This is a genomic window from Bradyrhizobium commune (genome assembly GCF_015624505.1).
In the GTDB taxonomy this organism is placed as follows: domain Bacteria; phylum Pseudomonadota; class Alphaproteobacteria; order Rhizobiales; family Xanthobacteraceae; genus Bradyrhizobium; species Bradyrhizobium commune.
Genome location: NZ_CP061379.1, coordinates 959,222 through 1,074,564 on the forward strand (window position 1 = coordinate 959,222; position 115,343 = coordinate 1,074,564).

The following is a 115,343-nucleotide window of genomic DNA, read 5'->3' on the forward strand; positions in this document are numbered from 1 at the left end:
GAGGCGATGTATCACGCCATCCGCTGCCCCGTTCTCATCATCCACGGGGACGATGATCGCATCATGCCGTATGCGAGAGGCGAGAAGGTCGCCGAGGTCATCGGCGGGGAGCTGGTAACCATCGCAGGCGGAGGTCACATCCCCCTTGCCCGCTTTCCGGCGAAATGCAATGCGGCGATCATCGACTTCTTGCGGCGCATAGGCGTGATGCCGAGGCCAGGGACAAAAACCCGCAAGGCCAAGACTGTCCTCTATCTCTCCTCGCCGATCGGCCTAGGCCACGCCCGGCGCGATCTCGCGATCACTCGCGAGCTGCGTAAGTTGCATCCCGACCTGGATGTTCATTGGCTGGCCCAAGACCCGGTGACGCGGCTGCTCGAACGCGATGGTGAATGCATCCACCCCTTGAGCAAGCGCCTGGCAAGCGAGACCCAACACATCGAGCAGGAATCCGGCGAGCACGAGCTCCATTGTTTTCAGGCACTGCGCCGGATGGACGAGGTGCTGATCAAGAATTTCATGCACTTTCAGCAGGCGGTGGAGGAGACCCAGTACGATCTCGTCATCGCAGACGAGGCCTGGGACATCGATCACTACTGGCACGAGCATCCGGAACTCAAGCGCGCGGGCCTTGCCTGGTTCACGGATTTCGTCGGCTATCTACCGATGCCGTCCGGCGGTGAGCGGGAGGCTTACCTGACGACCGACTACAACGCCGAGATGATCAAACATGTCGAGAACCATCCGTCGGTCCGCGACCGCGCAATTTTCGTAGGATCGCTCGATGACGTCATTCCGCGCTCGTTCGGCGAGGACTTGCCGGTAATGCGCGACTGGGTGCCGCGACACTTCGATTTTTCCGGCTACATCATTGGCGAGCACCCTGCGAGCTTCGGCAGCCGCAAGGATCTGCGCGATCAGCTCGGCTACAACAATGGCGAGCGCGTGTGCATCGTGACCGTCGGCGGATCGGGGGTCGGCGCGCACCTCATTCGCCGCATCCTGCAGAGCTATCCGCTGGCGGCAGAAAAGGTACCCGGGCTTCGCATGATCGTGGTCACGGGTCCACGCATCGATCCGAGCGCGTTCGGTGGACCGCCGGGTGTCGAGTTGCGTTCGTTCGTGCCGGATCTCGATCGCCATCTCGCGGCCTGCGATCTCGCGCTGGTTCAGGGTGGCCTCACGACCTGCATGGAACTGACCGCTGCCGGCACGCCATTCATCTATTTTCCGCTCAAGAACCACTTCGAACAGAACTTCCATGTCGCGCACAGGCTGGACCGCTATCGCGCTGGTCGCCGGATGGAGTTCGGCACCAGCACGCCGGAGGCCATCGCCGACGCAATGGTCGCAGAGCTCCGAAGGCCTCAACACTTCTCACCGGTCGAAGCAGACGGCGCCGCCCGGGCGGCCCGGATGCTCGCCGAATTGCTGTAGCGAGCACCTGCTTCGTGTGGACATGATCCATGAGCGAACGCCGACGACCCAAGCGTTATGTAGCGGATGGCGGCCCGAAGTCACGCGGTGCCAATAGCGAGCATCAGAGTTCCGGTGCAAGCCGCATCGACTGAAATTATATGGATACTTCAATGATATTAGAATTCGTGGTTTTGTTCTGAATGGCGCACCATCAGTTTCCCGCGATAGCGACCGCTGATCCCCGCAGAGTTTCCATGCGCAAAGCCATTTCGTTCAAAGGCGTCGTCGTCGGAGCGATTGTCGACGTCTTGGGAACCTATATCGGTCTGTTCGGGGTCATCGGCTATCTCATCATCCGACACCAGGTCTTTGCCCTGCCGCCTGGCGAGCAGAACGCCGAGCTCCAGCGCCTCTATGGCGATCCCGCCGTTGCGACCTTGAACGCCGCCATCGGCTTCGGCTTCTCGATCGTCGGTGGATATGTCGCGGCGTGGATCGCCGGCCATCATCAGCGGCTGAACGGGGCGCTCTCCGCGTTCCTGTGTGTTGCCCTCTCGGTGTACACGATGAAGTCTCTCTCGATCGGCTGGGTGATCGAGGGATTTTTGGGAAGCCCTGCGCTCGGTCTGCTCGGCGGTTATCTGAGGCTGTGACAGATAAGGCGCTCTGGGAAACGCACGAGTGCTACCGGTTGAATTGATAGTTCAGGCCGAGGCGGACGACATTGTCCGTGATGTGGGTCGTGCTCGCCGCAGATGCGACGCCGCCGGCGTTGAAGCCAGCGCCGTAGGCGGGATTGATCGCGATCGCGAATGTGTCGGTGAACTTGCCGAGATCGACGTAGAGATATTCGAGCTTTGCCGACCAGCCGCCGCCGAGCTTGCTCTCGACGCCGCCGCCGAGGCTCCAGCCAAGGCGCGTGTGGGAGAAGCTGGCTCCGCCGGGCAGGAACGGGCCGGGTTGCAATGGCGCCGGGAAAATCGTCGGGTTGGCGGATCCGAGAAAATTGTAGCTGTCCTTCACGGTACCCCAGGCGAAACCGCCCGTCGCGTACCATAACGTGCTGCCGACAATCGCGCCGCCGCGTGCGCGAACCGTGCCGATATCCGTCACCTTCTGCTCTGTCGCCAGACTGTAGCCAAAGCCATTTCCGCCGGCGCCGAAAAACGCGACGGTCCCGGACGCAGGCGAGCTGTTGCTGACACCGTCTTTCTGTGAGGACCATGCCCAATCGGCTTCCAGGCCGACAACCCAGAGCGGCGAGACCTGCCAGTTGTAGCCGATCTGGGCGCCGGCGAGCCATCCAGTCGGCGCAAGGCGGCCGGAGCTGCTCAACAGGGTGTTCGCGCCAAGCGCGGTCGAAGAGAACGTTGCGTTCTGCGACATCGGATCCCAACCGATGCTGCCGCCGGCATTCAAGCCGAGATAAAGGCCGCTCCAGGCGGGGACCGCGATGATCGGGGGCGGTGCCTTATACGGCAGGTCGGCCGCCGAAGCAGCCGAACCCAAACCCGATATGACCACGGCTGAAAGCAACGAGAGGGAAATAGGGCGCACGTGAATACCTCGCTCTTAAAACGTTCGTATCAACGAAGCGAATTGAGCGTCCGTCCAAGACCCGAAACTTTTGAAGGGCGGCGCGGCGGCAAGCGACTCTGACAAACCTGAGTGCGGTCGCATTGTTGCCGCGTATGGTTAACGAACAGTTATTGCGCGAGATGTGGCCGTTTACGCCATTGCGGTGATAGCGCATTCAATGCGCGCACGAACCAATGGTCAGCTTGACAGGTCTGCAAAACCACTGGGTTGAGCGCGCTGTCGCCGTAATCGGCGGACTCCTGCAGGGATGATTAATTGCAGACTTCTCTGTTGCGACCGGCGGCCCCCATCGACCCCATAGCGGCAGTTGAGGCTGTTTCCAAATGGCAACCTTTTTGCACCGGGCGGCACCCAGCCGCGTTGCAAACAATTTGTCCCGATGCCTTCGGCGTTGACGCTTCGGAAGCCGCTCTCGCGGGGGCTTGGCGGTCAGTGTTTACTCTCGGTTGTTCGCGCTTTGCCGTCGGCTTCTTTACGTCGATCTTTTCACAACTATTGTCGTCGCCGATCTCGTAACCTGCGCGGCAGGTGATCTTTGAGCAATGGTCGCCATCTGCCCTAAAACCATGATCGCAGAGCAGCGGGCAGACTCGGCCTGGCCGGGCTTTGATCGCCTCCAATGCATCGAAGCTTGCGAGGGTCGAGTCGAGCTTCGTTCCGGCGTACTTGTTGAACAGCGTCAGGGAACGCTGTGACTTGGCGCTCCACTCGATGCTTTCCGCATCGGCAAGACAGCCGACGCGACGAAGTTCGGATTGGACCGACTTGACGAGGTCTTGCGGCGACTGCGCCGGTTCGGATGAAGGTGTGGGAGATGGCAGGGCCGCAACCTTCTGGTCGGCTTCGGAGCCGACTTTCTTCTCTGCGGCCTGCTTGTCGGCGAGAGCCTTTGCAACAGCGGCCTCTGTCTCCTTGCGCCGTTGCTCGGCGGCGGCAACTTTCGTCTCCTCGATCTGCTTGGCCTTCTCGGCGGCGAGCCGCGCATCCTCGGCAGCCTTGGCGGCTGCGGCGGCTTTGTCCTGTTCGACCTTCTTTGCGCGGTCGGCGGCAAGCCGTGCCTTTTCGTCTTCGGCCTGCCGAGCCTTATCGACCGCCGCTGCGCGGGCTTCCTCCGCCGCGATCTTGTTGAGTTGCCCCTTGGCGAGGTCGGCATAGAAGCCGTCAGCGTACCGGCTCAAGAAGGCCGTCCATCCGTCGCGGGTGCCGAGTTGCAGGGCAAGCTCGTAATTGCGGCGAACTGCGTCGTCCGGGTTTGCCTGAGGGCCGGTTGCCGCCGGCTTGGCCGCGACAAGCGACACGTCATCGCCGCCAAGCGAACCGTACACATACGGTTCCTGCTTGTAGTTGGTGTTCTTCAAGACGTCGTCGCGGACAAAGCCGAACGCCTTGCGCAAATCGAGGCCGGGTGTCGGCAGCCGCTCGACAAGCGCCGCGGCAAACGGGCTGTTTTTGGAGTCACCATCCGACGCCGTAGACCCCGCCTTGGCAGCGAACGCGATCATTGTATTCGGGCTGGTCGGCTCGATCTTGGCAAGGCCGCGACCGATGGCACGGACGGCAACCGTTCTCTTGATGGATCTGGCGAAGGGGTTATCGCGGCAGGCATCAAGGATGATCAGCCGAAGTTGCTTGGCAGGCTCGACCGCGAACAGCGCACGATCAAGTCCTACGGTCTCATCGAGAACGTCGCTGTCGGTCTCCAGGTTGGCATCAATGGGAATGAGGTAGTTCGTCCCGTCAAGTTCAATGCCGTGACCGGCGTAGTAGATGACGGCCACCTCGGCATCTCGCGCTCGGCCGCCGAAATCGCGCAGAGCCTTGCGCATCTCGGAGGCGTTCAGATCGGTCCTGACGTCGATCCAGTCGAACCCGGCCTTCTTGAACATACCACCGACCAGGGCGGCATCGTTGGCGGGGTTGGAGAGCTTGGGGACACTTTTATAGGCTGAATTGCCCATCACGAGCGCGATCCGGCGCTCGGCTTGCGCTGAACCGCACATCAGCCAGATCGAAAAGAACAATGTAATCCAGCGGAAAGCGCCCATCTCAGCCCCGACAATATGCGCGCAGCCTATGTGCAATCTCCCGAAAGGCAAGCATCGGCTCTGTGATATTCGTCACATTGCGCGGAATTACGGGAATTACGGTGAATTACGCGGAATTACGGTGACAGTGCACTCAATGGGCGTCCGAACCGATAGCCAGTTGAGTGGTCTGCAAAATCACCGAATTAAGTGCACTGTCACCGTAATCCTTCCGTTGTGGAAGGATGATGCTGCGAGCACACGGCCTCGAGCCACCATTGCGACCGTTATAGAGCGCGAACAACTCCCGCATCATTTCCTCGTAGCGCTGCAGCGGATCCGGAAAGCGGGCCTCGTAGCGGCGCTCGTCGAGGCAGCCAACGGGAAACTCGGGCGCGGCCAGCAGGCAGCGATTGCAGAGTGAGCAAGGCTCGGGCGCTTCGTAATCGGCGAGGCCTTTCGCTTCCGCCGCGAGGAGCTCGCGCGGAAGGTTGGGATTGGCGATCAGCGGCCTGACCATGGTCACGGCGTCGCAATCGCCATCGACGATCGTGTGGCGGATGCCGCCGAGGGTCTGGAAGGCGCCGGTGCACAGGACCTTGATCGTTGGATCCTTGATGGCGGCCCGGATCGCATGCGATGCTTCCGAATTGGTGCCTTCGAGGCGACGCGCGCCCGACTCCTCGCCTTTTCGCGGGCGCGGGCGCCCAAGCAAAAAGTTGAGCAGGCCATCATAGAGGTGGCGGCGGTTGGTGCGCTCCCACAACATGCGCGCAACGGCCCGGGTCGGCGCATAGCGAAAAGCGAGATAATTGCCCCACGTCCTGGTGCCGCTGTCGATCAGGGTCTTGTAGGTGCGCGGCACGAAATCGGCGGGCAGATAGCCGGCAGGATTCCATGGATGCGGAAAGATCGTGCCGGCGGTCACATGAATTGCATCGGCGCCGGCCTCGACGCACCATTTGGCGACCTTCATGGCGTCGTCGATCGAGTTGCCGGGGGACCGCCACGGGTAGACCGCATCGTCGCCCTCGCGGACGCTCAGTTTTGCGATCAGCGGCATGTCACGCGTCGCCGGCTGGGCGCGGATGCCTTCGATCACCTCGCGCCAGAACCGGAAGCGATTCTCCAGCGAGCCGCCGTACGCGTCGTCCCGGTCGTTGATGGCCGAGCTGATGAACTGGGTGAACAAATAGCCATTGCCGGAATGCAGCTCGAGACCGTCGAGCCCGGCTTCGGCCGCGCGTCGCGCACCGGCGACGAACATGTCGACGAGCTTCTTGATCTGCTCCACGCTCATGCGGCGTCCGCGCAGGCCGTTGAAGAAATCGGGCTTCTCGGTCGGAGCCCAGGGCCGCATGTCGCGTTGGTCGAAGGGGGGCTTGTCGAGATTTTCGATGCCGCCGAGATCGCGCTGGCGGCCCGAATAGGACAGCTGGAGAAAGTACGGACAGTCGTTTGGCAGCGCGAGCTTCAGCCGCCGCCAGAACTCGGTCTTGTCATCGGCGTCGATGAACGCATAGTTCGGCAGGACGCGGCCGCTATAGTGCACCGGCACGTGCGACGAGATGATCGCGCCGATGCCGCCCTTCGCGAAGGTCTTCTCGAAATTGATGCGCCACTCGCTGCCCGAGCCGTCGAAATTGTCGATACGGCCGGAAATGCTGGAGCGCAGCATGCGGTTCTTGATGCGCACGCGGCCTATGTCGAACGGAGCGCCAACTACCGGGTCTGCCATCAGCTCTTCCCTCCGAGTTCGATTTGCGCGTCGTATGCGGTGGTGATCCTTCCCAAGCGTCAATTCAGTACAGGTTGTACTCAAGCATAGCATCAACTGAGGGAAAGCAAATCGAATTGGAGCGGCGGCAGTCCGGTTATTTCGCTCGTGGCAGCTTGTGACAGTGCAATGCGCTTTCGAAGTTACCGCATGACGTGCACTGTCACCCGTGGTCTCCGATGTCCCGGTCGCGGCCGTCAGAAGCGCTCGCCCACCATCTTCTCGCTCCTGGCCCAGAGCGCCTTGGCGTGCTCCGGATCGAGCGCATAGGGTCTTACGCCGGGACTGACCGGGCTGATGGCCCCTTCGGTGATGTCCGACACCTGGCAGTTCTCGCAATAATGCCCGCCGACATCTTCGGCCGGGGCCACCACGGCGGCCCAGACCGACGTTGCTGCGCCCTGCGGGATCGTCTTGAACTGAAACGGCGGCTGGCCTGCCGTGGCGAGCTGGGCGTTGATCTGTCCCACGAGATTGTCGAGCTCGCCGGGCGCCATGTGGCGATCGAGCTCGGTCTTGATCCCGCCCGGGTGTAGCGCGGTGGCCCGCACGCCGCGCGCTTTGTGGCGCCGGTCGAACTCCACCGCGAACAGGATGTTGGCGGTCTTGGACCGACCATAGGCGACCATCGGGTCATACGGCGCGCGTTCGAAATTGGGGTCGTCGAGGTCGACGTCGGAATAGCGATGGCCGGATGACGCGACGTTCACCAGCCGTCCCCCCGGCGCGATCAGCGACGCGATGCGGTTGACGAGCACGAAATGGCCGAGATGGTTGGTGCCGAACTGCGTCTCGAAACCATCGGCGGTGTGGCCGAACGGCGTGCGCATAACGCCGGCATTGGCGATCACGACGTCGAAACGACGGCCGTCGGCGACCAGCGCGTCGGCGCAGCCGCGCACGCTCTTGAGCGAGGCGAGATCGAGCTCGATCAGGTCAAGCCCGCCGCCATTTGCGGCCTGGGCGCGAACCTGCGCCGTGGCCTGCTCTGCCTTGGCGAGATCGCGCGCCGCGCCGACGACTTGAGCCCCGTGCGCCGCGAGCGCGCGCGCCGTCTCGACGCCAAGCCCCGCCGAGACGCCGGTGACGAGCACGCGCTTTCCCTTGAGATTTCGTCCCGCCAGCACATCGTCAGTGGTGGAGGTCGCTCCAAAGCCCTTCGTCATCGTCAACTCCTCGAATTTGGACGCAGCACTCCTCCGGGCGGCAAGCCATTGTTTGCCAACCCTTTTTAGCGTAAGGGGAGAGCGTCTCCGTTTTAGATACGGAGACACTCTCCGTTTATCAAGAGGTCATTTCGAGAAATGGTGGACGAGGCGAAAGGGGCTCCCGCGCGCAGGCCACGCGCCGATGCGCAGCGCAACCGCATCCGCCTGCTCGAAACCGCAAAGGCTGCCTTCGCCGAAAAGGGGCCTGGGGCCAGCCTCGACGAGATCGCGCGGACCGCGGGCGTCGGGGCCGGGACGCTCTACCGTCATTTTCCCACCCGCGACGCGCTGATCGAGGCGGTCTACCGCAACGAGACGGAACAGCTTGTCGCAGCGGCCACACGATTAGCCGGGACACAGTCTCCGACAGGCGCCTTGCGCGAATGGTTGCTGCTGTTCGTGGAGTACATGTCCGCCAAGCAGGGAATGTACGAGGCGCTCAACTCGATCGTCGGCGGCACGTCCGAGCTGTACTCGGCGTCAACAGAACAGATGAAGCGGGCCATCGCAGAGCTGATCGATCGCGCGGTCGCGAGTGGCGACGTCCGCCTGGATATCGACCCGCTCGACTTGCTGCGCGCGCTGGCCGGCGTTGCGAACATCGGTGCGGGACCGGATGGAAAGCGAGCCGCCAAGCGCATGGTCGATATCCTGATCGCGGGGATAAGGACGCAGGCGTGAGGTCGCGGAGCGGCGTGGCGCGTGCGTCCGTGGCTCGATTCCCCTTAGTGCTCAAGTGGGAATGCGCACCAAAGCTCCCGCGATCATGCGGATGGTGCTGTCGCTGACGACGATGGTATCTGCGATAGCGCTGTGATGGGCCTTCCGGGCCGCCCGATCAAAGCCTTGCGGTAAAAGAAAAGCCTCTGATCCGCGGTGTCGCTCGCCGCGGGCGCGGTCCCGAGCTCACTAAACAGTTCATATCCGTTCTTGCTGCAAAATCCCGGTGTCTGGAAAGCGTACATGCTGAGCCAGCAGCCCAGGCACCCATTGTCGCGTGCGGCGTTCTCGATGGCCGCCAGCAGGCGCGAGCCAAGGCCCTGGCGGCGATCGGCTTCGGCGACGAACAACAAATCGATCAGCAGCCAGCCGTAAAGGATGATGCCCCAGACGCCGCTGGTGACCTCGCCGGTATCTGAATCCCTTATGATAATCGCGATATTGCGGTACCCGCCCGGTCCACCGTTGGCCAGATTGGCGTTGGCCAGCCGCTGCAACAGGGCGGCGTGATCGCGGGAATCGGGCGACCAATCGACGAAAAGCTCGTGCTTCACATTACTCACGTTTTTCTATGCTTCTATGCGGTTCGTGCTCAGCGGCGCGAGCCAGAATCTTTCGGAAAAAATCAGTTCGTTCGACACTTCATTCGACACATAGAAAAGAAGTATGACAGCTCTGCTAGCGTCCGCGAATGCAGCGGCAGCATTGCCACACGCCGGCCCGGCATCTGCATCCCAGCGCCGGGCGTGGTTCATGGAGCTGGTCGCTCCAGGCACCGCGCAACATCATCTGCCGTTCGGGCTCGAGATTTTCGGCGACCTCGATATCGCAGCGCTTCAGTTCAGCCTCGATTTCCTTGTCGACCGTCACGAAGCCTTGCGGACGGTATTCCTGGATGATCGCGGCGAGCTTCTCCAGGTCGTCGGACGACCCCGCGCAGTCGTCGCACATGTCGATGCCCCATCCGGTCCCGACACCGACCTGCACGCCATCCTTCGTGAAAAGGTGTCGGCTCCCTTTGACCTCGGCGCCGGCCCTCTGCTCCGTCTGGTTGCCGTCAGGCGCGCACCGGGGGTACATGTCCTGGTCTTCGTCCTGCACCATATCATTGCCGACAACCTGTCGCTCGGTCTGTTCGCGCGAGAGATGGCCGAGGTCTATCGCGCCTTTGCAGCGCGCAGCGTGCCGACGCTGACTCGGCTGCCATGGCAATATGCCGACTTTGCCATCGCTGAAGACCGTTGGCTCGAGGGTGCCGCATTCGGCTCGCGCCTGAAGCGTTACGCGGACTTGATCGGCCCGGCCGCAGCGAAGCTGGACTTTGGTCCCGGACAAGCGGGGCAGGGCACCGCCAACCACCTCATGTCACTCGATGTCACATTGGTGCATCGCCTCAAGCAGGTCGCGCAGCGATCGGGCGTGACGCTGTTCACGGTGCTGCTTGCCGCCATCGAAACGGTGCTCGCACATTACGCGGACGGCCCGGATTTCGTTATCGCTGTGCCTGTCGGCGGCCGCACCAGTGACGGTGCGGAAGGCGTGATCGGCCCATTTGCCAATATCATCGGCGTCAAGACCAGCCTTCGCGCAGGCGGGACCATGGCTGAGCTTCTGGTCGACGCCCAACGCCAGCTTCTTGCCAGTCTCGAGTATGAGAACGTGCCCTGGGACGCGCTGGTGCGTGTCAAAAATCCTGCGCGCTCGGCCGGTGCTTTGCCGTTTGGTCAAGTCATGCTGTCTTCGATCGCGGTGCCGGCGCCGTTTCAGCGCTTCGGGAGCCTGCCGTGCCGACAGATCTGGCTGCCTTCCCCCCCACCACCAAGCGATCTCTTTGTCAGCGCATCGGAGAGCCCGGACGGGCTCCTGTGGCTCGGTTTCGACAGCGGGCCGGACAAGGTATCTCCCGGTACCGTCGCCCGTCTGGCGGACGCGCTGCGCGCCGTTCTGCTGGACATCGCTTACGGCGACATTACCGGCCTCGAGCCGTATCCGGGACGCGACACCGGCGCCGGTGCGCCTCGTCATCACGTCCATGATGCTGTTGGAGTCAAGACCGCCGACAGCCCAGCCCGCAATGCCGCCGGAACGCAGGAGCGTCGCAAGGTGCTCGAGACGCTTGTTGCCGGGCTGTGGCGGGAGCATCTCGGCGTCCCGGCAGGTCACGCGGAAGAAGACTTCTTCGAGTCCGGCGGCGACTCGCTGCTGGCGGTGCGTTTGATGTCGCAGCTATGCTTGCGGCTCGATCGCAAGCTTCCGGTAGCACTGTTCTTCAGGGATCCCACGCTCAATGGCCTCGTGAATCATCTCCTGGAAAACGAGAGCGGCGAGCCGGATTACGCCGTCGTCAAGCTCGCGGACGGCGTTGATGGCCGGGTGCTGTTTGCAAGCACCGGGCAGGAAGGTCTCAACGAACTGGCCGCAGCGATGCAGCCAGGGCCATCGGTCTATGACTTGAACACTTACTTCCTTCAAGAGCAGCGACTGCTTGCCGGCCAGCCGATGTTCGACAGCGTTGAGGCCATCGCCGCGGAATTCCGGCACCGGCTGAAGGCGATCCAGCCAAAAGGTCCCTATCTGCTGGCAGGCGGCTGCGAAGGCGGCGTGCTGTTTTTCGAGCTGGCGCTTCAGCTTCAGCGGCAAGGCGACGAGGTTGCTTTCCTCGGCCTGCTGGATACGCCCGTCCGCGGTTACTGGGAGTCGAAACCGGCCTTTCTCGAACCGTTCAGGGAGGCCAAGCGGCGGCTGCTGGAATTGATCGCGCGACAGCGATCCCAGCCGAAGGCGCCGGAGGACGAGCGATACGAACTCATCTGGGCAAAGGTCTGGCAGGCCGTGCGCGCGTACCAGCCCGAACGCCGCTTTGACGGAGACGTTCACCAGTTCAAGGCGACGAAAACGAGATTCGGAGTTGCCGATGTTGCGCTTGGTTGGGACACGAGGATCACCGGCCGGGTCATGGTCCATATGGTAGAGGGCGGCCACATGAGCTGGATCACCAATCCGCAAAGCGGCGCGACCGTCACCGCCGTGCTGGATGCAACGGTGCCGGCTCCCGCCTCGCCCGGACCTGTCCGGTGACCGAGCGCCCTGTCATCGTGATCGGGCGCGCAACGCCGGCGTTGCGGCGCGTGCCCGCAGGCCTCGCTGAACTGGCCGCCTACCGCGAGTTGCTCGGATACATGACGGCCAATCGTCTCCAGGTGCGCTATCAGGACAGCTGGCTGGGGTGGGCCTGGGCCGTGTTGCAGCCGCTCGCGTTGCTGGGATTTCTCCTGGTGGTTGGACTGGCGATCGGCGCCCATACCACCACTGGCGCTGCTTACCCGCTATTTATCCTCGCCAGCCTGTCGCCGTGGACCTTCTTCGCGACATCCCTGAGCACTGCGGCTGCGGCAGTGTTGAACAGCAGATCGCTCATCGCCAAGGTGTATTTCCCGCGCGAGATCGTGCCGCTGTCCTGCGTCTTCGCCGCGCTCGCCGACCTCGCGGTCGCCACGGCGGTGACGATCGTAGCTCTGCTCTGCGCCGGCTACGGCATACCGGCGACGGCCATCGAACTTCTGCCGATCGGCCTCATCCTGATTGTCTACGCGGCGGCTTTTTCGTTGCTGATCTCGATCGCGCAGATCGGATTCCGCGATATCGCAATCGGATTGCCACTGCTGCTCCAGGGATTGATGCTGACGACGCCGGTGCTGTATCCGCTGGACGCCGTTCCCGAGCACTGGCGCCTCGTCTATTCGCTCAATCCCCTGGCGCTGCTGGTTGAGGCCTTCCGCGACGCCTTGCTAGACAGGCACACCGTCAGCTTCGGGCAACTCGTTTACGCAGCGGTCGTCGGGCTGATCCTGCTCGCAATGGCGTATTTCGTGTTCAAGACCGCAGAGCCCGACATGGTCGACGACATCTAGCCAAGCAAATCCAACCATGTCCGCTGTCGATATTGTCGCCCGCAACGTCTCGAAGTCCTACCGCGTCCATCACGACGGCAGGCGCGGCCGTGGCCTGTTCGGGTCTGGGACGACGGAACGCTTTTGGGCATTGAAGAATGTCGGCTTCGAGGTCCGGCGGGGCGAGGCGCTCGGCGTTGTCGGTCCGAATGGCTCCGGCAAGACGACCTTGATCAAGCTGCTCGCCCGCATCACGTCGCCGGATAGCGGGCAAATTTCCATCGCCGGCCGGTTGATGTCGCTGGTGGAGGTCGGAGCGGGTTTCCATCCCGAACTCAGCGGCCGCGACAATGTCTTCCTGAACGCCGCCATCTTTGGCGTTCCGGTCGAGCAGGTGCGAAAGCGCTTCGACCACATTGTGGAATTCTCTGGCCTCGCGGATTTCATCGACGCACCCGTCAAGACCTATTCATCCGGCATGTTCGTCAGGCTGGGATTTGCCGTCGCCTCGCAGCTCGATGCGGATATCCTGCTTCTCGACGAAGTTTTGGCGGTCGGCGATTTGGCTTTCCAGGCGCGCTGCATCGACAGGATCGCGGAAATCCGACGATCCGGACGCACGATATTGCTGGTGTCCCATGATCTCGCGGCCGTGGAACTGCTTTGCGACCGTGTCCTTCTCCTCGCCTCCGGCAAAGTGGCGGGCGACGGCGGACCCGTTGAGATGATCGAGAGATACCAGGCCATGGCGGCAACGTCCGCTCCTGGTTGCGGCTCGGCTGTGCAAGGCGGCGTCGCCACCCTTGAGGGCGTCAGCTTCGCTGGCCGTGACGGTGCGCGCCCCAGGACCGGAGATCCGCTGACCGTGCGCGTGAACTACCACGCCCTGTCGGCGGTCGATGATGCCGTGGTCACGGTGAGCTTCATATGGCCCAGCGGCTATATCTGCACCGAGTTGGTGTCATCGACGTCCACGCTCGCTGCCGGGCACGGGTCCATTGTCTTCGATTGCCCGATGCTTGCCATGCAGCGGGGGCTTTACACGGTCGATCTCACCGTCTCCGCCGGCGCCGGTCGTGTCCTCGCAAAATGCGTGCGTGCCGCGCCGTTTCGGGTCGACCCGGGTCTTGTCGTGCACGGCGATTTCCATATGACCCACAGCAGCAGGCTGGAGCCGGCCGGGACCTAAAGCATGATCCGGAAAAGTGCGAAGCGGTTTTCCGGAAAGATCATGCTCAAGCAACAACCTAAAGCGCGATGATGATTCATCCTGATCTCATCGCGCTTTAGACGCTTCAGGGCATCTCAACTTCTGGCGCTGCGGATCAGCGCGTCGAGTTCCTCCGGCGACAATTGGGCAAGTCGGTCCCTCAGATCGTTCAGCTCCGCTCTGGATCGCGGCTGGGGACTGATCTCCGCCAGCCCGTCGTCCTGGGCCGGAGGGGCCGTTTCGACGACTTTCGAGAAGCCGGCCAATGTCGGGTTGTCGAACAGCGCGCGGATCGGGATGTCGATGCCGAACCGGCGCCGCACGCGAGAAACAACCTGCATGACGAGCAATGAATTGCCGCCAAGTCCGAAGAAATCGTCGGTCGCGGCGATCTCGTTCTCGTTCAGGACAGTTCGCCAGATTTGCGCGACGTCGGCATTGACCGGGAGCGCGTCGACTGCCGGCTCATGCTGGGGAGAGGTGTCAGCGAGCGATTCAAGCTTCACCTGATCCACCTTGCCGCTCGGCAGCAGCGGAAGCGCGTCGATCACAAGCAGTTTGGCCGGAACCGCAGCCGGCGGCAGTCGCTCCTGAAGGTAGGCGCGCAAGGCACCTGGATCGGGGTCCTCGCCGGTCTGACGTCCGACCACGAATGCGATCAGACGCTGGCGGTCGGCATCACCGACAATGACGGTGGCCGCCTCCCTCACCGTGGCATGGCTGCGCAGCACCGCCAGGATCTCGCCGAGCTCCAGCCTCACGCCGCGCAACTTCACCTGACCGTCGGTGCGGCCGAGATAGAGAATAGTGCCGTCCTCGCGCCAGACACCGCGGTCGCCGGTATCAAACAGCAACGGCGAAGGCGCACCCGCAATCGGGTTGGCCTTGAAGCGCTCGGCCGTGAGGTCGGGTCTGCTCCAATAGCCCAGTGCGAGGCAGTCACCACCGACGTGAATCACGCCGGGCAGCCCCACCGGCGCAGGTTGGCCCGCGCGGTCGATGATGTAGACCTGCGTATTGGCGATGGGTTTGCCGATCGGCGCGGGCCCGTTGACGTCTGCGTCCCGAACCTCGTGGATCAGGACGTCCGCCGCCACCTCCGAGGATCCATAGATGTTGATGAGCTTTCGGCCAGGGCAGGCGAGGTTGAAACGCTGCACCAGATCGGGCGACAACGTTTCGCCGCTGACCGACCACACAAGGAGAGCCGGCAGGCGCCTGCCCAGATCCGGCGCGTAATCCAGCAGCACCCGCAGCAAGGTCGGGACCAGCACAATTCGGGTGACGCCATGCTGCCTGAGCAAGTTGATGAATGCCTCCGGATCGAGCAGGATTTCATCCGGAACGATCACTGTCGGTATGCCTGCCAGCAAGGCGCCCAGCATTTCCCAGACGGAGTCGACGAAACCGATCGGCGTCTTGCAGCAGGCGACCTCGCCAGCTGCGAATGGGTAGGCCTCGTGCATCCAGTCGATGCGGTTCATCAGGGCCCTGGTCGCGCCCATCACGCCCTTTGGCACCCCGGTCGAGCCGGATGTGAAAAGCACATAGGCAAGCTCGCTGCTGGACCCGGTCGCGATTGGCCCGGCCGGCTCGCTCCAAAGCGGCGCATCCGGATCCATTGGTACGGTCGCAAGCCGCTCGGGCAGGCGATTGGCCAGGGCGCGAAGAGTCAACGCGGTACGGCAGCCCGAGAGCTCGACGAGCTGCGCGAGGCGCGTGTCCGGCTGTGCCGTATCGAGCGGCAGCCAGGGGATGCCTGCGGTCAAGCAGCCCAGCATCGCGGCAAAGGCCTCGACAGAACGGGGCAGGAAGATTCCGACCGGCCCCGCTGCGGTGGCGGCCTGGCTGCGCAGCGCTGTCGCGACCTGCCCGGCTCGCCGGGCAAGCTCGCGGAAGCTGATCCGTTGGCCATCGCAGATCAACGCGATGTCGTCCGGCCGTTCGTCCGCAATCGCGGCGAAGAGTTCTGCCGGCGTCCGTTGTCCGTAGTCGCGTGCCGTGGCGTTCCAGTCGAACACCGCGCGCTGCCACTCATCATCGTCGAGCAGCCGAATGCTGCCGATCGGTCGCTCGGGCTCTGCTGTCACCGCTTCCAGAATGCGTCGGAAATGCGCGACCAGCCGCGCCATGATCGGCCGGTCGAACAGCTCGCTGTCATATTCGAAGGAGCAGAGGAGTTCGTCGCCCTCGACGATCTCGAACGTGAGATCCAGCTTGGCGAGGCCAGGGTCGACGGCGACCTCCTGAATTTCGAGGCCGGCCAATTCCGGCGCCTTGTGCCCGAAATTGTGCAGCACGAACATGACCTGGAACAGCGGCGAATGATCGCGCGCCCGCGGCCGTTCCAGTTCCGCGACGACTCGTTCGAACGGAACCTCCTGGTGCTCAAGCGCATCCAGCATGAATGAACGGTTCCGCCTCAGCAGCGTGGTGAAGGTTGGATCGCCCGAAAGATCGCCTCGCAGCGTCAGCGTGTTCACGAAGCAGCCGATCAGCGGCGCAAGATCCTCGTCGCGATGTGCCGACAGCGGTGTTCCGACGACGACATCGTCGGTGTCGGCCCAGCGCTGTAGCAGCACCTGAAATGCCGAGAGGAGCCCCATGAAAAGCGTGGCGCCGTGACGCGCGCACAAGCTGCTCAATGCCTTGGTGCGAGGCTCGTCGATTTCGAAACCGATGCGTTTGCCGTGGTGTTTCTGAATGGCGGCGCGGGGGCGGGCGGTCGGCAGCGCGAGGAGCGGAGGCGCGCCGGCGAGCGCCCTCTTCCAGAACGCGATGTTCCTGTCGAAACCGGCCTGCGCGTATCGCCGTTGCTGGCGCTCGGCGAATTCGGTGTATTGGAACGCAAGATCGGGGAGCACGGCAGAGCTGCCGCGTCGTTCGGCGTCGTAGAAACTTGCGAGCTCCGCGAAGAACGGCCCCATCGACGATCCATCGATGATGGCGTGATGGAAGACGATCACGAACTGATGCTCTTCCTCGGCGAGGCGCACCAGCGCCGCCCGGAAGTGCGGCGGGACGGCGAGGTCGAAAGCCGTTTGGCCCATCCGCGCCGCAAGCGCGTCTGCCTGCTGGCTGCGCTCCGGCTCCTGGTGGGCGCTGAAGTCGTGCTCTTCGAGGATAAACTGGATACGCTCATGCACGTCTTGCAGAACGGTTCCATCCCGTTCGACAAGCCCGGTTCGCAGCACTTCATGTCGTGCAACCAGCCCGCTGAAGGCGCGTGCCAGGCTGTGCTTGTCGACCGCGCCCTTGAGCTGCAGCACTCTGGTTATATTGAACGCAGGGGCACCTGGGTCGAGCTCATTGGTTAGCCAGAAAGCGCGCTGTTGAGCGGAAGCTGTTCGCAGGTGCTTTCGACGTACGAAATCAAGCAAACCAAATCTCCATCCCGGCGCTATATTCGGGTGCTGGAAAGAACGCGGCGGCACCGGGAGCCCGCATTCCAGAGCAACACATCCAGCAGGACTGCGGCCATAAAGGTCCGCGTTTCAAATCTCATTCGATGCCGATCGCGATCTTGAAATGTGCTTGATGCGCCGACACTGCAACCTAGCGCCAATTGGCGACAACCATTTGTCGTGGAAGTGGAATTCGTCCACTCTGCAGTTGTTGGATCGCGGACATATTGTCGCCGCGCCATCGGCTCCTTCCGCAGGTCCCTCCCGCAAAGATCGCGGGCTGAATTGTTACGCAATCTGAATAACATAACAGTTCGCGATTTATTCCGAACGGTGCGGTATTTTTGCGCGCGGTCGAGGCCGGCTACATCTGGCTCGCGACCTCCGGCTTCCTCCCCCGCCCCAGCGCGAACTGTCCAACCGCGCCCTCCACGTAAAATTCCAGCCCCGTCATTCCCCCAAACAGATCGATGTTGCCCGTCCCGATGGCGCAGCCGCCGAGGCCCATGTCGGTGGCTGCCAGATAGAACGTCTGGAGCAGGCAGCCGACGTCCTTCAGGATCAGCGAATAGGCGATCGAGCTGTACTTCCAGGAGATTCGGCCGAAGCGGGCGGCGATCGTGATCAGGACTTGCGGCGGACCGGATGCGCCCATGGCGAATTCGGCGGCCGCCAAAAGCGCCTGGAGCTGTTGGGCCGAAGCGTCGATCGCGACCAGGGCGTGGCCGCTCGCGTCGTAGTGATAAAGTCCGCGCGCAAGGCCCTCGCAGTTCGAGACTGCCAGATACAGCTCCAGCTCATAGGCGCTGCCTGCACCCGGATACGGCCTCGCGCTGTAGGTGACTTCCGGACCATCGTCGAAATCTGCGGCGCCCTTCCATTCCGACAGCACGCGAGCGGTGGTGTCGAGAAACTGCGCGAGCTCGGCGAGCGTGAGGGGATGCTGGTCGTCAAAATCCCGCGTTGAATGGCGCTCGCGCAACAGGTTTGCGAAGGGTGATTTTGGCTCGAGCGCGGTGCGTTTGCCGAGCGCGATCGTTTTGCCCGGCCAGCGCGGGCGCACCGCGGGCAGGGGCGGAACGACCCGCGCATGGAGGTAGGCGCCGCCAACGGGATTGACGTGCCGGCCCTCCGTGCTCCGCGTGTGAAACACGAGATCGTGGAAATCCCAGAGCACGAGATTGCGGTCGCCTTCATTCACCCGACCGCCGTCTGCGTCGTTCGCACCGAGCTTGAGCAGCATCTCGGCTTCGAGCAGCAAGCCGAGCAGGTCGAGGTTCACAGCGGCCATTTGCTTGCGAAGCGCGCTGATTTTTTGCGGTTGAGACAGCGCTGCCAGCGTGGCGACGATGGCGGGATCGCAAATCCGAAACAGCGCGCCGGCACGCGGCGATTCCAGCACCATCTCGTTGCCGCGTCGGCGCAGATAGGCAAAGCGCGACAACACGATGGTATCGCTGCTCGACAGCTTTGCGGTGTGCGGCCAGTAGTCGGCGATCAGTGGTTCGATGACCACCAAATCTTGCGCATCGCGAGGAGAGAACAGGCGATAGGCAAGAAGCCCGTGCCGCGCCAGTCGTTGCACCAGACCATGAACCTGCTTGGCGAGGACGCTCTTGCCGGCAAGGGCGGCGAGCGGCAGGCCGGTCGCAAGATGCCCCGCGCGCTCGATCGCCGCGGCGCTGAACTGTCCGAGGCTGACCGCATAATCGCTGGAGACGGCGGCAATGCTGCCGTCGGGCTGCATCTGAAGGGAGAAACGGCCATTCAGGCGGGCGGCGATGATCGGTGCGCTTGTCCTCGTCGGCTTTGTCCGGGTCGTGCGCAACGAGGCCAGCCTTCAGGTGTGTGGCAGGAATGGAGTGAGCTCGCTTTCCAGTCGCGGGCGATCCAGGAGCCCGAGCTTTACCGGGACATCGTAAAGCCGGCCGGGCCCGAAGCGGCGATAGAAATGCCGCAGGCCCGGAACCAGCACCCTGACGACGGGGACCTCGACATCGGGCCGCGTCTGGTCGAGCACGAGGAAATCGTACCCCGCGCGGGTGGCAATCTCGACGCAGGCATTGACCTGGTCGCGCGTGTTGTCGTGAACCTTGAGGCTTGGTGCCGGCGGGAGAAGCGGCTTGTCGTCGGGGATCAGGAACGGATAATCGTCGAGCCGTAGCGGCGTGAGGCCGTCAAGCGACGGTTTCTCGCCGCTTCCGCCGCCCATCATGCCGATCGACATGAACTGGGTCAGCTCGGTGAGGGAGCGCAGCAATGCGATGCGGCGATCGAAATGCGATCCGGACCCGAACTCGATATTCTCGTGTCCGTTCTGCATCCAGTGCATGATCGCGACGTAGGAGGGAATGCCGAGATCGCTGGTGATGTCGAGCACCCAGAGCCGGCGCCCCGCGTCGGCAAACTGGTTTTGGAGATCCCGTACATAGGAATCCTCGAACTGCGAGAGGTCGAGCTCGGCGCGGCGGACGCGATTGTACCACCAGATCGCGTAGGCATCGCGCTCGACCAGCTCGAGGAAGCCCTGGACGATCGCCTCCTCACGGGTGTTGCCGGCCGCGCACCCGTTGGAATCTGTGTGGAAGCCGCCATAGAAGAAATACAACAGCCCGGTCGGAAGATATTTGAAGCGCTTGTCACGCAAGGACCAGACCGGGGACCACTCCGTCCTGGTCGAAGGATCGAACGGCTCCGGGACCGGATGCGAATCGTCCGGTTGCGGGACGTACCTGTTCTGAAACTGCGTGTCGCTGAAGAACTGGACGTCGTTGGGAAGCAACGCGTCACCGGGCGCGAAATCGGCAAAGCGGCGCTTTGCCCTGATCTCGTCACCCTGGAAAATGCCGGAGTAGCGCTCGATCGCCTCCATCAGCGCGCTGGCCTCACCCTGCTCGGCCGTGGAGCCCTTGCCGAAACTGCCGCCGCTGAGGCCGGACCTGAGCTGGTCGACATTCCAGGCCGGTGCAGAGAAATTGTGGTGGGCGAAAAAATTGGTGTTCATCGGCAGATCGGCCTCGATCCGCTCGAGCCGCGACACCACGCCGGTCAGCGGACTGACATGCTTGCGATACCGCGCCACGGTGGCCCGCGACGTCACGGTGCGATATCCGCCGCTGGTCATGACGAGCTTGCTGCCCTCGGCGATGTCGACCGGCACTGCTGCCCGTCGCGGATTCCTCAGCTTCTTGCTGCCGCAGGTCGCGCATTGCGGGCGCTTCGCGACATAGTGCTTGGCGATAACGGCGCCGGTCAGATCGAAGCTTGCGATGTGATCGCTGAGATCGGTGCGGAATCCCGAGGCGATCGCCTTGGCGATTTCAACGGCAGCGAAGTGGATCGCGGTCTGTCCGACGGTGTGGCTGACCAGCGGCGAGATGGCGACCGCTTGCGCGGCGCCGCGGTCGAGAAATCCCTTGATCTCGCGATTGCGGATCATGCGGTCGTGCAGGCAGGTCCGGCAGGCGCTCTCGCCCGGCTTGAACACAGGCCCGACCAGTGGAAACACGCCGGACGGCTGCACCAGCAGCCAGGGTGTCCCGCCGGCGACGCGCTTCTCGTTCAATTCGACGAGGTGCCGCTCGAGGTAGTCGTTCACAAGCGTGATGGTGAGGCTGGGCGACCGCTTGGCGATGTGAACGCCGAGCTTGCTCAACGCCGCGCTCAGCTCGGTCGCGCCTTTGACGTCGATCGATTCCACCCGCACCGGCCAATTGCGCAGGTTCTCTGCGGCGGTCTCGGGAGGCAGGCCGAGGCTTGCCCAATATCCATCGACAGCACTCCTGTGCGATGCTCCGCTGACGACGTAGCGGCGCTCCAGCAAACGCCTGATCGCCTCCTCGATCTCGGCTATCGGGAAACTCTTCGACAGCTGGCGGATGATCTCCGGCGCGGCCTTGCCGTTTTTTCCGATCGCGCTCGCCACGGCGCAATAGAGATCGCCATGCAGGAAGAACTTGCGGTTCTCGGAATAGAGGCAGACCGCATTGGGCGGAAGCAGGTAGGCGGTGAAGTTCGGCGCAAATCGCAAAATGTCGTTGCGGATCTGCTTCGCGGCGCGGCTGTTTCGCTTGACTGTCATCGGGTCAGCACGCTGATCCTGTTCCCGTCATGTTGCCAGCGCACCACGGACGCTTGGCCGGCCAAGCTGTGCGCCGAGCATCGCTGTCTTTCGTTGCATGAGTTGGAACATACTCGCGCGCGATCGGCAAGCTGAGGCCAGCGAAGCGAACGCCGTCATGAAAACAGCAATTGGCCGGGTCGTTTGCGCGCCCGGCCAATGAAATCGCGACCTGTCGATGTGCAGTCAGGGAGCGCCAACGCCTAGCACCAGCGGCAGCGGCCCCATGATGCGCAGCAGCCCGTGCATGCTACCGGCACGCCGATCCAGCCAATGCCGCAACCGCCACAACCACCGCACCCGACACCGCAGCGGCAGGCTCGGCAGCCTCCGCAACCTCGACAGCCGCGGCAACCGCCGCAGCCACGGCAACCGCAGCCACCGCATCCGCGCGCGAGCAGCACGCCGCTCAAGGTTTTTTCGTCGCCGGCGAGATGGAAGGTGGCGAGGTTGACGTCGGCGAGCTCTTCCTCGCTGAGCGCAGTGAAGTGGCCGGGCGTGAAGCTCGGTCGTTGTTGAGGCTCGGCTGCCGGCAGTGCGGACGCCATCGCGCTTCCCGCCAGTGAAAACGTCAGTCCGGCGAATCCGAGCGCAGGCACTGCGGCTTTGACCATTCGGGCTTCGGTCATTCGCTTCTTTTTCGAAGCTTGCTTCGTTCGCTGCATGGCCGCATCCTCCATGTGGGAAGAACGATCTTCTGCAACGATCCTACGGTGCGCAATCAAACTGGGCAAGATTCACGTGAACACGAAATGGTATGGCGCCCGTTCGGATTCTATTCATCTTCATGAACACTTGGCGGTAAATTCTTGTCCATGCGGCGCATGATGCAGTGCGCAATCGTCTGCCCGCGCGAACGGGGAAGCTAGCTTGGCCGATCAATCCGGACACTTCGTTTGGTACGAGCTTCTGACGACGGACGTGCCGTCGGCCGCTGCTTTTTACGCCGAGGTCGTCGGCTGGACTGCAAAAGACGCGTCGAGCCCGGAGCTGGCCTACACGCTGCTGACGACAGGCGGCGCTCCGGTCGTCGGTCTCATGAATCTCCCTGAAGAAGGGGTTCGCATGGGCGCAACGCCGAGATGGCTCGGCTACGTCGCCGTCGATGACATGGATGTCATGATTGCGCAAATCCGTCGGCTCGGCGGCACCATCCTGGTCTCGCCGACCGACAGCAACATCGGCCGCATTGCAGTGGTCGCCGATCCGCAAGGCGCGACGTTTGGATTGGTCACGGGCCTGACACATGGCCAATCGCAACCGGGCGGATCGGACCAGCCCGGGCGCGTGGGCTGGCACGAGTTGCTGGCCGAAGATCGGCGGAGGATCTTTCCGTTTTACCGCGAGCTTCTCGGCTGGCAACAGGCCGACGCTGGATCCGATCCGGCAGACGTGTACGACATGTTTTCAGTGGCGGGGCAGACGATCGGCGGCATGCTCACCAAGCTTCCGAGCGTATCGCAGACATGCTGGCTGCATTACTTCAATGTCGAAGACGTCGGCGCGGCGGCGAGACGCGTCGATGCCGGCGGAGGACGGGTTCTCCAGGGGCCGATCGAATTGCCCGATGATTGCTGGATCGTGCGATGCGTCGATCCCCAGGGCGCCCTGTTTACGCTCCAGGGGGCGTGGGACCGGAAGGGCATCGAGCGATCCTCCGCCTCGGAAGTCAGCTGGTCCGCGAGATGGGGCGATATCGCGTCACAGGGCCGGATCGTGCGTGACAAGACCAGGCGCTAGGCCGGGGTTGCAAGATGGTGTGATGCAACCCATGTCGCGGCGTGATATCCTTCCACTCAGGAACGGAATTGACCGTCCGCGCATTTGGAAGGGCATGGCCATGAAGTCTTCACGCTTCGTTGCGAGTCTGACTGTCGCGATCTCGTCGATTGCTCTTTGAGCAGCACGGCAATGTCTCAACCGACGCCTTCCGACGGAGCCGGTCAGCTTCCCGGCATCACGATCGACGCGCCGAAGCAAGTCGCAAGGCCTCACCGGCCGGCGCATCACGCCGTCGTCCACAGCACCAGGTCTCTCCCGGCGTCGCGCGCGGTTTCGACGGCGCCGATGTCGGATGCCGCGAAGCTTGCCAAGCTCGCGCGCGAAACCGGCAGCTGCGTCGGCGGTTGCCAATCGAGCTTCAAGACGCCCAATCAGCCCTGGGTCGGCTGCAACGCGACGGGCGGCGTCTACTCGGCGACGTGCCGAAACGTCGGCAATTACAAGAGCTACGACGAGTGCAAGGAGGCCGGACGCGTCACCGGCTGGCGCTCCGGCGAGACCTCGGCCTATTGCAGCAGCGTGGCGCTGGCGGCGGGCTGGCGTTGACCGAACTGGCTTGATGATCAGGGCTGGCTTGATGGCGTGGAGCGCGTAGCCACATCGGAACTCTGTCACCGTCACCGGAACCTGCGCCCGCATCGACGCGCGCGGCGCCGATGGCACCGTTCTGTCACTGTCGTGATGTATGGACGGTGCTCGGGGCGTGCAGCAGACGGAGGCAACAATGATCCTCTGGTCGGGATTGGGAATACTGACCGTCCTTTTCGCGCTCGGCGGAGCCATGCTCGGCTCCGCATTGCATGGCCTCATTCCGGCATTGTCGGATCAGGTCGGCGTTGCCATCGGCCTGCTCGCGGCGGCTGCGGTGAACTGGTGGGTCGGTTTCCGTCTCAACAGCCGGCCCGGGCGCGAGCTGATCGACCCCAAGACCGGTGGCCGGGTCATGCTGAGACGCCGCCACACCCTGTTCTGGCTGCCGATGCAGTACTATTCCGTGCTGTTTCTGCTCGTTGCCGTCGTCGCGCTGTTCGCTCCGGCGCACAGGGTCGGCGGAGCCTAGCGGACATCACGTCCGCTCCGCACGTCGCGCCGGCGGTCGATTCGCGATTGTGAGGCGGGTGCACAAGCCATCCGCCTCACCTCATGCTATGACTGCCCCGCAATCTTGCGAGGCCGCCATGCTCCCCATTCCCGCCGACATCTTCACCGAGCCGGACGACGTCTCCCCGGACAGCCTTGCCAATCTCGGCCCGCTGCGCCGACTCGCCGGCACCTGGCAGGCCGACAAGGGCATCGACATCAATCCAAAGGGCAATGGGCCGGAGCGGCGGGTGTTCATCGAGCATATCCGGATGGACCCGATCGATGCGCAGGCCAACGGGCCGCAGCTGTTCTACGGGCTGCGCTATCACATCCACATCAACACGCCCGAGGAGGACATCACCTTCCACGATCAGGTCGGCTACTGGCTCTGGGAGCCCGCGACCGGGCTGATCATGCAGACGCTGGCGATCCCGCGCGGCCAGGTGCTGCTCGCTTCCGGCAAGGCCAAGCCGGACGACAGAAAGATCTCCGTCACGGCGAAGCGCGGCGAGACGACCTACGGGATCTGCTCGACCGATTTTCTGGAACAAGCTTTCCGCACCGATTCCTATCGCTGCGACATCACGTTCAACGACGACGGCAGCTGGAGCTATTCGATCCAGACCGAGCTGTTCGTGCGCGGCGCGCCGTTCAACCATCACGACAGCAACACGCTGAAGCTCGTCGCGCCGCCAAAGCTCAATCCGCTCGCGGTGATCGTGAACGATCGCGCCAAGGGCGACCGTGACAAGGGCAAAGGCCCGGCGGCGTGACGCGGATGCGCGGAGACTTTTCATGAAGCCTTACGTCATCTGCCTGATGCATTCGAGCCTTGACGGCCGCACCCATCCGAGCCGCTGGCGGCCGAAGGGCGCCGGCACCGACTGGTTCGAGAAGATCCACGACGAACTCGGCGGCGATGCCTGGGTGATCGGCCGCGTCACCGGCTCGGAGTTCGCCAAGGGCGAGCCCTATCCCGCAACGACGCGCGAGACGTTCCCGCGCGAAAGCTGGTTCGCGCGGCGCGACGCGAAAACCTATGGCGTCGTGCTCGATGCGCACGGCAAGATCGGCTGGGGCCGATCCGACATCGGCGGTGATCCCATCGTCGTGGTGCTGACGACAAGCGTGCCGGATTCGCATCTTGCTGGGCTTCGTGGCGAGGGCGTCTCCTACATCTTTGCAGGCGAAGCGGAGATCGACCTCGCGCAGGCACTCGATACCCTCAATCGCGAGCTCGGGGTGAAGCGTTTGCTGGTCGAGGGCGGCGGCATCGCCAATGGCGCGTTCCTGCGTGCCGGTCTGATCGACGAATTCAATCTGATTCTCAGCCCCGCGATCGACGGCGCGCGTGGCGCACCTTTCGTGTTCGATTCGACGGACGCCGACAGCGACAAACGCGCGCCGCTCAGCGCGATGACGCTGGAGAGCACGCGGCCGCTCGACGGCGGCGTGCTGCTGTTGCGCTACCTGATCCAGAACGACGTCGCGGACAGGTAAAAGCAGCGGCATGTCCGACACGTCAGAGCACATCGCCATCGTCGGCGCAGGGGCCGCCGGACTGATGGCGGCCCGCGCGCTCGCGCGTGCAGGCAAGCGGGTGACGATCCTGGAGGCGCGCGAACGCTGCGGCGGGCGCATCCATCCGCTGCCGGCCGCCGAGTTCGGCTATCCGGCCGAGGGTGGTGCCGAGTTCGTCCATGGCGAGGCGCCGGTCACGCGCGGCCTGCTGCGCGAGGCCGGACTGTCGTTGCAAGAAATCGAAGGCAGCCAATGGAGTTTTGACGGCGCGCAGCTCTCGCGCGAAAGCCGTCATGATCCGCACGAAGCGGAACTTCAGGCCGTGCTCGGCGAGCTGAAGGACGACCTCACCGTCGCCGAATTCCTGCGCCGCCATTTCGCAGGTGACGTCTACGCGCGGATGCGGCAATCGATCGAACGGATGGTCGAGGGCTACGACGCCGCCGAGCCCGAGCGCGCCTCCGTCCTGGCGCTACGCGAGGAATGGATGGACGGCGGACACCATACCCAGGCGCGCATCGTCGGCGGCTACGGCGCGCTGATCGAATTTCTGGCGGCCGAGTGCCGCAGGCATGGCGTCGCCATTCGTTTCGGTGCCGTGGTGACGGCGATCGAGGAGAACGGCGCTATCGCCGTCCGCTGCGCCGGCGGCGATGCGCTCGCATGCGACAAGGTGATCCTCACCGTGCCGCTGCCGTTATTGCGGAAGATCGCGCTGCCCGCGACGGCGCGCGACAAGGCCGCGGCCGCCGATGACATCGGCTTTGGCAATGTCATCAAGATCCTGCTGCGTTTCACGCGGCCATTTTGGCGGCAGACCAGGGAAGATCTTTCGGACCTCACCTTCCTGCTGTCGGATGAGACGATCCCGGTGTGGTGGACGCAGCGCCCGTCCGATCATCCCGTATTGACCGGCTGGTTCGGCGGGCCGCGGACGGCTGAGCTCGTCGGCCTCGATCGCGCAGCGCTGATCGACGCCGGGATCGCTTCGCTCGCGACGGTGTTCGGCCTCTCACCTCATGATCTCGCATGTGATGTCATGGCGGCAGAGGCGACCAACTGGGCCCACGATCCCTTCGCGCGCGGCGCCTATTCCTGGGCGACGCCGCGGACGCGGGCGGCGCAGGCGATCCTGGCGCGCGCCGACGGCCCGGTGCTGTTCTCCGGCGAAGCGCTCTATCGCGGCCGCGACATGGGCACGGTCGAGGCCGCGCTCGCGAGTGGCCTCGAGACGGCAGGCCTAGTCTTCCGCGGATGAAAAAGGCCCGCGTGTGCGCGGGCCCTTGGTTCAGCGGCGAATGGTCCGCTTACCAGCGACGGCCGCCGTAATAGCCGTAGGGTCCGCCGCCATAATAGCGGTGATGCCGCGGGTCGTAGCCATAGCTCCGGTAGTACGGACGGTAATGGCCGTGATGCGGGCGCCAATGGTGAGGGCGGTATCCGCGGTGGCGATGGCCGTGATGGTGGCGATACTGCGCGCTGATGTCGGTTGGGCCGGCGTTCGCCGTCGCCTTTGCGCTGCCAGCCGCGTTGGCCGTGGATCCGCCGGCGAGCGCGGCAGCACCGACAGCCATCGCGACAAAGAGATACTTCATGTCATCGCTCCAGTTGAGATGTCGTGACAACAGATGGGGGCGCCTCGCGTTCCGGCGAGAGCGGGCGTCGAAACGACGCAGACCTGATTGATGGAGCGCGCTGAGATTTATTGTCGCAGCGTTGCGAGCGAGGTGATCACGTCATGCGCGGTCACAATGCGGGCGAATTCGCCGTTGAGATTCGACAACGTCATCGCGTGGATGTCTTCGGCCGAATGTGTGTCGCCGTCGGGCCCGATGCGATCGAATGTCCAGGTCGCGTCGCGCACCAGCGCGGCGTCGAAGCCGAGATTGCCGGCCATCCGCGTCGTCGTCTCGACGCAATGATTGGTGGTGGCGCCGCAAATGACCAGCGTGGCGATTCCGCCCGCGCGCAGCCGGCTTTCGAGATTGGTGCCGATGAAGGCGCTGTTGACGCGCTTGACGATCACCGGCTCGCCGTCCTCTTCGCGGGCTTCGTCCTTGACGGCGTAGCCGGAGCTTTCCGGACGGAACGTCGAGCTCGGCTTAGTGCCCTCATGGCGGATGTGGAAGATCGGCGCGCCGCTCGCCCTGAACGCTGCGAGCAGGTCAACGATGCGCGCCACTGCATCCGGATTGTTGCGCCGCTTGCCGGCCGCTTCCCATTGGTCGAACGCGCGCTGGACGTCGACGACGATGAGGGCGGGGAGGGCGTGTGCCATGGCGGAATTCCGGCGACTGTCGTGACGAGTATGCGGGGCGTGTGCGGTTGCAGGCAACGGCGATTTTCCCTCGTTTCGGGACAAGGCCTGCACACTACCGCGTCGCCGCCAGCGGCAGGCTGATGTGAAACACGGCGCCGCCGGTCGGCGCGTTCTCGGCCCAGATGTGCCCGCCATGCGCCTCGACGATGGTGCGCGCGATCGAGAGGCCGATGCCCATGCCTTGCGTCTTGGTCGTGAAAAACGGCTTGAAGATCTCGGTCACCTTGTCCTCGAGGATACCGTCGCCTGCATCGGCGATGGAGACGAGGGCCAGATTGCCATCGGCGACACTGGTTCGACCGACGACGCGGCGTCGCTCGTCCGGGAGATCGGCGACGGCGTCCATGGCGTTCACAACCAGGTTCAGAATGGCCTGCTGGAGCTGCACCTTGTCGGCTTTGACACGGATATTCGCGGACGATGGCTCCGTCGCGAGTCCGACGTCGTAGGTCAAGGCCTGCACGGAGAGGAACCGAAACACTTCGCCGACTGTCGCGTTGAGGTCGAGCTCGTGCCGTTCGGTCGGGACCCGCTTCAGGAACGAGCGCAGCCGGCCGATGACATCGCTTGCGCGTTGATCGTCGCGGAGGATGTTGCCCAGTATGTCCCTGACTTCGCTGAGGTCAGGAGCCGGATGCCGCAGCATCTGCTCGGCCGTCTCGGCATTGATCAGGATGGCGGCGAGCGGCTGGCTCAATTCGTGCGCGATCGAGGCGGACATCTCTCCCGCGGTCGCGCGCCGATTCATGTGGGCGAGCTCCGACATGCGCTGGCGTGCCTCGACCTCGGCCAGGAATCGCAAGCGTCGCTCGCGCAGCAGGATCGTGATCATCAGCGCCTGCACCAGCATCACGCTCGCGACGATGGCGGTGTGCCAGTAATACTGCTCCCAGAAGCTCGGTTCGCGAAACCGCAGCTCGCTGCCCGGTGGCAGATTGGCCTCAGCCACATTCCAGCGTTGCAGTTGCCGCCAGTCGAAGATCGGCTTCACGTTGTCGCCGTTGAAGGATGGGATGCTCGATGCCGCTTCGCCGCCCAGAATTCGCATCGCCACCTTGCCGGTTTCCCGTCCGATGATCTCGGGCAGCAGCAGGAAGCCGCCCACGCCGGCCCGCCCGAGAAATGTATCGGACGTGATGATGACCGGGCGGTTCGCACTCTCGGCAATGCGTGCGAGCGCGGCGACCGGTGAATAATAGGTGCCTTCGCCATCCGAATACATCGCCGAGGTCAGGATCGCCGAGCGATCGGGTAACGCAGCGATTTGCTTGCGGACGTCGCGCAGCACCTCGCCGGACAGATCGGTGACCTCGAGACCGGGCATCGCGGCCGCGAAATCCTGCTTCCAATGTCCGTATGTCAGCGGGTTCTTCCAGGCTTCGCCGACCAGGACGACACGGGTCAGGTCAGGGACGATTGCGCGCGCGGCAGTCAGCAGCTGCGTCGGCATCACCCTTGCGAAGATGGCGGTCGAGTCGGGCAGAAACAGCGCGCGCGTCTCGGGCAGATCGGGCACGAAGCCGTACACGACGGGCGCGGCGGGCCAGATCTCCTGCTTGCGCTTCTGAAGGAATTTCGCCGATGCGACCCCGATCGAAACGATGATTTCGATCGGCCGCAGCGCATATTTGGTCTTGAGGTGACCGACCAGGCTCTCTTCGTAGTCCGGTCCCGGGAAGCGGGCGAGATCGAGACTCTCGCCGTAGATCACCGTGTGGATCGTCCGGTTCTCCTTCGCCGCCGCGCGGATGCCGTCGAAGATTTCCGAATAAAACGGCGAACGAAAATCGGCGTCTTCCAGCACCAGGATCGAGCGCTGCCGCGCCCCATCGGCAGCAACGCAGTCGCGCGCCAGGCTCGCAAACAGGCAGACGATCAGGATGCGCGCGAGCCCAGTGATGATACGCATTCCTGGACTCCGCGCCCCTGCCTGTGGCCGCAACCGGCGCTCCCCAATGAGGACGCACGCGGGAGCATACAAGCCTGACCCGGAGTTTCAACGGAAGGATGTGCGTCCGCGCCGATCAGCGGGACGGGACGAAGGACCGCTACCTGAACGGATCCTGGATCGACGGCGCGGACTGCCGGATGCGGCGCACGCTCACCGGCTTGCCGTCGGAGACGAACAACAGCTCGTACTTGCGGCCCTGATTGTCGGTCGCAGAGCAGGTGACGTCGTTCACCTTCTTGGCGGCGAAATTACCGGTCTGGCGGCAGACACCGGTGGAGGTCTGCTCCGACGGTACCGGCAGGCCGTCGACCTTCGGCCGGTCCTTGGAATTGAGCAGCATGCGGTCGATCGGCAGCTCGTAGGAATTGTCGTCGGCCCGCTTGCCGTTCTCGCCGGAGAACGACACCACGTGGTTCTCGTCGCTGGGATCGTCGACGGCGACCGCGAAGTTGACCCGACCCTTGTCGTCATGGGCGTAGGCCACGGTTTTGCAGGGGAACGGGCGCCCGGCGACCTTCAGCGTCTTGCAGTGGCCGGAGATCAGCGCCAGCAGGTCGATGACGGAATTTTGTTGCGCGGGCGGATTGTTCACCGGGATCGGGGTGGAAGACTCGGCAAAACAAGGGCTTGCAAGGGAGACGAGGATTGCAGCCAGGACCGGTCGGCGGAGGCGCATGGTCAGGCTCGTATGCCAGGGGAGGGCGGACAAGTTCCGCTTACTAACCATCGAACCGCAAATTGGTTGCGATCCCGTTTGCTCAGCCAAATCCGCCTGGAATACCACCGCGCCACCCATCGGCGATTCGCTTCCATCGCCCGCCCGTCCCGGCAGGCACTTGCCGCCAGGCCGATGTTTTTTTCGTGGCAGAGACGAGCGACAAAAGCAATCACGCGGCCTGTTTCATGGTCCGGGCGAAGGCCGGATAAGTCTCGGCGAGCTCATCGAGAATTTTTCCGCGCAGCAGCGAAAGCGTCGCAGTGTCGGGCTGCGGCGTCTCCCGCACCACCTCCGGCTCTGCATAGGCGAAGCCGGTATTCTCCCGGATGTCGGCCGGCGTGAAGGGCGGGTGCACCGAGCGCAGTGCGAAGCCGCCCGCCTCGCGGTCGAAATCGAACAGCGCCATGTTGGTCAGAAGCGCGTGCGGGCCGCCGCGGCGCGGGACCTCGGGCGTGATGGCGCGGGCGCTGACGAAATCGACCTTCGGCACGAACACGCGCGGTGAGTGCTCCTCGCGAAACAGGATCACGCGCGGCACGAGGTGATAGAGATAGGCCGAACCGAACGAGCCGGGCCAGCGCACGCCGCTGGTTGGATAATCGCCGGTGCCGACCAAATTGATGTTGCCTTCGCCGTCGATCTGGCCGCCGCCGAGGAAGAAGGCGTCGACGCGGCCCTGCGCGGCGCAGTCGAACAGCTCGATGCCGCCATTGGTAAAGAAATTATGCGCCTGCGATCCCAGGATGGAGATGCGCACCGGCGGCTTGCCGTCGCGCTGCTGGCGTGCGCGCAGCAGCATGGCGCCGGCGGCCGGAATCGGCGACGACGCGCCGACCGCGACGTGGCGGATGCCGTCGAGCAAATCGGCGATGGTGGCGATCAGGATCTCGCGCCGGTCGCGTTCGGCCGACATCAGGCTACCTGCTTGCGATGCGACAGAAAGGTCGAGAGATAGGCACGAAAACCCTCGTCGCTGCGTGCCATCCCGGCGTAGCGCGCGATCTCGGCCTCGTCGGCCGGATATTCATCCCACAGCGCCAGCGGCCAGGCGCCGCGCGCGGCGACCGCGATGGTGTCGACATAGAGCGAGGGCAGCACGCCGGCAGCGGAATCTTCGCTCTCCAGCAGATTGCGGTCGACGATGCGCTCGACAGTGACCAGCGTGCGCTTCGAGGCATAAGCGAGATCGGCGAGCTCGCGGTGGCGGCCGATCCGGACATTGCCGGCGCGGTCGGCTTCCGGCGCATGAAACAGCGCAACATCGGGGGAGATCGCGGGCACCACGACCACCTTGCGCGCCTCGCCGACGGGGCTGTCGATCACCTGCCAGTCGGGCCGCACGTTGAGGAGATCGCTGCCGATGATGCCAGCGATCGGCATGAACGGCACGCCTTTTTGCGCTGCGAGCAGACCTGCGAAGATCGCCGGGCAGGTGGAGTCGCGCAAGGCGAAGGCGCCGGTCTTGACGCCCGCGGTGAAGCGCGGCGCGGCGCCGGCCTCCCCCAGCGACACCGCGCTGGTCTCGAGCGAGGCGATGGCGCCGGCACCGATCAGCAGATCCGCCTGAAGCCCCGAGATCGGCACGCAGATCAGCTTGAGATCGCGGATGCCGGCCTCCAACAGCGCGGCGGTCGCCGCCATCGCTACGCCCGAGCCGTCGACCGGGATGGCTAGCGACTGCCCCGATGTGACGCGGGTTGCCAGCGCCTCCAGCGCAACGATCTCGGTCATGGGCGTCCTCCGGCCTTGTTTTGTCCTATCCTGCCTCAAGCCATCGCCGCCTGCCAGCGTGTATCGCGCAAGGAGGGGCGGCGATGCAGTCGGGCGTCGAGCAGGCTGCGGGCGCGCGGCAGCTCGCCGTTGCGCATCAGCGCGACAATAAAGGTGTCCTCGATCAGCTCGCGCTGGGCGTGGCTGCCGCCGATGCGCACGACCTCAGTGAGGACGGGCGCGAGCGTTTGCGCGCATGCGGCATAATCCTCATCCGCAAAGGCCGCTAGCGCCCGGCAAATCGCCGGCACAACGGGGCCGGCCGGCAGCTTGCCCTCGGCGAGCCGCTGCTCGATCACGGCGAGGCGTGCGGCGAGTGCGTCGCGATTTTGCGTCGCGGCGTCGAACAGCGCCATGTGGACGTCGGCGAAGGGCAGGCCCGATTTCGGGAACAGTTTTTGCGCGGCGGCGTCGGCCTCAAGCCACAGCGCCTTCGGCACGGCGTGGCCGTAAGCCGACAGCCGCCACAGCAGCGAGGCGCTGTCGGTGATGACGTTCAGCGGCGGTGCCTGGGTCGCCGAGGGCTGAAGCACGTCGGCATAGATTGCGAGCGCGCGTGCCGCGTCGCCATGCTCGAGCGCGCCGAGCGCCTGGTGCCAGAGGATATGGCCGTGCAAAATTCCGGCGCGGCGGTAGGTCGGAAGCCACTCCTCGACCAGCCGGTCAGCCTCGTCGATCGAGCCGTCCTCGAACATCGCATGCAGCACCGCGTGTGCAGCATGTGCGTTCTGCCGGCGCAAGGAGAAGCCGCGCTCAGTGACCTTGCGGCCGCGGGCGACGTCGCCGTTCTCGGTCATCGCCCAGCCGGACATGGCGAGGAACCACCAGTCCTCGCCGTAATGATGCGCGACGCTCACGCACAGCTCGTGCCGCGCGCGGTCGTGATCGGCCATGCCGGAGAAGGCGAACAGGCCGAATGCGCCGAGCGGCAGCGACAGCACCATGGCATCGCGCGGCCATGTGTCGACATGCTTGCGCATTGCCGCGATCGCCTCGGGCAGCCGGCCCTCGATCGCAAGCGCCAGCGTCTCGACATGCGAGCGCTCGCGCTCCGTGCCGCGTTTGGCGACGAGCTCGCGCGCGGCCGCCGCTTTCTGCCGCGCGAGATCGCCCTGCTGATAGAAGGCATGCACGCGGGCGCGGGCGATATGGGCCAGCGCGAAATCCGGATCGGCCGCGATGGCGCGCTCCAGCGCCTCCGCCGTGCCGGTCCAGCCGGCGAGCATGAGGTCGACGCCCTCGCGATAGGCGGATGCCGCCTCGTGCGAGGTGATGGAGAGCGGCAGGCCGTAGCGGTCTTCCAACGCCATTGTCGCCTCCCGCTCTCACGCCGTCCGCGCGCGCCGCCCCTCGATCGGATAGGCCGGGTCGTTGTAGCCCGGCGTCGACGGATGGCCCGGCACGACCAGCCGGTCGATCAACGCCTCGTCCTCCGCAGTGAAGCGGTAGTCGAGCGCGCTGATGTAGCCGTCCCACTGCTCTTCGGTGCGAGGACCTGCGACGATCGATGAGACGAAGGCGGAATTGAGCACCCAGGCGACCGCGAGCTGACCGGCGGTGATGCCCTTCTTCTCCGCGTGGCTCTTGATCTCCTGCGCAAGCTGGAGCGATTCCGGCCGCCACTCGGTCTGCATCATGCGGGTGTCGTTGCGGCCCGCGCGCGTTTCCTTGTCAGGCGCGGCATCAGGCTTGTACTTGCCGGTGAGCACGCCGCGCGCCAGCGGGCTATAGGGCACGATGCCGAGGCCGTAATAGCTGCACGCCGGAAAATGCTCGACCTCGGGCATGCGGTTCATCGCGTTGTAATAAGGCTGGCTCGCCACCGGCCGGTCGATGCCGAGGCGGTCGCAGATGTTGCAGATCTCCGCGACGCGCCAGGCGCGATAATTCGAGACGCCGAAATAGCGGATCTTGCCGGCTCGGATCAGATCGCCCATCGCGCGCACCGTCTCCTCAAGCGGCGTCGCGTGGTCCTCCTTGTGCAGATAGTAGATGTCGATGTGGTCGGTGCCGAGCCGCTTCAGGCTTTCGTCGGCGGCCTGCAGCACCCAGCGCCGCGACAGCCCGACGCGGTTGGGGTCGTCGCCCATGGGGTTGGCGAGCTTGGTCGCGAGGATCCAGGCGTGACGGTTGTTGCCGATCGCGCGGCCGACGACCTCTTCGGAGCCGCCCTTCGAATAGGCGTCCGCGCTGTCGATGAAATTGATGCCGGCGTTATGCGCCTTCGCAATGATCCGCCGTGAGGTGGCCTCGTCGGTCGGCCCGCCGAACATCATGGTGCCGAGGCAAATCGGCGAGACCTTGAGGCCGGAGCGGCCGAGCTGGCGGTATTGCATGGGCGGGTCCTCTGCGGGTTCGTTGGATAACAGCATAGCCAGCTACTCGCGTCATTGCGAGCGCAGCGAAGCAATCCAGAGATGCGTCCGCGGAAAGATTGCTGGATTGCTTCGCTGCGCTCGCAACGACGAGGAGACAGCGGTGGCAGTCCGACTGGCCGCCTACTCCGCCCCCTTCAAGATCTTGAACACGCCGTTGGCCATCACCACGCAGCGGTCATCCACGCTCACCTCCGTGCTCATGAAGATCAGGCTGCGCGTGGTGCGCACCACGCGGGGGCGCGAGATCAGGAGGTCGCCGATTTGGCCGGCCTCGACGAAATGCGTGTCGAGCTGCACGGTCGCCATATATTGCTTGCCGGTCTCGTAGCGGGCGGTCATGCCGCAGGTGCGGTCGGCGAAGGTCATCATCACGCCACCCTGGACCATGCCGCGGCGGTTGTGGTGCTTGTCCTCGGTCGCGAGCGCGAATTCGTAATGGCCGTCGACCTTGCGCTCCCAGAGCGGACCGATCAGATGGATGAAGCCGCTGGTGTCGACGATGGTCCAGCCGTCCGATTTGAGCCTAGCGGCGGTTTTATCGATCATCTGCCGGTCTGTCCTTGCAACACGTCTCTCCTCGTTTCATCAGATGCGGTCCTGGTGTAGTCAAGCATCATGAGACCGTTCGATGATGCCACAAGGCGGAATATCGCGGAGGCCTGCGCGTCGTTCGCGCGGCTGCCCGACGCGGCCGAGCCGTCGGCACTGAAGCGCGCCGCGGTGGTGCTGGCGCTGACCGCATCCGATGAGGGCAACGACACCGCATTCCTGCTCACCCGGCGTGCTTCACACTTGCGCGCCCATCGCGGCCAATGGGCGCTGCCGGGCGGACGTTGTGATGACGGCGAGACGCCGATTGAGGCCGCGCTGCGCGAGCTCGACGAAGAGCTCGCGCTCAAGCTCTCGACCAACGAGGTGCTCGGCCAGCTCGACGACTATCCGACCCGCTCGGGCTATCTGATCACGCCGGTGGTGGTCTGGGCCTCGCGCAGCGCCGCGATCACGCCGAACCCGGCGGAGGTCGCCTCCGTCCATCGCATCGCGCTCGACACGATCGAGCGCGGCGACGCGTTCGATTTCGTCGCGATCCCCGAAAGCGAACGCCGCGTGATCCGCTTCCATCACGACATGAGCCTGATCCACGCGCCGACGGCCGCCCTGATCTACCAGTTCCGCGAGGTGCTGGCGGGGCGGCAGACCCGCGTGACCGAGCTGGAACAGCCGGTGTTCGCCTGGACGTGAGATGGTAAACGGCGCGTTAACGTGCCGGTTACCGGAAGCTTGCTAAGAGGCCGGGATGCACCAGTCCCCGATTCGACGTGCCCTGACGCTGGTTCCATTCGCGCTCATGCTGCTCGTGCCTGCCGCGCGCGGCGGCGACGCCGGCGTGCTGCCGCCCTCCGTCAGCAATGCCAACGCCCAGTTGCTGTCGCAGTTTTTTGCGCAGGGCGGCGCGTCGCCTGCCGTGCTCGAATATCGCCGCAAGCTCGCCGAGTATCAGGCCATTCGCGGCGCATTTGACGCCGAGGCCGGCGCTTATTGGAGCCAGATCTCGGAGAAGCGGAAAGGCCGCAACGCCAAGCGGCGCAGCGGGCAGCAGATCACGCTCGACGATTACGTCCTTGAACAACCGCCGGTCTATACCGGGCCGAAACGGCCGGTGAACCCGGAGCCGGAGGAGACGCCGGAGCGCCCCGCCCGAAAACCGCTTCCGGTCGCAGCCGATCTCCTGCGCGCGGCGCAGGATCTCTATCAGTTCACGCCGCAGCGTCCGGCGACCGAGGTCGAGTTCAAGCGCGCCTATGCGCGCTACGCGCTCGCCTCTGGCCTGACCCGCGAGCAGGCGGTGCGGGTCTATTCGTTCGAGACCGGCGGCACCGGCAATTACGACGTGCAGGCGGGCATCGAGCACGGCGGCCGGCGCGCGATCTCGACCGCGATGGGGTACAACCAGCTCCTCACCACCAACAGCGTCGAGCTGCTGGCCGAGCAGGGCCATGAATTCATCCGTGCGCTGAGCGAGAAGGTGGCCCAGACCTCGGGGCCGGCGCGGAAGACGCTGGAGTACAAGCTCGGCGTCCTCAAGCGGATGGTGGCGCATGCCAAGTCGGTGCCGGACACCTGGTCGGAGCACGAGAAGATCGGCGACACCGCGCAAGGCTGGGCCATGCATGCGATGGTGCTCGACATCGACATCGGTCCGATGCTGCAAACCCATAAGCTCATGACCTCGGTGCTGTTCGCCCGGGCCAAGGGCTACACCCGCCCGCTCACCGCGGCCGAGCTCGAGATGATGAACCTCACCGGCGACGGCACCGGCCTCGACATGGTGACCATGCCGCAGGCGATGCGCGAGCAGGTACCGACCTCGAATTTCTTCCAGCGCGGCGGCTACGAGCGCAACCCGGTCGCGATCCGCCACAACACGGTGGCGAAGCTGCTCGCAGTGACGGACGCGCGGATGGACAGCAACAGCAGCAATGGCGGCGCAAGGGAATTGGCGGCGTCGTTTTGAAGGGCTGCCGTAGGGTGGGTAAAGCGAAGCGTGCCCACCACTTTCAATCGGAATGCGCTGGTAGATGGTGGGCACGGCGCTGACGCGCCTTTGCCCACCCGACGGCTCTTCGCGCGCCCCGGGACGACAAAAAGGGATTACCGATCCGGCCCGAACTTGAACTTGCCGTCGCCTTCGAGATACTGGCCGCTGCGCATGTAGAGCTGGCCGTTCTGGCCGATGAAGAACAGCGTGCCCTTCGGCACTTTCTTGGCGCCCTTCAAGAGCTCGCCGGCATTGCTGGTGCCCATCTTGTAGGAGAAGGTCTTGCCTTCCTTGTCATAGGCGTAGCCCGTGTCGGGCTTGAGCTCCCACGGCGTCGCCGCGGTTTGCGCGCATGCCGGGACCGCGAAGGCGCCCAGCACCGCTGCAAGTACGAATGTCTTCGTTGAATATGCCATCGTCCATCCTCCCCGCCATTGGGCACTCTGCTTGAACAAATCACGAACGGCATGTTAAGGGCTATTCGCGAGCCGCATTGCAGCGCATCACGCCTTGCCCAGCAGTTTGTGATTTTCCCTTCGTCCCCTCGCGACTATGTTCCGCTTTCAGTCTAGAACGCAACTCGACAAAGATATTGGTAGGGATGATTCGAATGCGCCATGTCATTAAAGCTTGCTGGGCCGCTGCGTTGTCGTTGACGGCCCTGGCGCCGGTCGCCCGGGCCGATGATTACCAGCTCAGTCACAACCAGCGGATTTCCTGCAGCCGCGGCCTTGCCCCGGGCAAGCTGAACACCGCGACCTGCAGGTCCTACACCTATCTCTTCAACACCAAGACCTCGGAATATTTCCGCTGTCAGGTCTCGCTGGCGCTGACCCGGGACAACAAGGAAGTCATCAACGTCCAGACCGACGGCGGCTGCACCAAGAAGCCGCGCATCTTCGAGACCGACGGCCATTATGACTTCGACGCGACCGAGACCGAGCCGCCGAACACCAACTCGTTCTTCGGTCCCGGCGGCTACTCGGTCTGGGCAGCCGACATGGCCTCGCAGAAGATCCGGGGCTGCATCACCATCTCCTCCGGCCTCGGCTCCGACATCTCCAAGTGCCTGGACATGACGTTCCAGTGAGGACTTGCGAGTAGCGGCGAGGCGCGCCAACGAGCTAGCTGCGCCACCTCGCCGCACCCGCCGGTTCTCAAAAATTGAGCCGGGACAACTGTTTACCGTAGTCCTGTTTTGACTTTTGGATGGGTTGACCCGCTCTCCTCGTCCGGCCAATTTCGCCGCCGGTTTGGGGAGAATAACAACCATGAAACGGACGATCTTCGGCGCAGCCGCAGCTCTTGCTCTGGCGGCGTCGGCACCTTGCGCGCATGCGCAATCCTTCATCAACGTGCTGACCGGCGGCACCTCCGGCGTCTACTATCCGCTCGGCGTTGCGATCGGGAAAATCTACGGCGACAAGATTCCGAACGTGAAGACGCAGGTGCAGGCCACCAAGGCGTCGGTCGAGAATCTGATCCTGCTCCAGCAGGGCCGCGGTGAACTGGCGTTCACGCTGGGCGACTCGCTGAAAGCGGCCTGGGAGGGCGACGAGGAAGCCGGCTTCAAGACCAAGCTCGACAAGCTCAGGACCATCGGCGCGATCTATCCGAACTACATCCAGATCGTCGCGTCCGCCGAAAGCGGCATCAAGACCCTCGCCGACCTCAAGGGCAAGAGCCTGTCGGTCGGCGCGCCGAAGTCGGGCACGGAGCTGAATTCGCGCGCGATCCTGGCCGCGGCCGGCATGACCTACAAGGACCTCGGCAAGGTGGAATATCTGCCGTTCGCCGAATCCGTCGATCTGATGAAGAACCGCCAGCTCGGCGCGACGCTGCAATCGGCCGGTCTCGGCGTGGCCTCGTTGAAGGACCTCTCGAGCTCGAGCGCGATCACGGTCGTGGCGGTGCCGCAGGAAACCGTCGACAAGATCGGCCCGCCCTTCATCTCGACGATCATTCCGGCCAACACCTATTCCGGCCAGGACAAGGACGTGTCGACCGCGGCTGTGATCAATTATCTCGTGACGAGCTCCGCCGTCTCCGACGATCTCGCCTATCAAATGACAAAACTGGTCTACGAATCGCTGCCCGAACTCGCCAACGCGCACGCGGCCGGCAAGGAGATCAAGCTCGAGACGGCGGCCTCCGGCAGCCCGATCCCGCTGCATCCTGGTGCGATCCGCTATTACAAGGAAAAAGGGCTGATCAAGTAAGGGCCGGCCTTCGCTGTCGGACGTCATGGCCGGGCAAAAGCGCGAAGCGCGTCTTCGCGCAGGTGTCCCGGCCGTCCACGTTCTTGGATTGGGCGAGGAAGATCGTGGATGCCCGGGACAGGCCCGGGCATGACGGCGCGGTGACACCGTGCCAATGTCATTAGACGTTACGCTGGACTGGGACGAGTTGAAATGCTGGAAAAGGCTGAAGGCTCCGCAGAGCCTATCAAGGTCGAATTCGACAATTTCGAGCACGGTTTTCCGGAAGGCTTTGGCCCGGGCTGGTGGGGCACGCTCGCCTACTGGACCGGCATCGCGTTCGCGACCTTCCAGCTCTATGTCGCCGCCTTCAACGACCTGCCGAGCCAGGTGGTGCGCGGCGTCCATGTCGGCTTCCTCGTTCTCCTCACCTTCGGCCTGATCGGCAATTTCACCGCGAAGAGCAATGTCGGGCGCGCGCTCGGCTGGCTGATCGGCGGCGCGGGTTTCCTCTGCGGGCTCTATCAATGGATCTTCTATGCCGATCTGATCGCGCGCGACGGCGATCCGACCAGGCTCGACCTCGCGGTCGGCACGCTGCTCGCAGTGCTGATCTTCGAGGGCACGCGGCGGCTGATGGGCGCGGCGCTGCCGCTGATGTGCGGCGCGTGCCTCGTCTACTGGTTCTTCGGGCAGTATCTGCCGTCGCCGCTCAACCACCGCGGTTATGATTTCGACCAGATCGTCACGCATTTGTCGTTCGGCACCGAAGGTTTTTACGGCGTGCCGATCTACGTCTCGGCGACCTACATCTTTCTGTTCATCCTGTTCGGCTCGTTCCTCGAGCGCGCCGGCATGATCCAGCTCTTCACCGACGTTTCTCTTGGGTTATTCGGCAGGACCCGCGGCGGACCGGCCAAGGTCGCGGTGTTCGCCTCGGGCATGATGGGCACGATCTCCGGCTCGGGCGTCGCCAACGTCGTCACCGTCGGCCAGTTCACGATTCCGCTGATGATCCGGTTCGGCTATCGCCGCGCCTTTGCCGCCGGCGTCGAGGCCACCGCCTCGATGGGCGGACAGATCATGCCGCCGGTGATGGGCGCGGTCGCCTTCATCATGGCGGAAACGCTTGGCGTCCAATACTCGGAGATCGTGAAAGCGGCGGCGATCCCCGCGATCCTCTACTTCGCCTCCGCGTTCTGGATGGTGCATCTGGAGGCCGGCAAGCATGGCCTGACCGGCATGAAGCGTTCGGAAACGCCGAGTGCCTGGAAGGCGCTGGTGAATGGATGGTATCTCGTGCTGCCGCTTGCGGCACTCGTCTACATGCTGTTCGAGGGCTTTACGCCGCTTTATGCCGGCAGCATGGGGCTGGCGCTCACGGTGGCGCTGATTTTAGGCGCGAGCATCACGGCAGGCCTGCCAACCACGGTCATTCGCTATGTCTTCTGGATCGGCCTCGCACTCGTCGTCGCCGCGCTCTCGCACGACGGCTTGCAGATCGTCCCGGTCGCCTGCGTCGTTTTCGGGCTCATCCTGATCGCGGCCTTCGTGCGCGGCGGTCTCGCGGCATTGCGCTCCTGCCGCGACTCGCTTGCCGAAAGCGCGAAGTCCGCCATCACCGTCGGCATGGCCTGCGCCATCGTCGGCGTCATCATCGGCATGATGTCGCAGACCGGCGTCGGCACCATCTTCGGCAGCTGGGTGATCGGGCTCGGCGAGAAGAGCCTGTTCCTGGCGCTGATCATGACCATGCTGCTGTCGATCCTGCTCGGCACGGGCATCCCGACGATTCCGACCTACATCATCACCGCCGCGCTCGCCGCACCGGCGCTGGCAAAGTTAGGGGTGCCGCTGATCGCGAGCCACATGTTCGCGTTCTACTACGGCATCATGGCCGACCTCTCGCCGCCGGTAGCGCTGGCCGCACTCGCGGCCGCACCGATCGCCAAGGAGAATCCGGACAAGATCGGCTGGGAGGCGATGCGCATCGCGCTCGCCGGCTACGTCATTCCCTTCATCTTCGTCTATTCGCCGGCACTGATGCTGCAGGCCGGCGATCCCATGGCGGCAAAACTCGGCTTCTACGGCGCGGTCGCGCTCGCGAGCTTCAAGGCGCTGGTGGCAATCGCGCTGTTCGGCATGGTGGCGATCGGCTTCCTGTTCACGCGGCTGACGCTGATCGAGCGCCTGGTCGCGCTCGGCGCCGCAATGTGCCTGCTCGGCGACTTCGCGTTCAGCGACACAGCCGGCTTCGTGCTCTCCGCCGGCCTGGTGCTGTGGCAGTGGCGGCAGCGCTCGCCGGCGACCGTCGAGGCGGTGTGAGCCTCTGCTTCGCAACAGCCAGCGGCGTGAAGGCGCTGGCCTTGTCCGCGTTCACGCTGGTGTGGACGCATTCGATCGCGAAGGTCGACTGGCAGGAGGACTGGCGCGTCACCCCGGCCGGCCTCGAACTGGTGCAGGCCCGCGTCAAGGGCACCGGCCCCGGCATGGAGCCGCCGCCGGAGGCGCGGCTGGTCGATGGCTGGTTTCAGTGGAAGCCTGCGCGCGCGCCGATGCCGGAGGTGGTGCTGGGTAATTCCGGCGCGGCGGGAGAATGGCGGTTGTGCCATGACGGACAGTGCCGGACTCTTTCAGAGATTGTCGGGCATCCCATCGGTGCTAACTTGACGACGATGAAGATCTGCGACGAACAGCAGAAATAAGGGAGAAACGCGATGGACCGGCTCAAGGGCAAGGTTGCGATGGTGGTGGGCGCCGGCTCGATCGGGCCGGGCTGGGGCAATGGCAAGGCGACCGCGGTGACCTTTGCGCGTGAGGGCGCGCAGGTGTTTTGCGTCGATCGCAACGGTGCCGCTGCCGAGGAGACCGCGAAGATCATCGCTGGCGAAGGCGGCAAGGCGACCGCGTTCACCGCCGACGTCTCGCGGGCTGCCGAGATCGAGGCGATGGTCGCAGCGTGCCTCAAGGCCTACGGCCGTATCGACGTGCTCGACAACAATGTTGGCATCGCCGAGATGGGCAGCGTGGTCGAGGTGACCGAGGAGAGCTGGGACCGCGTCTTCTCCGTCAACCTCAAGAGCGCCTATTTTGCCATGAAGCACGTCATTCCCGTGATGGTGAAGCAGGGCGGCGGCTCGATCATCAACATCTCCTCGATCGCCTCGATCCGCCACATGGGCATCTCCTACGTCACCTACGGCACCTCGAAGGCCGCGATGAACCAGATGACGCGCACCACCGCGATCGAGTTTGCGCGCCATCATGTCCGTGTGAATGCGATCCTGCCCGGCCTGATGAAGACCCCGATGGTCGAGCATTCCGCAGGCCTTGCCGCCAGCTACGCCAAGGGCGACGTCGAAGCGATGTGGCGCGCCCGCGACGCGCAGGTGCCGATGGGCCATATGGGCGAGGCCTGGGACGTCGCCAACGCCGCGCTGTTTCTGGCGTCGGACGAGTCGAAATATGTGACGGGGATCGAGCTCGTGGTCGACGGCGGGATCACGTGCAAGGCGGGAGCTTGACCTGTCGTTCCTGCGCAGGCCGGGACGACAATAGCTATCCACCAGCGCTCAGCTCCGCCCGATCGAGCTCCTCCTCCAGCCGGTGAAACGCGTCGTCGCCGATTACTTCGGTGGCGCGGAGATCGAAGATCGATTTGCGCGCGGCCGCGATGGCGCGGCGGCGCAGCGGATCGGCGGGCAATTCGCCGTTGGCGATGCCACCGTGCGGATTGTCGTCGGCCTGCATCAGGATGGCGCGATATTCGAGCCGCAGGATTTCGGCTTCCTCCGACGGATCGTCCTCGATCGCATCGAGCCCGGCGCGATAAGCGATCGCGCGGGCGCGCGCGACCTCGATGCCGACGGGATCGTCGGCCTTGAGGCCGAATGCCAGGATCAATGGCCGCAGCGTCAGGCCCTGGATCACCAGCGAGCCCAGTACCACCGCAAAGGCGATGAAGACGATGAAGTCGCGATAGGGAAAGTGTTCCGGCAGCGCGAAGGCGGTGGCGAGCGTCACCAGGCCGCGCATGCCGCACCAGGAGATGATGAGGCCGCCCGTCGGCGAAGCCACCTGCTTCGGGTCCTTGGGGTGATAGAGGTCCTGCGCGATCAGCACGCGCAGCGTGGTACGGTAGAACGTGATCCAGGCCATCCGTACCAGGATCACGGTCAGCAGGATCCAGGCCGCCGCCACGCAATATTCCCAGCGCACATCCGCGTCCAGGCGCGTCCAGATCGGCCGCATCTGCATGCCGATCAGCATGAAGGCGAGCACGTTGAGCACGAACACCGTCGTCTCCCACACGGCATAGGACGGCACGCGCAGTCGCGCTGGCATGCGCTCCCCCGCCGTGCGCGCGATGGTGATGGCGTAGACGACGATGGTGAGGATGCCGGAGAGGCCGAGATGCTCGGCGGCGATCCAGATCATGAAGGTGGTGGCGAATTGCACGATGATCGCGCTCGGCACTTCTCTCACGCGCTCCAAGATGGGCGGGACGATGCGTGCGGCGAGCAGTCCGCCCAATACGCTGCCGACCAGCCCGAGCGCAATCGTCGGCGCGACCTCACTCCATTTGAGGTGCTCCATGACGACGGCGCCGACCGCGATGCGATAGATCAGAAGCGCGCTCGCATCGTTGAGCAGGCTCTCGCCCTCCAACACCTTGACCATGCGGTAGGGCAGCTTCACCTGGCTCAGGATCGCGACCGCGGCCGCTGCATCCGGCGGTGCCACGATCGCACCGAGCGCCACCGCCGCGGCCCAGGGCATGTCCGGGAACAGCCGGTGCGCGACAGAGGCGACGCCGATTGTGGTCAGCCCGACCGCGGCCACCACCAGCGTCGAGACTGGAACCCAGTTGTTGCGCAAGTCGCGCAGTGAGGTGTCGAAGGCGGCGTCAAGCAGCACCGGTGCGACAAAAAGCGCCAGCGCCAGGTCCGGCTCCAGCGTCCAGGACGGGCTGTTCGGCACGAAAGCGATCAGTGCGCCGCCGATCGCGAGAAAGGTCGGGTAGGGGACCTTGATCCGCCGCGCCAGCGCCGATAAGGCAACGGCGCCGAGCAGGAGCGCGATGATCCATTCGAATGTCGACACGACGATCCCTGAACACAGATTTGAGCGACGCCACAAGCTAGCATCAATCCGGCCGTATGATGGATAGTGTGGCTCCAAGGCAAGAACTTCCGGCTGCAACAAGCATGCGTTTTCGTAATCTCATTCAATTCTCAGTTGCCGCGGCGCTCTCAGCGCTGTTGCCCGGTGCGGCCGATGCGGCGACCGGCGGCGAACCGGCGCAGGTCGATATCGCGTCGTGCCTCGCTGCTGCGGCTGCCGATGATATGGACAAGGCAGGTTCGGCCTGTGCCGCGGTCATCGACAATGAGAAGACCGCCAGGCCCGATTTGATCAAGGCGCTGATCGCGCGCGGCGCGCTCTATGCGCGGCACGATCAGGTCGACCGCGCCATTGCCGATGACAGCCGCGCTCTTTTGCTCGATCCCTCGCTCGCCGACCTCTTCAACACGCGCGGCGAGCTCTGGCTGAAGAAGGGCGACCGGCCCAAGGCGGTGCAGGATTTCGGCGCGGCGCTCCGGATCGATCCGAACCACGAGAAGGCCAAGGCCAATCACAAGGCGCTCTCGCGCGAACTCGAGCGCATCGGCGCGCAGATGGCGGTCGCCGGCAAGCCCAGCTTCAATTGCGCGAGCGCGCGCCGTCCGGTCGAGAAGGCGATCTGCGCCAACCGCGAGCTCGCCGATCTCGACCGCGAGGTCTACGCCGCCAACGCGCGCGTGCTGCGCGAAGCGGGCAACGCAAGCGAGGCGAAAGCGCTCCAGCGTGAGCAGGACGATTTTGTTGCACGCAGGAATGCGGGATTTGGGCGTCCCGGCTACGATCTGAAGAAGGCGATGCAGGACAGGCTGCAGAAGCTGAACGGAGTGGACGGGTATTAGTCGCGTACTTCCCCCTCTCCCCGCAGGCGGGGAGAGGGGGAACTACAGCATCCTTTTCAGCTTGAACCGCGGCCCGTTCCCGGGAAAATAGCGCCCAAACGAGGCCGGCACTTGATCTGGCCAATCAAGGGAATGGGAGCGCGGGAAATGAATGTCCAGGGGAAGAGCCATTATCACGAGGTCCATGCGCGCTCGCTGGCCGATCCCGCGGGCTTCTGGGCCGAGGCGGCCAAGGAGATCGACTGGTTCGAGCCGCCAAAGATGGTCTTCGATCCCAGACAGGGCGTTTACGGCCGCTGGTTTACCGGCGGCGTCGTCAACACCTGCTACAACGCGCTCGACCGCCATGTCGAACGCGGTCGCGCCGGCCAGGTGGCGCTGATCCATGATTCGCCGCTGACCAATTCGGTCACGAAATTCACTTATGCCGAGCTGCTCGCCGAAGTACAGGCGCTCGCCGCCATCATGCAGGATTTCGGCGTCGCCAAGGGCGACCGCGTCATCCTCTATATGCCGATGGTGCCGGAGGCCGTGGTCGCGATGCTCGCCTGTGCGCGCATCGGTGCGGTGCATTCGGTGGTGTTCGGCGGCTTTGCGGCGAAGGAGCTCGCCACCCGCATCGACGATGCGCAGCCAAAACTCATTCTCTCCGCGAGCTGCGGCATCGAGCCCGGTCGCATCGTGCAATACAAGCCGCTGCTCGACGAGGCGATCAGGCTCGCGAATGCCAAGCCGAAGGCCTGCATCGTGCTGCAACGTCCGCAGCTCGTCTGCGACCTCACGCCCGGCCGCGACTACGATTGGGCGAGCCTGCGCCGCAAGGCGATGAACGACGGCAAGAAGGCCGCATGCGTGCCGGTTGCCGCAACGGACCCGCTCTACATCCTCTACACCTCAGGCACGACCGGCATCCCCAAGGGCGTGGTGCGCGACAATGGCGGCCATCTGGTTGCGGTGAAATGGTCGATGTTCAACCTCTATGGCGTCAAGCCGGGCGAGGTCTGGTGGTGCGGCTCCGACATCGGCTGGGTGGTCGGCCACAGCTACATCATCTACGGCCCGCTGCTGCATGGCGCGATCTCGATCATGTATGAGGGCAAGCCGGTCGGCACACCCGACGCCGGTGCGTTCTGGCGCGTGATCAGCGAGCACAAGGCGGTCGCCTTGTTCACAGCGCCGACGGCGTTCCGCGCGATCAGGAAGGAGGATCCGGAAGGCAAGTTCATCCGGCAATACGATCTCTCCAAATTCCGCACGTTGTTCCTCGCCGGCGAGCGCGCCGATCCGCCGACGGTGGAGTGGGCGGAGCAGCAGTTGAAGGTGCCGGTGATCGATCATTGGTGGCAGACCGAGACCGGCTGGTGCATCGCCGGCAATCCGGTTGGCCTGGGAATGCTGCCGGTGAAGCACGGCTCTCCGACGGTGCCGATGCCGGGCTACCAGGTCGACGTTGTGGATGAGGCAGCGAAGCCAGTGCCCGCGAACACCATGGGCTCGATAGTGATAAAACTGCCGATGCCGCCGGGCTGCCTGCCGACGCTGTGGAATCAGGATGCGCGCTTCAGGGAAGCCTATCTCAGCGAATTCCCCGGCTACTACAAGACCTCGGATGCCGGCTACAAGGACGAGGACGGCTATGTCTTCGTGATGGGCCGCACCGACGACATCATCAATGTCGCCGGCCATCGTCTCTCCACCGGCGGCATGGAGGAGATCCTGGCCTCGCATCCCGATGTCGCCGAATGCGCCGTGCTCGGCATCAAGGACGCGATCAAGGGCGAGGTGCCCTGCGGCTTCCTCGTGCTCAAGGCCGGCGTGAAGCGCCCGCCCGCCGAGATAGAGAAGGAGATCATCGCGCTGGTCCGCGACCGGCTCGGGCCCGTCGCTGCGTTCAAGCTCGCCATCACCGTCGGCCGCCTGCCCAAAACGCGCTCAGGGAAGATCCTGCGCGGTACCATCAAGAAGATCGCCGACGGCGAAGCCTGGACCATGCCGGCGACGATCGAGGACCCCAAGGTGCTGGACGAGATCGGCGAGGCGTTGAAGGGGAGGGTGTGAGGCGAGCCCTGCGGACTTACATTTTCCTCATTCCGCGCTAAACAGGGCCGGCCCAACCGAGGACCCTTGATGCCGCTCACCACCGCGCCACGCCTGCTTGCAGCAGTCCTGTTCGCCATCGCGCTCTCCGCCTGCTCGGCGCGTTACCAGACGCCGGTGGCGATGGGCGGTGATGACGACAACGCGGTGTGCCTGAGCCGCGGTTACGCGGCTGGCTCGCCGGAATACGTGGCTTGCCGCAAGGACCGCGACGTCCAACGCAACGCCGCGATCTCCCGCGCCGACAGCCGCCAGCGCGATCTCGGCGAATACATGCTGAATCATCCGGAGCGGCCGTAAGCCGTCGCCAAAGTCCGTTGCCCGGATGCAGCTGCGCTCCATCCAGGCTACGATTGTTCGGAAAACAAAAACGCGGCAGGTTGCCCCGCCGCGCTTGCATTCGATCGCAAAACGAAGAGCGAGGATTACTCCTCCTCTTCCTCCTGCTTCTTGCCGCCGAGCGTCTTGAGCTTGGCGAACACGGCGTCGACGTTGAGGTCGTCGCTGGACTTCTCCGCCGGCTCGTACTCGTCCTTCTTGGTGGTCTCGGAGGCCGGCAGCAGTGTCGCGCCGCCATAGGCTGCGTCGATCGGCTTTTCCTTGGCCGCGCGCGCCACCTCGAAATCGAGCTCCATCTGCGCGCAGAGACCGAGCGTCACCGGATCGATCGGCGTCAGCTGGGACGTGTTCCAGTGGGTGCGGTCGCGCACGCTGGCAATCGTGCTCTTGGTGGTGCCGACCAGGCGCATGATCTGGGCATCCTTGAGCTCGGCGTGATTGCGCAACAGCCAGAGGATGGCACTCGGGCGCTCGTGACGGCGCGACACCGGGGTGTAGCGCGGGCCCTTGCGCTTGGGCTGGGGCGGCAGCACGACCTTGCTCTCCTGGAGACGGAGCCGGTAGTCCTGGTTCTTCTCGCCCTTCTCGATCTCCTCGCGGGTTAGCTGGCCGTTCGAAATCGGGTCCGAGCCCTTGATGCCCTGGGCGGCATCACCATCGGCGATCGCGCGCACCTCGAGGGGGTGCATCTTGGTGAAATCGGCGACCTGGTCGAAGGTCAGCGCGGTGTTGTCGAGCAGCCAGACGGCGGTCGCCTTGGGCATCAGCGGTGCGTTGCTCATGGCAAATCTCCTTTGTGCTTCGCCCACCCCTTTTGGAGGCGAAGCCGGTGGTCATCAGCGATGACTGGGAATTCGCGCTATATAAGCCCTGAGGGGGTGGCCACGCAATGGTTCTGCTATAGATAGTGCCTTGACAGCGCCCGAAAGGGGGCCCAATTCCCTCTGAAGTCGCTGTAGGCCTTGAAGCTTAAGCCTACTCCATCCATCGACCGCTTCCCGCCATTTGGCGAGGTGATTCGGTCCCGAGATCGCCCAATGTCAGCCAAACCAGACCTCAAGATCGTGCTTTGTTCTCCCCGTGGCTTCTGCGCAGGGGTGGTCCGGGCGATCGACACCGTGGAACGGGCGCTCGATAAGTATGGCGCCCCCGTCTATGTTCGCCACGAGATTGTGCACAACAAATATGTCGTCGACGGGTTGAAGAAGAAGGGCGCCATTTTCGTCGAGGAACTGGCCGAAATCCCGGAAAATACCACCGCACCGGTGGTGTTCTCGGCCCATGGCGTGCCGAAATCGGTTCCGGCCGACGCCCAGTCCCGCAACCTGTTTTCGCTGGATGCGACCTGCCCGCTGGTGACCAAGGTCCACCGCGAGGCCGCGATCCACTTCAAGCGCGGCCGCGAGATCTTCCTGATCGGCCATTCGCATCATCCCGAAGTGGTCGGCACGCTCGGCCAGCTTCCGGTTGGCGCGGTCACACTGATCGAGACCGCCGAGGACGCCAAGACCATCGCGCCGAAGGATCCGAACAACCTCGCCTTCGTGACCCAGACCACGCTGTCGATCGACGACACCGCGGAGATCGTGGCGCTGCTGAAGGAGCGTTTCCCGAACATCAACGGCCCGCACAAGGAAGACATCTGCTACGCCACCACCAACCGCCAGCTCGCGGTGAAGAAGGTGGCGCCGGTGGTCGATGCGCTTATCGTTGTCGGGGCCCCCAATTCGTCGAACTCGCAGCGCCTGCGCGAGGTCGCCGAGCGCGAGGGCTGCAAGGTCGCCGTGCTGGCGCAGCGCGCCGCCGACATCGACTGGAGCAGGTTCGGCAACATCGCGAGCCTCGGCATCACCGCGGGCGCATCAGCGCCGGAGGTGATCGTCGAGGAGATCATGGACGCCTTCGCCGAGCGCTACACGCTGCATGTGGAGACGGTCTCGGCCGCGGAAGAGAACGAGTTCTTCCCGCTGCCGCGCTCGGTGCGCCCCGAAGCTGCTGCCGAGTAGACCTTTATGGCGGTCTACACCGACGTTGCCGCCGACGAGCTTGCGGAATTCCTACAGCAATACGATCTCGGCGAATTGCTCTCCTACAAGGGCATCGCCGAGGGCGTCGAGAACTCGAACTTCCTGCTGCATACGAGCAAAGGCTCGTTCATCCTCACGCTCTACGAGAAGCGCGTGGCGAAGAACGATTTGCCGTTCTTCCTCGGATTGATGACTCATCTCGCCGAGCACGGCGTCAGCTGCCCGCTGCCGGTGAAGGCGAAAGACGGCGAGGCGTTGCGCGAGCTGTCGGGCCGGCCTGCCGCGATCATCACCTTTCTCGAAGGTATCTGGCCGCGCAAGCCGAACGCGACCCATTGCGCCGGTGTCGGCGAGGGACTGGCCCGGATGCATCTGGCCGGCGCCAATTTTGCGGTTCGGCGTGCCAACGCGCTCTCGGTCTCCGGTTGGCGGCCGCTGTTCGGTGCTGCGGCGAACCGCGCCGACGAGGTCCAGCCGGGGCTGCGCGCGTTCCTTGCAGCCGAGCTCGATGATCTCGAGAGCGGCATCTGGCCGACGCATCTGCCGGAAGGCGTGATCCACGCCGACCTCTTCAACGACAACGTCTTCTTCCTCGGCGACAAGCTGTCGGGGATCATCGACTTCACCTTCGCCTGCAACGATATGTTCGCCTATGACGTCGCGATCTGCCTCAACGCCTGGTGTTTCGAGCCGGATCATTCGTTCAACGTCACCAAGGCGCGCGCCTTCCTCAATGCTTACGGCCGCGTGCGCAAGCTCAGTGAAGCCGAAGAAGCCGCGCTGCCGCTGCTGGCGCGCGGCGCCGCGATCCGCTTCCTGCTGACACGGCTGGTCGACTGGCTCAACGTGCCGCCCGGTGCGCTGGTCAAGCCGAAGGATCCGCTGGAATATTTTCGCAAGCTGCGCTTCCACCAGAGCGTTTCGAGCGCGCGCGATTACGGGCTGATGCCGTCAGGACTGGTCGCGTGAGCGAGCTCCCCAATGTCACGATCTACACGGATGGCGCGTGCTCGGGAAATCCCGGGCCCGGCGGCTGGGGCGCGATCCTGAAGTTCGGCGACAAGGAAAAGGAGCTGAACGGCGGCGAACGTCACACCACCAACAACCAGATGGAGTTGATGGCGGCGATCTCGGCGCTCGAAGCACTGAAGAAGCCGTGCGTGGTCGACCTTTACACCGACAGCCAGTATGTCCGGCAGGGCATCACCGGCTGGATCCACGGCTGGAAGCGCAATGGCTGGCGCACCGCCGACAAGAAGCCGGTGAAGAATGTCGAGCTATGGCAGCGCCTCGACGCGGCGCTGAAGCAGCACGAGGTCCGCTGGCACTGGGTCAGGGGCCATGCCGGTCATCCCGAGAATGAGCGAGCCGATCAGCTTGCGCGGGATGGGGTCGTGAAGGCGCGGACGCAGACGCGGGTGGGGGAGTAGAGAGGGCGCATCGCGCCCACTCTCCATCGTCATCCCGGCGAAGGCCGGGATCCATAACCACAGGATCGAGTTTGGCGAAGACTCGTGGTTACTATCTCGCGCTACAACTCTACCCCGGGGTTATGGGTCCCGGCCTTCGCCGGGACGACACCAAGGGTGTGGCTGAGTCCAGTGACAGGCTTACAGCTGCCCCAGCAGCGTATCGCCGCCGGACACCTCGACCTTGCCGGGCATCGCCTCGAGGTTCAGCTTCTTGACCACGCCGTCCTCGACCAGCATCGAGTAGCGCTTGGAGCGGATGCCGAGCCCGTTGGCGGAGGCATCCAGCTCCATGCCGATCGCCTTGGTGAAGTCGGCATTGCCGTCGGCGAGGAAGACGGCCTCGTCGCGCTGGTCGGTGTCGCGCTTCCAGGCGTTCATGACGAAGGCGTCGTTGACGGAGACGATGGCGATGCTGTCGACGCCCTTGTCCTTGATGGCATAGGCGTTGAGGAAGATGCTCGGCAGATGCATCTTGTGGCAGGTGCCGGTGTAGGCGCCGGGCACGGCGAACAGGGCCACCTTCTTGCCCTTGAAGATATCGTCGGTGGTCTTCACCTGCGGGCCTTCCGCCGTCATCACGCGGAATTTCGCCTCGGGCAGCTTCTCGCCAGTCTGGATCGCCATCGTCAGTCTCCGTGGAAAGGGGTGGGCGAAGTTCTAGAGCATTTTCCCGGCCGAGGGAAACGGCTTCACCGCGGTGTGATGGGCAGGATTGCCGATTTTCTCGTCATTGCGAGGAGCTCTTGCGACGAAGCAATCCAGAGTCGATCCGCGGAGGCGGCCTGGATTGCTTCGCTACGCTCGCAATGACGAAGGAGCGCGCGAGCGCGCCGCTTCGGGCTGCGGCAAGGCAGGCCTTACGCCGCTTCGGCCTTCTTCTCGTCGCGCAGCTGCCGGCGCAAAATCTTGCCGACATTGGTCTTCGGCAGGTCGGTGCGGAATTCGATGTGCTTCGGCACCTTGTAGCCGGTGAGCTGCCCCTGGCAGAACTTGATCACGTCCTCCGCGGTGAGGTTCGGATCCTTCTTCACCACGAACGCCTTCACCGCCTCGCCCGACTTGGAATCGGGGATGCCGATCACGGCGCATTCGAGCACGCCCGGATGGCTCGCGATCACTTCCTCGATCTCGTTGGGATAGACGTTGAAGCCGGAGACCAGGATCATGTCCTTCTTGCGATCGACGATCTTGGTGTAGCCGTTCTCGTCCATCACGCCGATGTCGCCGGTGCGGAAGTAGCCGTCCGCTGTCATCACCTTGGCGGTCTCCTCCGGCCTGTTCCAGTAACCCGACATCACCTGCGGGCCCTTGGCGCAGATCTCGCCGGGCTGGCCGAGCGGCACCTCGTTGCCGTCATCGTCGCGGATCGAGATCCACGTCGAGGGCACGGGGACACCGATGGTGCCGTTGAACTCCGCGTTGGTCGCGGTGTTGCAGGTCAGCGTCGGCGCGGTCTCCGACAGGCCGTAGCCCTCCGCGATCGAGCATCCCGTGATCGCCTTCCACTGCTCGGCGACCGGGCGCTGCACCGCCATGCCGCCTCCGTTGGAGATCTTCAGCCTGGAGAAGTCGAGATTCTTGAAGTCGGGATGGTGCATCAGGCCGTTGTAGAGCGTGTTGACGGCCGGGAAGCTGTTGACCTGATACTTTGCGAGCTCCTTGATGAAGCCCGCGATGTCGCGCGGATTTGGGATCAGCAGATTGCAACCGCCGGCGCGCACCGCGAGCAGGTAGCAGGCCGTCAGCGCGAAGATGTGGTAGAGCGGCAGCGCGCAGACGATCATGAGCTGATCGACATGCGGAGGCGCGGCCATCGCCGGCTGGAGCCAGGCATCGTTCTGCAACACATTGGCGACGATGTTGCGGTGGAGCAGGGTCGCCCCCTTGGAGACGCCGGTGGTGCCGCCGGTATATTGCAGGAAGGCGACGTCGCCGGGCGAGAGTTTTGGCTTGTTGAAGCTCAGGCTCCGGCCGGCCGAGAGCGCGTCGTTGAAAGACACCGCGCCGGGCAGCGAATAGGCCGGCACCATCTTCTTGACGCGGCGGACGACGAGGTTGACGATCACGCCCTTGAAGCCGAGCAGATCGCCCATGCTGGCGACGATGACGTGCTTGACCGGCGTCTTGGCGATCACCTGCTCGACGGTGTGGGCAAAGTTCTCCAGCACGACGACGCATTCGGCGCCGGAATCCTTGAGTTGGTGCTCGAGCTCGCGCGGCGTGTAGAGCGGGTTGACGTTGACGACGGCGAAGCCCGCGCGCAGCACCGCGGCGGTGGCGACCGGATATTGCAGCACGTTCGGCATCATGATCGCGACGCGCGCGCCGCGCTGGAGCCCGCGTCCTTGCAGATAAGCGCCGAGCGCCAGCGACATCTGGTCGAGGTCGCGATAGCTGATCGACTTGTCCATGCAGATGAACGCCTTGCGGTCGGCGAACTTGGTGAAGCTCTCCTCCAAGAGGTCGACCAGCGATGCGTATTGCGTCGGCTCGATATCAGCAGGCACGCCGGGCGGATATTGCTTGAGCCAGATGCGCTCCATGGAAACTCCCCTCTCTCACAAGAGCCCGTTGTGTCTCGGGCTTGCCTCATTGCCGGCAGTATCGAGCCTGCCGGAACTTGTGGCAAGCGGTCGAGGCTTAGGACAAAGGCCGGGGAGTGGCTACTGGAATCGTCGCAAATCCCGCTGCCGCAGGTGCGAAGGAGAACGCGCCGTCACGGGCTTGCGGCGTTAACCTAGCTGTTGTTTGGCACGGGCTTTGGCGCGGGCTTCGTCGCAGCTTTGGGCTTGGCCGGCTTGGCCGCCTGATCGCCGCTTGCCGCAGCAGGCTTGTCCGCGGGCTTGACGGCCGCATCGGGCTTGGCCGCGGCATGCTTGGTCCCGGCCGGCTTTGCTGCGCTCTTGGCATCGCTCGTCGCAGCAGTTTTGGCGTCAGGCTTGGCGGCATCAGGTTTTGCCGCTGCCGTCTTGCCATCTGTCTTGGCGTCTGTCTTGGCGTCGCTACCGGCGTCGGGCTTCTTGGCGACGCGCGACTTCTTGCCACGCGGCTTCGGCGTGGCCTGCTGGTCGGCATCGGCCGAGACCGCGGCGATCAGGGCGGGGCCGGTGCGGGTCGGGCCGGTATAGACAAGCACGGGCTCTGCGGCCGCAGGCGCCGAGGCCATCAGCTCGGAGGCCTTCATCAAAGGCGGCTGAAGCCCTGCGGTGAAGAAGGTCACCTGGGCTTCCCCGCCTGTGGCGGAGGCCGATCCGCTGGTGCCGCCGCTGTTGGTCGCGATCAGCGCGTCGTCATCGTCGCTGGCCGGCCGCTTGCGGTGGCCGCCGCACATCTCCTCGCGCAGGTTCGGCGGCGAGGCGTCGACCGGCACGAGGTTCTCGACGGTGCCGAGCGAGGGACGCAGCCAGGACAGGCCATCCTGCGAGAAGCCGCGCTCGAGCAACTGCGCCGCCTTCACCGCGCGCGCGGTGCCGGAATTGGCGCCGAGCACCACCGCGATCAGCCGGCGTCCGTTGCGCGTGGCCGACGCGACGAGATTGTAGCCGGAGGCGCAGATGAAGCCGGTCTTGAAACCGTCGGCGCCGGGATAGCGGCCGATCAGCTTGTTGAAATTGCCGGTGACGCGCTTGCCGAAGCGGATCGCCGGGATGTGCACGAAATATTCGTATTCCGGCAGGTCGCGCAGGAACGAGCGCGCGAGAATGCCGAGGTCGCGCGCCGAGGTGATCTGGCCGTCGGCGGGCAGGCCGTTGGGATTGACGTAGCTCGTCTGCGTCATGCCGAGCTTCTTCGCGGTGTCGTTCATCATTACCGAGAAGCCGTCGATCGAGCCGCCGACGCCTTCGGCGAGCACCACGGCCATGTCGTTCGCCGACTTGACCAGCATCATCTTGAGCGCGTTGTCGACGGTCAGCTGTGTTCCCGGACGGAACCCCATCTTCGACGGCGATTGCGAGGCCGCGGTCGGCGATACGGTGAGCAGCGTGTCGAGCGTGATCTTGCCGTCCTTGACCGCCTTCAGCGTCACATAGGCGGTCATGATCTTGGTGACGGACGCCGGATACCAGGGGATGGTCGCGTTATCCGCCTGCAACACCTTGCCGCTCTCGGCCTCGATCAAAAGCAGCGCTTCGGCGCTCGCGATGCGCGGTGCGAGCAGCACACCGATCGCGATTGTCGCAGCGAACAGTTTGAACAGGGATTTGCGAAGCAGCGGGCGAAAAGCGTGCACTATCCGATTCCGGTCCTTGGAGAGCTGCCGGTGATGGGTCGGCTCTCGTGATCTGATGTTCGGTTCTGAATCCAGCGCCGCCGCTTGCGGCGTCGCAAACCTATACCGGCTCGTGCGTCGAGAATAGGGGTTTCGGCCGGGTATTCCGCAATGAAATAGGCTGAATTTCGACGCTGCTACGGGGACTTGCTAAGTGGACTTGGCGGCAGTCGCGGCAGCCTCTGCTGCGGTCACGCTGGCCCGTGCCTTCGCGTGTGCCTGTTCCTGCACCATGAACTGGGCCTTGGCGAGCTCGGCAAAATGGCCGCCTTTGGCCACGAGTTCATCGAAAGTTCCGCTTTCGATCACCCGCCCGTTCTCGAACACCAGGATCCGCGTCGCGTTGCGGATGGTTGAGAGGCGATGGGCGATCACGAAAGTGGTGCGGCCCTTCATCACTTCATCGAGAGCGGCATTCACCTTGGCCTCGGTGAGGGCGTCGAGCGCGCTGGTCGCCTCGTCGAGGATCAGGATCGGCGGATCCTTGAGGAGCGCGCGCGCGATCGACAGCCGTTGCCGCTCGCCGCCGGAGAGCATGCGGCCGCGCTCGCCGGCATTGGTCTCGAAGCCGCCGCTGCGCTCGATGAAGTCGAGCGCCTGGGCGCGCTCGCAGGCCTTGCGCATCTCGGCTTCGGTCGCATCCGGCTTGCCGACACGCAGGTTTTCCGCAATCGAGCGGTTGAACAGCAGCGCCTCCTGGAACACCACGCCGATGTTTCGGCGCAGCGAGGTCAGCGTGATGCCGCGCACGTCCATGCCGTCGATCCTGATGAAGCCGGATTGCGGATCGAAGGCGCGATGCAGCAGCGCGATCGCGGTCGACTTGCCGGCACCGGTCGGGCCGACCAGCGCGATGGTCTGGCCGGGCAGCGCGGTGAAGGAGAGATCCTCGATCGCCGGCCGCTTGCCGTCATAGGAGAAGGTGACGTCATTGAACTCGACGAGGCCGGAGAGCCGGCCGGCATCGATCGCATCTGGCCGGTCGTGCACCGCCGGCACGGCATCGAGCACGTTGAAGAACTCGCGGAGCCGCGGCGCTTCCATGAACACGCTGTTGATGAAGCTCACGACCTGCTCGAGCTTCTGGATCAGCAGCGTCGCAAAGCTCACGAACATCACGATCTCGCCGACCGAGGTCAGCCCCTGGTCGTGCAGCGCGATGCCGAGGGTGAAGATCGCGAGCACCGTGATGGTGGTGGAGGCGCGCGTGATCACGGTGACGAGCGCCCACCAGGACAAGACCGGCATTTGCGCGGCGAGCAATTGATCGGCGACGGAGCGCAGGCCCTGCACCTCGGATTCGATGCGGACAAAGCTCTGCACCAGCGCGACGTTGCCGAGCGCATCGGAGGCGCGCGCCGAGAGCTCGCTATATTGCTCCTCGACCGCCATCTGCATGCCGAAGGTCCTGCGCACGACGAAGGTGGTCAGCACGGTGAAGACGATGCAGAGCACGAACAGGAGGATCGCCAGCCGCCAGTTCAGATAGAGCGACAGCGGCAGCAGCACCACGACCGAGAGGATCGCGGCAAAGTGCTCGCGGAAGAAGCCGAGCCACAGCCGCCACAGCGCGTCCGTGCCGTTGAGCATCACCTTCATCAGCCGGCCCGAATGGGTGCCGGAGTGGAAGGTCAGCGGCAGTTGCAGGATGTGCTCGAAATAGCCGGTCAGCACCGCCTGGCGCTGGCGGTGCGAGAGCCGGTCGGCTTGCAGCGCGACCAGCGCGCTACAACCGATTGTAAACAGCCCAAACGCGACCCAGGCGCCCAGGAACGGCCAGGCCGAGTTCGATCCGGCCACCGTCTTGCCCGATAGCACGTCGACGATCCGACCGAACAGCACCGGTTCGGCAAATTGCGAGCCCGCCAGCAGGAGATTCGCGAATGCCAGGAGCCAGCCCAGCCGCGCCTCTTTGCCGAGCAGTTCGAGAACGCGGGTATAGAGGCGAAAAATCGACATGAAACAGGCACTAACCCGGGCAAGCCGTAAGACGGCGAGGGTGACATTCTAAGCAGGGATGGTCGGCGAGATACAGCGGAAGCTTGTGGTTTTCTTCAGTTGAGGTCTCGCCCGCCGCGCCCAGGTCCCGTGCCGGCTCGCGTGCATCGCGACCCAACATGAACGGCGGATGAGCGGCGGTTGCGTCACGATCACGCAACCCCGTTCAGCTTGTGTTGGGATTGGGGAACCCAACATGGGATGCGGGTGTTTGAGAGACATGAGCCTGTCTCAAGGCGCCATTGGAGGTCCCAAGGAGGGTCCACGACATGTTTGACCGGTTTTCGAAATTTGCCGGCCGCAAGGCCGCTCTCGCCACCGCCGCGGTGCTGGCGCTGACCACCGTCGCTCCCACCGCATCGTTCGCAGGCGGCCGCCACTGGCATGGCGGCGGCGGCGCGGCCTTCGCCGGCGCGGCCATTGCCGGTATCGTCGGCACCGGCCTTGCGATCGCCGCGACCCGCAATGCCTACGCCTATGATGACGGTCCGTATTATGGCGGTCCCGCCTATTACAGTGGCCCCGCCTACTACGGCAACGGCCCCTATTACGGTCCGGGTCCGAACTATCAGTATCAGCGCTACGGCGGCACCGCCCCGTCCGAGCTCTGCGGCCAGGGCTACTATACAAACTGCTACTAGCTTCGGTGACGGAGGATTGACCACAACAGGCCGTCGCGCTTGCCGCGGCGGCCTGTTTTTGCTTTTGCTGCCGGGCGTTAACGCGCTCGCCATTGGTTTAGAGTAGTTTCAGTACCATGAGTGATTCGCTTGAGCGGCTATATCTGGCTGTGCTCGCGGCCAGGGACCTTGATCCAGAGACGTCGCGCACCGCGCGGCTGTATCAGCGCGGCCCGTCTAAAATGGCGAAGAAGCTCGCCGAAGAGGCCATCGAGGTCGCGATCGACGCGGTCAATGGCGACAGCCAGGCCGTCATCCGCGAAAGCGCCGACCTGCTCTACAATCTCACCGTGCTCTGGGCATCGGCGGGCGTACGCCCCGAAGACGTCTGGCGCGAGATGTCGCGGCGCGAGGACATGCTGGGCATCGCCGAGAAGCTGCCGAAATCGCCGATGAAGCTGCCCAAAGTTGCCTCACCAAGCATCTCCAGTCGGCGGCCTATTGTCGCGCTCGAGGGCCGCGCGGCGCGCAAGCGGCACTAGGCGCCACCGGATCGTCACAAAACTCACGATGGACAAATCCGTCCCATGGTGCTTCATCGCGGCGCCATGCTGAAACGTATCTACGACTGGTGCATCGACGCCGCCCACAAGCCCTACGCGCTCTGGATCATGGGTGCCGTGGCTTTCGCCGAAAGCTCCTTCTTTCCCGTTCCCCCGGACGTGATGCTGATCCCGATGTCGCTGGCGCGCCCGCAGCGCGCCTGGGTCTATGCGGCGGTCTGCACGGTGACGTCGGTAGTCGGCGGCCTGCTCGGCTACGCCATCGGCGCGCTGCTGTTCGACTCGGTCGGCCACTGGCTGATCCAGGTCTATGGCCTCGGCGACAAGGTCGACGCCTTCCGCGCCTCCTATGCCGAGTGGGGGGCGGTCATCATCCTGCTCAAGGGCCTGACCCCGATCCCCTACAAGCTCGTCACCATCACCTCGGGCTTTGCCGGCTACAATCTCGGCCTGTTCATCCTGTGCTCGATTATTGCGCGCGGCGGCCGCTTCTTCATCGTGGCGATCCTGCTCAACCGCTACGGCGACTGGATCCGGCAGAAGCTTGAGGAGCGTCTCGGATTGTGGGTCGCACTCGGCGCGCTGGTGCTGGTGCTCGGCTTCGTCGTCGCGATTAAGCTGATCTAGGATTTGGGTCCACAGCGCTTTGCCGCCACGCCAGCTTCGGTTACGGTTGCCGTCATGATGGTTCGATCCGGCAATCCGGCGGTGCGGCTCGGGACGCTGATGTCAGCGGTGCTGCTGCTCCTGCTCGCTGCCGGCGGGACCGGTTGGCCGCAATCCGCGCCGCCGTCGCTCGGCCTCCAGGAGCAGGGGCCCCAGGCCGCGCCGCCACCGTCGACGCCAGCTCCCTCGGCGCCGGCGCGCGAGGACAATCCCGGGCTGTTCAACGAGATGGGCAAGCTGTTCGACAAGCTGCCCTCGATCCTGCCGCCGATCAAAAGCCCCAGCGAAACCATGAATGATTTGTCGCGGCTGGCGAGGCCGTCGACCATGGTGTCGGGTCGCATGGCCTGCCCGATCTCCTCCAACGGCGCGCCCGATTGCAAGCAGGCCGCCGACCAGCTCTGCCAGAGCAAGGGCTACAAGGAAGGCAAGAGCCTGAACGCCGACTCAGCCGAGAAATGCTCGGCCAAGGTTTTGATTCCTGGACGGCAGCGCAAGCCGGACGACTGCCGCACCGATACTTTCGTGACCAACGCGCTGTGCCAGAACTGATGGCGCCGCGAGCAACTCTTGAAGGAGCGCCCATGAGCCGTACGGAGCAGGATTTCCTCGGACAGCGTGAAATCGCCGACGACATCTACTACGGCGTCCAGACCATCCGCGGGAAGGAGAACTTCCACATCACCGGCATTCCGATGAACCAGGAGCCTTACTTCGTGAAGGCGCTCGGTTACGTCAAGAAGGCCGCTGCCATGGCGAACCGCGACCTCGGCGCTGTCGATGCCAAGGTTGCGGACGCGATTATCCTCGGCTGCGACCGCGTCATCGCCGGCGACATGATGGATCAGTTCGTCACCGACTTCATCCAGGGCGGCGCCGGTACCTCGACCAACATGAACGCCAATGAGGTGATCGCCAATCTCGCGCTGGAATCGCTCGGCTTCAACAAGGGCGACTACCAGCACGTCAGCCCCAACGACCACGTCAATTACGGCCAGTCCACCAACGACACCTATCCGACCGCGTTTCGGCTGGCGCTGATCCTACGGCTTGAGAGCTACATGACGGCGCTGCGCCAGCTCCAGGAGGCCTTCTTCGCCAAGGGGCGCGAGTTCGAGCGCGTGCTGAAGATGGGTCGCACGCATCTCCAGGACGCGGTGCCGATGTCGCTCGGCGCCGAATTCCGCGGCTGGGGCACCACGATCGGCGAGGAAGTGGACCGCATCTCGGAAGCGCGCGCGCTGCTGCGCGAGATCAATCTCGGCGCCACCGCGATCGGCACGTCGGTGACGGCTGCCGTCGGCTATCCCAAGCTCGCGGTCCGGCATCTGAGTGCGCTGACCGGCGTCGACTTCATTCTCGCCGGCGATCTCGTCGAGGCGACGTCGGATACCGGCGCCTATGTGCAGCTCTCCGGCGTGCTGAAGCGCACCGCGAGCAAACTCACGAAGATCTGCAACGACATCCGCCTGCTCGCCTCCGGACCGCGCGCCGGCTTCAACGAGATCAACCTGCCGCAGCTTCAGCCGGGCTCCTCGATCATGCCTGGCAAGGTCAATCCGGTGATCCCCGAAGTGGTCAACCAGACCAGCTTCCTCGTCATTGGTCTCGATACCACCGTCACGCTCGCGGCCAGCGCCGGCCAGCTCCAGCTCAACGTGATGGAGCCGGTGATCTCGTTCGCGCTGTTCTTCTCGATCCGCACCATGGAGCGCGCCGTCAACAGCCTGCGCGAGAATTGCATCGTCGGCATCACCGCCAACGAGGAGCACACCCGCAACATGGTGCTGAATTCGCTCGGCATCGTCACGGTGCTGAAGCCGCTGCTCGGCTACAAGCAATGCGCCGAGATCGCGCGCGAGGGCTACAAGAGCGGCAAGTCGCTGCACCAGATCGTCGTGGTCGAGCGCAAGCTGCTGACGCAGGAAAAATGGGACGAGATGTTCTCGTTCGAGCGGCTGATCAATCCGGATATGATTGGGTAGGCGGTCCCTCCTCTCGTCATTCCGGGCTCGCGCTTCGCGCGCCCGGGAATGGCGGAAGAACGAATTCCGCGCGTTGGAATTGCGGTAACCGCATCCGTGGCGGTACCATAACGCAATACTTGACAGTGGAAAGATTGCCTTGTTGGTATGGTCTCCAACTCCAATTTGACCGCCAGAAGAGGATCGCTCCGCAATGTCCATGCTCGCTCTGTTCAAGGGACGCCTGTCGATCCCCGTGATCGGTTCGCCGCTCTTCATCATCTCGGTGCCCGATCTCGTCATCGCACAGTGCAAGGCAGGCGTGGTCGGCTCATTCCCGGCGTTGAATGCGCGGCCGCCGGAATTGCTCGACGAATGGCTGGCGCGGATCACGGAAGAGCTCGCGGCCTATGACCGCGCCCATCCTGACAAGCCGTCAGCGCCGTTCGCGGTCAACCAGATCGTGCACAAGTCGAACAACCGGCTCGACCACGACATGCAGCTCTGCGCCAAGTACAAGGTGCCGATGATCATCTCCTCGCTCGGTGCGCGCGAGGAGCTGAACCAGGCCGTTCACGGCTGGGGCGGCATCGTCTTCCACGACGTCATCAACCAGAAATTCGCCCACAAGGCGATCGAGAAGGGCGCCGACGGCCTGATCCTGGTCGCGGCCGGCGCCGGCGGTCATGCCGGCACCATCTCGCCGCTCGCCTTCGTTGCCGAGACGCGAAAATGGTTCGACGGCCCGATCGCGCTGTCGGGCGCGATCGGCAACGGCAAGGCGATCCGCGCCGCGCGCATTCTCGGCGCCGACTTCGCCTATATCGGCTCGGCTTTCATTGCGACCAAGGAAGCCAACGCCGTCGAGAAGTACAAGGAGATGATCGCGGGCTCGACGGCCGACGACATCGTCTATTCCAACCTCTTCACCGGCGTGCACGGCAATTATCTCAAACCGTCGATCCTGGCCGCCGGCATGGATCCGGAAAACCTGCCGACCTCCGATCCCTCCAAGATGAACTTCGGCACGGACGCCTCCGGTGAGCGCGCCAAGCCGAAGGCCTGGAAGGAGATCTGGGGCTCAGGCCAGGGCATCGGCAGCGTCGAGGGCATTGTGTCCGCGGCCGAGATGATCGCGCGCTTCAAGAAGGAATATGACGAGGCGATCGATCCGCCGTTGTGATGAATGCCGTCAACAGTGAACCCATGACCGCCATCTACCGCGTCGACGGCAACAGCGTCGTCACCAGCCCGGACGCCGCGGGTCCGTGGGATCGGCGCATGCAGCACGGCTCCGCACCGGCGTCGCTGGTGACATGGGCGGCCGAGCGGATTCCGACACAGGTCGCGATGCATATCGCGCGCGTCACCATCGATTTGATGCGCCCCGTACCGGTGGCGCCGCTCACGATTGAGACCGAGGTTTTGCGCGAGGGGCGCAAGATCCAGCTCTGCGAAGTCAAGCTGCTGGCCGACGGCGTGCAGGTCGTCGGCGCCACCGTGTTGAAGATCAAGTCGCAAGCGCAGGCACTGCCGGACGATGTGAAGGAATTGCCGGTGACCTTGCCGTCGCCGGAGGACTCGCTGGTCGAGGATGGCCATGCCGCTACCAGCCCCTTCGTGCGCTCGGTTTCGATGCGCGCCGCGCGCGGCCGTTTCGGCCAGGCCGGCGCCGGCGCGATCTGGTTTCGTGTCGACCATCCGCTGGTCGAAGCCGAAGCCGTCTCCCAGGCGATGCGCGCCGTGGTCGCCGCCGATTTCTCCAATGGCACCGCCTCGACGCTCGATTTTCGCGTCTGGACCTTCATCAACGCCGATCTCACCGTGAACTTTGCGCGCCAGCCGGTCGGCGAATGGATCTTGCTCGACGGCGAGTCCTGGATCGGTCCTGATGGCGCTGGCCTTGCGATGTCGCGGCTCGCCGACCGCCAGGGCTATTTTGGCCGCGCGGTGCAGAGCCTGGTGATCGAGAAGCGGTAGGCAGCAGGGTTAATCCCGCATAGCTCCGCACCGGCGCCCTTAACGGCAGATTAACCATCGCCCGCCAAGAATCCCCTCACGGCCGCCAATCGGACCGAGAGGGACAGGCGATGGACTTCGATATTCTCAACTCCAAGACTCAGGCTTCGCTGGATGAGATCCGCGTCCGTGTGGCACACGCGCTGGCCCGTCATCCGCTTTGCCGCAATGTCCGCTTCGACATCGTCAGCGTTCCCCGCACGCGCCGCGGCGGCAATTGGACGGTGACGCTGCAATCGGTCGAGCCCCGCGCGGTCTGGGAGGCCTCCGAGATCGTCGCCGACATCCAGGACGCCTACGATCTGGCGCTAGCCGCCTGATTTCACTTCGGTTTTCGGCCTGGTCGCCACAGGCATGGTGATTGTCGCAGCCGAGGCACACCCAAGCCTTAATTAGCGCCCTTTTTCCGGGCAACGTTAACAACATCGTGAAGCGGCCGCTCCCGGAGAGACGTTTGTCCAGAGCCATCACCATCATCGTGCTGACCTGCTTCCTCGTCCTGGGCGCCGCCACCACCGCCATCCTCGGCCGCGACAGCGTGCCCAGCGTCAGCGCCGAGATGATCAGCCAAATCCCCGCGCCCAAAGCGCTCGCCGCCAACCGCGCGGCCAAGGCCGATCGGCTGGTTCCGACGCTGGCGCTCGCCTCTGCTGCGATCGAGCCGGTGCAGGTTCCAGCCGACAAGCTTTCGCAGGCGCCGGTGCTGACCGAGCCGCTGCGCCAGGCCTTTGCCGCGGCCACGCCGTCTGATTTCCCGATGCCCAAGGCCAACGTCAACGAAGCGCCCGCCGTTGCGGAAGCTCCCGCCCCGGTCGAGGCTCCGGCCAAGCCGAAGGTCGTCGCAAAGCCGCAGCCGCAAAAATCCTACTCGCTGCTCTCCGACGTGCAGATCTCCGGCATCAAGGATCGGCTGAAGCTGTCGTCGTCGCAGGAATATTACTGGCCCTCGGTCGAAACCGCGCTGCGCAACGTCGCCCGCAAGATCCAGGCGAACAGGCTTTCGAACCCGAATGTGCAGGGCGTACCGATCGATCCGAATTGCGACGAGGTCCAGCAGCTGAAATCGGCCGCGATGCCGCTGTTGTTCCAGCTGCGTGACGACCAGAAAGAGGAAGTGCGCAAGCTCGCCCGCATCATCGGGCTGGAAAAGGTCGCACAACAGATCTGACGCGCAGGTTCCTCAAGGGAACCGCGCGCGCATCAGGAACATCCGGCAATCGACAGGCGTTGCCCGCTCCAAACAGGAGTGGACCAATGCGCGCCTCGACAGCCTATTTCGTCGGTGCCGGATCGATCGTCGCCGCCATCGCCATTGGTCTCGGCGGCGGCATCGTCGCCGGCAACATCATGCAACCGATCGCGCCCAAGCAGGGGCCGGACAACAGCAGGATGGCGCAGCGCGCTGAGGCGGCCGCCGCCACAACCACAACGAACGCGCCGCCGGCGCGCGTCCAATATCTCGCCGGCTCGCAAACCTTTGGCGCGGTGACCGCCACGCCCGCGCAGGCGCGTGACGAGGCAAAGCCTGAGGTGAAGCCCGACCCGCAGGCCGTTCAGGCGAAGGCAGAACCGCCGGCGCCGCCAGCTCCGCAGACCGCCGCGGTCGAGCCGCCGAAGCCGGCCCCGGCATCGCCTCCGCAAGTTGCAAAACCCGTCGAGCAGCAGGCATCGACCGAGCCGGCGTCCTCGCCTGACAACGCCTATGCCAAGGCCAGAGATTCTGACGTGAAGCGTGCAGCGTCCGAGCGGCGACGCGCGGAGCGGCGCGAGCGCTGGGCCGAGCGCCGTCATTATGACACGCGCACGACGCGCGACCCGACCGATTGGGATGACGTCGCGCGCAGCGTTCGCGCCGATTCCGACGCACGTGATGTTGTCGTGAGCCGACCGCGCAACGGTTTCAGGTTGTTCGGTCCGGACGACGATTGATCGGAGCTGGTTGAGCGTCACGCCGCGCACGCGATCGTGAGCGGCGGTTCGTTCTCCGGACGCGCCTGCCGCAAATTTCAACTTCCGGATGATGCTGGTCCAAGGCATGATTGACGCAGCCAGCCAGAGGCCGCGTCATGGGAGTAGCGCTGCTAGCTTGGGGACGCTTCTTCGGTCCGCGCGGCGAACGCGTGACCGTGCCGGCGCCGGTCGACGGACACGGCGCGCCATGGTTGCTTGATTTCCTCGCGACACACTTGCGCGCGCTGCGCAATGTCGGCTTCACTGCGATCCAGCTGCCTCCAACGTCGAAGGCGCAAGGCGGCGCGGGGCCGGGCTGTGACGGCTATGGCGTGTTCGATCCGCGCGACATCGGCAGCAAGAACCAGCAAAACTCTCTCGCCACGCGCTACGGCCCCAAGGCGTCGCTGACGCGTCTGGTTGCCGTCGCACACGCCTGCGATATCGACGTCTATCTCGATCTCGTTCTGCATCAGCGCATCGGGGAGAATGGCGGGCCTGGCGTGTTTCGCTATCTCGGCGCGGACGGCCACACGCTGAACGGCAGACGCACCACCGCGCCCGGCTGGTTTCGCGGCGTGCCGCCGGACAATCTGCCCGACGATGACGTGCCGAGCCCGCCCGACGATTTTCCGTTCGGTCGCGAATTGTCCTACCAGCATTGCCGACCGCCGCGCGTGACAATCGAGGATGCGCTCGATTTCGGCGAATGGGTGTTCCGCACGACTGGCGCGGACGGCGCGCGCTTCGACGACGTCAAAGGCACCTGGGCACCCTTCGTTCGCGAATTCATGACCCACGGAATCATGGCATCGAAATTCTTCTACTCGGAGTTTTTCGACGGCAATCGCGCGATCCTCAATGGCTGGGCGACGCAGTCGCCGCTGAGCGGCCGCTCGCTCGTGGCCGACTTCCCGATGCATTGGGCGCTGCAATCGGCCTGCGACGGCGGCAGTGCCCGCGTGCTCGACGGCGCCGGCTATACCAGCTGGCGTCCCGATCTCACCTGCACCTTCGTCGACAATCCTGATACCGATACCTCGCCGGGCCAGCAGGTCATCAGCAACAAGCTGCTCGCCTACGCCTTCCTGCTCTCGATCGAAGGCTATCCCTTCGTCTACGGCAAGGACTACTTTCCGCCCAGCGTCTGGCCGGGCGCCTACGGACTGAAGCGGTGGATCGACAATCTGATCTGGGTCCACGAGCACCTCGCCAACGGGCCGACCAGCACGCGGTTTCTCGATGACAAGGTCGTGGTGCTGGAGCGGGCCGGCACTCCTGGTCTCCTGACTGCGCTCAATTTCGACACGATGAACGCGCGCCCGATCAGTTGCCAGACCGCGTTCGGAGCCAACGTCCAGTTGCACGACTACACCGGTCATCACGACGACATCCGGACTGACGGGAATGGCGTCGCGAGCTTCACGATTCCGAGCAACGCTTTCAGCAAGGGCCAGAGCTATCTGTGCTTCTCGCGCGCCGGCCTGAATTTTGCGTCGGTCCGCCACGCGCGCCACACCACGCAGACCATCTTGGGTGCTGCCGATCTCGATACGCCGCCGGCGACCAATGCCGAGATGGAGACGGGACGAATCTGGGTGGAGCAGGGCAGCAAGATCACACTGCGGGTTGGCCTCGATCGGCACGGCGTGCCGGCAGATGGCGCGCTCAAGGTCACCGTCACCGACGCGCAAAGGCACGGCGTGGTCGAGGCACTGTGCAGCGACGACCATGTCAGCGCCGAAGGCACGGCCGGCGCGGCGGGCGAATATCATATCCGCGTCGCGGGCCGGCAGTTGCCGGACCACGGCGCCGCTTTTTCGATCGACGTCACCTACCTTGCCCCACAAATCGTTTGAGAGGGAGCCCCATGTCGTTTGATCATATGTCATTGCACTTGCTGTGGACGTCAGTCGACAGCCTCATCGCCGCCTTTGCGTTGTCGTTCATCGTGCCGCGGCGGCATGCGCTGCCGCTTGCGCTGATGTTCGGCCTCTGCGACGGGTTCGGCTCGGCACTCGGGATCAGTGTGCCGCTCGCGGGCGGATTTGCTGCGTTCGTGCTGATGGCGTCTGGCGGAGCGCTTTTGGTGCGCCATCCGATCGCGCGACGTGTTCTGAATGCGCCGGGCTGGCTCTATGTGTTGCCGCCGCTGCTGGCAATCGACAATGTGGTGTCACACACGTCCGATCCGCCGGCGCTTGCTGCGCTGTCGAGCGCGATCATGGCCGGCCTCGGCTTTACCTGCGGAGCCGTCGTGCAGAACTGGTGGCGCGCAGGCTTGCGCGATACCCGACCGCTTGCGGCGGCTTGCCTGACCGCGGCCGGCCTCCTGGCATGGGGAGCCTAATCATGGTCGCCTCCGTCACGACCCGCAGCTACGACCTGGCCAGAACCGGCGCGAACAATTCCGAGACGGTGCTGACGGCGACCGCCGTCCGCACCAAGGGCATCGTCAAGCTCTTCAGCATTCCCATACCCGACGATCCCCGGCTCGAGGCGCAGCCGCTCGCAGTCGGCGGCGTGCGGACGCTCGATGGCAAGACCCGCGACCTGATCTTCCAGGCCACCATGGGCAATTGGGTCTATGCGTTCGACGCGGTGACCGGCGAGAAGATCTGGGCGACCAATCTCGGCCGTCCGATCGTCGGAACGCCGGCCATCGACGGCCACATGACCAACGTCGATTGGGGGATCCTCTCGACCCCCGTCATCGACGAGGCCGCCGGCATCCTTTATGCCTGCGCCTGGGTCAGCGACGACGGCAGCGTCGCCAAGGGCCGGCATTTTCTTGCAGGCCTGCGGATCAGAGACGGCTCGATGGTGCATGGGCTGCTCAATCTCGAAGGCGCGGTTTACACCCCGCCGGGCGGCCTCCCGGTGCAGAAATTCGTCTCGGCCCAGCGCAAGCAGCGCAGCGCGCTGACGCTGACACACAACCATGTGCTGATACCCTTCGGCACGATCGCGGAAACGTCGAAGACGGCGCGGGGGTGGCTGATCGCCGTCGACGTTCACGCCTGGCATCTCGCGGCCGCGTGGTGCTCAACCGTGACCGGCATCGGTGGCGGGTTGTGGCATAGCGGGGCGGGTCCCGCGGTCGCTCCCGACGGCTCGATCTACGTCATCACCGGAAACGGCGCATTCTCGCCGCAGCATGGCGATTTCGGCGAGAGCATCGTGCGGCTCGCGCTGCACACCGGAGCTCACGCGCATTTCGAGGTGTTATCGTGGTGGTCGGCGTGGACCGATGCCAATCGGGTCGGCGCTGCCGCCGTCGCTGCGATCGACGACGATGATGATGAGCACGCGCTGCCGTCCAACGTCTCGCTGACCGCGGTGGTCGGTCATGCCAGGCGGATGGGAATGGCTTTGAAGCCCATTCATGCCCGTGAAATGGCGCATGTCGCGGTGACGTCCGGTCCCGACGAGATGGATGCGCAGATCGCACCGGTCGTGGCGCATCATCTGGAAGCGATGAACGAATCGATGTGGAGCGATCAGGACTTTGGATCGGGCGGTCCGGTCTATGTCGCCACGTCCCAGGCCGTGCTCGCGGCCGGCAAGGATGGCATCCTCTACACCGGCAATGCCGAGGCGCTCGGCGACACGCAAGCCGCCGATCTTGCGGCAGGCCACTTCGCGGCGAACTACGCCAAGCTGCGCATGCCGCCGATCCTCTATACCTATTTCGATCCCGCCGTGCCGCCGGCGCCGGCCGCGCCGACGGAGTTGAATCTGTTTCCGGGCGGCGCGACCCGGCACCTGCACGGCACGCCGCTGCTGTTCTCGTCCACTGCCCATGGCGTGATGCATTTCGTCGGCGGCGAGAACAGTGCGTTGCGAGCGTGGTCGATCGCGGCCGATGGCACCACGACCTATCTCGCCGGATCCAACGAGATCGCCTCGCCGCAGTCGCCGCGTCCGTCGGGCGGCATGCCCGGCTGGAGCATCACGCTCGCCGCCAACAACGGCGCTGATGCCGTCATTGTGGCGATGGTCCCTTACAAGGACAGCAACATGCTGCTGAGCCCGGGCCGCTTTCTGGTCTATGATGCGCAGAATTTCGCCACCAATCCGGACGGCTCCCACCGACTCCAGGTGATCTGGGATAGCGAGAATTGGGGCCCGGAACACGCCTTCTTGCATCCGAAGTTCAACCGTCCGATCGTCTGGCAGGGCCGGATCTATCGCCCGACCTATGAGGGACGTATCGATGTTTACGGATTGACGGACTGACGCCGTCGTGGCGCGCTATCAAGATTTGGACTCCAGCCAACGCGGCGTCTTCGACCGCGGCGCGGGGGAAATAGCCGATCAGGACGACACGTCCACCCGCGGCGGCGGATATCGCCGGGCCAGCATCGACAGCGACAGGCGCCGCTCGTCCTCCGGTAACTCGCGCCAGGCCAGCACCAGCGACCGCTTCCAATCGCCGACGCCGAAATCCATCGCCTCCCATTTCTGCGGCTCGGGTGCCTCGAGGCCCCGGACCCAGACGAAATAGCGGGGAAGGCCGTCGGCGTCCGTGTCGGTCGTGCGTCGCCTGGCCATCGGCTGCTCGCTGCATCAATATCGCTGCGATAGGATATAGGCATCGGCGCGGTGAAGTCGAACGCCTTGCCGCAGGCTTGGTGACGCCGGGCTGGCCAATGAGTGCGGTGGGCGAAAGATATGGACGAAATCGCGATCGACGCTTGGCGTGACGCTTTGGACGTGATGACGAGGTTCGTCGGCTCCTGGTCGTTCGACCGGGTAATCGAAGGGCAGGCCACGATGCGGGGCATCGCGGTCTTCACGCCCCTGGACACGGAGAGGCTGGTCTATCGGGAGCAGGGAGATCTGACGCTCGCGAACGGCACCGCGTTGCAGGCAGAGCGTGAATACATCTTCGCCAGCCGCGACGGCGGCTTCGAGGTCTTCTTCAAGGAGAACCCACCGCGGCTGTTTCACGTCATCTCATTGTCTGCCTCTCTGAGAGGAGAGCCCAGCGGCAGCGCGGGCCATCTGTGCAATCGCGACTATTATCAATCGACCTACAGCTTCCTGGCCGATGGTCGCTTCGTCATTCGTCACGTGGTGTCAGGTCCACGCAAGGACTATACGATGGTGACGACCTACACGCGCCTCGCCGCCCCCGTCACGGCCAGAGCTCGCAAGTCGCAACCCGGTTGATGTCGGCGAGCCGGCGGTTGGCATCGCCGTTGAGGTCGATGCTCGCCATCAGCGTCAGCAGGCGGTGATAGGCGCTATCGGCGACTTCGACCGGCAGCGGGGCCTCGTCAAACGCCTCGACATAGCCGCCGACAAGATTGCCCAGGAGACGGCAGAGCCCGCGCTGGGCGGGGTCATCCCGGCCGAGCGTTTCGAGCTTCTGCTGAAAAATCCGGAAGGTCCGCAAACCGTGGTGTTGTTCGGAAAGCCACGCGTGCAGGTCGTTCATATGAGCCTCTTCGAGTTACGGAAGAAGCTACCGGCTTATACAGTGGGGATGTGACAATTGCTAGGAAGGGGGGCGATGCGCGGCCGAAATAGTCTCAATCAATCCAAAACGCCAGATGCCCTCGACAGTTGTGTTGCGAAAAAATATCATCCCTGATAGAGAAGGCGGGCCCTATATTTTAGTCTGACGAATCTCATTTTCGCGACCATTGCCGATACCAAAGGAATTGATGCTCGAATGTCTGCGGCCTGACCCCGTTCGCTGATCTCTGCGACGTTTTCCGTGAAGGCCACGGGATTTTCAGCGGTGCTTTTTTGCGGACGCCCGATGCGATCGTCGCCGGCGGCGAGGATGAACGCGTCGCTTCCGGTCGTGCGTTTCAACAAATTTATTGACGGGAGGGGCTGCCAATGTCGACGAACGGTGCTTGGTGTCGATCGAAGTTTTCCTGGTTGTTACCCATGGTGTTTGCAGCGGGGTTGGCGGTCGCCGTCGCGGCCGGCGCGGGTATGGCGGCAGACCAGACAGTCTCGAGGCTGCTCGCGGCCAACGACGTATCCATCCTGTTTCCGCCGCCCAAAACGGCGGTCGACATGGCCAATCTGATTGCGCTGTCCGATCTCGCCGGTCCGACGGGATCTCCGCAGCGGCTCTGGTCGGATGACGATTTCGCGCGCTTTCTCGCTCTTACGGAGAGCCCCGAATTTCCGGGCGTGCCGGATTCCGGCGTAAGCCGAATTCACTTGCCTGATGGAGTGAAAAACATCGGCGCCTGGTTCGTGTCCGGCATTCGGATCGACCCGGGTGCGCCGGGCCTTTCCCAGGAGATCATCGCGCAGTTTGGCAGGCGTCCGCAAATCCGCCTTATCGTTCAGCCGGTGACGAACGGGCCTAACGGTGTCAAGGTTCACGACATCGCGGGCCACCTGCTCTTCGATTTCACTCTTGATCCGGATCCAGCCCTCGACGGTTGTGAGCCTTTCAAAAGAGCGAAGCCTGATGACGAGGCGTTCAGGGACGTCATTCGCGACGTCGTAGCACTTCGCGATCAGCTGGCGGCTGGAAAGTTCGGCGGGGTCAAGGTGGTGACCGCGGGTGACATGAATGTGCATCCGGGCCTTGTGGGACCCTCCGCAAGGTCGTTTCGCGATGCGCTGAAGGCCATGCTCGAAAAGCATCTTGAGCGGAAGCGCTTCAACGCCATGGCTGTCGCCGCTGTCGAAGTCGCGGAACCATGGGTCTTCGTGTCGATGTTGAGGCCGGAGGCCGCCTTCATACCGGTCCCTGGCCCTACGCTCGATGGCATGCACACTGCCGAGATGTTCAGTGTGATCGGTGGCAAGCATGTCGTCCCGCAGCCGGCGACCAACAATCAAAATCCGATCACCTGCCGTAACGCCACGCTACAGAAACCGCCGCTGCCCGTCGCCGATCGCAAGGGCGTTTCGACCTCCGAGTTCATCGACGGCAACGTCGCCGACAGCCGTGTCCTCGAGATCGTCAACATCATTGCCGATACGAAGCAAAGTCAGTTCTTCAATACCGATTGCGTGAGCTGCCACACCGAGACGGCACAACCATTGGCGAGGAACGTCAAGAATTTCGCTGTCCCCGGCGTGAGCAAGGCGGTGTTGCCGAAGGAGACCTGGAACGTTCGCAATTTCGGATGGTTCCCGTCGTTTCAAAAGGGCGGCGTGGCGCCGACGATCACGCGACGTGCTGCCGCTGAGACGGCCGATGTGGTGTCCTTCATCAACAGCCAGCTGCTGGACAGATAGTGCAGCGGCATATTGCCGGCAGCAAGCGTGCCGGCGCGGTTGAATAACGGGAGAGGCGAATGGGCTCGTTCTGGAGGCGTTGGCCCTGCGTGTCGGGGCTGGTGGCTCTCGTCCTCGCAATCGTCGCGGCGGCGCTGGGCATGGCCTATTTCGTGCCGAACCAGCTCCGCAACATTGCGCTCGAGATCAAGGGCAAGGCGGATCTCGTGGCGCAGCTGTTGCCGGCCACGCTTCCGGCGCCTTCCAAAATTGAGCAAGCCTATTGGCTGCCGCAGAACTGGAGCTGGCAGCAGCGCTACTGGTTTCACCATACGCCCCAGGGCACGACGACGATTCCGGTCCCCTATCAATGGTTCCTGGCGCTGGAGCGGCCGGAGCTGTCGCTGTGGTCTCACAAGAAGCTGACGGACGACGACTATCTGCGTCGCCTCGGATTCATTCCGAGCCCCAGCTCAAAGGATTTCACCGGCAACGCGGCCCGATATGGCTATGGCGGCGATGCGTCCAACACAGCCGCCCAGCCCGGCTGGACTCCAGGCTTGCCGGACAATCCCGACGGACTGCCCGTCGGTTTCGCGCGACTCCAGAACGGGACCGATCCGACCACCGGCGAGCCGTATGAGGATCAGCTCGGCTTGACCTGTGCCGCCTGTCACACCGGCCATCTCGAATACAAGAATGTCAGTATCCAGTTCGACGGCGGGCCGGCGATGGTCAATCTCCACGAGGTCGAAAGGGCGATCGGCCTGTCGATCGGTTACACGTTGAAAATACCGTTCCGGTTTGATCGCTTCGCCGGCAAGCTGGAAGAGATCCAGGGCCATGCCGTCGATCGGTCAAAGCTCAGGAAGGATCTGGAGCAGACGCTCGATACGATCGCGAAACAGGCCGGTCTCGAATCAGAACTCCTGGCAGCTCAAGGTGCCGACAACCTGGACGAAGGGTTTGGCCGCCTCGATGCGCTCAACCGGATCGGAAACCAGGTCTTCTACACGAACTTTCTGAACACGAAGACCTTGAAGCTTTCTGATCCGCTCGTCGCAGGCAACTTCGCACGCCATGATGCTCCGGTGAGCTTTCCGCCGATCTGGGACACGCCGCATTTCCTGTGGGCGCAGTACGATGCCTCGGTGCTCAACGAGCTGGTCCGTAACGCCGGCGAAGCGCTCGGCGTCAGCGCCAGGATCAACATGACCGCGGCCGCGCCAGGGCGCCCGCTGTTCGGCTCGTCCGTCAGCATGGCGAACATCGCCCAGTTTGAAGAATTGCTGCGGGGTAGCGATCCTTTCAAGTCGAGCGGGCCGGGCGAGCCGAAATTCGACGGCCTCGTCGCGCCGAAATGGAAGGATGCGCAGGCCAAATTTCCGGGCGACGCCGCCTGGGCGATCAAGGACGAACTGGTCGGGAAAGGCCGCGACCTCTATCGCGCGCATTGCTTCGAATGCCATCGCGGCCCGGTTAACGACGCAGAGTTCGACAAGAAGTGGCCGGACGATTCGTTCTGGAAGGCGGACAACCCGGACCGCGCCGCGAAGAACGAGAAGAACTGGATCGAGATCGGAGGGCGGCACTATTTCAACGTGGTGCAGGTGCCGGTGTCGGCGATCGGGACCGACCGTCAGCAATCCCGCGTCCTCACCGAACGCCGCGTCCGCCTGCCTGCGGCGCTCGGCCTCGCGCCGATCGATGATTTGAACAAGGCCGGTGATTGCCACCTGCTGTCCGAGGAGGCGTCGGACACGCCATTCGTGCTGGCGCTGATGGACGTCGTCGGCAAGACCATCGAGCAATGGTACATCGCCAACGGTACGCCCGACGAGATCAGGCAAAAGATGTCGGGCCCCCGGAAGAATTGCCAGAACCCGCATGTCTTCGTTGCGGCCCGCGCGAGCAGCACCGGGAAGGACTTTCTGGCCATTGTGCCTCATTACCGCGCGCGTCCTCTCGACGGCGTGTGGGCGACGGCGCCCTATCTGCACAACGGCTCGGTGCCGACGCTGAGGGACATGTTGCTGCCCCAGGACAAGCGGCCGGCGTCGTTCTATGTCGGCAGCCGCGAATTCGATCCCGTCAATGTCGGCGTTGTCACGAAGACCCGCGACGGTGACGCTTGCGCGGCCGGCCTGACCAATTTCGACGTATCGCTGCTCGGAAACAGCAACGGTGGACATTCGTTCGAGGGCAAGGAGACCGACATCAGGAAGCTACCGCCCGGCGTCATCGGCCCGGAGTTGACCGACGACGAGCGGCGCTCGCTGGTCGAATATCTGAAGACGCTGTAGGCGAGTCCGCCTTCGCCAAGGCTTCGGCGGGACAGCCTTCGCTGCTTCGCTCCGATAGTGTGGGGGGCTCGCCTAGCCGTAGCTGCGAGAACTGGTGCCCCTGGCCGGAATCGAACCAGCACTCCTTGCGGAACTCGATTTTGAGTCGAGCGCGTCTACCAGTTCCGCCACAGGGGCCCTCGGTCGGCCCCAGGACGGAGCCTCGCGAAGCCGGCGGACTATAGCCATGGAACAGGCGGGGTCAACCCGCGCCAAAGTGATCCCGGGCGTTCTCGACAGGGCTGCGGGCCGGGGTTAGAGGCTTAGAGCGTTTTCGAGCGAAGTGGATACCGGTCAAGAAAACGCGTCAAAATAAGAATCTACGCCAGACCCATCCGACGAGGCCGCCGTGACGACCCAGAGTGCCGCTATACCTGCGTTCAAACCGGCTGCCGGCAGCGCTGCGCTGACCGCCTCGCTGGCCGTCACCCTGATCGCGGCGGCGACGATCGCGGGCGCCTGGTTCTTCCAGCTCGTGCTGGAGATCCTGCCCTGTCCGCTCTGCCTGGAGCAGCGCTACGCCTATTATCTCGCGATCCCGCTCGGCGCGCTCACCGTGCTGGCGGCGCGGAGCGGCGCGCCGCGGCCGCTGCTGCTCGCAGGCCTGGCGATCCTGGCGCTGGCGACGCTCGCCAATGCCGGGCTCGGCACCTACCATTCCGGCGTCGAATGGGGGTTCTGGAAGGGGCCGACCGATTGCAGCGGTCCGGTCGTCAATCTCGGCAGCGCCGGCGATCTCTTGTCGCGGCTCGACACCGTCAAGGTGGTGCGCTGTGACGAGGTGCAGTGGCGCTTCCTTGGCCTCTCGCTCGCCGGCTACAACGTGCTGATCTCGCTGCTGATGGCTGTGATCGCCGCCTGGGGCTTTGTGCGAACGGCGAGCCGCTAGAGCACGCTCGCGCCTTCGTGCTGGAAGCCGAGATAGCTCGCCGCCACCCGCTCGTTCGCGGCGATGTCGCTGGCCTTGCCGCTGAGCACGAACTCGCCGAGCTCCATCACGTAAGCCTGGTCGGCGATCTTCAGCGCGGCCTGCGCATTCTGCTCGACCAATAGCACCGAGACGCCGCTGGCGCGCAGCTCGGCGACGATGCGGAAAATGTCGGCGACGATGATGGGCGCGAGGCCGAGGCTCGGCTCGTCCAGCATCAACAGCTTCGGCTCGCCCATCAGCGCGCGGCCCATCGCCAGCATCTGCTGCTCGCCGCCGGAGAGCGTGCCGGCGAGCTGCTTGCGCCGCTCCTTCAGGCGTGGAAACAGCGCATAGACCCGCTCCATCGAAATCTTCGCCCTGCTCCGCTCGATGCGGAAGGCACCGAGCTCGAGATTGTCCTCCACATTCATGGTCACGAACAATTCGCGGTGCTCTGGCACGAGACCAAGCCCCATCGCGACGCGGTCCTCGATGTCGAGCCGGGCGAGGTCTTGCCCAGCAAAGGCGACGCGGCCCTTCAGCGGCAGGATGCCCATGATCGCGGAGAGCAGCGTGGTCTTGCCGGCGCCGTTGGCGCCGACGATGGTGACGATCTCGTTCTCGCCGACTTCGAGCGAGACCGAGCGCACCGCTTCGACCTTGCCATAGGCGACATGCGCGTCGGTGACGGACAACAGCGCGCTCATGCCGCCACTCCGAGATAGGCCTTGATCACTTCGGGATTGGTCTTGATCGTGGCGGGCGTGCCTTCCGCGATCTTGGTACCGAAATCGAGCACCACGATGCGGTCGGCCAGGTTCATCACAAAACCCATGTCGTGCTCGACCAGCAGCACGCTCATGCCGCCGTCGCGCAACTCGCGCAGCAATTTCGCGAGCTGTTGCTTCTCCATGTGGCGGAGGCCGGCCGCGGGCTCGTCGAGCAGCAGCAGCATCGGATCGACACAGAGCGCGCGCGCGATCTCGACGATGCGCTGCTGTCCGAGCGACAGCGAGCCTGCGAGCTGGTGCATCTGCTCGGTGAGCCCGACGCGCTCGATCTGGCGCGCGGCTTCCGCGAGCAGTTTTGCTTCGTCGGCACGATCGAGCCGCAACATCGAGGCGATCGGGCCGGACTGGCCGCGCAGATGCGCGCCGATCGCGACGTTCTCCAGCACGGTCATGTCGGGCACCAGCTTGACGTGCTGGAAGGTGCGGGAAATGCCGAGCTTGACGATCTCCTGCGGCGGTGCGCGATCGACCTTCCTGCCAAGCACGGAGATCGAGCCGGAGGTTGCCGACAGCACGCCGGTGATCAGGTTGAACGTCGTGCTTTTGCCCGCGCCGTTCGGTCCGATCAGGGCGACGATCTCGCGGGCCTGGACGTCGAAGGAGACGTTGTTGACCGCAATCACGCCGCCGAATTGTTTGCGGGCCTTCTCGACCTGGAGCAGCACGCTGGACTGACCCGGCGAGCGGGTGCGCGCCTCGAGCTTCAGCGAGGTATCCGGCTTCTTGCCACTGCTGCGCTCCGGCAGGAACGACATCAGCCAAGGCCAGACGCCGCCGGGCGCGAGTTGAAGCAGCGCCACCAGCATGATGCCGAATACGATGGTCTCGACCTGGCCGGAGCCGGGCAGGATCAGCGGCAGATAGCTTTGCAGCACTTCTTTCAGGATCACGACGATGGCCGCGCCGAGCACGCCGCCCCAGACATAGCCGGCGCCGCCGACCACCGCGATGAACAGATATTCGATGCCAGCCTGGGCGCCGAACGGCGTCGGGTTCACTGCGCGCTGGAGATGGGCGTAGAGCCAGCCCGAGAGGCCGGCGAGCACCGCAGCGTGGATGAACACCAGCAGCTTGGCGCGTGGCGTCTGCACGCCGAAGGCTTCGGCCGCGACATGGCCGCGCCGCAGCGCGCGAATGGCGCGGCCGGTGCGGGAGTCCAGGAGGTTCATCGTCAGCAGCGCGGAGAGGATCACCGCAACCCAGATCGCGAAATAGATCGTGCCGGGATCGAGCATCCTGAACGATCCGATCGACAGCGGCGGGATCGCCGAGATGCCGTCGTTGCGCCCCAGAAATTCCAGCTTGCTGAAGAGGTAGAACAGGCCAAGGCCCCAGGCGAGCGTGCCGAGCGGCAGATAATGGCCGGAGAGGCGGACGGTGACGAGGCCGAGCAGCACCGCCAGCAATCCGCTGACCACCAGCGACAGCGGCAATGTCAGCCATGGCGACAAGCCGTAAGTTGTCGTCAGCACTGCGGTCGTGTAGGCGCCGAAGCCGACGAACGCTGCTTGTCCAAAAGAGGTCAGGCCTCCGACGCCGGTGAGCAGCACGAGGCCCATCGCGACGAGGGCCGCGAGGCCGATATTGTCGAGCAGCACGATCCAGAACGGTGGCATGCCCGGAACAAACGGAATCGCCGCCATCAAAGCTGCGAAGATGAGGATGGGAAGCCGGCTCTGCATCTTCGCCTCAGTCCTTCTCTTCCTCGACCGCGGGGGCTGCGAGCGAGCGCAGCAGCAGCACGGGGATCAAGAGCATGAAAACGATCACCTCCTTGTAGTTGGAGGCATAGAAGGACGAGAACGCCTCGACGATGCCGACGAACAGCGCCGCAATCGCGGTCAGGGGATAGCTGACGAGGCCACCGATGATCGCAGCGACAAAGCCCTTCAGGCCGATCAGGAAGCCCGAGTCGTAGTAGAGCGTCGTGATCGGCACGATCATGATTCCCGACAGCGCGCCGATCACGGACGCCAGCAGGAAGGCGATCTGTCCCGACAGCGTGGTGCGGATGCCGGCAAGCCGCGCGCCGAGCCGGTTGACGGCGGTGGCGCGCAGCGCCTTGCCGTACAGCGTCAGGCCGAAGAACAGCCACAGGCCGACGATGAAGGCGATGGTGATGCCGTAGACCGTCAGGCTCTGGCCGGTGAAGCGCAGCGCGCCCGCGGTGAAGGCGCCGGACAGCACCGCCGGCCCGCGCTGGCCTTCGGCGCCGAAGAACAGCAGGCCCAGGCCCTGGAGCGCCAGATGCACGCCCACCGATGCGATCAGCAGCACCAGCACCGAGGTGTGCGCCAGCGGCTGGAACGCGATGCGGTAGAGGAACAGGCCGATCATCGCGACGATCAGAAGCGACAGCGCAATGCAGACCGCGACCGGCGGCTTCTGGCCGGCGAAATAGATGGTCGCGGCCAGAACGATCGCTGGCAGCACGATATTGGCGAGCATGCTGCGCATGATCAGCCGGCCATGCAGCGTTTTGCGCGCCACGAACAGGTCGAAGGCGAGGGCGACGATGCCCATGGCCAGCGCCAGCTTGGCCGTGCCGGGCATCTGGCCCGAGGCCAGCGACGCATAGGTCAGCGCGCCATAGGTGACGAACTCGCCCTGGGGGATCAGGATGACGCGGGTGACGGCAAACACCAGCACCAGCGCCAGGCCGAGCAGCGCATAGATCGCGCCATTGGTAATGCCGTCCTGCAGCAGGAACAGCATGATGGTGGTGTTCAAGACCGGACGCTCCCCCTCAAAGATTAAGGACCCGGTCCCGCGATCGCGGTGGACGGTCCGCTCACAGCCATTGAAAAACGCTGACGATATTTGATATGGTCCATAACAATTATCAAATATAATCTCAAGGGTGGCGGCCGACCCCCGCCGAATTTAGCGGGAATGCGAGCATGAGGCGATGACCGTTTCCAAAACCGCCGAAAAGTCCTCTGAAAAGCCGCCCGACGCGGCCAAGGGCCGCAAGGACGCGCCCGAGGGCCTGCCCGAAGCCCTCCAGCTCGGCGAGCTGTCCGAACAGCTCGGCTATGTGCTCAAGCGCGCCCAGCTCAAGGTGTTCGAGAACTTTTTGCGCTGCATGGCCTCGCTCCAGCTGACGCCGGCGCAGTTTTCCGTGCTGCTGCTGGTGGAAAAGAATCCTGGCCGTAACCAGACCGAGATCGCCTCCACCCTCGGCATCCTGCGCCCGAACTTCGTCGCCATGCTCGACAATCTCGAAAGCCGCGACCTCTGCGCCCGGATCCGCTCCACCAACGACCGCCGCTCGCACATTCTGGTCTTGACCGACAAGGGCAAGGCCGTGCTGACGCGGGCGAAGAAGCTCGTCGCCACCAAGCACGAGTCGCGGCTGAATGAGCTGCTCGGCCAGGCCAACCGCGAAGCCCTGCTCGAGATGTTGTCGAAGATCGCGAATGAGTTTTGAGGCTGTCGGTTGCTCGCAATGACGTTGGAGAAACTGGCGCGACCTCAATCGACCAAGATCACCCGGATGTCGTTGACATTCGTCAGCGTCGGCCCGGGCTGTAGCAGATCACCGGTCGCCTCGAAAAACGTCGTTGCATCGTTGTTGTCGAGATAGGCCTGTGGCGTGAGCCCCAGCGTCTTCATCTTCGCAAATGTCGCCGCATCGATCAGCGCGCCGGCGGGATCGGTGGGGTGGCCGGCGCCGCCATCGGCGCCGTCGGTGTCGCCGGCAAGCGCAGAGATGCCGGCCGTGTCCTTCAAGAGGTCGGCGAGCGCGAGCGCGTATTCCTGGTTCGGACCGCCGCGGCCATTGCCGCGGACAGTGACCGTGAGCTCACCGCCGGAGAGGATCGCGAGGCGCTTGCCTTGCGTGCGCGCCGCGAGTGCGCGCTTGGCGTGATCGGCGGCGACCTCGCGGGCCTCGCCCTCGAGATCGGCGCCGAGATCGATGGTCTCGTAGCCGGCCTCCTTCGCGAGCTTCACTGCGGCATCAAGCGATTGCTTCGGCCGCGCGATCAATTCGAAATGCGCGCGCGCAAAGGCGGCGTCGCCCGGCTTGCAGCTCTCGTTCTTGGGATCGTCCAGCGCGCGGCGCACGGCCTCGTCGATGGCGAGCTTGTATTTCGCGACGATCGCGCGCGCGTCCGCCAGCGTGGTCGGATCCGGCACGGTGGGGCCGGAGGCGATCGCGGAGGGATCGTCATGCGGCACGTCGGAGATCGCGAGCGTCACGATCTCGGCGGCGTTCTTGCCGGCGCGCGCCAGCCGGCCGCCCTTGATGCGCGAGAGATGCTTGCGCACGATGTTCATCTCGCCGATCGGCGCGCCCGAGCGCAGCAGCGCCTTGTTGACGGCCTGCTTCTGCGCAAAGCTGATCCCGTCCACCGGAGCGATCCAGTTCGCCGAGCCGCCGCCGGTGAGCAGCACCAGCAAGAGATCATCGGGCCCGGCTTCGCCTGCCAGCGCGAGCGTGTCGGCCGCGCCCTTGAGGCCCGCTTCGTCCGGCACGGGATGGCCGGCCTCGACCACGCGAATGCGGCGCGTCGGCACGCCGTAGCCGTGGCGCGTGGTGGCGATGCCGACCAGCCGCTCCGGCGCGAGTTTCAGCGTGTCGAGATAATGCCGCTCGGCAGCCGCAGCCATTGCGGCGGCGCCCTTGCCGGCGGCGAGGCAGATCACGCGGCTCCTCGGCGCAGGCGGCAGATGCTGCGCCAGGATCGTGTTGGGATGCGCCGCGGCAACAGCGGCGTCATAGAGCGCGCGAAGCAGGGGACGTCGGTCGGTCATGACGAGAAGCCTTGAGCAGAGCAGACTGAAGTGACTGGCGACGAGATCGCCAGTCACCTGCCTACCGCATCATGCGCCATAGCGTAAGCAGGCTTTACCATCATTCGATTGTGCAATCGCGTAACCATAATCGGTGCGCAGCATAAAGCCCCCTGCGATGCTCTCGCAGGGGGCTTTATGCTCTCCTGTATTCCGGCGGCTAGCCGCCGACGTCGGCGCTGATGACGTCGCCGAACAGATCCCACTTCTCGCCCTTGAACCGCTCGAGCTGGAGCTGGCTGATTGGTGCGAAGTCGGTCGCGGAGGTGTTGATCTGGATCCCCGGCAGCAGCACTTCGGTGCGGAAGTTCTTCAGGCTTGCCGCCTGCCGCATGACGTTCTCGCGCGTGAGATCGTCGCCGCACTGCTTCAGGATCTGGACCAGCGTCTGCGCCACGCCGTAGCCGACGATGGTGCCGTGGTCGAGCTTGTCGCCGTCGGGGAAATATTTGTTCATGAAGGCGAGGAAGTCCTTCATGCCGGGATCGTTGCTCCACTGCGGATCCGAAACGTCCTTCAGATAGTCGGCGGAGATGATGTCCTGCGAATTGTCCAGACCTGCGGGCTTGAGCACGCCGCCGACGTTACCCGAGACGTTGTTGAGGAAGTGCAGCGGCTTCCAGCCGACCTCCGCCACCTTCTTGATCGCTTGGGCGGCGAATTTCGGTGTCGTGATGTTCATGAAGACGTCGGCGCCGCTCGATTTCAGGCTGACGATGTGGCTGTCGATGGTCGGCTCCGATGTCTCGTAGCTTTCCTCCTTCACGATCATGGAGGCCGCCTTGGCCCCCAAGCCGTCCTTCAGGCCCTTGAGATAGTCCTTGCCGTAATCGTCGTTCTGGAACAGCACCGCGATCTTGGCGTCCGGCTTGTTCTTGAGCAGCCATTTCGCATAGATCTGCGTCTCGCTCTGGTACGAGGGCTGCCAGCCCATGGTCCAGGGGAAATCTTTCGGATCGTTCCACTTGGTGGCGCCGGTGGCGACCAGGAGCTGCGGCACCTTCTTTGCGTTCATGTATTTCTGGATCGCCGAGTTCGATGGCGTGCCGAGCGAGTTGAAAATGAAAAGCACCTCGTCGCTCTCGACCAGCTTGCGCGCCTGCTCCACCGCCTTTGGCGGCGAATAGGCGTCGTCATAGGAGATGAAGTTGATCTTGCGGCCGTTGATGCCGCCTTCCTCGTTGATCTTCTTGAAATAGGCGGCCTCTGTCCGCCCGATGATGCCATAGGCGGAAGCCGGTCCGCTGTAGGGCATGATGTTGCCGACCTTGATCTCGGTATCGGTCGCGCCGGTATCGTACTTCTTCTGGGCCGATGCAGTGGAGGTCGAGGCCGCAATGAGCGCGAGCGCGAGTGACGCGGCCGCAAGCTTGCCGGTGACAGCGGGCATTCCTATCTCCCTATTTTCTTGGTGCACGCGCCCCTTTTCTTGTCTTGATTGTTTTTGGTGACGCGGCCGCGATTGAATACGATTTGGCAGGCGCCTTCAACAAAAAGCCCCCGCGACGGCGTCGCAGGGGCTGCTTCTTTAGTAGTCAGGACCACCGCCGATCGCCATGTGCGACTGCGAGAAGGTAAGACTGTCTTGAGTTGTCTGACGACAAAAGAGCTATTTTGAGTTGCCGGCTCTCAAGGTCTCGAGCTCGCTCGAGATGATGTCGCCGAACAGCTCCCATGTCCTGCCCTTGAACCGCATCATCCGGAGCTGCTCGATTGGGGCGAAATTGTCCGGCGCCGTGTTGATCTTGATGCCGGGCAGAAGCGTATCCGGCTCGAAATTCTTCAGACTGGCCGCCTGCTTCATGATGTTGTCGCGGGTGAGGTCGTCGCCGCACATGTGCAGCACCTTCACCATGGTCTGCGCCGCGGCATAGCCGAACACCACGCCGGCATCGAGCTTGTTGGCCTTCGGATCATACTGGGCGAGGAAGTTATAGAACTTCTTCATGCCCTCATCGGCATTCCATTGCGGGTCGGAGCCGTCCTTGGTGTAGCTCGCCGACAAAATGCCCTGCGAGATCTCGAAGCCCGCCGGCTCGATCACGCCGCCGACGGAAGCCGAGACGTTGGAGAGGATGTGGATCGGATGCCAGTTGATCTCGGCCGCCTTCTTGATCGCCTGTGCTGCGAATTTCGGTGTGGTGATGCTGATCAAGACGTCGGCGCCCGCGGCCTTCAGCTTCAAGACGTGCTCGTCGACCGCCGGTTCCGACGTGTCGTAGCCCTCTTCGAGCACGATCATCGCGGCCCTGGCGCCGAGGCCGTCCTTCAGCCCCTTGAGATAATCCTTTCCGAAATCGTCGTTCTGGAAGAGCACGCCGATCTTCGCGTCCGGCTTCTCCTTCATGATGTATTTGGCGTAGATCTTGGCCTCGCTGGCGTAGCTCGGCTGCCAGCCCATGGTCCAGGGATATTGCTTCGGATCGTTCCACTTCGAGGCGCCGCTCGCCACGAACAATTGCGGCACCTTCTTCTCGTTCATGTATTTGCGGATGGCGCCGTTGGTGGAGGTGCCGAGCGAGCCGAAGATCAGCAGCACGCCGTCGCTCTCGACCAGCTTGCGCGCCTGCTCCACCGTCTTCGGCGGCGAGTAGGCATCGTCATAGGAGATGAACTTGACCTTGCGGCCGTTGATGCCGCCCTCGGCATTGATCTTGTTGAAATAGGCCTCCTCGGCCTTGCCGATCGCGGCGTAGGCCGAAGCCGGCCCGCTATAGGGCATGATGTTGCCGATTCTGATCTCGGTATCGGAGGCGCCGGTGTCGTATTTCCTTTGCGCCAGCGCCGGGCTGCTCACCGCAGTGCACAACGCGAATGCGGCCAAAACCGCCGCAACCTGAAATCGAACGACAGCCATTGCTCTCCCACCACAGCTTGATCGGCGCAGCATTGAACAAGATTGATGCACCACGTCAACAAAAAGCCCCCGCGATGGTTCGCGGGGGCTCTTCGGATCTGGACTGAGACGTCAGCGCATTATTCCGGAGCGACCTCGCCGTTCAGGATCTCGCCGAACTGTTCCCACTTCTCGCCCTTGAAGCGCTGCATCTGGAGCTGGCTGATCGGGGCGAAATCGCTCGGACCGGTGTTGATCGTGACACCGGGCAAGAGCGTGTCCGGCGCGAAGTCCTTCAGGCTCGCCGCCTGCTTCATCAGGTTGGCCCGGGTGAGATCGTCACCGCACATCTCCAGCGCCTTGACCAGTGTCTGCGCGGCGCCGTAGCCGTAGACGATGCTGGCGTCGGTCTTGTCGGCGCCGGGCATGTACTTGTCGAGGAATTCGGACCACTTCTTCATGCCCGGATCGTCGTTCCAGCGCGGGTCGGCGCCGTCCTTGGCATAGGCCGCCGACAGCACGCCCTGCGAGGCTTCGAAGCCGGCCGGCTTCATCACGCTGCCGACCGAGGCCGACACGTTGGTGATGATCTGGAGCGGCTTCCAGCCGAGCTCGGCGGTCTTCTTGATGGTCTGGGCGCCGAACTTCGGCGTGGTGTAGATCACGAGCACGTCGGGATTGGCGGCCTTGATCTTCACGATATGCCCGTCGATCGACGGCTCGGACACCTCATAGCTCTCCTCCATGATGATCATGGACGAGGCCTTGGCGCCAAATCCGTCCTTGGTGCCCTTGAGGTAGTCTTTGCCGAAATCGTCGTTCTGATAGAGGATCGCGACCTTGGCGTCGGGTTTCTCCTTTATCAGCCATTTCGCGTAGATCTGTGCTTCGCTCTGGTAAGAGGGCTGCCAGCCGATGGTCCAGGGGAAGTTCTTCGGATCGTTCCACTTGGTGGCGCCGGTGGCGACGAACAGCTGCGGGATCTTCTTGGCGTTCAGATATTTCTGGATCGCACTGTTCGAGGCCGTGCCGAGCGGGTTGAACACGGCGAGCACCTCGTCGCTTTCGACCAGCTTGCGGACCTGCTCGACCGCCTTCGGCGGCGAATAGCCGTCGTCATAGGTGACGTAGGTGATCTTGCGGCCGTTGACGCCGCCCTTGTCGTTGATCATCTTGACATAGGCTTCTTCGGTCTTGCCGATGATGCCATAGGCCGACGCCGGACCGCTGTACGGCATGATGTTGCCGATCTTGATCTCGGTATCGGACGCGCCTGTGTCGTATTTCTTCTGGGCGAGTGCTGCGCCGGAGGCGAGGGTCGCGACCGCCGTCACGAGTGCGGTGGTTCGCAGTCTTCTTCCAAGAAACAATTTGGTCTCCTTCCTTGATTGAGGTTTTCAGTTCTTTCTGAGCTTTCCGGCGAGTTGCTGGCTCAGGATCGCGACTTGCCTTGCGCCGTGCGGCACGAGGTAGATGACGAGGAACAGGAGCACACCGAACACGGCGCCGGAGAGGCCCTTCGAGATGCCTTCCGCGATGTTCGGCACGAAGATGATGAAGGCGGCGCCGACGATCGAGCCGGGCAGCCAGCCCACGCCGCCGACGACCATGCCGAGGAACAGCTGGATCGCGAGCGTGATGGTGAAGCTGTCGGGCGCGACGAACTGCACCGCGATCGCGCTCAAGCCGCCGGCGACGCCGGTGATGCCGGCAGAGACGCCGAAGGCGAGCGTCTTGTAGAGCGCGACATTGACGCCCATGGCGGAGGCCGCGATCTCGTTGTCGCGGATCGCCATGAAGGCGCGGCCCGAGCGGGAGCGCAGCAGGTTCACCGAGAAGATGTAGATCGCGAGCACGACGACGAGGGTGAAGTAGTAGAGCCACATGTCCTGCGACATCGGCAGGCCGAACGGCGCATCGGGCTTGGTGACGACGAGGCCTTGCACGCCGCCGGTCCAGTGCTCGAGGAAATTCAGCTTCAGGAGCTGCGGCATGGCGGTGGCGAGCGCGAAGGTCGCAAGCGCGAGGTAGACGCCGGAGAGCCGCAGCGCCGGCTGGCCGAACAGGAAGCCGACGCCGAAGCAGAGCACGCCCGCGACCGGCAGGCAGAGGAAGTAGGGAATGTTGAACTGCTCCATCATCACCGCGGTGATGTAGGCGCCGATGCCGTAGAACGCGCTCTGGCCCAGCGAAAACTGGCCCGAGCCGCCGGTCAGGATGTTCAGCGCCAGCACCGCCAGGCCCAGATACAACAGCTGGGTCAGCTGGAAGATCACGAAGTTCTTCGCAAACAGCGGAACGGCGACGAGCAGCAACAGCACCACCAGCGAGGTGCCCGTGCCCAGCGTCATGGCCCGCTTCGGAACCGCCTCGACCGCCTCGTGGCCTTCGGCGACGACTTCTTCTGCTGCGCTCATGATCAAACTCGCTTGACGATGTGCCGGCCGAACAGACCAGCGGGTTTGACGACCAGGACGGAGATGATCAGCGCGAGCGCGATCGGGAGTTTCAGCTCATTGCCGACGCCGGGAATGTAGGTGCCGGCGAGGTTCTCGAAGATGCCGACCAGGAAGCCGCCGACCACGGCGCCGAACGGGCTGGTCAGCCCACCGAGCACCGCGGCGGCGAAGCCGTAGATCAGCACGCCGCCCATCATGTTGGGCTCGAGGAACACGACGGGCGCGATCAGCATGCCGGCGATGGCGCCGATGGCGGTCGCCATGCCCCAGCCGAGCGCGATCATCCAGCTCGTGTTAATGCCGACCAGCCGGGCCGATTCAGGCACCGACGCCGCCGCGCGCATCGCAAGGCCGATCCGGGTGTACTGGAAGAAGAAATAGAGGCCGAGCAGCAGCAGCACGGTGACGCCGATCATGCCGGCCTGGTGGGTCGAGATCAGCTGGCTGCCGAGGAACGGCGAGGAGCCGAACGGGGTCGGGTACTGCTTGATGGTGAAATCCCAGATCAGGCCGGCCGAGGAGTTGATGATCGCAAACAGCGCGATGAAGCCGGCGACGTTGGTCAAGACCGGCGCCTTCGCGAGCGGCTTGAACAGGATGCGCTCGATCGCGATGCCGCCGATGAAGGAGAGCACCAGCGTGATCACGAAGGCGCCCCAATAGGGTATGCCCCATTGCATCAGCTGCCAGGAGATGAAGGTCGAGAACATCGCCATCTCGCCTTGCGCGAAATTGAGATGGTCGATCGCCTGGTAGATCATGACCACCGCGAGCGCCATGCAGGCGTAGATGGCGCCAGTGGCAATCCCAGCCAGCACTTGGTTGGTGAAAAGCTCCATCGTGCCGGCTCCTCAGTAACCCAGATAGGATTTGCGGATTTCTTCGTTGTTCGCGATGTCCTTGGCATTGCCCGACATCACGATGCGGCCGGTCTCGATCACATAGGCCTGGTCGGCGAGCTCGAGCGCGAGCTGGGCGTTCTGCTCGACCACCAGGATCGACACCTTGTCCTCGCGATTGATCTTGCCGAGGATGCCGAACAGATCGCGCACGACGAGCGGCGCGAGGCCGAAGGACGGCTCGTCCAGGAGCATCAGCCGCGGCCGCAGCATCAGCGCGCGGGCGACGGCGAGCATCTGCTGCTCGCCGCCGGAGAGCGTGCCGGCCTGCTGGGTGTGCCGCTGCTTCAACACGGGGAAATGCGCATACATGCGCTCGATGTCGGAGACGATGCCGGCATTGTCCTTGCGGGTGATGGCGCCGAGCTGGAGGTTTTCCTCCACCGTCATGGTGGTGAAGGTGCCGCGGCCCTGCGGCACATGGGCGATGCCGAACCGGACGATGCTCTCGGTTGAGCGGTTGTTCAGCGGCTTGCCGTCGAACTCGATGCCGCCGGTGGAGCGCACCATGTTGCAGATCGCGCGCAGCGTCGTGGTCTTGCCGGCGCCGTTGGCCCCGAGCAGCGTCGTCAGCGAGCCCTCGTTGAGCGAGAAGGAGAGGCCATGGAGCGCCTGGACCTGGCCGTAATAGGCGCGCAGGTCCCTGACGTTGAGCAACGTCGTCATTGGTCCTTGCTCCCGAGATAGGCCTTGATGACGTCGGGATCGGCCTGCACCTGGGCGGGCGTGCCTTCTGCGAGCTTCTTGCCGAAATTCAGCGCCACGACGTGGTCGGCGATCGACATTACGAGGCCCATATGATGCTCGACCAGCAGCACGGTCATGTGGCGCTCGTCGCGGATGCGGCGGATGAGGTCGCCGAGCACGTAGACTTCCTCGTGGTTGAGGCCGCCGGCGGGCTCGTCGAGCAGCAGGATCTTCGGGTCGGCCGCGAGCGCGCGCGCCAGCTCGACGCGCTTCTGCGTACCGAAGGGAAGGCCGGAGACGGTGGTATGGGCGACATCCTCGAGATCGAGATAGGCGAGGATCTCGTGCACCTTCTTGTTGACGCCGCTCTCGCTGCGCCTGACCCACGCCAACCTCAGGGAGTCGCTGATGATGTCGCTGGAGGTCTTCGAATGGGCGCCGACGCGGACATTGTCCATCACCGACAGGTTCGGAAACAGCGCCACGTTCTGGAAGGTACGGCCGATGCCGATCTCGGCGATCCGGTGCGGCGGCCGCTTCAGGATGCTCGTGCCTTCCATCAGGATGTCGCCGGACGACGGCTGATAGAGGCGGGAGAGGCAGTTGAACAGCGTGGTCTTGCCGGCGCCGTTGGGGCCGATCAGACCGAGGATCTGGCCCTTGTGCATGTCGAACGACACGCCGTTGAGCGCGACGATGCCGCCGAACACGACGCTGACGTCGCGAACCGCGAGCAGGGGCGATGTCCCCTGCGCGAGCTGTGCCTGCGTCATGTCGTCTCGCCCACAGGATTCAGTGGGCGATGGGGCGATGCGGATCGCTCCCGGTTATGACAAAGGCTATCTGAATCCCTCGGCCACACGAGCAACTTTTCCTCCTGATTTCAGCTTTTTGCTGACTTCTTTTTTGGATTGCGGCATCAGTCCCCCGAGTGCCGCTTCGATGTTCCTTACCATCGCCAGCAGACGCGGTCCAATGTCGTTGATCAAACGCTCTTCCGTGAAGCGGAATGCGGGTGCACCGCAGTTGAAGGCGTAAGGCCCGGTTCCGTCGTTGAGCCTGAGCGCGACGCCGGCAGCGCCGATGTCGTCGTGCCAGTCGCCGACCGAAATCGCAAAGCCGTGCTTGGCGACCGTCTCGCCGGAGCGTTCCAGTCCGTCGCGCATCTTCGGCCAGCGGCTGCCGTAATGTTCGCGCAGGATGCGCGTCAATTCGGCGCGATCCTCGTCGCCGAGCGCCCAGAAATAGGCGCGGCCCATCGCGCTGGTTGCAATCGGCACGCGGGAGCCGACGTCAAGTTGAACGCCGACCGTCTCGCTGCCGCGGCTCTGGCCGAAATAGATCATGCTGTGGCGGTCGCGGCCGCCGATCGCGACGGCGCCGCCGGTGGCGCGCATCATTTCCTCGCGAAACGGCTCGGACAAATGCCGAACACCGAGATTGGCTAACGCCGCGTAACCAAGCGCCATCGCGGCGGGGGCGAGCTGATACTTCTCGAAACGGGGAACCGGAGTGAGATAACCAAGCTTCGTCAACGTGTAGGTCAGGCGCGAGACGGTCGGCTTGGGCAAATTGGTGCGGGCCGCGATCTCCTGATTGCCGAGAAGGCCGTCGCTGGGCTGGAATGCACGCAATACGTCTAGCCCGCGGGAAAGCGCGACGACGAAATTCCGATCGGTCGCAGTCTTCTTTCCTGTACGCTTCATCCCTGATCTGCTTCTTGCGCGGAGTCGTTGACAACGTCCGTGCTTCAAAATAACCCTGCCGTCAAGATGCGGAATTAAATTCCGCACTGCGAAATCGAATAAAAGTAAATCCCCACCAAGGAGGGAAACTGTGAGCGAAGTGGTCAAGCTTGAGCGTCATGACGAAGTCGGGATCGTCACGGTCAATAGCCCTCCGGTCAATGCACTCAGCGCCGCGGTTCGCGGCGGAATTCTGGAATGCATGAAGGCCGCAATCGCCGATCCCGCCATCAAGGGCATCGTGCTGACCTGCGCTGGCCGCACCTTCATCGCCGGCGCCGACATCACCGAATTCGGCAAGCCGCCGAAGCCGCCCGGCCTCGCCGAAGTGCTGGCCGAGATGGAGAATTCGCCGAAGCCGATCGTGGCGGCGATCCACGGCACCGCACTCGGCGGCGGCCTCGAGGTCGCGCTGGCCTGTCATTTCCGCGTGGCCGTGAAAGAGGCCAAGCTCGGCCTGCCCGAGGTGAAGCTCGGCCTGTTGCCCGGCGCCGGCGGCACCCAGCGCCTGCCGCGCGCGGTTGGGCCTGAACTCGCGGTCAAGATGATCGTCGGCGGCGATCCGATCGGTGCGACGGAGGCGCTGAAGAACGGCCTGATCGAGGAGATCGTCGAAGGCCCGACCTTGGGCGCTGAACTTTTCGTCCGCAAGCTGCTGGCCGAGAAGCGCCCGCTGCGCCGTCTGCGTGACGACGATTCCAAGATTGCGGCCGCAAAGGCCGATCGCTCGATCTTCACCAATGCGGTCGCCGCCATGACCAAGAAGTCGCGCGGCCTGGAAGCGCCGTTCGCGGCCGCCGATGCCGTCGGTGCCGCCATTGACCTGCCGTTCGACGAAGGTCTGAAGAAGGAGCGCGAGGGCTTCCTCAAGCTCGTCGCCAGCGACCAGTCCAAGGCGCAGCGCTATGCCTTCTTCGCGGAGCGCGAGGCCGCCAAGATCGCGGGCGTGCCTGAAGGCACCAAGTCGCGGCCCGTGAACCGAGTGGCCATTCTCGGCGCCGGCACCATGGGCGGCGGCATCGCGATGTCGTTTGCGAATGCCGGCATCCCCGTCACCTTGATCGAGACCGGCGAGGAGCAGCTCAAGCGCGGTCTCGGCATCATGCAGAAGAACTGGGAAGCGACCGCGGCGCGCGGCGGCATCCCGGCGGATGCGCCCGCCAAGCGCATGGCGCTGATCACCGGCGTCGTCGGCATCGAGAATGTCGGCGATGCCGACCTGGTGATCGAAGCCGTGTTCGAGACCATGGCGGTGAAGCAGGAAGTGTTCGGCAAGCTCGACCAGCACGTCAAGCCGGGTGCCGTGCTCGCCTCCAACACCTCCTATCTCAACATCGACGAGATCGCGAAGGCGACCAAGCGTCCGCAGGACGTGCTCGGCATGCACTTCTTCTCGCCGGCCAACGTCATGAAGCTGTGCGAGATCGTGCGCGCCGACAAGACCGCGCCGGATGCGCTGGTGACCGCTGTCACCATCGCACGCAAGATCGCAAAAGTCCCGGCCGTGGTCGGCGTCTGCGACGGCTTTGTCGGCAACCGCATGCTGGCGCAGCGTGGCAAGCAGTCCGAAAAGCTGCTGTTCGAAGGCGCGCTGCCGCAGCAGGTCGACGCCGTCGTGACCAAGTTCGGCATGCCGATGGGGCCGTTCGCGATGGGCGACCTCGCCGGCCTCGACATCGGCTGGCGCTCGCGGAAAGATCGCGGCATCAAGTCGGAGATCGCGGACGCGCTGTGCGAAGCCGGCCGCTTCGGCCAGAAGACCGGCAAGGGCTATTACAAGTACGAGCAGGGCTCGCGCGCGCCGCTGCCCGATCCGGAGGTCGAGAAGCTGATCGACGAGACGCTGCTGCGCCTCGGCCGCAAGAAGCGGATCGTCAGCGACGACGAGATCCTCGAGCGCATGATGTATCCGATGATCAACGAGGGCGCGAAGATCTTGGAAGAAGGCATCGCGGCGCGTCCCTCCGACATCGACGTGGTCTGGCTCTATGGCTATGGCTGGCCGATCTATCGCGGCGGTCCGATGTTCTGGGCCGACACTGTCGGCCTCAAGCACATCGCCGATCGTCTGGCCTTCTACGCCAAGGAGACCAACGACCCGAGCCTCGAGCCCGCGCCCTTGCTGAAGAAGCTCGCGGCGGAAGGCAAGACGTTCGCGTCGCTGGCCGCGGCGTCGAAAGCGGCTTGATGGCCGCTTCCTCTCAACCCTCGTCATTCCGGGCTCGCGGCTTCGTCGCGCCCCGGAATGACGGTCTCCGTTAGTTGCTCGCTCAAGCAATCAAGAAATGACCCATCCCGGCGAACAGTTTTATCCCGAGGGCGTGCACTGGGACGACGCGATTCCCCAGGGCACGCTGCCTGACCTCCTGTCGAAAGCCGCGGCCGAATACGGCCCGCGCACCGCGCTGGAATTCCGCGATCGGCCGATCACCTATGCCGGGCTCGCCGCGATGGTCGAGCGTGCGGCGGCTGCGTTCCTGCGCGCCGGCTGCGGCAGGAACACCTCCGTGGCGCTGTTCCTCGGCAATACGCCGGATCACCCCGTCAATTTTTTCGGCGCACTGAAGGCCGGCGCCCGCGTCGCGCATCTGTCGCCGCTCGATGGCGAGATCGCGCTGACGCACAAGGTCTCGGACTCCGGCTCGCGCGTGCTGGTCACCTCCAACCTCGCCGCGCTGCTGCCGACTGCGCTGAAGTTTTTGGAGAAGGGGCTGATCGACCGCCTCGTCGTCTGCGAGGACGACAATTGGGGCAAGGTCGGCACGCCGCAGGCCGCGATCCCCGGCGATCCCCGCATCGTCACCTTCAAGGCCTTTGTGGAGGGCGCCGCCGCGCCTACGCAATGGCCGAGCATGACGGCGGACGACGTCGCGCTGCTGCAATATACCGGCGGCACCACGGGTCTCCCCAAGGGCGCCATGCTCACCCATGGCAATCTCACCTCCGCCGTCTCGATCTACGACGTCTGGGGCAAGCCTGCGCGTGCGACGCGCGGCGATGCGATCGAGCGCGTGATCTGCGTGCTGCCGCTGTTCCACATCTATGCGCTCACCGTCGTGCTGCTGTCCTCGCTCAGCCGCGGCAATCTGATCTCGCTCCACCAGCGCTTCGACGTCGAAGCCGTGATGCGCGACATCGAAGTCAAGCGCGCGACCTATTTCCCGGGCGTGCCGACGATGTGGATCGCGATCGCCGCACTCCCCAACCTCGACAAGCGCGACTTCTCCTCGCTCAACGCCATCGGCTCCGGCGGCGCGCCGCTGCCGGTGGAGATCGCGAGCTTCTTCGAGCGCAAGGTCGGCAAGAAGCTCAAGAGCGGCTGGGGCATGACCGAGACCTGCTCGCCCGGCACCGGCCATCCGCCGGTCGGTCCCGACAAGCCGGGCTCGATCGGGTTGATGCTGCCCGGCATCGAGCTCGACGTGGTCTCGCTGGATGACCCGACCAGGGTGCTGCCGCCGGGCGAAGTCGGCGAGATCCGCATCAAGGGCCCGAACGTCACCAAAGGCTACTGGAACAAGCCGAAGGAATCCGCGGAGTCCTTTTCCGACGGCCGCTTCCTCACCGGCGACATCGGCTATGTCGACACCGACGGCTATTTCTTCCTGGTCGATCGCAAGAAGGACATGATCATCTCCGGCGGCTTCAACGTCTATCCGCAGATGATCGAGCAGGCGATCTACACCCTTCCCGGCGTGCACGAGGTGATCGTGCTCGGCATTCCCGATCAATACCGCGGCGAGGCCGCCAAGGCCTTCATCAAGCTGAAGCCGGACGCAAAGCCGTTCTCGCTCGACGAGCTGCGCGCGGAGCTCGCCGGCAAGGTCGGCAAGCACGAATTGCCGGCCGCCGTCGACTTCGTCGACGATTTGCCGCGCACGCCGGTCGGAAAACTGTCGCGCCACGAATTGCGCCAGCAGCAGAAACCGTCACAATCCACTCAACTTGCATCAGGAGGTCGCTCTTGACCGACGCCGTCATCGTTTCCACCGCCCGCACCCCGATCGGAAAGGCCTATCGCGGCATGCTCAATGCCACCGAGGGCGCCACGCTGCTCGGCCACGCCATCGGCGAAGCCGTCGCGCGCGCCAAGGTCGACCCGAAGGAGGTCGAGGACGTCGTGATGGGCGCAGCGCTCCAGCAGGGCGCGACCGGCGGCAACATCGCGCGCAAGGCGCTGCTCCGCGCCGGCCTGCCCGTCACCGTTGGCGGCACCACGATCGACCGGCAGTGCGCCTCGGGCCTCCAGGCCATCGCGCTCGCCGCGCGCTCGGTGATCTTTGACGGCGTCGAGATCGCGGTCGGCGGCGGCGGCGAGTCGATCTCGCTGGTTCAGAACGACAAGATGAACGGCTTCCACGCCCAGGACCCGGCGCTGCTCAAGATCAAGGGCGAAGTCTACATGCCCATGATCGACACCGCCGAAGTCGTCGCCAAGCGCTACGGCATCTCGCGCGAGAAACAGGACGAATATTCGCTGGAGAGCCAGCGCCGCACCGCGGCAGCCCAACAAGGCGGCAAGTTCAAGGACGAGCTCGCGCCGATCACGACGCAGATGGCGGTCACCGACAAGGCAACCGGTGCCGTATCGATGAAAGAGGTCACCCTGTCGCAGGACGAAGGCCCGCGCCCCGAGACCACCGCCGAAGGCCTTGCCGGCCTCAAGCCCGTCCGCGGCGAAGGTTTTTCGATCACCGCCGGCAATGCCAGCCAGCTCTCGGACGGCGCCAGCGCGTCCGTGATCATGAGCGACAAGGAGGCCGCCAAGCGCGGGCTGAAGCCGCTCGGCATCTTCCGCGGTTTCGTCTCCGCCGGCTGCGAGCCGGACGAGATGGGCATCGGCCCGGTCTTCGCCGTGCCGCGGCTTTTGAAGCGCCACGGCCTCACCGTCGACGACATCGGTCTCTGGGAGCTCAACGAAGCCTTCGCGGTGCAGGTGCTGTATTGCCGCGACAAGCTCGGCATCGATCCCGACAAGATCAACGTCGACGGCGGCGCGATCGCGGTCGGCCATCCCTACGGCATGTCGGGCGCGCGCCTCACCGGCCACGCCTTGATCGAAGGCCGCCGCCGCAAGGCGAAATACGCGGTCGTCACCATGTGCGTCGGCGGCGGCATGGGTGCGGCAGGGTTGTTCGAAGTTTTACAGTAACCGTCGTCCCGGCGAAGGCCGGGACCCATACTCCGCAGCCGGAGTTTGGAGCATCGACGGTAGTGGCCTTCGTAACAACGAAGGCCGGTGGTTATGGGTCCCGGCCTTCGCCGGGACGACAAGGGTAGGAGGATCCGATGGATCTCGCATTCACTAGGGAAGAGCAGGCGTTTCGCGAGGAAGTGCGGTCATTCTTCCGCGACAACGTGCCGCCGGACACGCGGCGCAAGCTGGTCGAGGGCCGTCACCTCTCGAAGGACGAGATGGTGACGTGGTGGCGCATCCTCAACAAGAAGGGCTGGGGCACCAGCCACTGGCCGACGCAATACGGCGGCACCGGCTGGACCTCCGTACAGCACTACATCTTCAACGAGGAGCTCCAGTCCTATCCGGCGCCGCAGCCGCTCGCCTTCGGCGTCAGCATGGTTGGCCCCGTCATCTACACCTTCGGCAATGAAGAGCAGAAGAAAAAGTATCTGCCGCGCATCGCCAATGTCGACGACTGGTGGTGCCAGGGTTTTTCGGAGCCCGGCTCCGGCTCCGACCTCGCCTCGCTGAAGACGAAAGCCGAGCGCAAGGGCGACAAGTGGATCATCAACGGCCAGAAGACCTGGACCACGCTCGCCCAGCACGCCGACATGATCTTCTGCCTCTGCCGCACCGATGCGGCCGCGAAGAAGCAGATGGGCATCTCCTTCATCGTGTTCTCGATGAAGTCGAAGGGCGTCACGGTGCGCCCGATCCAGACCATCGACGGCGGCGTCGAGGTCAACGAAGTCTTCTTCGACGACGTCGAGGTGCCCTACGAGAACCTGATCGGCGAGGAGAACAAGGGCTGGGATTACGCAAAATTCCTGCTCGGCAATGAGCGCACCGGCATTGCCCGGGTCGGCGTCTCCAAGGAGCGGCTGCGCCGCATCCGCGATCTCGCCTCCAAGGTCGAATCCGCCGGCAAGCCGATCATCCAGGACGCCGCCTTCCGCGAGAAGCTCGCGGCCTGCGAGATCGAGCTGAAGGCGCTGGAGCTGACGCAGCTCCGCGTCGTCGCCGACGAAGGCAAGCACGGCAAGGGCAAGCCCAATCCGGCCTCGTCGGTGCTGAAGATCAAGGGCTCCGAGATCCAGCAGACCACCACCGAGCTCTTGATGGAAGTGATCGGCCCGTTCGCAGCACCCTACGACGTGCACGGCGACGACGGCTCGAACGAGGCCATGGACTGGACCGCCCAGATCGCGCCGAGCTATTTCAACAACCGCAAGGTCTCGATCTACGGCGGCTCCAACGAGATCCAGCGCAACATCATCGCCAAGGCGGTGCTGGGGCTCTAGGTGTCATTCCGGGGCGCGACGAAGTCGCGAACCCGGAATCCATCGGGCCGCACACGTTGAGGCGAAATGGATTCCGGGTCTGGCCCTTCGGGCCATCCCGGAATGACGAAGCAAAATTCCGGGTACGAGGAAGCAAAGAACATGGATTTTGACCTGACCGAGGAGCAGCGGCTTCTCAAGGACAGCATCGACGGCCTGCTGACCGATTCCTACGATTTCGAGAGCCGCAAGAAGTACATGAAGGAAAAGGGCGGCTGGAGCAAAGCGGTCTGGGGCAAGCTCGCCGAGCAGGGCCTGTTGGGGCTGCCCTTCGCGGAAGCCGATGGCGGCTTCGGCGGCGGTGGCGTCGAGACCATGATCGTGATGGAAGCGCTCGGCAAGGCGCTGGTGCTCGAGCCGTATCTGGCAACGGTGGTGATCGGCGGCGGCTTCCTGCGCCATGCCGGCACTGACGCGCAGAAGGCCGCGCACGTGCCCGGCATCGTCGACGGCAGCAAGACGCTGGCGTTCGCCCAGCTCGAGAAGAACTCGCGCTACGATCTGTTCGACGTCGCGACGACCGCGAAGAAGAAGGGCGACGGCTGGGTGATCGACGGCGAAAAATTCGTCGTGCTCAACGGCGAGAACGCCGACACCCTCATCGTCACCGCGCGCACCACAGGTGACCGCCGCGACAAGACCGGCATCGGCGTGTTCCTGGTGCCGGCGAACGCCAAGGGAATCACCAAGAAGTCGTACCCGACCCAGGACGGCCTGCACGCCGCCGACATCACCTTTACGGGTGTCGAGGTCGGCAGCGACGCTGCGATCGGCAACCCCGATGACTCGCTCGCTCTCATCGAACGCGTGGTGGACGAAGCCCGCGTCGCGCTCTGCGCCGAAGCCGTCGGGTTAATGGATGAGTCGCTGAAGACGACTGTCGAATATATCAAAACGCGAAAACAGTTCGGCGTCGCGATCGGCTCGTTCCAGTCGCTCCAGCACCGCGCCTCCGACATGTTCGTCGCCGCCGAGCAGGCGCGTTCGATGTCGATGTTCGCGACCATGGCCAGCGACTTCCAGGACGCCAGGGAGCGGTCCAACGCCATCGCCGCGGCCAAGGTACAGATCGGCAAGTCGCTGAAATTCGTCGGCCAGCAGGCGATCCAGCTTCACGGCGGCATCGGCATGACCATGGAGGCGAAGATCGGCCATTACTTCAAGCGCCTCACCATGATCGAGAACACCTTTGGCGACACCGACTACCACCAGCGCCGCGTCGCCGATGGTGGCGGGTTGATTTAGTCGTCGCTGTCATCCCGGGGCATCGCGAAGCGATGAGCCCGGGATCCATCGGGAGGCATCACGCGCGGTGAAATGGATTCCGGGTTCGCGCTACGCGCGCCCCGGAATGACCAAGAGGAGAGAGACAACAATGAAAAATACCCCGTTCGATCTCACCGGAAAGGTCGCCGTAGTCACCGGCTCCAGCCGCGGCATCGGCCGTTCCTCCGCTGAGCTCCTCGCAAAACTCGGCGCCAAGGTCGTGGTTTCCTCGCGCAAGGCCGACGCCTGCAAGGAGGTCGCCGACGGCATTGTTGCGGCCGGCGGCGATGCCACCGTCATTCCCTGCAACATCGCGCGCAAGGACGAGGTCGAGGCGCTGATCTCGGGCGCGACCAAGCATTACGGCAAGATCGACATCCTCGTCTGCAACGCCGCGGTGAACCCCTATTACGGCCCGCTGCTCGACATCACCGACGAGGCCTTCGACAAGATCATGGGCTCGAACGTCAAGAGCAACATCTGGCTGTCGGCGCTGGCGATCCCGCAGATGGCGGCGCGCGGCAACGGCTCCGTCATCATCATCTCCTCGATCGGGGGCTTGCGCGGCTCCACCGTCATCGGCGCCTACGGCATTTCCAAGGCCGCCGATTTTTCGCTGTGTCGCTCGCTCGCCGGCGAATGGGGCCCGAAAGGCGTCCGCGTCAACTGCATCGCGCCCGGTCTCGTCAAAACCGATTTCGCCCGCGCGCTGTGGGAAGACGAAGCCAACCTCAAGCGCCGCACCGCAACCACGCCGCTCCGCCGCATCGGCGAACCCGACGAGATTGCGGGCGCCGTCGCCTATCTCGCCTCGGACGCGTCGAGCTTCATGACCGGCCAGACCATCGTGATCGACGGCGGCGTCACCACGGCGGCGGTGTAACTTTCTTGCCCTCTCCCCTTGTGGGAGAGGGTGGCTCGCCGCGCAGCGGCGAGACGGGTGAGGGGTATCTCGCCGCGCGTGACTCTCCTACTCCTGAATTCGTGGAGGCATACCCCTCATCCGGCGCTTCGCGCCACCTTCTCCCACAAGGGGAGAAGGAAGAGTGGTGACACCGTCAAGGCAGCTTGACCTTCCGCCGCCAATCCGCTCCCTATGGCGCGACACAATGATCCCCCAGGGATAACGCCAAGGTACGCCGCCATGTCTTTCGTTCTCGCCATCGACCAGGGCACCACCTCGTCGCGCGCCATCGTGTTTCGCAGCGACATCTCGATTGCCGCCCGCGCGCAGCAGGAGTTTCCGCAGCATTTCCCGGCCTCGGGCTGGGTCGAGCACGAGCCGGAGGACATCTGGACCTCGACCGTGATGGTGTGCCGCGACGCGATCGAGCAGGCCGGCATCAGCGCAAAGGACATCGCCGCGATCGGCATCACCAATCAGCGCGAGACCACCGTGGTGTGGGACCGCGCCACGGGCCAGGCCGTGCACCGCGCCATCGTCTGGCAGGACCGCCGCACCGCGGACGTCTGTGCAAGACTGAAGGCCGACGGCCGCGAGCCGGTGATCTCCGAGAAGACCGGACTGATCATCGACCCCTACTTCTCCGGCACCAAGGTCGCCTGGATCCTCGACCACGTCCCCGGCGCGCGCGGCCGCGCGGCGCGTGGCGAGCTGATGTTCGGCACCATCGACTGCTATCTGCTGTGGCGCCTCACCGGCGGCAAGGTCCACGCCACCGACGCCACCAACGCCTCGCGCACGCTGCTGTTCAACATCCACACCGGCCAGTGGGACGATGAGCTCTTGGAGATCATCGGCGTGCCGCGCTCGATGCTGCCCGAGGTGAAGGATTCGTCCGCCCGCTTCGGCGAGAGCGTGCCTGATCTCTTTGGCGGCGCCATTGCGATCTCGGGCATCGCCGGCGACCAGCAGGCCGCGACCATCGGCCAGGCCTGCTTCCGTCCGGGCATGATGAAGTCGACCTACGGCACCGGCTGCTTTGCGCTGCTCAACACCGGCACCACGCCGGTGGTGTCCAGGAACAAGCTGCTCACCACCGTCGCCTACCAGCTCGGGGGAAAGCGCACCTACGCGCTCGAAGGCTCGATCTTCGTGGCGGGCTCGGCGGTGCAATGGCTGCGCGACGGCCTCGGCATCATCAAGCACGCCGCCGAGACCGGACCTCTTGCCGACCAGTCGGACTCGATGCAGAGCGTCTATCTCGTCCCCGCCTTCGTCGGCATGGGCGCGCCCTACTGGAATCCGCGCGTGCGCGGCGCGCTGTTCGGCCTCACCCGCAACACCGGCCCGGCCGAGCTTGCCCATGCCGCGCTCGAAAGCGTCTGCTACCAGACTTTTGACCTGTGGGCTGCGATGCGCGCCGACTGGCCGAGCTCGGATACGGCGAGCGTCGTGCTCCGCGTCGACGGTGGCATGACCGCGTCGGACTGGACCATGCAGCGCCTCGCCGATCTGCTCGACGCGCCGGTCGATCGTCCCGTGATCCAGGAGACCACGGCGTTAGGTGCCGCCTATCTCGCCGGTCTCCAGGCCGGCGTCTATCCCGAGCCGACCAAATTCGCCGACAATTGGCGCCTCGAGCACCGCTTCAAGCCGAACATGAGCCAAGCCACGCGCGAGCGGAAGCTCGCCGGCTGGGCGAGGGCGGTGAAGGGCGTGCTCGCAAGCGACGAGGGCGAGGGGTAGGGGAGGCTCGTAACCCGGCTGTCTCCACACCGTCATTGCGAGGAGCTCTTGCGACGAAGCAATCCAGGCTGTCTCCGCGGAAAGGCTCTGGATTGTTTCGCGGAGCCTGTCATCGGGCCGAGCTGCGCGCGGACCCGTTGACTCACAATGACGGGTGCGCAGGCTACGCCCTCAAAACACCTTCTGCTCCGCCCGCGCCAGCGAAAACCCATGCTGCATGGCGTTGAAGCAGGTCAGCCCGGTCTGCTCCGACCGGCAGGTGAATCCCGCGCGCTGCCACACCTCGCCATAGGCGAGCACGGGCATCGACGGATCCATGATGGTATCGCCGGCGCAGATGCGTTCCGCGCTGCCCTTGGCGCTCATCTCGAAGGCGTGGCCCCATTCGAGCTCGCAATCGGCGGGCCGGCGCGGGCGCGTCTCCATGTTGATGATGTCGCAGCGAAGCACGCCCTGTCCGTTGTCGGTGTAGAACTGGCAGGCGATGTTCTTCGACGGCGTCTGGAAGCCGATCGGGCGGTCTTGCGCGTGGGCGAGGCTTGCGGCGGCGAGCAGGACGAGCACGGCGAATGATCGCAAGGACATGACACAACTCCCAGCTGGTCGGCCGCGCATTGATTCCGCGTTGTTGCAGCAAGTGCAATGCTCTCCTTCCGAGATATTTGTTGCGGTGAGCGCGCATTGACGATGAACTGATCAACCCTGCCGTTTTCCGAACGAGAAGAGCGAGAACCATGTTCCTGATCGGCCAATATGATTCCCCCTTCGTCCGCCGTGTCGCGATTGCGCTCCGGCTCTACGGGCTCGCTGTCGAGCACAAGCCATGGTCGACCTTCGGCGACGCCGACAAGATCGCGCCCTACAACCCGCTACGCCGCGTGCCGACCCTGGTGCTCGATGACGGCGAGGCGCTGATCGAGAGCACGATCATCCTCGATTATCTCGACGAGCTCGTCGGTGCAGACAAGGCGATGCTGCCGCGAAGTGGCGTCGAGCGTCGCCGGCATTTGCGCATCTGCGCGCTCGCCTCCGGCCTCGGCGACAAGGCGGTCAGCCTGCTCTACGAGCGGGTGCTGCGGAAGGAGCAGCTGGCGCTGTGGGTCGAGCGCTGCCAGGCGCAGATCGGCGACGTGCTCAAGGTGCTCGAGGCCAAGCGCGCCAGGGTGACGTCGCCGTACTGGCTCGGCGACCGCATCGGCCATGCCGACATCGCAGTCGCCTGCGTCACCCGCTTCACCCGCGAGGCGCATCCGGAGTTGTTCGATGCCGCGCGTTACCCGGCGCTCGCGGCGCACGCCGAGCGCTGCGAGGCGCTGGCGCCGTTCCAGGAGATCGTGCAGCCGCTGGCGCCGCCGAAGGGTTAGCCCCTCCGTCATTCCGGGCTCGCGCTACGCGCGCCCCGGAATGACGGGGCGGGCACGACATGCGATCCTGCATTTATACAGGTGTTTTGCCCGACGGAGCAAGTCGCTTCGGTAAGACCGAAATTTTATCAAGCCTTTCAACCCCATTTCTACTGTGCATGGGGTTGTTTTTTGCTTTTTGATTGAGTGTGGGGAGGCCTACCCCGCGCCTGCGCGCTTCTTCTGCCAGACCAGATGCACCGCGCAGGTGCAGCCCGGCGGATGCGAGGCGAGCTCCTTTGAGGTCTCGTCGTTTGCCGGAGTCGCCGTGAAGGCCTTTTCAGTGCCCGGCTGCTGCGGGATGTAGTTCAGCACCGGCGCGAGCCAGCGTTCGGTCTCCGCCACCGTCATGCCCTTGCGGGCGGCGTAGTCCTCGACCTGGTCGCGCTCGATCTTGCCGACGCCAAAATAATAGCTCTCGGGGCTGGCGAAATAGAGCCCGGACACGCTACTGCCCGGCCACATCGCAAAGCTCTCGGTCAGCTTCACGCCGGCGGTCGCTTCCGCATCGAGCAGCTCGAACAGCGTCGCCTTCTCGGTGTGATCGGGCTGCGCGGGATAGCCAGGCGCGGGGCGGATGCCCTGGTACTTTTCGAGGATCAGCTCGTCGCTGGAGAGCGCCTCGCTAGGTGCATAGGCCCAGAACTCGCGGCGCACGCGGGCATGCATGCGCTCGGCGAAGGCTTCGGCCAGGCGGTCGGCCAGCGCCTTGCACAGGATCGAGGAGTAGTCGTCGTTGGCCATCTTGAAGCGGTCTGCGACCGCGTCCTCGCCAATGCCGGCCGTGACGACGAAACCGCCGACATAATCGGGCACGCCGGTGCCGGCAGGCGCGACGAAGTCGGACAGCGCGGCATTGAACCGCCCCTCGCGCTTCTCGAGCTGCTGGCGCAGCGTGTGCAGCGTCGCGATCTGCTTGGTCCGGCTCTCATCGGCATAGAGCACGATGTCATCGCCTTGCGCATTCGCCGGCCAGAAGCCGACGGTGGCGCGGGCCCGGAACCATTTTTCCTTGACGATCAGGTCGAGCATCTTGCGTGCGTCATCGTAGAGCGAGCGCGCGACCTCGCCGACCTTGGCATCGTCGAGGATGGCCGGAAAACGTCCGGCGAGCTCCCAGGTCTGGAAGAACGGCGTCCAGTCAATATAGGGCACGAGCTCGGCGAGATCGTAGTCGTCGAAGCTCTTGATGCCGAGGAAAGTCGGCTTCACCGGCTTGTTCGCAGCAAAGTCAACCGGCACGCGGTTCTTGCGGGCCACATCCAGCTTCAGCCGCTTCTTGTCGGCCTGCGCGCGCAGATGCGCGTCGGAGATCTTGGCGTATTCGGCGCGCACCTCGGCGGCATAGGCCTCGCGCTTCTCCGGCGACAGCAGCGAGGAGGCGACGCCGACGGCGCGGCTGGCGTCATTGACGTGCACGACGGGCCCGGCCCGATAGCTCGGGTCGATCTTGACCGCCGTATGCACGCGGCTCGTCGTGGCGCCGCCGATCAGCAGCGGCAGCTTGAGGCCCTCGCGCTGCAATTCGCCGGCGAAGAACGCCATCTCGTCGAGCGAGGGCGTGATCAGGCCGGAGAGACCGACGATGTCCGCTTTCTCCGCCTTCACGGTCTCGACGATCTTGGCCGCCGGCACCATCACGCCGAGGTCGATGACCTCGTAATTGTTGCACTGGAGCACGATGCCGACGATGTTCTTGCCGATGTCGTGGACGTCGCCCTTGACGGTCGCGAGCACGATCTTGCCGGCGGACGAGGAGCCTTCGGTGCCGATGCCGTTGGCAAGGTTGCGCGCCTTCTCCTCCTCCATGAACGGCATCAGCCAGGCCACCGCCTGCTTCATCACGCGGGCGGACTTCACCACCTGCGGCAGGAACATCTTGCCGTCGCCGAAGAGGTCGCCGACAACGTTCATGCCGGCCATCAGCGGTCCCTCGATCACGTCGAGCGGGCGCGAGGAATTCTTGCGGGCTTCCTCGGTGTCCTGCTCGATGAATTCGGTGATGCCGTGCACCAGCGAATGCGACAGCCGCTTCGCCACCGGCCATTCGCGCCAGGCGAGATCGGCTTCCTTGGTCTGGGTCTTGTTGCCGCGGAATTTTTCGGCGAGCGCCAGCAGGCGCTCGGAGGCGCCGGGGTCGCGGTTGAGGACGACGTCCTCGCAGACCTGGCGCAGCTCGGGATCGATGTCGTCATAGACGATCATCTGCCCGGCATTGACGATACCCATGTCCATGCCGGCCTTGATGGCATGATACAGGAACACCGAGTGCATGGCCTCGCGCACCGGCTCGTTGCCGCGGAACGAGAACGACAGGTTGGAGACGCCGCCGGAGATATGCGCGCCCGGCAGGTTTTTGCGGATCCAGCGCGTCGCCTCGATGAAGTCGACGCCGTAATTGTTGTGCTCCTCGATGCCGGTTGCGATCGCAAAAATGTTCGGATCGAAGATGATGTCTTCCGGCGGGAAATCCAGTTGCTCAACGAGGATGTCATAGGCGCGCTTGCAAATCTCGGTCTTGCGCGCGAACGTGTCGGCCTGGCCGACCTCGTCGAACGCCATCACGACCACCGCCGCGCCATGACGGCGCGCGATCCTGGCCTCGTGGATGAACTTCTCCACGCCTTCCTTCATCGAGATCGAGTTGACGATCGGTTTGCCCTGCACGCATTTCAGGCCGGCCTCGATCACCGTGAACTTCGAGGAGTCCACCATCACCGGAACGCGGGCGATGTCGGGCTCGGCGGCAACGAGGTTGAGGAAGGTCACCATCGCGGCTTCCGAATCCAGCAAACCCTCGTCCATGTTGACGTCGATGACCTGCGCGCCGTTCTCGACCTGGTCGCGCGCGACCTGGAGCGCGGCGGTGTAGTCGCCGTTGGTGATCAGCTTGCGGAAGCGGGCCGAGCCGGTGACGTTGGTGCGTTCGCCGATGTTGACGAAGGGGATGGCATCCGTCAGCACGAACGGCTCGAGGCCGGAGAGCCGCAGGCGCGGCTCGATCTCCGGCACGATGCGCGGCTTGTGCGGCGCCACCGCAGCGGCGATCGCCGCGATGTGGTCCGGCGTGGTCCCGCAGCAGCCGCCGACGATGTTGACGAGGCCGGACGCAGCGAACTCGCCGACCAGGCGCGCCATGTATTCCGGCGTCTCGTCGTACTGGCCGAACTCGTTGGGCAGGCCGGCATTGGGATAGGCGCATACAAGAGTATCGGCGACGCGGCCGATATCGGCGATATGGGCGCGCAGATCTTCCGCGCCGAGCGCGCAGTTGAAGCCGATGGTGATGGGCTTTGCATGCCGCACCGAATTCCAGAATGCTTCCGGCATCTGGCCCGAAAGCAGGCGGCCGGATTTGTCGGTGATGGTGCCTGATACCATCACGGGCACGTCAATGCCGCGCGCTTCGGTGATCTCGGCGATGGCGTAGAGCGCCGCCTTGGCGTTCAGCGTGTCGAAGATGGTTTCGACCAGCAGCAGGTCGACGCCGCCGTCGAGCATGCCGTTGATCTGTTCGCCATAGGATTTGCGCAGATCGTCGAAGGTGACGGCGCGGTAGCCGGGGTTCGCCACGTCAGGCGAGATCGAGGCGGTGCGGTTGGTCGGGCCGATGGCCCCCGCAACGAAGCGCGGCTTGCCATCCTCGGCGGCGACGCGGCGGGCGGCGTTGCCGGCGAGGCGGGCGCCTTCGCGCGCCATTTCATACACAATGTCGGTGAGGTCGTAATCGGCCTGCGCGATCGAGGTGGTCGAGAAGGTGTTGGTCGCGACGATGTCGGCGCCGGCGCGCAAATAGGCTGCGTGGATGTCCTCGATCGCCTGCGGCTGCGTCAGGATCAGCAGATCGTTGTTGCCGCGCAGGTCGCGATGGAAATCCTTGAAGCGCTCGCCGCGGAAGGCGGCTTCGTCGAACTGGAGGTTCTGGATCATCGTGCCCATGGCGCCGTCGAGCACGAGAATGCGCTCGCGCGCGGCGTTGATGAGGGCAGTTCGCTGGGGCGAGGTGGATACGGTCATGTTGTCTTACGCAGCCTTCTGGGCGCTCTTGGCGCGGATCCCGAGCAAATGGCTGATCGCGAACACGAGATCGGCACGGTTCATGGTGTAGAAATGGAAGGTGTCGACGCCGCGCTTGGCGAGCTTCTGCACCTGGCCGGCCGCAACGGTGGCAGCCACCAGCTTGCGCGTCTCGGCATCGTCGTCGAGGCCGTCGAACTTTTCGGCGAGCCAGTCCGGAACGCTGGTGCCGGTGCGGGTGACGAAATTGCGGGCCTGCTTGAAATTGTGCATGGGCATGATGCCCGGCACGATCGGGATGTCGATGCCGCGGGCGCGGACGCGGTCGAGGTAGCGGAAGTAGAGGTCGTTATCGAAGAACACCTGGGTGATCGCGCGCGTTGCGCCGGCATCGACCTTGGCCTTCAGCGTGTCGATATCGGCGTCGAAGTCGCGCGCTTCGGGATGCTTCTCTGGGTAGGCCGAGACCGAAACTTCGATATCTGCATGACGCTTCTTGATGCCCGCGACCAGCGCGTCGGACGTCTGATAGCCGTCGGGATGGGTGGAGTAGGGCGTGCCGATGCCGCCGGGCGGATCGCCGCGCAGGCCGACGATGTGCCGGACGCCGACTTCGTGATAGCGGTCGACGATCTCGTCGATCTCGCCGCGCGAGGCGCCGACGCAGGTGAGATGTGCGGCCGGCAGCAGCGCGGTCTCCTTCAGGATCCGCGAAATGGTCGAATGGGTGCGCTCGCGAGTCGAGCCGCCGGCGCCGTAGGTCACCGAGACGAACTTTGGATCGAGCGGGGCAAGCCGGTTGATGGTCTCCCAGAGATTGCGCTCCATCTCCTCGGTCTTCGGCGGAAAGAACTCGAAGGAGATCGCAGGCCGCTTCACGGCGAAGTGTCCGTCTTGCCCGTCGGATGGGGCAGGATTCGTCAGATCGGTCATGGCACCACTCACTCCAGAAGGCTTAGCCAGCGGGCTGGCAGCCGGCGGCCAGCTTTAGTTGGGAGAGGCTAAGATAGGGCAAAGAGGGTTTGCTCGACAGCCCATCCATGATGGGAAATAGCCCACTATCTCCAGTTAAATGCCGATTTACCCGCCATATCGAAGTGGGGTGGGAAATCTCGGATAAAAAAATTATCTAGGTATTTCAGACTAATATCCTCTGTACGATGGCCGTATGGTGCCGTCTATGGCTGTGGGCAGTTTGGATAAATCTTTATAGAGACCAATTTTGTCCCACGATTGAATCGTGGCCAAGACAACGGTCTCTCGGCCCGCACACGCCAGACCTGCGCGGGCTGCCCATTGCCGCTGCGCCGCCCTCCACTACGTTAACCCGCCATGATCCCGCTCTCAGTCCTCGACCTCTCGGTCGTAACCACAGGCACAAAGCCCGCCGCGGCGCTGCGCAACAGCATCGATCTGGCGCGCCATGTCGATGGGCTCGGCTATGTCCGCTACTGGCTCGCCGAACATCACAACCTCGCTTCGGTGGCAAGCCCGGCGCCCGATGTGATGATCGGGCAGATCGCGGCGGTCACGAAGCATATCCGCGTCGGCTCCGGCGGCGTGATGCTGCCCAACCACGCGCCGCTGGTGGTGGCCGAACGCTTCAAGATGCTGGAGGCGCTGTTTCCCGGCCGTATCGACCTCGGCCTCGGCCGCGCGCCCGGCACCGATGGCGCCACGGCCTACGCCCTCAGAAGCCGGCTCGACCGTCGCGAGGGCGATGATTTCCTGGAGCGGCTGCACGAATTGATTCTGTGGGAGACCCGCGAATTCCCCGCAGGGCATCCCTACCACAACGTCGTCGCGATGCCCGACGATACCAGGCTGCCGCCGATCTGGCTGCTCGGCTCCAGCGACTACTCCTCGGAGCTCGCCGCGCAAGTGGGCATGGGCTTTGCGTTTGCCCATCATTTCGCATCTCACGATGCGATCGACGCGATGGTGCATTATCGCAACCGCTTCCAGCCCTCGGCCTGGCGCGCGACCCCGCACGCGATCCTCGCAGTCGCGGCGATCGCGGCCGACACCGATGAAGAGGCCGAAAAGCTCGCCACGTCCTTCGACCTCAACCGGCTGCGCCGCGACCGCGGCCAATATCTGCCGCTGCCGAGCGTCGAAGAAGCGCTGGCCTATCCTTACTCGGACTCCGAGCGCACCTCGATTGCCCGCAACCGCTCGCGCCTGTTCGTCGGCAATCCCACGACGGTGCAGAAAAAGCTTCAGCAACTGATGGACGCGAGCAAGCCGGACGAGTTGATGGTGATCACGGCCGTGTACGACCACGAGGCCAGAAAGAGATCGTATTCACTGCTGGCGGAGGCGTTCGGACTTAGGGCGGCCGCGTAACAACTCTCGTGCCCCGGACGCAGCGCAGCGCCCTTCAGCGGTGCGCTGCAGAGCCGGGCCCCATCTCACCGCAAGCGGAGGCTTCTGGGTCCCGGCTCGCGCTTCGCGCGTCCGGGACAAGAAATCAATCCTGCGTCTCGCTGAACGTCGCCCGGAACGGGTGGCCCGGATAGACGCCGACGATGCGGAATTCGCGCGAGAAGAATTTCAGCTCCTCGATCGCAAACGCCAGGCCCTTGTCCTCGGGATGGCCGTCGACATCGGCATAGAACTGCGTGGCGAAGAAATTGCCGTCGACCATGTAGCTCTCGAGCTTGGTCATGTTGACGCCGTTGGTGGCAAAGCCGCCGAGCGCCTTGTAGAGCGCGGCGGGCAAATTGCGCACCCGGAAAACAAACGTCGTGACCAGCGGGCCGGAGCCTTGCGCCGCCCATTTCGGCTCGCGCGCCAGCACCACGAAGCGCGTGGTGTTATGCGCCTCATCCTCGATGTCCTCGGCGAGGATGTCGAGGCCGTAGATCTTTGCGGCGAGGCGCGAGGCGATCGCGGCGACGGTCTTGTCCTTGCGCTCGGATATGTCGCGGGCGCTGCCGGCGGTATCGGCGTGCACGATCGGCTTGATGCCGAGCTTGCGGATGATGCGCCGGCACTGGCCGAGTGCATGCACATGGCTCTCGACGCTCTTGATGTCCTCGATCTTCGTCCCGTTCACCGCCATCAATTGATGCCGGACCGGCAAGAACCATTCGCCGATGATGAAGAGGCCGGAGGCCGGCAGAAGGTGATGGATATCGGCGACGCGGCCGGCGACCGAGTTCTCGATCGGGATCATGCCGAGATCGGCCTCGCCCGAGGAAATCGCCGACAGCGCATCCTCGAAGGTGGCGCAGGGCAGCGGCTCGGCGTCGGGATAGGCCTCGACGATGGCGATATGGGAATTGGCTCCGGGTTCGCCCTGGAATGCGATCTTCATCTTGCTCATGTTCGGTCTTGTAACAGCGGCTCAGGATTTGGAAAGGATGCTGCGGGCGGTCTCGAGGTCCGGCGGCGTGTCGACGCCGCGGGGCACGCTGTCGACGATCATGATGTCGATGCGCATGCCGGCCTCCACCGCCCGGAGCTGCTCCAGGTTTTCCTGAACTTCCAGGGGGGAGCGTGGCAGCGACACGAACCGCTCCAGCGCGGCGCGGCGGTAAGCATAGAGGCCGATATGGTGGTAGCGCGGTCCGTTGCCGTAAGGGGCGGTGGCGCGGGTAAAATAGAGCGCCCGCATCCGTCGCGGCCCGATCGGCGAGCCGATAGCCTTGACGACGCTCGGTGCGAGGTCCTCCTCCTCGCTATGGATCTGCGAGGCCAGCGTGACGATGTCGACCGCGGGGTCGGCGAATGGCGGCAGCACCTCGCGGATGGTCTGCGGCGTGATGGTCGGAAAATCGCCCTGGAGATTGATCACGATCTCGGCCTTGCCGTCCGGATCGAGCTTCTGCATGGCCTCGTGGATGCGATCGGAGCCGGACGGATGCTCGGGGCTGGTCATCACGGCCTCGCCGCCATGGGCGGTCACCGCGGATGCGATCTCGTCGGTGTCGGTTGCGACCGCAACCCGGCCGATGCCGGCGGCCTCCGCGCGGCGCAGCACGTGCACGATCATCGGCAGGCCCGCGATATCGGCGAGCGGCTTGCCGGGCAGGCGGGTGGCAGCCATGCGGGCCGGGATCAGCACCAGGATGCGGGGATCGGTCATCGGGTCAAGGGCCTGGAAACGAGGCGTTTTCCGCCTCAAGAAATCGATGGGGATGGGGCGAAAGCCGGGTCGCTTATACGGGTTGCCAGACCCCGGGCAAACCGATATCTCAATGGCAAAACTCGGGGAAACAATAAGGAACGTTTTGATTCTCCCGAGGCTCGTCCTGGCGGCCGCCTGGCCGCTTATTCCTTCTTGCGGTGTGGGGCCTGGCCGGAAATGGACTCGTTTGAACTCAACAAGATTATCGGTGCCGTTCTCGGCACCTGTCTCATCCTGCTGGTGACGAGCTTCACCGCCCAGGCACTGTTCTCGCCCAAGATGCCGGAAAAGCCGGGTTTCGAAATCGCGGTGAAGGAAACGGCTGGCGACAAGGAAGGTGCTGCGGCTGCCGCGGCGCCCTCCGAGCCGATCGAGAAGCTGCTCCAGACCGCCTCCGTCGAGAAGGGCGCCTCCGCCGCCAAGAAGTGCGGCGCCTGCCACACCTTCGAGAAAGGCGGCCCGAATCGCGTCGGTCCGAACCTGTTTGGCATTGTTGACGATCATCGCGGCGAAGGCCGCAATGGCTTCAACTTCTCGGCCGCGATGAAGGCCAAGGGCGGCACCTGGACCATCGACGATCTGAACAAGTTCATCGCCAACCCGAAGGGCTTCGTTCCGGGTACCGCGATGGGCTTCGCCGGTATTCCGAAGGACTCTGAGCGCGCCGACGTGATCGCCTACCTGAACAGCCTGTCCGACAGCCCGAAGCCGCTGCCAACCGCGGCGAAATAAGGCCTCACGGACATCAATCTTGGAACATGCGGCCAGGCTGAAAAGCCTGGCCGTTTCGTTGTCCGCGCCTCGCGATGTCGTTATCGGGGCGTTTGGCCGCAGCGAGCCGCCATCCCGGGCTTCCAAGATGAGGAAAAAGCAACATATTCGGTCGAAACCTCGCCTATATTGGGACCTTAAAGGAGTAACCTCCTTCAAGACAGGGATGTTGATTTGGCCATTACCCGACGCGATCTCCTGCTCACCGGCACTGCCGCCGCAGCGCTTCCCGCCCTTGGCGCCGTTGCGGGCGTTCCCGTCATCGGCACGGCCGAGGCGCAATCGGCGGGTGAGCTCCCGTGGCGCCATGCGCTGTCGCTGTTCGGCGACATCAAGTACCCCGCCGACTTCAAGCGCTTCGACTACGTCAATCCGGACGCGCCCAAGGGTGGCGTCGCGCGGCTGATCTCGATCGGCACGTTCGACAATTTCAACGTCGCGGTGGCCGGCATCAAAGGTGCGTTCGCACCGGGTGCGGCCATGATCTACGAAACGCTGATGACCCGGGCGCAGGACGAGGTGGCGACCGAGTACGGCGAGCTTGCCGAGACGGCACAACATCCGGACGATTTTTCCTGGGTGATCTATCGTCTGCGCAAGGACGCCCGCTGGCACGACGGCAAGCCGGTGACGCCGGAGGACGTCATCTTCTCGCTGGAGACGTTCAAGCAGCACAGCCCGATGTATGCGTCCTATTATCGCCACGTGACGAAGGCGGAGAAGGTCGGTGAGCGCGACGTCAAATTCAGCTTCGACGGGCCGGGCAACCGGGAATTGCCGACCATCGTCGGCGAGCTGACCGTGCTGCCGCAGCACTGGTGGGAAGGCACCGACGCGCAGGGCCGCAAGCGCGACGTCGGGGCCACCACGCTGGAGATTCCGCTCGGGTCCGGGCCGTACCGGATCAAGGAGTTCGTGGCGGGGCGTTCGCTCAAGCTCGAGCGCGTGAAGGACCATTGGGGCGCCAATGTCCCGAGCCAGGTCGGCCAGAACAATTTCGACGAGCTGCGCTTCGAGTTCTTCCGCGACAACCAGGTCGCGCTGGAAGCCTTCAAGGCCGATCAGGCCGACTGGATCTCGGAAAATTCCGCCAAGCAATGGGCGACGGCCTACGACTTCCCGGCGGTGGCCGAGAAGCGGGTGCTCAAGGAAGAATTTCCGGTCAACGATTCCGGCCGCATGCAGGCTTTCGTGGTCAACACCAGGCGCGATCAGTTCAAGGACGCGCGGGTGCGGCGTGCCTTCAACTACGCCTTCGACTTCGAGGAGATGAACAAGCAGCTGTTCTTCGGTCAGTACAAGCGCATCAACAGCTATTTCGAAGGGACCGAGCTCGCCGCAACCGGCCTGCCGCAGGGCGAGGAATTGCAGCTCCTCGAAGCCCTGAAGGACAAGGTACCGCCGGACGTCTTCACCACGCCTTACCAGAATCCGGTCGGCGGCAATCCGGAAGCGGTGCGCGCCAATTTGCGCGAAGCCGCCAGGCTCCTGAAGGAGGCCGGCCTCGAAATCCGCGACCACAAGCTGGCCGATTCGTCCGGCAAGCCGCTGAGCGTCGAGATCCTGGTGCAGGATCCCTCGTCCGAGCGCATCGCGCTGTTCTACAAGCCGTCGCTGGAGCGGATCGGCGTCAGTACCTCGATCCGCATGGTCGACGACGCGCAGTACCAGAACCGGCTGCGCAGCTTCGACTTCGACATGATCATCGATCAATGGGGCGAGTCGCTCTCGCCGGGCAATGAGCAGCGCGAATATTGGAGCTCGCAGACCGCCGACGTTCCCGGTGCGCGCAACACCATCGGCATCAAGAACCCGGCCGTGGATGCCTTGATCGACAAGGTGATCTTCGCCAAGGACCGCGCCGGCCTTGTCGCCGCGACACGCGCGCTCGATCGCGTGCTGCTGTGGAATTTCTACGTGGTGCCGCAGTTTACCTATTCGTTCGCCCGCTACGCCCGCTGGGACCGCTTCAGCCATGCCGACCCGCTGCCGAAATACGGCCGCTCCGGCCTGCCGACGCTGTGGTGGTATGACACCGAGAAGGCGGCGCGGATCGGAAAACGATCTTGAAGACGCGATTGCGCATGGCGCAGCTGTCACGCCGGCATGTGCTGGCCCTGGGCGCGGGCGGCGTGCTCGGTGCCGCCCTGCCGCGCGGCGCGGCGGCGTCGGAAGGGCCGGCCGAGGTCCATGGCATCTCGGCGTTCGGCGATCTCAAATATCCCGCCGACTTCCACCATTTCGACTATGTCAATGTCGATGCGCCGAAGGGCGGCGCGTTCTCGCTGATTCCGTCGTCGCGCGGCTACAACCAGTCCTATTTCACCTTCAACTCGCTCAACGCCTTTGTCCTGAAGGGCGAGGGCGCACAGGGCATGGACCTGACCTTCGCCACGCTGATGGCGCATGCCGGCGACGAGCCCGATGCGATGTATGGCTTTGCCGCGAAGTCGGTGCAGATATCGCCCGACAAGCTCGCTTATCGCTTCACCATGCGGCCCGAGGCGACGTTTCACGACGGCTCGAAGCTGTCCGCGCACGACGTCGCATTCTCCATCAACGTGCTGAAGGAGAAGGGTCACCCGCTGATCCAGATCCAGATGCGCGACGTCAGGGGCGCCGAGGCGCTGGACGATGCCACATTGGTGGTGACCTTCGCCGAGAAGCGCGCGCGCGACGTGCCGCTCTACGTGGCGGGCCTGCCGATCTTCTCGAAGGCCTACTATGCCAGCCGGCCGTTCGAGGAGACCTCGACCGATACGCCGCTCGGCTCCGGTCCCTACAAGGTCGGCAAGTTCGAGATCAATCGCTTCATCGAGTTCGAGCGGGTCAAGGATTGGTGGGGCGCCGATCTTCCGGTCTGCCGCGGCAGCAACAATTTCGACGTGATCCGCTATGAATTCTATCGCGACCGCGACGTCGCCTTCGAAGGCTTTACCGGCAAGAACTATCTCTACCGGGAAGAGTTCACCTCGCGGATCTGGGCGACGCGCTACGATTTCCCCGCCATCCAGGATGGCCGGGTCAAGCGCGAGCAGGTGCCGGACCAGACCCCGTCGGGTGGCCAGGGCTGGTTCCTGAACACGCGGCGCGACAAGTTCGGGGATCCCAAGGTCCGGGAGGCGATCAACTGCGCGTTCGACTTCGAGTGGACCAACAAGACCATCATGTACGGCGCCTATGCGCGCACGGTCTCGCCATTCCAGAACTCCGATCTTGTCGCGACGGGTGTGCCGTCGCCCGAGGAGTTGAAGCTGCTGGAGCCTTTCCGCGGCCAGGTGCCCGACGAGGTGTTCGGCGAGCCCTATTTGCCGCCGGTGTCGGACGGCTCGGGCCAGGATCGTGCGCTGCTGCGCAAGGCGCAGCAATTGCTTCAGGAGGCCAAGCTGACGGCCAGGGACGGCAAGCGGATCTTGCCGAATGGCGAGGTCTTCGCGATCGAATTCCTGATCGACGAGGCGTCGTTCCAGCCGCACCACGGCTCGTTCCTGAAGAACCTGAATACGCTCGGTATCGAGGCCAATTTGCGCCTGGTCGACGCGGTCCAGTATCGCGCGCGGCTTGAATCGTTCGACTTCGACGTCGGCATCCAGCGCCTGACCATGTCGGCGACGCCCGGCGACAGCCTGCGGACCTATTTCACCTCGCAGGCCGCGGCGACGAAGGGATCGTATAATCTGGCGGGCGCCGCCAGTCCGGCGATGGATGCCCTGGTCGAGAAGGCCATGGCGGCCGAAACACGCAGCGATCTGACCTTTGCCTGTCGCGCGCTCGACCGCGTCTTCCGCGCCGGCCGCTACTGGGTGCCGCAATGGTACAACACCAGCCATCGGCTCGCCTATTGGGATGTGTTCGGCCATCCCAAGGACCTGCCGCGCTACGCCCTCAACGATTATTCCAGCGGCGTCGGCGAGCGAACCCTGTGGTGGTCCGACCCAGCCAAGTTCGATCACAAGTCCGATCACAAGTCCGATCAGGCGAAGTAAGCTCATGAGTGCCTATATCGCCCGCCGTCTTCTCCTGATGATTCCGACGCTGCTCGGGATCCTCTTCATCTCCTTCGTCGTGGTGCAGTTCGCGCCCGGCGGCCCGGTCGAGCGGGTGATCGCGCAACTCTCGGGCGCCGACACCGGCGGCACGTCGCGCATTTCCGGCGGCGGCGATTTCGCGCAGCGCGCGCCGGGACAGCTCGGCGCCGGCGCCGACGCGGTCAATTCGAAATATCGCGGCGCCCAGGGGCTCGATCCCGAGTTCATCAAGAAGCTGGAAAAGCAGTTCGGCTTCGACAAGCCCGCGCCCGAGCGCTTCCTGATGATGGTCTGGAATTATGCGCGGTTCGA

General features: G+C 64.3%; 101 protein-coding genes and 1 tRNA gene (2 of these 102 running past the window's edge). 56 read left to right on the top strand and 46 right to left on the bottom strand.

Annotated features, from left to right (window positions below):
• Both IC761_RS04610 and IC761_RS04615 read left to right on the top strand, forming a co-directional pair.
• A protein-coding gene (locus IC761_RS04610) for an alpha/beta hydrolase (RefSeq protein ID WP_195802111.1) crosses the window boundary here: on the top strand, positions 1-1,437 show its 3' portion. It extends 660 nt beyond the left edge of the window; only the last 1,437 of its 2,097 coding nucleotides appear in the window; the start codon falls outside the window, past its left edge; it ends in the stop codon at positions 1,435-1,437.
• Positions 1,438-1,673: 236 nt separating this feature from the next.
• Entirely contained in the window at positions 1,674-2,072 is a 399-nt protein-coding gene (locus IC761_RS04615; RefSeq protein ID WP_195802112.1) for a hypothetical protein, read from the top strand.
• A 31-nt stretch (positions 2,073-2,103) separates the two neighbouring features.
• On the opposite strand, the gene IC761_RS04620 is transcribed toward IC761_RS04615, so the two are convergent.
• From IC761_RS04620 to IC761_RS04635, 4 genes are all read right to left on the bottom strand, one after another.
• Positions 2,104-2,976 (bottom strand): outer membrane protein, encoded by an 873-nt coding sequence (locus IC761_RS04620; RefSeq protein ID WP_195802113.1) that lies wholly within the window; start codon positions 2,974-2,976, stop codon positions 2,104-2,106.
• Positions 2,977-3,269: 293 nt separating this feature from the next.
• The gene (locus IC761_RS04625; protein WP_195802114.1) at positions 3,270-5,063 is read right to left on the bottom strand and encodes a caspase family protein; all 1,794 of its coding nucleotides are present in this window, start codon (positions 5,061-5,063) and stop codon (positions 3,270-3,272) included.
• 133 nt (positions 5,064-5,196) lie between these two features.
• Entirely contained in the window at positions 5,197-6,780 is a 1,584-nt protein-coding gene (locus IC761_RS04630; RefSeq protein ID WP_195802115.1) for an oxidoreductase, read from the bottom strand.
• Positions 6,781-7,016: 236 nt separating this feature from the next.
• Positions 7,017-7,985, bottom strand: coding sequence for an SDR family NAD(P)-dependent oxidoreductase (locus IC761_RS04635; protein ID WP_195802116.1), 969 nt, complete (start codon positions 7,983-7,985; stop codon positions 7,017-7,019).
• Between the two features lie 138 nt (positions 7,986-8,123).
• Between IC761_RS04635 and IC761_RS04640 the strand changes: the two genes are divergently transcribed.
• The gene (locus IC761_RS04640) at positions 8,124-8,708 is read left to right on the top strand and encodes a TetR/AcrR family transcriptional regulator (RefSeq protein ID WP_195802117.1); all 585 of its coding nucleotides are present in this window, start codon (positions 8,124-8,126) and stop codon (positions 8,706-8,708) included.
• 83 nt (positions 8,709-8,791) lie between these two features.
• On the opposite strand, the gene IC761_RS04645 is transcribed toward IC761_RS04640, so the two are convergent.
• On the bottom strand, positions 8,792-9,301 hold the full coding sequence (locus IC761_RS04645; RefSeq protein WP_195802118.1) for a GNAT family N-acetyltransferase: 510 nt from the start codon (positions 9,299-9,301) through the stop codon (positions 8,792-8,794).
• Between the two features lie 199 nt (positions 9,302-9,500).
• Between IC761_RS04645 and IC761_RS04650 the strand changes: the two genes are divergently transcribed.
• From IC761_RS04650 to IC761_RS04660, 3 genes are read left to right on the top strand one after another with little or no spacing between them, the layout of a single operon-like run.
• A complete protein-coding gene (locus IC761_RS04650; RefSeq protein ID WP_246791434.1) occupies positions 9,501-11,825 on the top strand; it encodes a condensation domain-containing protein in 2,325 nt (774 codons plus the stop codon).
• Positions 11,822-12,658 (top strand): ABC transporter permease, encoded by an 837-nt coding sequence (locus tag IC761_RS04655; protein ID WP_246791435.1) that lies wholly within the window; start codon positions 11,822-11,824, stop codon positions 12,656-12,658. Before IC761_RS04650 ends, IC761_RS04655 begins: the two co-directional genes overlap by 4 nt.
• 16 nt (positions 12,659-12,674) lie before the next feature.
• Positions 12,675-13,826: an ABC transporter ATP-binding protein gene (locus tag IC761_RS04660; RefSeq protein WP_195802120.1), complete on the top strand. Its 1,152-nt coding sequence runs from the start codon at positions 12,675-12,677 to the stop codon at positions 13,824-13,826.
• A 116-nt stretch (positions 13,827-13,942) separates the two neighbouring features.
• Here IC761_RS04660 and IC761_RS04665 read toward each other — a convergent pair whose 3' ends face one another.
• The 4 genes from IC761_RS04665 to IC761_RS04680 all read right to left on the bottom strand — a co-directional run bounded on the left by IC761_RS04665 (position 13,943) and on the right by IC761_RS04680 (position 22,036).
• Complete coding sequence (locus IC761_RS04665; RefSeq protein WP_246791436.1) at positions 13,943-17,227, bottom strand: non-ribosomal peptide synthetase; 3,285 nt, start codon at positions 17,225-17,227, stop codon at positions 13,943-13,945.
• Positions 17,228-17,615: 388 nt separating this feature from the next.
• On the bottom strand, positions 17,616-18,998 hold the full coding sequence (locus IC761_RS04670; protein ID WP_195804550.1) for a SagB/ThcOx family dehydrogenase: 1,383 nt from the start codon (positions 18,996-18,998) through the stop codon (positions 17,616-17,618).
• A 93-nt stretch (positions 18,999-19,091) separates the two neighbouring features.
• Entirely contained in the window at positions 19,092-21,332 is a 2,241-nt protein-coding gene (locus tag IC761_RS04675) for a TOMM precursor leader peptide-binding protein (RefSeq protein WP_195802121.1), read from the bottom strand.
• Positions 21,333-21,574: 242 nt separating this feature from the next.
• Positions 21,575-22,036, bottom strand: a complete 462-nt coding sequence (locus IC761_RS04680) for a hypothetical protein (RefSeq protein ID WP_195802122.1) — start codon at positions 22,034-22,036, stop codon at positions 21,575-21,577.
• 205 nt (positions 22,037-22,241) lie between these two features.
• On the opposite strand from IC761_RS04680, the gene IC761_RS04685 reads away from it, so the two are divergent.
• The 6 genes from IC761_RS04685 (at position 22,242) to IC761_RS04715 (ending at position 27,015) form a co-directional block, all read left to right on the top strand.
• Positions 22,242-23,111 (top strand): VOC family protein, encoded by an 870-nt coding sequence (locus IC761_RS04685; protein ID WP_195802123.1) that lies wholly within the window; start codon positions 22,242-22,244, stop codon positions 23,109-23,111.
• Between the two features lie 171 nt (positions 23,112-23,282).
• A complete protein-coding gene (locus tag IC761_RS04690) occupies positions 23,283-23,699 on the top strand; it encodes a hypothetical protein (RefSeq protein WP_246791437.1) in 417 nt (138 codons plus the stop codon).
• Between the two features lie 178 nt (positions 23,700-23,877).
• A complete protein-coding gene (locus tag IC761_RS04700; RefSeq protein ID WP_195802124.1) occupies positions 23,878-24,213 on the top strand; it encodes a hypothetical protein in 336 nt (111 codons plus the stop codon).
• 118 nt (positions 24,214-24,331) lie between these two features.
• Positions 24,332-25,009 (top strand): FABP family protein, encoded by a 678-nt coding sequence (locus IC761_RS04705; protein WP_195802125.1) that lies wholly within the window; start codon positions 24,332-24,334, stop codon positions 25,007-25,009.
• A 22-nt stretch (positions 25,010-25,031) separates the two neighbouring features.
• Complete coding sequence (locus IC761_RS04710; protein ID WP_195802126.1) at positions 25,032-25,736, top strand: RibD family protein; 705 nt, start codon at positions 25,032-25,034, stop codon at positions 25,734-25,736.
• Between the two features lie 10 nt (positions 25,737-25,746).
• Positions 25,747-27,015 (top strand): flavin monoamine oxidase family protein, encoded by a 1,269-nt coding sequence (locus IC761_RS04715; RefSeq protein ID WP_195802127.1) that lies wholly within the window; start codon positions 25,747-25,749, stop codon positions 27,013-27,015.
• A 49-nt stretch (positions 27,016-27,064) separates the two neighbouring features.
• On the opposite strand, the gene IC761_RS04720 is transcribed toward IC761_RS04715, so the two are convergent.
• The 9 genes from IC761_RS04720 to IC761_RS04760 all read right to left on the bottom strand — a co-directional run bounded on the left by IC761_RS04720 (position 27,065) and on the right by IC761_RS04760 (position 35,440).
• Positions 27,065-27,352, bottom strand: coding sequence for a hypothetical protein (locus IC761_RS04720; protein WP_195802128.1), 288 nt, complete (start codon positions 27,350-27,352; stop codon positions 27,065-27,067).
• 107 nt (positions 27,353-27,459) lie between these two features.
• Positions 27,460-28,035, bottom strand: coding sequence for a cysteine hydrolase family protein (locus tag IC761_RS04725; protein WP_195802129.1), 576 nt, complete (start codon positions 28,033-28,035; stop codon positions 27,460-27,462).
• A 94-nt stretch (positions 28,036-28,129) separates the two neighbouring features.
• Entirely contained in the window at positions 28,130-29,986 is a 1,857-nt protein-coding gene (locus IC761_RS04730; protein ID WP_195802130.1) for a sensor histidine kinase, read from the bottom strand.
• A 139-nt stretch (positions 29,987-30,125) separates the two neighbouring features.
• Positions 30,126-30,704 (bottom strand): hypothetical protein, encoded by a 579-nt coding sequence (locus IC761_RS04735; protein WP_195802131.1) that lies wholly within the window; start codon positions 30,702-30,704, stop codon positions 30,126-30,128.
• Positions 30,705-30,915: 211 nt separating this feature from the next.
• The gene (locus IC761_RS04740) at positions 30,916-31,659 is read right to left on the bottom strand and encodes a CoA-transferase (RefSeq protein ID WP_195802132.1); all 744 of its coding nucleotides are present in this window, start codon (positions 31,657-31,659) and stop codon (positions 30,916-30,918) included.
• Positions 31,659-32,477: a CoA transferase subunit A gene (locus tag IC761_RS04745; RefSeq protein ID WP_195802133.1), complete on the bottom strand. Its 819-nt coding sequence runs from the start codon at positions 32,475-32,477 to the stop codon at positions 31,659-31,661. The genes IC761_RS04740 and IC761_RS04745 overlap by 1 nt, the downstream gene beginning before the upstream one ends.
• A gap of 35 nt (positions 32,478-32,512) precedes the next feature.
• The gene (locus IC761_RS04750) at positions 32,513-33,826 is read right to left on the bottom strand and encodes a tetratricopeptide repeat protein (protein WP_195802134.1); all 1,314 of its coding nucleotides are present in this window, start codon (positions 33,824-33,826) and stop codon (positions 32,513-32,515) included.
• Positions 33,827-33,841: 15 nt separating this feature from the next.
• A complete protein-coding gene (locus IC761_RS04755; RefSeq protein WP_195802135.1) occupies positions 33,842-34,852 on the bottom strand; it encodes an aldo/keto reductase in 1,011 nt (336 codons plus the stop codon).
• A gap of 162 nt (positions 34,853-35,014) precedes the next feature.
• Entirely contained in the window at positions 35,015-35,440 is a 426-nt protein-coding gene (locus IC761_RS04760) for a PaaI family thioesterase (RefSeq protein WP_195802136.1), read from the bottom strand.
• Positions 35,441-35,509: 69 nt separating this feature from the next.
• Between IC761_RS04760 and IC761_RS04765 the strand changes: the two genes are divergently transcribed.
• Both IC761_RS04765 and IC761_RS04770 read left to right on the top strand, forming a co-directional pair.
• Positions 35,510-36,136: an NUDIX hydrolase gene (locus IC761_RS04765; RefSeq protein ID WP_195802137.1), complete on the top strand. Its 627-nt coding sequence runs from the start codon at positions 35,510-35,512 to the stop codon at positions 36,134-36,136.
• A gap of 55 nt (positions 36,137-36,191) precedes the next feature.
• On the top strand, positions 36,192-37,409 hold the full coding sequence (locus IC761_RS04770; RefSeq protein WP_195802138.1) for a hypothetical protein: 1,218 nt from the start codon (positions 36,192-36,194) through the stop codon (positions 37,407-37,409).
• Positions 37,410-37,546: 137 nt separating this feature from the next.
• Here IC761_RS04770 and IC761_RS04775 read toward each other — a convergent pair whose 3' ends face one another.
• On the bottom strand, positions 37,547-37,849 hold the full coding sequence (locus tag IC761_RS04775) for a hypothetical protein (protein WP_195802139.1): 303 nt from the start codon (positions 37,847-37,849) through the stop codon (positions 37,547-37,549).
• Between the two features lie 194 nt (positions 37,850-38,043).
• On the opposite strand from IC761_RS04775, the gene IC761_RS04780 reads away from it, so the two are divergent.
• From IC761_RS04780 to IC761_RS04800, 5 genes are all read left to right on the top strand, one after another.
• Positions 38,044-38,523: a hypothetical protein gene (locus IC761_RS04780; protein WP_195802140.1), complete on the top strand. Its 480-nt coding sequence runs from the start codon at positions 38,044-38,046 to the stop codon at positions 38,521-38,523.
• A gap of 181 nt (positions 38,524-38,704) precedes the next feature.
• Complete coding sequence (locus IC761_RS04785; RefSeq protein WP_195802141.1) at positions 38,705-39,652, top strand: TAXI family TRAP transporter solute-binding subunit; 948 nt, start codon at positions 38,705-38,707, stop codon at positions 39,650-39,652.
• Between the two features lie 192 nt (positions 39,653-39,844).
• Positions 39,845-41,956, top strand: coding sequence for a TRAP transporter permease (locus IC761_RS04790; RefSeq protein WP_195802142.1), 2,112 nt, complete (start codon positions 39,845-39,847; stop codon positions 41,954-41,956).
• Positions 41,917-42,336, top strand: coding sequence for a DUF1850 domain-containing protein (locus IC761_RS04795; RefSeq protein WP_195802143.1), 420 nt, complete (start codon positions 41,917-41,919; stop codon positions 42,334-42,336). Before IC761_RS04790 ends, IC761_RS04795 begins: the two co-directional genes overlap by 40 nt.
• 12 nt (positions 42,337-42,348) lie before the next feature.
• On the top strand, positions 42,349-43,155 hold the full coding sequence (locus tag IC761_RS04800; RefSeq protein WP_195802144.1) for an SDR family NAD(P)-dependent oxidoreductase: 807 nt from the start codon (positions 42,349-42,351) through the stop codon (positions 43,153-43,155).
• Between the two features lie 34 nt (positions 43,156-43,189).
• Here IC761_RS04800 and IC761_RS04805 read toward each other — a convergent pair whose 3' ends face one another.
• Complete coding sequence (locus IC761_RS04805; RefSeq protein ID WP_195802145.1) at positions 43,190-44,734, bottom strand: cation:proton antiporter; 1,545 nt, start codon at positions 44,732-44,734, stop codon at positions 43,190-43,192.
• Between the two features lie 104 nt (positions 44,735-44,838).
• Here IC761_RS04805 and IC761_RS04810 point away from each other — a divergent pair, with 104 nt between their 5' ends.
• The 3 genes from IC761_RS04810 (at position 44,839) to IC761_RS04820 (ending at position 47,991) form a co-directional block, all read left to right on the top strand.
• Positions 44,839-45,594 carry a hypothetical protein gene (locus IC761_RS04810; protein WP_195802146.1) on the top strand — a complete coding sequence of 252 codons (756 nt, stop codon included), beginning with the start codon at positions 44,839-44,841 and terminating at the stop codon, positions 45,592-45,594.
• Positions 45,595-45,741: 147 nt separating this feature from the next.
• On the top strand, positions 45,742-47,652 hold the full coding sequence (locus IC761_RS04815) for a propionyl-CoA synthetase (protein WP_195802147.1): 1,911 nt from the start codon (positions 45,742-45,744) through the stop codon (positions 47,650-47,652).
• A gap of 69 nt (positions 47,653-47,721) precedes the next feature.
• Positions 47,722-47,991 carry a hypothetical protein gene (locus tag IC761_RS04820; protein WP_195802148.1) on the top strand — a complete coding sequence of 90 codons (270 nt, stop codon included), beginning with the start codon at positions 47,722-47,724 and terminating at the stop codon, positions 47,989-47,991.
• Positions 47,992-48,116: 125 nt separating this feature from the next.
• On the opposite strand, the gene IC761_RS04825 is transcribed toward IC761_RS04820, so the two are convergent.
• The gene (locus IC761_RS04825) at positions 48,117-48,812 is read right to left on the bottom strand and encodes a DUF1013 domain-containing protein (protein WP_195802149.1); all 696 of its coding nucleotides are present in this window, start codon (positions 48,810-48,812) and stop codon (positions 48,117-48,119) included.
• A gap of 255 nt (positions 48,813-49,067) precedes the next feature.
• Here IC761_RS04825 and ispH point away from each other — a divergent pair, with 255 nt between their 5' ends.
• Genes ispH through rnhA form a run of 3 tightly spaced genes read left to right on the top strand, consistent with a single transcriptional unit; the run spans position 49,068 to position 51,487 of the window.
• Positions 49,068-50,036, top strand: a complete 969-nt coding sequence (ispH, locus tag IC761_RS04830; RefSeq protein ID WP_195802150.1) for a 4-hydroxy-3-methylbut-2-enyl diphosphate reductase — start codon at positions 49,068-49,070, stop codon at positions 50,034-50,036.
• Between the two features lie 6 nt (positions 50,037-50,042).
• The gene (locus IC761_RS04835; protein ID WP_195802151.1) at positions 50,043-51,026 is read left to right on the top strand and encodes a homoserine kinase; all 984 of its coding nucleotides are present in this window, start codon (positions 50,043-50,045) and stop codon (positions 51,024-51,026) included.
• Positions 51,023-51,487 (top strand): ribonuclease HI, encoded by a 465-nt coding sequence (rnhA, locus tag IC761_RS04840; protein ID WP_195802152.1) that lies wholly within the window; start codon positions 51,023-51,025, stop codon positions 51,485-51,487. Before IC761_RS04835 ends, rnhA begins: the two co-directional genes overlap by 4 nt.
• 180 nt (positions 51,488-51,667) lie before the next feature.
• On the opposite strand, the gene IC761_RS04845 is transcribed toward rnhA, so the two are convergent.
• The 4 genes from IC761_RS04845 to IC761_RS04860 all read right to left on the bottom strand — a co-directional run bounded on the left by IC761_RS04845 (position 51,668) and on the right by IC761_RS04860 (position 57,758).
• The gene (locus IC761_RS04845) at positions 51,668-52,153 is read right to left on the bottom strand and encodes a peroxiredoxin (RefSeq protein ID WP_195802153.1); all 486 of its coding nucleotides are present in this window, start codon (positions 52,151-52,153) and stop codon (positions 51,668-51,670) included.
• A 233-nt stretch (positions 52,154-52,386) separates the two neighbouring features.
• Positions 52,387-54,072 (bottom strand): long-chain fatty acid--CoA ligase, encoded by a 1,686-nt coding sequence (locus tag IC761_RS04850; RefSeq protein ID WP_195802154.1) that lies wholly within the window; start codon positions 54,070-54,072, stop codon positions 52,387-52,389.
• Between the two features lie 194 nt (positions 54,073-54,266).
• Positions 54,267-55,760 carry a D-alanyl-D-alanine carboxypeptidase family protein gene (locus IC761_RS04855; RefSeq protein WP_195802155.1) on the bottom strand — a complete coding sequence of 498 codons (1,494 nt, stop codon included), beginning with the start codon at positions 55,758-55,760 and terminating at the stop codon, positions 54,267-54,269.
• 189 nt (positions 55,761-55,949) lie between these two features.
• A complete protein-coding gene (locus IC761_RS04860) occupies positions 55,950-57,758 on the bottom strand; it encodes a glucan ABC transporter ATP-binding protein/ permease (RefSeq protein ID WP_195802156.1) in 1,809 nt (602 codons plus the stop codon).
• A gap of 308 nt (positions 57,759-58,066) precedes the next feature.
• Between IC761_RS04860 and IC761_RS04865 the strand changes: the two genes are divergently transcribed.
• From IC761_RS04865 to IC761_RS04925, 13 genes are all read left to right on the top strand, one after another.
• A complete protein-coding gene (locus tag IC761_RS04865; RefSeq protein WP_195802157.1) occupies positions 58,067-58,438 on the top strand; it encodes a hypothetical protein in 372 nt (123 codons plus the stop codon).
• A 116-nt stretch (positions 58,439-58,554) separates the two neighbouring features.
• A complete protein-coding gene (gene hisE, locus IC761_RS04870) occupies positions 58,555-58,959 on the top strand; it encodes a phosphoribosyl-ATP diphosphatase (protein WP_195802158.1) in 405 nt (134 codons plus the stop codon).
• 45 nt (positions 58,960-59,004) lie between these two features.
• Positions 59,005-59,607 carry a YqaA family protein gene (locus IC761_RS04875; protein WP_195802159.1) on the top strand — a complete coding sequence of 201 codons (603 nt, stop codon included), beginning with the start codon at positions 59,005-59,007 and terminating at the stop codon, positions 59,605-59,607.
• Between the two features lie 54 nt (positions 59,608-59,661).
• Positions 59,662-60,198, top strand: coding sequence for a hypothetical protein (locus IC761_RS04880; protein WP_195802160.1), 537 nt, complete (start codon positions 59,662-59,664; stop codon positions 60,196-60,198).
• A 32-nt stretch (positions 60,199-60,230) separates the two neighbouring features.
• Positions 60,231-61,631, top strand: coding sequence for an aspartate ammonia-lyase (locus tag IC761_RS04885; protein ID WP_195802161.1), 1,401 nt, complete (start codon positions 60,231-60,233; stop codon positions 61,629-61,631).
• A gap of 193 nt (positions 61,632-61,824) precedes the next feature.
• A complete protein-coding gene (locus IC761_RS04890; RefSeq protein WP_195802162.1) occupies positions 61,825-62,793 on the top strand; it encodes an NAD(P)H-dependent flavin oxidoreductase in 969 nt (322 codons plus the stop codon).
• 23 nt (positions 62,794-62,816) lie between these two features.
• Positions 62,817-63,590, top strand: coding sequence for a thioesterase family protein (locus tag IC761_RS04895; RefSeq protein ID WP_195802163.1), 774 nt, complete (start codon positions 62,817-62,819; stop codon positions 63,588-63,590).
• Between the two features lie 110 nt (positions 63,591-63,700).
• Entirely contained in the window at positions 63,701-63,949 is a 249-nt protein-coding gene (locus IC761_RS04900) for a hypothetical protein (protein ID WP_195802164.1), read from the top strand.
• 134 nt (positions 63,950-64,083) lie between these two features.
• Complete coding sequence (locus tag IC761_RS04905; RefSeq protein ID WP_195802165.1) at positions 64,084-64,797, top strand: hypothetical protein; 714 nt, start codon at positions 64,084-64,086, stop codon at positions 64,795-64,797.
• Between the two features lie 86 nt (positions 64,798-64,883).
• On the top strand, positions 64,884-65,558 hold the full coding sequence (locus IC761_RS04910) for a hypothetical protein (protein ID WP_195802166.1): 675 nt from the start codon (positions 64,884-64,886) through the stop codon (positions 65,556-65,558).
• A 137-nt stretch (positions 65,559-65,695) separates the two neighbouring features.
• Positions 65,696-67,438, top strand: coding sequence for an alpha-amylase family protein (locus IC761_RS04915; protein ID WP_195802167.1), 1,743 nt, complete (start codon positions 65,696-65,698; stop codon positions 67,436-67,438).
• A gap of 11 nt (positions 67,439-67,449) precedes the next feature.
• Complete coding sequence (locus tag IC761_RS04920; protein WP_195802168.1) at positions 67,450-67,929, top strand: hypothetical protein; 480 nt, start codon at positions 67,450-67,452, stop codon at positions 67,927-67,929.
• Between the two features lie 2 nt (positions 67,930-67,931).
• Positions 67,932-69,818, top strand: a complete 1,887-nt coding sequence (locus IC761_RS04925; protein WP_195802169.1) for a PQQ-binding-like beta-propeller repeat protein — start codon at positions 67,932-67,934, stop codon at positions 69,816-69,818.
• Positions 69,819-69,896: 78 nt separating this feature from the next.
• Here IC761_RS04925 and IC761_RS04930 read toward each other — a convergent pair whose 3' ends face one another.
• Positions 69,897-70,133, bottom strand: a complete 237-nt coding sequence (locus IC761_RS04930; RefSeq protein WP_195802170.1) for a hypothetical protein — start codon at positions 70,131-70,133, stop codon at positions 69,897-69,899.
• A gap of 120 nt (positions 70,134-70,253) precedes the next feature.
• Here IC761_RS04930 and IC761_RS04935 point away from each other — a divergent pair, with 120 nt between their 5' ends.
• Positions 70,254-70,754, top strand: a complete 501-nt coding sequence (locus tag IC761_RS04935) for a DUF6314 family protein (protein ID WP_195802171.1) — start codon at positions 70,254-70,256, stop codon at positions 70,752-70,754.
• Here IC761_RS04935 and IC761_RS04940 read toward each other — a convergent pair.
• Positions 70,720-71,022 (bottom strand): hypothetical protein, encoded by a 303-nt coding sequence (locus IC761_RS04940; RefSeq protein WP_195802172.1) that lies wholly within the window; start codon positions 71,020-71,022, stop codon positions 70,720-70,722. The genes IC761_RS04935 and IC761_RS04940 overlap by 35 nt on opposite strands.
• Positions 71,023-71,168: 146 nt before the next feature.
• Positions 71,169-71,405, bottom strand: a complete 237-nt coding sequence (locus IC761_RS04945; protein WP_195802173.1) for a hypothetical protein — start codon at positions 71,403-71,405, stop codon at positions 71,169-71,171.
• A 27-nt stretch (positions 71,406-71,432) separates the two neighbouring features.
• Here IC761_RS04945 and IC761_RS04950 point away from each other — a divergent pair, with 27 nt between their 5' ends.
• The gene (locus IC761_RS04950) at positions 71,433-72,800 is read left to right on the top strand and encodes a hypothetical protein (protein WP_246791438.1); all 1,368 of its coding nucleotides are present in this window, start codon (positions 71,433-71,435) and stop codon (positions 72,798-72,800) included.
• A 59-nt stretch (positions 72,801-72,859) separates the two neighbouring features.
• Positions 72,860-75,082, top strand: a complete 2,223-nt coding sequence (locus IC761_RS04955; protein ID WP_195802174.1) for a di-heme-cytochrome C peroxidase — start codon at positions 72,860-72,862, stop codon at positions 75,080-75,082.
• A 92-nt stretch (positions 75,083-75,174) separates the two neighbouring features.
• On the opposite strand, the gene IC761_RS04960 is transcribed toward IC761_RS04955, so the two are convergent.
• Positions 75,175-75,259: transfer RNA gene (locus IC761_RS04960), tRNA-Leu, on the bottom strand.
• A gap of 211 nt (positions 75,260-75,470) precedes the next feature.
• On the opposite strand from IC761_RS04960, the gene IC761_RS04965 reads away from it, so the two are divergent.
• Entirely contained in the window at positions 75,471-76,010 is a 540-nt protein-coding gene (locus tag IC761_RS04965; RefSeq protein WP_195802175.1) for a disulfide bond formation protein B, read from the top strand.
• Here IC761_RS04965 and IC761_RS04970 read toward each other — a convergent pair.
• The 3 genes from IC761_RS04970 to IC761_RS04980 are packed head-to-tail and all read right to left on the bottom strand — an operon-like array spanning position 76,007 to position 79,552.
• Positions 76,007-76,738, bottom strand: coding sequence for an ABC transporter ATP-binding protein (locus IC761_RS04970; RefSeq protein WP_195802176.1), 732 nt, complete (start codon positions 76,736-76,738; stop codon positions 76,007-76,009). The two genes, IC761_RS04965 and IC761_RS04970, sit on opposite strands and share 4 nt — an antisense overlap.
• Positions 76,735-78,504, bottom strand: a complete 1,770-nt coding sequence (locus IC761_RS04975) for a branched-chain amino acid ABC transporter ATP-binding protein/permease (protein WP_195802177.1) — start codon at positions 78,502-78,504, stop codon at positions 76,735-76,737. Before IC761_RS04975 ends, IC761_RS04970 begins: the two co-directional genes overlap by 4 nt.
• 7 nt (positions 78,505-78,511) lie before the next feature.
• The gene (locus IC761_RS04980; protein ID WP_195802178.1) at positions 78,512-79,552 is read right to left on the bottom strand and encodes a branched-chain amino acid ABC transporter permease; all 1,041 of its coding nucleotides are present in this window, start codon (positions 79,550-79,552) and stop codon (positions 78,512-78,514) included.
• Positions 79,553-79,730: 178 nt separating this feature from the next.
• On the opposite strand from IC761_RS04980, the gene IC761_RS04985 reads away from it, so the two are divergent.
• Positions 79,731-80,252, top strand: a complete 522-nt coding sequence (locus tag IC761_RS04985; RefSeq protein ID WP_195802179.1) for a MarR family winged helix-turn-helix transcriptional regulator — start codon at positions 79,731-79,733, stop codon at positions 80,250-80,252.
• A gap of 44 nt (positions 80,253-80,296) precedes the next feature.
• Here IC761_RS04985 and IC761_RS04990 read toward each other — a convergent pair whose 3' ends face one another.
• From IC761_RS04990 to IC761_RS05030, 9 genes are all read right to left on the bottom strand, one after another.
• The gene (locus IC761_RS04990; RefSeq protein WP_195802180.1) at positions 80,297-81,580 is read right to left on the bottom strand and encodes a glycerate kinase type-2 family protein; all 1,284 of its coding nucleotides are present in this window, start codon (positions 81,578-81,580) and stop codon (positions 80,297-80,299) included.
• A 199-nt stretch (positions 81,581-81,779) separates the two neighbouring features.
• Positions 81,780-83,009 carry an ABC transporter substrate-binding protein gene (locus IC761_RS04995; protein WP_195802181.1) on the bottom strand — a complete coding sequence of 410 codons (1,230 nt, stop codon included), beginning with the start codon at positions 83,007-83,009 and terminating at the stop codon, positions 81,780-81,782.
• A 219-nt stretch (positions 83,010-83,228) separates the two neighbouring features.
• Complete coding sequence (locus IC761_RS05000; protein ID WP_195802182.1) at positions 83,229-84,476, bottom strand: ABC transporter substrate-binding protein; 1,248 nt, start codon at positions 84,474-84,476, stop codon at positions 83,229-83,231.
• A 119-nt stretch (positions 84,477-84,595) separates the two neighbouring features.
• On the bottom strand, positions 84,596-85,825 hold the full coding sequence (locus tag IC761_RS05005) for an ABC transporter substrate-binding protein (RefSeq protein WP_195802183.1): 1,230 nt from the start codon (positions 85,823-85,825) through the stop codon (positions 84,596-84,598).
• A gap of 27 nt (positions 85,826-85,852) precedes the next feature.
• Positions 85,853-86,872 carry a branched-chain amino acid ABC transporter permease gene (locus IC761_RS05010; RefSeq protein ID WP_195802184.1) on the bottom strand — a complete coding sequence of 340 codons (1,020 nt, stop codon included), beginning with the start codon at positions 86,870-86,872 and terminating at the stop codon, positions 85,853-85,855.
• 2 nt (positions 86,873-86,874) lie between these two features.
• On the bottom strand, positions 86,875-87,753 hold the full coding sequence (locus IC761_RS05015; protein ID WP_195802185.1) for a branched-chain amino acid ABC transporter permease: 879 nt from the start codon (positions 87,751-87,753) through the stop codon (positions 86,875-86,877).
• 12 nt (positions 87,754-87,765) lie between these two features.
• A complete protein-coding gene (locus IC761_RS05020; RefSeq protein WP_195802186.1) occupies positions 87,766-88,479 on the bottom strand; it encodes an ABC transporter ATP-binding protein in 714 nt (237 codons plus the stop codon).
• Positions 88,476-89,273: an ABC transporter ATP-binding protein gene (locus tag IC761_RS05025; RefSeq protein ID WP_195802187.1), complete on the bottom strand. Its 798-nt coding sequence runs from the start codon at positions 89,271-89,273 to the stop codon at positions 88,476-88,478. Before IC761_RS05025 ends, IC761_RS05020 begins: the two co-directional genes overlap by 4 nt.
• Before the next feature lie 66 nt (positions 89,274-89,339).
• The gene (locus IC761_RS05030) at positions 89,340-90,206 is read right to left on the bottom strand and encodes an IclR family transcriptional regulator (RefSeq protein ID WP_195804552.1); all 867 of its coding nucleotides are present in this window, start codon (positions 90,204-90,206) and stop codon (positions 89,340-89,342) included.
• 130 nt (positions 90,207-90,336) lie between these two features.
• Between IC761_RS05030 and IC761_RS05035 the strand changes: the two genes are divergently transcribed.
• The 7 genes from IC761_RS05035 (at position 90,337) to glpK (ending at position 100,680) form a co-directional block, all read left to right on the top strand.
• Positions 90,337-92,433, top strand: coding sequence for a 3-hydroxyacyl-CoA dehydrogenase NAD-binding domain-containing protein (locus IC761_RS05035; protein WP_195802188.1), 2,097 nt, complete (start codon positions 90,337-90,339; stop codon positions 92,431-92,433).
• A 97-nt stretch (positions 92,434-92,530) separates the two neighbouring features.
• Entirely contained in the window at positions 92,531-94,213 is a 1,683-nt protein-coding gene (gene pimA, locus IC761_RS05040; RefSeq protein ID WP_195802189.1) for a dicarboxylate--CoA ligase PimA, read from the top strand.
• On the top strand, positions 94,210-95,397 hold the full coding sequence (locus tag IC761_RS05045) for an acetyl-CoA C-acyltransferase (protein ID WP_195802190.1): 1,188 nt from the start codon (positions 94,210-94,212) through the stop codon (positions 95,395-95,397). The genes pimA and IC761_RS05045 overlap by 4 nt, the downstream gene beginning before the upstream one ends.
• Before the next feature lie 137 nt (positions 95,398-95,534).
• Complete coding sequence (gene pimC / locus IC761_RS05050; RefSeq protein WP_195802191.1) at positions 95,535-96,725, top strand: pimeloyl-CoA dehydrogenase large subunit; 1,191 nt, start codon at positions 95,535-95,537, stop codon at positions 96,723-96,725.
• A 141-nt stretch (positions 96,726-96,866) separates the two neighbouring features.
• Positions 96,867-98,009, top strand: a complete 1,143-nt coding sequence (gene pimD, locus IC761_RS05055; protein WP_195802192.1) for a pimeloyl-CoA dehydrogenase small subunit — start codon at positions 96,867-96,869, stop codon at positions 98,007-98,009.
• A gap of 130 nt (positions 98,010-98,139) precedes the next feature.
• Positions 98,140-98,913, top strand: a complete 774-nt coding sequence (locus IC761_RS05060; RefSeq protein WP_195802193.1) for an SDR family NAD(P)-dependent oxidoreductase — start codon at positions 98,140-98,142, stop codon at positions 98,911-98,913.
• A gap of 261 nt (positions 98,914-99,174) precedes the next feature.
• Positions 99,175-100,680, top strand: coding sequence for a glycerol kinase GlpK (glpK, locus tag IC761_RS05065; RefSeq protein ID WP_195802194.1), 1,506 nt, complete (start codon positions 99,175-99,177; stop codon positions 100,678-100,680).
• A gap of 171 nt (positions 100,681-100,851) precedes the next feature.
• On the opposite strand, the gene IC761_RS05070 is transcribed toward glpK, so the two are convergent.
• A complete protein-coding gene (locus IC761_RS05070; protein ID WP_195802195.1) occupies positions 100,852-101,265 on the bottom strand; it encodes a DUF6636 domain-containing protein in 414 nt (137 codons plus the stop codon).
• Between the two features lie 149 nt (positions 101,266-101,414).
• Here IC761_RS05070 and IC761_RS05075 point away from each other — a divergent pair, with 149 nt between their 5' ends.
• Positions 101,415-102,044, top strand: a complete 630-nt coding sequence (locus IC761_RS05075; RefSeq protein WP_195802196.1) for a glutathione S-transferase family protein — start codon at positions 101,415-101,417, stop codon at positions 102,042-102,044.
• A gap of 198 nt (positions 102,045-102,242) precedes the next feature.
• On the opposite strand, the gene metH is transcribed toward IC761_RS05075, so the two are convergent.
• Both metH and metF read right to left on the bottom strand, forming a co-directional pair.
• Positions 102,243-106,100 carry a methionine synthase gene (gene metH / locus IC761_RS05080; RefSeq protein ID WP_195802197.1) on the bottom strand — a complete coding sequence of 1,286 codons (3,858 nt, stop codon included), beginning with the start codon at positions 106,098-106,100 and terminating at the stop codon, positions 102,243-102,245.
• A 6-nt stretch (positions 106,101-106,106) separates the two neighbouring features.
• A complete protein-coding gene (gene metF, locus IC761_RS05085) occupies positions 106,107-107,033 on the bottom strand; it encodes a methylenetetrahydrofolate reductase [NAD(P)H] (RefSeq protein ID WP_195802198.1) in 927 nt (308 codons plus the stop codon).
• Positions 107,034-107,432: 399 nt separating this feature from the next.
• On the opposite strand from metF, the gene IC761_RS05090 reads away from it, so the two are divergent.
• The gene (locus IC761_RS05090; RefSeq protein WP_195802199.1) at positions 107,433-108,446 is read left to right on the top strand and encodes an LLM class flavin-dependent oxidoreductase; all 1,014 of its coding nucleotides are present in this window, start codon (positions 107,433-107,435) and stop codon (positions 108,444-108,446) included.
• 124 nt (positions 108,447-108,570) lie between these two features.
• Here the strand turns inward: IC761_RS05090 and IC761_RS05095 are convergent, their stop codons facing one another.
• Positions 108,571-109,428 carry a prephenate dehydratase gene (locus tag IC761_RS05095; protein ID WP_195802200.1) on the bottom strand — a complete coding sequence of 286 codons (858 nt, stop codon included), beginning with the start codon at positions 109,426-109,428 and terminating at the stop codon, positions 108,571-108,573.
• A 21-nt stretch (positions 109,429-109,449) separates the two neighbouring features.
• On the bottom strand, positions 109,450-110,190 hold the full coding sequence (locus IC761_RS05100; RefSeq protein WP_195802201.1) for a 3-deoxy-manno-octulosonate cytidylyltransferase: 741 nt from the start codon (positions 110,188-110,190) through the stop codon (positions 109,450-109,452).
• 219 nt (positions 110,191-110,409) lie between these two features.
• Here IC761_RS05100 and IC761_RS05105 point away from each other — a divergent pair, with 219 nt between their 5' ends.
• The 4 genes from IC761_RS05105 to IC761_RS05120 all read left to right on the top strand — a co-directional run.
• The gene (locus tag IC761_RS05105) at positions 110,410-110,964 is read left to right on the top strand and encodes a c-type cytochrome (RefSeq protein ID WP_195802202.1); all 555 of its coding nucleotides are present in this window, start codon (positions 110,410-110,412) and stop codon (positions 110,962-110,964) included.
• 213 nt (positions 110,965-111,177) lie between these two features.
• Positions 111,178-113,073 (top strand): extracellular solute-binding protein, encoded by a 1,896-nt coding sequence (locus IC761_RS05110; protein WP_195802203.1) that lies wholly within the window; start codon positions 111,178-111,180, stop codon positions 113,071-113,073.
• Positions 113,074-113,087: 14 nt separating this feature from the next.
• Complete coding sequence (locus IC761_RS05115; protein ID WP_195804553.1) at positions 113,088-114,989, top strand: extracellular solute-binding protein; 1,902 nt, start codon at positions 113,088-113,090, stop codon at positions 114,987-114,989.
• Positions 114,990-114,993: 4 nt separating this feature from the next.
• Positions 114,994-115,343 carry the start of a microcin C ABC transporter permease YejB gene (locus tag IC761_RS05120; protein WP_195802204.1) on the top strand. The gene runs 760 nt beyond the window's last position, so 350 of the gene's 1,110 nt are visible here — the first part of the coding sequence; the start codon lies at positions 114,994-114,996; the stop codon falls past the right edge of the window.

What these genes read in the sequence shown, in the direction of transcription:
- IC761_RS04615 (WP_195802112.1), top strand. Translation starts at nt 1,674, where the DNA reads ATGCGCAAAGCCATTTCGTTCAAAGGCGTCGTCGTCGGAGCGATTGTC.
- IC761_RS04625 (WP_195802114.1), bottom strand. Translation starts at nt 5,063, where the DNA reads ATGGGCGCTTTCCGCTGGATTACATTGTTCTTTTCGATCTGGCTGATG.
- IC761_RS04630 (WP_195802115.1), bottom strand. Translation starts at nt 6,780, where the DNA reads ATGGCAGACCCGGTAGTTGGCGCTCCGTTCGACATAGGCCGCGTGCGC.
- IC761_RS04635 (WP_195802116.1), bottom strand. Translation starts at nt 7,985, where the DNA reads ATGACGAAGGGCTTTGGAGCGACCTCCACCACTGACGATGTGCTGGCG.
- IC761_RS04640 (WP_195802117.1), top strand. Translation starts at nt 8,124, where the DNA reads ATGGTGGACGAGGCGAAAGGGGCTCCCGCGCGCAGGCCACGCGCCGAT.
- IC761_RS04650 (WP_246791434.1), top strand. Translation starts at nt 9,501, where the DNA reads ATGGAGCTGGTCGCTCCAGGCACCGCGCAACATCATCTGCCGTTCGGG.
- IC761_RS04660 (WP_195802120.1), top strand. Translation starts at nt 12,675, where the DNA reads ATGTCCGCTGTCGATATTGTCGCCCGCAACGTCTCGAAGTCCTACCGC.
- IC761_RS04670 (WP_195804550.1), bottom strand. Translation starts at nt 18,998, where the DNA reads ATGCAGCCCGACGGCAGCATTGCCGCCGTCTCCAGCGATTATGCGGTC.
- IC761_RS04675 (WP_195802121.1), bottom strand. Translation starts at nt 21,332, where the DNA reads ATGACAGTCAAGCGAAACAGCCGCGCCGCGAAGCAGATCCGCAACGAC.
- IC761_RS04680 (WP_195802122.1), bottom strand. Translation starts at nt 22,036, where the DNA reads ATGCAGCGAACGAAGCAAGCTTCGAAAAAGAAGCGAATGACCGAAGCC.
- IC761_RS04690 (WP_246791437.1), top strand. Translation starts at nt 23,283, where the DNA reads ATGTCTCAACCGACGCCTTCCGACGGAGCCGGTCAGCTTCCCGGCATC.
- IC761_RS04700 (WP_195802124.1), top strand. Translation starts at nt 23,878, where the DNA reads ATGATCCTCTGGTCGGGATTGGGAATACTGACCGTCCTTTTCGCGCTC.
- IC761_RS04705 (WP_195802125.1), top strand. Translation starts at nt 24,332, where the DNA reads ATGCTCCCCATTCCCGCCGACATCTTCACCGAGCCGGACGACGTCTCC.
- IC761_RS04710 (WP_195802126.1), top strand. Translation starts at nt 25,032, where the DNA reads ATGAAGCCTTACGTCATCTGCCTGATGCATTCGAGCCTTGACGGCCGC.
- IC761_RS04715 (WP_195802127.1), top strand. Translation starts at nt 25,747, where the DNA reads ATGTCCGACACGTCAGAGCACATCGCCATCGTCGGCGCAGGGGCCGCC.
- IC761_RS04720 (WP_195802128.1), bottom strand. Translation starts at nt 27,352, where the DNA reads ATGAAGTATCTCTTTGTCGCGATGGCTGTCGGTGCTGCCGCGCTCGCC.
- IC761_RS04725 (WP_195802129.1), bottom strand. Translation starts at nt 28,035, where the DNA reads ATGGCACACGCCCTCCCCGCCCTCATCGTCGTCGACGTCCAGCGCGCG.
- IC761_RS04730 (WP_195802130.1), bottom strand. Translation starts at nt 29,986, where the DNA reads ATGCGTATCATCACTGGGCTCGCGCGCATCCTGATCGTCTGCCTGTTT.
- IC761_RS04735 (WP_195802131.1), bottom strand. Translation starts at nt 30,704, where the DNA reads ATGCGCCTCCGCCGACCGGTCCTGGCTGCAATCCTCGTCTCCCTTGCA.
- IC761_RS04740 (WP_195802132.1), bottom strand. Translation starts at nt 31,659, where the DNA reads ATGTCGGCCGAACGCGACCGGCGCGAGATCCTGATCGCCACCATCGCC.
- IC761_RS04745 (WP_195802133.1), bottom strand. Translation starts at nt 32,477, where the DNA reads ATGACCGAGATCGTTGCGCTGGAGGCGCTGGCAACCCGCGTCACATCG.
- IC761_RS04750 (WP_195802134.1), bottom strand. Translation starts at nt 33,826, where the DNA reads ATGGCGTTGGAAGACCGCTACGGCCTGCCGCTCTCCATCACCTCGCAC.
- IC761_RS04755 (WP_195802135.1), bottom strand. Translation starts at nt 34,852, where the DNA reads ATGCAATACCGCCAGCTCGGCCGCTCCGGCCTCAAGGTCTCGCCGATT.
- IC761_RS04760 (WP_195802136.1), bottom strand. Translation starts at nt 35,440, where the DNA reads ATGATCGATAAAACCGCCGCTAGGCTCAAATCGGACGGCTGGACCATC.
- IC761_RS04765 (WP_195802137.1), top strand. Translation starts at nt 35,510, where the DNA reads ATGAGACCGTTCGATGATGCCACAAGGCGGAATATCGCGGAGGCCTGC.
- IC761_RS04770 (WP_195802138.1), top strand. Translation starts at nt 36,192, where the DNA reads ATGCACCAGTCCCCGATTCGACGTGCCCTGACGCTGGTTCCATTCGCG.
- IC761_RS04775 (WP_195802139.1), bottom strand. Translation starts at nt 37,849, where the DNA reads ATGGCATATTCAACGAAGACATTCGTACTTGCAGCGGTGCTGGGCGCC.
- IC761_RS04780 (WP_195802140.1), top strand. Translation starts at nt 38,044, where the DNA reads ATGCGCCATGTCATTAAAGCTTGCTGGGCCGCTGCGTTGTCGTTGACG.
- IC761_RS04785 (WP_195802141.1), top strand. Translation starts at nt 38,705, where the DNA reads ATGAAACGGACGATCTTCGGCGCAGCCGCAGCTCTTGCTCTGGCGGCG.
- IC761_RS04790 (WP_195802142.1), top strand. Translation starts at nt 39,845, where the DNA reads ATGCTGGAAAAGGCTGAAGGCTCCGCAGAGCCTATCAAGGTCGAATTC.
- IC761_RS04800 (WP_195802144.1), top strand. Translation starts at nt 42,349, where the DNA reads ATGGACCGGCTCAAGGGCAAGGTTGCGATGGTGGTGGGCGCCGGCTCG.
- IC761_RS04810 (WP_195802146.1), top strand. Translation starts at nt 44,839, where the DNA reads ATGCGTTTTCGTAATCTCATTCAATTCTCAGTTGCCGCGGCGCTCTCA.
- IC761_RS04815 (WP_195802147.1), top strand. Translation starts at nt 45,742, where the DNA reads ATGAATGTCCAGGGGAAGAGCCATTATCACGAGGTCCATGCGCGCTCG.
- IC761_RS04820 (WP_195802148.1), top strand. Translation starts at nt 47,722, where the DNA reads ATGCCGCTCACCACCGCGCCACGCCTGCTTGCAGCAGTCCTGTTCGCC.
- IC761_RS04825 (WP_195802149.1), bottom strand. Translation starts at nt 48,812, where the DNA reads ATGAGCAACGCACCGCTGATGCCCAAGGCGACCGCCGTCTGGCTGCTC.
- ispH (WP_195802150.1), top strand. Translation starts at nt 49,068, where the DNA reads ATGTCAGCCAAACCAGACCTCAAGATCGTGCTTTGTTCTCCCCGTGGC.
- IC761_RS04835 (WP_195802151.1), top strand. Translation starts at nt 50,043, where the DNA reads ATGGCGGTCTACACCGACGTTGCCGCCGACGAGCTTGCGGAATTCCTA.
- IC761_RS04845 (WP_195802153.1), bottom strand. Translation starts at nt 52,153, where the DNA reads ATGGCGATCCAGACTGGCGAGAAGCTGCCCGAGGCGAAATTCCGCGTG.
- IC761_RS04850 (WP_195802154.1), bottom strand. Translation starts at nt 54,072, where the DNA reads ATGGAGCGCATCTGGCTCAAGCAATATCCGCCCGGCGTGCCTGCTGAT.
- IC761_RS04860 (WP_195802156.1), bottom strand. Translation starts at nt 57,758, where the DNA reads ATGTCGATTTTTCGCCTCTATACCCGCGTTCTCGAACTGCTCGGCAAA.
- IC761_RS04865 (WP_195802157.1), top strand. Translation starts at nt 58,067, where the DNA reads ATGTTTGACCGGTTTTCGAAATTTGCCGGCCGCAAGGCCGCTCTCGCC.
- hisE (WP_195802158.1), top strand. Translation starts at nt 58,555, where the DNA reads ATGAGTGATTCGCTTGAGCGGCTATATCTGGCTGTGCTCGCGGCCAGG.
- IC761_RS04875 (WP_195802159.1), top strand. Translation starts at nt 59,005, where the DNA reads ATGGTGCTTCATCGCGGCGCCATGCTGAAACGTATCTACGACTGGTGC.
- IC761_RS04880 (WP_195802160.1), top strand. Translation starts at nt 59,662, where the DNA reads ATGATGGTTCGATCCGGCAATCCGGCGGTGCGGCTCGGGACGCTGATG.
- IC761_RS04885 (WP_195802161.1), top strand. Translation starts at nt 60,231, where the DNA reads ATGAGCCGTACGGAGCAGGATTTCCTCGGACAGCGTGAAATCGCCGAC.
- IC761_RS04890 (WP_195802162.1), top strand. Translation starts at nt 61,825, where the DNA reads ATGTCCATGCTCGCTCTGTTCAAGGGACGCCTGTCGATCCCCGTGATC.
- IC761_RS04895 (WP_195802163.1), top strand. Translation starts at nt 62,817, where the DNA reads ATGACCGCCATCTACCGCGTCGACGGCAACAGCGTCGTCACCAGCCCG.
- IC761_RS04900 (WP_195802164.1), top strand. Translation starts at nt 63,701, where the DNA reads ATGGACTTCGATATTCTCAACTCCAAGACTCAGGCTTCGCTGGATGAG.
- IC761_RS04910 (WP_195802166.1), top strand. Translation starts at nt 64,884, where the DNA reads ATGCGCGCCTCGACAGCCTATTTCGTCGGTGCCGGATCGATCGTCGCC.
- IC761_RS04915 (WP_195802167.1), top strand. Translation starts at nt 65,696, where the DNA reads ATGGGAGTAGCGCTGCTAGCTTGGGGACGCTTCTTCGGTCCGCGCGGC.
- IC761_RS04920 (WP_195802168.1), top strand. Translation starts at nt 67,450, where the DNA reads ATGTCGTTTGATCATATGTCATTGCACTTGCTGTGGACGTCAGTCGAC.
- IC761_RS04925 (WP_195802169.1), top strand. Translation starts at nt 67,932, where the DNA reads ATGGTCGCCTCCGTCACGACCCGCAGCTACGACCTGGCCAGAACCGGC.
- IC761_RS04930 (WP_195802170.1), bottom strand. Translation starts at nt 70,133, where the DNA reads ATGGCCAGGCGACGCACGACCGACACGGACGCCGACGGCCTTCCCCGC.
- IC761_RS04935 (WP_195802171.1), top strand. Translation starts at nt 70,254, where the DNA reads ATGGACGAAATCGCGATCGACGCTTGGCGTGACGCTTTGGACGTGATG.
- IC761_RS04940 (WP_195802172.1), bottom strand. Translation starts at nt 71,022, where the DNA reads ATGAACGACCTGCACGCGTGGCTTTCCGAACAACACCACGGTTTGCGG.
- IC761_RS04950 (WP_246791438.1), top strand. Translation starts at nt 71,433, where the DNA reads ATGTCGACGAACGGTGCTTGGTGTCGATCGAAGTTTTCCTGGTTGTTA.
- IC761_RS04955 (WP_195802174.1), top strand. Translation starts at nt 72,860, where the DNA reads ATGGGCTCGTTCTGGAGGCGTTGGCCCTGCGTGTCGGGGCTGGTGGCT.
- IC761_RS04970 (WP_195802176.1), bottom strand. Translation starts at nt 76,738, where the DNA reads ATGAGCGCGCTGTTGTCCGTCACCGACGCGCATGTCGCCTATGGCAAG.
- IC761_RS04975 (WP_195802177.1), bottom strand. Translation starts at nt 78,504, where the DNA reads ATGCAGAGCCGGCTTCCCATCCTCATCTTCGCAGCTTTGATGGCGGCG.
- IC761_RS04985 (WP_195802179.1), top strand. Translation starts at nt 79,731, where the DNA reads ATGACCGTTTCCAAAACCGCCGAAAAGTCCTCTGAAAAGCCGCCCGAC.
- IC761_RS04990 (WP_195802180.1), bottom strand. Translation starts at nt 81,580, where the DNA reads ATGACCGACCGACGTCCCCTGCTTCGCGCGCTCTATGACGCCGCTGTT.
- IC761_RS04995 (WP_195802181.1), bottom strand. Translation starts at nt 83,009, where the DNA reads ATGCCCGCTGTCACCGGCAAGCTTGCGGCCGCGTCACTCGCGCTCGCG.
- IC761_RS05000 (WP_195802182.1), bottom strand. Translation starts at nt 84,476, where the DNA reads ATGGCTGTCGTTCGATTTCAGGTTGCGGCGGTTTTGGCCGCATTCGCG.
- IC761_RS05010 (WP_195802184.1), bottom strand. Translation starts at nt 86,872, where the DNA reads ATGAGCGCAGCAGAAGAAGTCGTCGCCGAAGGCCACGAGGCGGTCGAG.
- IC761_RS05015 (WP_195802185.1), bottom strand. Translation starts at nt 87,753, where the DNA reads ATGGAGCTTTTCACCAACCAAGTGCTGGCTGGGATTGCCACTGGCGCC.
- IC761_RS05020 (WP_195802186.1), bottom strand. Translation starts at nt 88,479, where the DNA reads ATGACGACGTTGCTCAACGTCAGGGACCTGCGCGCCTATTACGGCCAG.
- IC761_RS05025 (WP_195802187.1), bottom strand. Translation starts at nt 89,273, where the DNA reads ATGACGCAGGCACAGCTCGCGCAGGGGACATCGCCCCTGCTCGCGGTT.
- IC761_RS05030 (WP_195804552.1), bottom strand. Translation starts at nt 90,206, where the DNA reads ATGAAGCGTACAGGAAAGAAGACTGCGACCGATCGGAATTTCGTCGTC.
- pimA (WP_195802189.1), top strand. Translation starts at nt 92,531, where the DNA reads ATGACCCATCCCGGCGAACAGTTTTATCCCGAGGGCGTGCACTGGGAC.
- pimC (WP_195802191.1), top strand. Translation starts at nt 95,535, where the DNA reads ATGGATCTCGCATTCACTAGGGAAGAGCAGGCGTTTCGCGAGGAAGTG.
- pimD (WP_195802192.1), top strand. Translation starts at nt 96,867, where the DNA reads ATGGATTTTGACCTGACCGAGGAGCAGCGGCTTCTCAAGGACAGCATC.
- IC761_RS05060 (WP_195802193.1), top strand. Translation starts at nt 98,140, where the DNA reads ATGAAAAATACCCCGTTCGATCTCACCGGAAAGGTCGCCGTAGTCACC.
- glpK (WP_195802194.1), top strand. Translation starts at nt 99,175, where the DNA reads ATGTCTTTCGTTCTCGCCATCGACCAGGGCACCACCTCGTCGCGCGCC.
- IC761_RS05070 (WP_195802195.1), bottom strand. Translation starts at nt 101,265, where the DNA reads ATGTCCTTGCGATCATTCGCCGTGCTCGTCCTGCTCGCCGCCGCAAGC.
- IC761_RS05075 (WP_195802196.1), top strand. Translation starts at nt 101,415, where the DNA reads ATGTTCCTGATCGGCCAATATGATTCCCCCTTCGTCCGCCGTGTCGCG.
- metH (WP_195802197.1), bottom strand. Translation starts at nt 106,100, where the DNA reads ATGACCGTATCCACCTCGCCCCAGCGAACTGCCCTCATCAACGCCGCG.
- metF (WP_195802198.1), bottom strand. Translation starts at nt 107,033, where the DNA reads ATGACCGATCTGACGAATCCTGCCCCATCCGACGGGCAAGACGGACAC.
- IC761_RS05090 (WP_195802199.1), top strand. Translation starts at nt 107,433, where the DNA reads ATGATCCCGCTCTCAGTCCTCGACCTCTCGGTCGTAACCACAGGCACA.
- IC761_RS05095 (WP_195802200.1), bottom strand. Translation starts at nt 109,428, where the DNA reads ATGAGCAAGATGAAGATCGCATTCCAGGGCGAACCCGGAGCCAATTCC.
- IC761_RS05100 (WP_195802201.1), bottom strand. Translation starts at nt 110,190, where the DNA reads ATGACCGATCCCCGCATCCTGGTGCTGATCCCGGCCCGCATGGCTGCC.
- IC761_RS05105 (WP_195802202.1), top strand. Translation starts at nt 110,410, where the DNA reads ATGGACTCGTTTGAACTCAACAAGATTATCGGTGCCGTTCTCGGCACC.
- IC761_RS05115 (WP_195804553.1), top strand. Translation starts at nt 113,088, where the DNA reads ATGGCGCAGCTGTCACGCCGGCATGTGCTGGCCCTGGGCGCGGGCGGC.